The organism is Mesorhizobium sp. WSM4847 (genome assembly GCF_055811335.1).
This window is the reverse complement of the sequence record NZ_JBVVPY010000022.1, coordinates 1-115,343: the sequence shown is the minus strand read 5'-3', so window position 1 is coordinate 115,343 and position 115,343 is coordinate 1. Positions and strand designations below refer to the sequence as shown.

General features: G+C 62.1%; 92 protein-coding genes, 1 tRNA gene and 1 pseudogene (1 of these 94 running past the window's edge). 46 read left to right on the top strand and 48 right to left on the bottom strand.

Going from position 1 to position 115,343, the window contains the following annotated elements:
- Together AC0L28_RS26925 and AC0L28_RS26920 are read right to left on the bottom strand one after the other, a co-directional pair.
- Positions 1 to 1,232, bottom strand: partial view of an FAD-linked oxidase C-terminal domain-containing protein gene (locus AC0L28_RS26925; RefSeq protein ID WP_091597500.1) — the 5' portion only. Its footprint begins 265 nt before the window's first position; 1,232 of the gene's 1,497 nt are visible here — the first part of the coding sequence; its start codon is at positions 1,230 to 1,232; its stop codon lies off the left edge, out of view.
- Between the two features lie 290 nt (positions 1,233 to 1,522).
- Entirely contained in the window at positions 1,523 to 2,845 is a 1,323-nt protein-coding gene (locus AC0L28_RS26920) for a DUF3422 family protein (protein WP_128247901.1), read from the bottom strand.
- A gap of 198 nt (positions 2,846 to 3,043) precedes the next feature.
- On the opposite strand from AC0L28_RS26920, the gene AC0L28_RS26915 reads away from it, so the two are divergent.
- From AC0L28_RS26915 to AC0L28_RS26905, 3 genes are read left to right on the top strand one after another with little or no spacing between them, the layout of a single operon-like run.
- On the top strand, positions 3,044 to 3,847 hold the full coding sequence (locus AC0L28_RS26915) for a FadR/GntR family transcriptional regulator (protein ID WP_128247900.1): 804 nt from the start codon (positions 3,044 to 3,046) through the stop codon (positions 3,845 to 3,847).
- A gap of 49 nt (positions 3,848 to 3,896) precedes the next feature.
- On the top strand, positions 3,897 to 5,033 hold the full coding sequence (locus tag AC0L28_RS26910) for an alpha-hydroxy acid oxidase (RefSeq protein ID WP_473481259.1): 1,137 nt from the start codon (positions 3,897 to 3,899) through the stop codon (positions 5,031 to 5,033).
- 35 nt (positions 5,034 to 5,068) lie between these two features.
- Positions 5,069 to 5,851, top strand: coding sequence for a metallophosphoesterase (locus AC0L28_RS26905; RefSeq protein ID WP_473481282.1), 783 nt, complete (start codon positions 5,069 to 5,071; stop codon positions 5,849 to 5,851).
- Here the strand turns inward: AC0L28_RS26905 and AC0L28_RS26900 are convergent.
- Both AC0L28_RS26900 and AC0L28_RS26895 read right to left on the bottom strand, forming a co-directional pair.
- Positions 5,848 to 5,988 (bottom strand): hypothetical protein, encoded by a 141-nt coding sequence (locus tag AC0L28_RS26900; protein ID WP_091595274.1) that lies wholly within the window; start codon positions 5,986 to 5,988, stop codon positions 5,848 to 5,850. The two genes, AC0L28_RS26905 and AC0L28_RS26900, sit on opposite strands and share 4 nt — an antisense overlap.
- A 273-nt stretch (positions 5,989 to 6,261) precedes the next feature.
- Complete coding sequence (locus AC0L28_RS26895; protein ID WP_473481280.1) at positions 6,262 to 6,960, bottom strand: type 1 glutamine amidotransferase; 699 nt, start codon at positions 6,958 to 6,960, stop codon at positions 6,262 to 6,264.
- 87 nt (positions 6,961 to 7,047) lie between these two features.
- On the opposite strand from AC0L28_RS26895, the gene AC0L28_RS26890 reads away from it, so the two are divergent.
- From AC0L28_RS26890 to AC0L28_RS26875, 4 genes are all read left to right on the top strand, one after another.
- Positions 7,048 to 7,740 carry a hypothetical protein gene (locus AC0L28_RS26890; protein ID WP_473481257.1) on the top strand — a complete coding sequence of 231 codons (693 nt, stop codon included), beginning with the start codon at positions 7,048 to 7,050 and terminating at the stop codon, positions 7,738 to 7,740.
- Between the two features lie 31 nt (positions 7,741 to 7,771).
- Complete coding sequence (locus AC0L28_RS26885) at positions 7,772 to 8,506, top strand: 16S rRNA (uracil(1498)-N(3))-methyltransferase (RefSeq protein WP_023800341.1); 735 nt, start codon at positions 7,772 to 7,774, stop codon at positions 8,504 to 8,506.
- A 257-nt stretch (positions 8,507 to 8,763) separates the two neighbouring features.
- The gene (locus tag AC0L28_RS26880) at positions 8,764 to 10,137 is read left to right on the top strand and encodes a glutamate--cysteine ligase (RefSeq protein ID WP_473481255.1); all 1,374 of its coding nucleotides are present in this window, start codon (positions 8,764 to 8,766) and stop codon (positions 10,135 to 10,137) included.
- Positions 10,138 to 10,251: 114 nt separating this feature from the next.
- On the top strand, positions 10,252 to 11,139 hold the full coding sequence (locus AC0L28_RS26875; RefSeq protein ID WP_128166161.1) for a DUF937 domain-containing protein: 888 nt from the start codon (positions 10,252 to 10,254) through the stop codon (positions 11,137 to 11,139).
- Positions 11,140 to 11,291: 152 nt separating this feature from the next.
- Here AC0L28_RS26875 and AC0L28_RS26870 read toward each other — a convergent pair whose 3' ends face one another.
- The gene (locus AC0L28_RS26870; RefSeq protein ID WP_023800338.1) at positions 11,292 to 11,582 is read right to left on the bottom strand and encodes a DUF1127 domain-containing protein; all 291 of its coding nucleotides are present in this window, start codon (positions 11,580 to 11,582) and stop codon (positions 11,292 to 11,294) included.
- A 176-nt stretch (positions 11,583 to 11,758) separates the two neighbouring features.
- On the opposite strand from AC0L28_RS26870, the gene AC0L28_RS26865 reads away from it, so the two are divergent.
- The gene (locus AC0L28_RS26865; RefSeq protein WP_287191094.1) at positions 11,759 to 12,709 is read left to right on the top strand and encodes a LysR substrate-binding domain-containing protein; all 951 of its coding nucleotides are present in this window, start codon (positions 11,759 to 11,761) and stop codon (positions 12,707 to 12,709) included.
- Positions 12,710 to 12,712: 3 nt separating this feature from the next.
- On the opposite strand, the gene AC0L28_RS26860 is transcribed toward AC0L28_RS26865, so the two are convergent.
- Complete coding sequence (locus AC0L28_RS26860) at positions 12,713 to 14,926, bottom strand: putative bifunctional diguanylate cyclase/phosphodiesterase (protein ID WP_473481252.1); 2,214 nt, start codon at positions 14,924 to 14,926, stop codon at positions 12,713 to 12,715.
- Positions 14,927 to 15,041: 115 nt separating this feature from the next.
- On the opposite strand from AC0L28_RS26860, the gene xseA reads away from it, so the two are divergent.
- The 3 genes and pseudogenes from xseA (at position 15,042) to AC0L28_RS26845 (ending at position 17,737) form a co-directional block, all read left to right on the top strand.
- Positions 15,042 to 16,607 carry an exodeoxyribonuclease VII large subunit gene (gene xseA / locus AC0L28_RS26855; protein ID WP_128175236.1) on the top strand — a complete coding sequence of 522 codons (1,566 nt, stop codon included), beginning with the start codon at positions 15,042 to 15,044 and terminating at the stop codon, positions 16,605 to 16,607.
- A 6-nt stretch (positions 16,608 to 16,613) separates the two neighbouring features.
- Positions 16,614 to 17,226, top strand: a pseudogene (locus AC0L28_RS26850) (P1 family peptidase); the annotation flags it as partial.
- 94 nt (positions 17,227 to 17,320) lie between these two features.
- Positions 17,321 to 17,737 carry a P1 family peptidase gene (locus AC0L28_RS26845; protein ID WP_473481278.1) on the top strand — a complete coding sequence of 139 codons (417 nt, stop codon included), beginning with the start codon at positions 17,321 to 17,323 and terminating at the stop codon, positions 17,735 to 17,737.
- 64 nt (positions 17,738 to 17,801) lie between these two features.
- Here AC0L28_RS26845 and AC0L28_RS26840 read toward each other — a convergent pair whose 3' ends face one another.
- The 5 genes from AC0L28_RS26840 to AC0L28_RS26820 all read right to left on the bottom strand — a co-directional run bounded on the left by AC0L28_RS26840 (position 17,802) and on the right by AC0L28_RS26820 (position 22,798).
- Positions 17,802 to 18,056 carry a DUF768 domain-containing protein gene (locus AC0L28_RS26840; protein ID WP_023800333.1) on the bottom strand — a complete coding sequence of 85 codons (255 nt, stop codon included), beginning with the start codon at positions 18,054 to 18,056 and terminating at the stop codon, positions 17,802 to 17,804.
- A gap of 491 nt (positions 18,057 to 18,547) precedes the next feature.
- Entirely contained in the window at positions 18,548 to 19,303 is a 756-nt protein-coding gene (locus AC0L28_RS26835; protein ID WP_128175238.1) for an ATP-binding cassette domain-containing protein, read from the bottom strand.
- Complete coding sequence (locus AC0L28_RS26830) at positions 19,296 to 20,348, bottom strand: ABC transporter permease subunit (RefSeq protein ID WP_027156329.1); 1,053 nt, start codon at positions 20,346 to 20,348, stop codon at positions 19,296 to 19,298. The genes AC0L28_RS26835 and AC0L28_RS26830 overlap by 8 nt, the downstream gene beginning before the upstream one ends.
- 96 nt (positions 20,349 to 20,444) lie before the next feature.
- A complete protein-coding gene (locus AC0L28_RS26825) occupies positions 20,445 to 21,425 on the bottom strand; it encodes an ABC transporter substrate-binding protein (protein ID WP_128175240.1) in 981 nt (326 codons plus the stop codon).
- Between the two features lie 467 nt (positions 21,426 to 21,892).
- Complete coding sequence (locus AC0L28_RS26820) at positions 21,893 to 22,798, bottom strand: sugar-binding transcriptional regulator (protein WP_023800329.1); 906 nt, start codon at positions 22,796 to 22,798, stop codon at positions 21,893 to 21,895.
- 284 nt (positions 22,799 to 23,082) lie between these two features.
- Between AC0L28_RS26820 and AC0L28_RS26815 the strand changes: the two genes are divergently transcribed.
- The 3 genes from AC0L28_RS26815 to AC0L28_RS26805 all read left to right on the top strand — a co-directional run bounded on the left by AC0L28_RS26815 (position 23,083) and on the right by AC0L28_RS26805 (position 27,861).
- Positions 23,083 to 23,988, top strand: coding sequence for a tagatose-bisphosphate aldolase (locus AC0L28_RS26815; RefSeq protein ID WP_128175244.1), 906 nt, complete (start codon positions 23,083 to 23,085; stop codon positions 23,986 to 23,988).
- A gap of 269 nt (positions 23,989 to 24,257) precedes the next feature.
- Positions 24,258 to 25,724, top strand: a complete 1,467-nt coding sequence (locus AC0L28_RS26810) for an ROK family protein (RefSeq protein WP_473481248.1) — start codon at positions 24,258 to 24,260, stop codon at positions 25,722 to 25,724.
- A gap of 229 nt (positions 25,725 to 25,953) precedes the next feature.
- Positions 25,954 to 27,861, top strand: a complete 1,908-nt coding sequence (locus tag AC0L28_RS26805) for a putative bifunctional diguanylate cyclase/phosphodiesterase (RefSeq protein ID WP_473481246.1) — start codon at positions 25,954 to 25,956, stop codon at positions 27,859 to 27,861.
- A gap of 49 nt (positions 27,862 to 27,910) precedes the next feature.
- On the opposite strand, the gene AC0L28_RS26800 is transcribed toward AC0L28_RS26805, so the two are convergent.
- Positions 27,911 to 30,226: an acetamidase/formamidase family protein gene (locus tag AC0L28_RS26800; protein ID WP_473481244.1), complete on the bottom strand. Its 2,316-nt coding sequence runs from the start codon at positions 30,224 to 30,226 to the stop codon at positions 27,911 to 27,913.
- Positions 30,227 to 30,555: 329 nt separating this feature from the next.
- On the opposite strand from AC0L28_RS26800, the gene AC0L28_RS26795 reads away from it, so the two are divergent.
- Positions 30,556 to 32,007, top strand: a complete 1,452-nt coding sequence (locus AC0L28_RS26795; protein WP_023800326.1) for an acetamidase/formamidase family protein — start codon at positions 30,556 to 30,558, stop codon at positions 32,005 to 32,007.
- A gap of 254 nt (positions 32,008 to 32,261) precedes the next feature.
- Here AC0L28_RS26795 and AC0L28_RS26790 read toward each other — a convergent pair.
- Positions 32,262 to 32,338 (bottom strand) — tRNA-His (locus AC0L28_RS26790).
- 442 nt (positions 32,339 to 32,780) lie between these two features.
- Entirely contained in the window at positions 32,781 to 33,239 is a 459-nt protein-coding gene (locus AC0L28_RS26785; RefSeq protein ID WP_023800324.1) for a phasin, read from the bottom strand.
- Between the two features lie 254 nt (positions 33,240 to 33,493).
- Here AC0L28_RS26785 and AC0L28_RS26780 point away from each other — a divergent pair, with 254 nt between their 5' ends.
- Positions 33,494 to 37,168 (top strand): PAS domain S-box protein, encoded by a 3,675-nt coding sequence (locus AC0L28_RS26780; protein ID WP_023800323.1) that lies wholly within the window; start codon positions 33,494 to 33,496, stop codon positions 37,166 to 37,168.
- Positions 37,169 to 37,545: 377 nt separating this feature from the next.
- On the opposite strand, the gene AC0L28_RS26775 is transcribed toward AC0L28_RS26780, so the two are convergent.
- Positions 37,546 to 39,528 (bottom strand): acetoacetate--CoA ligase, encoded by a 1,983-nt coding sequence (locus AC0L28_RS26775; protein ID WP_023800322.1) that lies wholly within the window; start codon positions 39,526 to 39,528, stop codon positions 37,546 to 37,548.
- A 299-nt stretch (positions 39,529 to 39,827) separates the two neighbouring features.
- Here AC0L28_RS26775 and AC0L28_RS26770 point away from each other — a divergent pair, with 299 nt between their 5' ends.
- Positions 39,828 to 41,678, top strand: a complete 1,851-nt coding sequence (locus tag AC0L28_RS26770) for an AsmA family protein (RefSeq protein ID WP_023800321.1) — start codon at positions 39,828 to 39,830, stop codon at positions 41,676 to 41,678.
- Positions 41,679 to 41,745: 67 nt separating this feature from the next.
- Here AC0L28_RS26770 and AC0L28_RS26765 read toward each other — a convergent pair whose 3' ends face one another.
- From AC0L28_RS26765 to AC0L28_RS26740, 6 genes are all read right to left on the bottom strand, one after another.
- Positions 41,746 to 42,564 (bottom strand): ABC transporter permease, encoded by an 819-nt coding sequence (locus AC0L28_RS26765; protein WP_023800320.1) that lies wholly within the window; start codon positions 42,562 to 42,564, stop codon positions 41,746 to 41,748.
- On the bottom strand, positions 42,561 to 43,535 hold the full coding sequence (locus AC0L28_RS26760) for an ABC transporter permease subunit (RefSeq protein ID WP_023800319.1): 975 nt from the start codon (positions 43,533 to 43,535) through the stop codon (positions 42,561 to 42,563). Before AC0L28_RS26760 ends, AC0L28_RS26765 begins: the two co-directional genes overlap by 4 nt.
- 10 nt (positions 43,536 to 43,545) lie before the next feature.
- On the bottom strand, positions 43,546 to 44,685 hold the full coding sequence (locus AC0L28_RS26755; protein WP_023800318.1) for an ABC transporter ATP-binding protein: 1,140 nt from the start codon (positions 44,683 to 44,685) through the stop codon (positions 43,546 to 43,548).
- A 73-nt stretch (positions 44,686 to 44,758) separates the two neighbouring features.
- Positions 44,759 to 45,856: a polyamine ABC transporter substrate-binding protein gene (locus tag AC0L28_RS26750; protein WP_473481240.1), complete on the bottom strand. Its 1,098-nt coding sequence runs from the start codon at positions 45,854 to 45,856 to the stop codon at positions 44,759 to 44,761.
- A 357-nt stretch (positions 45,857 to 46,213) separates the two neighbouring features.
- Positions 46,214 to 47,167, bottom strand: a complete 954-nt coding sequence (locus AC0L28_RS26745; protein WP_473481238.1) for a DMT family transporter — start codon at positions 47,165 to 47,167, stop codon at positions 46,214 to 46,216.
- A gap of 147 nt (positions 47,168 to 47,314) precedes the next feature.
- A complete protein-coding gene (locus AC0L28_RS26740) occupies positions 47,315 to 48,769 on the bottom strand; it encodes a helix-turn-helix domain-containing protein (RefSeq protein WP_023800315.1) in 1,455 nt (484 codons plus the stop codon).
- Between the two features lie 245 nt (positions 48,770 to 49,014).
- Here AC0L28_RS26740 and aceA point away from each other — a divergent pair, with 245 nt between their 5' ends.
- From aceA to AC0L28_RS26720, 4 genes are all read left to right on the top strand, one after another.
- Entirely contained in the window at positions 49,015 to 50,304 is a 1,290-nt protein-coding gene (aceA, locus tag AC0L28_RS26735) for an isocitrate lyase (protein WP_473481236.1), read from the top strand.
- A gap of 64 nt (positions 50,305 to 50,368) precedes the next feature.
- Positions 50,369 to 50,611 (top strand): SMc00767 family acetate metabolism repressor, encoded by a 243-nt coding sequence (locus tag AC0L28_RS26730; RefSeq protein ID WP_027156310.1) that lies wholly within the window; start codon positions 50,369 to 50,371, stop codon positions 50,609 to 50,611.
- A gap of 279 nt (positions 50,612 to 50,890) precedes the next feature.
- The gene (locus tag AC0L28_RS26725) at positions 50,891 to 51,304 is read left to right on the top strand and encodes an ANTAR domain-containing protein (RefSeq protein ID WP_236473010.1); all 414 of its coding nucleotides are present in this window, start codon (positions 50,891 to 50,893) and stop codon (positions 51,302 to 51,304) included.
- Between the two features lie 196 nt (positions 51,305 to 51,500).
- Positions 51,501 to 51,944, top strand: coding sequence for a Fur family transcriptional regulator (locus tag AC0L28_RS26720; RefSeq protein WP_473481233.1), 444 nt, complete (start codon positions 51,501 to 51,503; stop codon positions 51,942 to 51,944).
- A 10-nt stretch (positions 51,945 to 51,954) separates the two neighbouring features.
- Here the strand turns inward: AC0L28_RS26720 and AC0L28_RS26715 are convergent, their stop codons facing one another.
- The 5 genes from AC0L28_RS26715 to AC0L28_RS26695 all read right to left on the bottom strand — a co-directional run bounded on the left by AC0L28_RS26715 (position 51,955) and on the right by AC0L28_RS26695 (position 56,451).
- Positions 51,955 to 52,800 carry a metal ABC transporter permease gene (locus AC0L28_RS26715; RefSeq protein WP_287377864.1) on the bottom strand — a complete coding sequence of 282 codons (846 nt, stop codon included), beginning with the start codon at positions 52,798 to 52,800 and terminating at the stop codon, positions 51,955 to 51,957.
- The gene (sitC, locus tag AC0L28_RS26710) at positions 52,797 to 53,654 is read right to left on the bottom strand and encodes an iron/manganese ABC transporter permease subunit SitC (protein WP_077379653.1); all 858 of its coding nucleotides are present in this window, start codon (positions 53,652 to 53,654) and stop codon (positions 52,797 to 52,799) included. The genes AC0L28_RS26715 and sitC overlap by 4 nt, the downstream gene beginning before the upstream one ends.
- Positions 53,651 to 54,556 (bottom strand): manganese/iron ABC transporter ATP-binding protein, encoded by a 906-nt coding sequence (locus AC0L28_RS26705; RefSeq protein WP_027156305.1) that lies wholly within the window; start codon positions 54,554 to 54,556, stop codon positions 53,651 to 53,653. Before AC0L28_RS26705 ends, sitC begins: the two co-directional genes overlap by 4 nt.
- On the bottom strand, positions 54,553 to 55,434 hold the full coding sequence (locus AC0L28_RS26700; RefSeq protein ID WP_473481276.1) for a metal ABC transporter substrate-binding protein: 882 nt from the start codon (positions 55,432 to 55,434) through the stop codon (positions 54,553 to 54,555). Before AC0L28_RS26700 ends, AC0L28_RS26705 begins: the two co-directional genes overlap by 4 nt.
- 300 nt (positions 55,435 to 55,734) lie before the next feature.
- Complete coding sequence (locus AC0L28_RS26695; protein ID WP_287377874.1) at positions 55,735 to 56,451, bottom strand: HAD family hydrolase; 717 nt, start codon at positions 56,449 to 56,451, stop codon at positions 55,735 to 55,737.
- Positions 56,452 to 56,600: 149 nt separating this feature from the next.
- Between AC0L28_RS26695 and AC0L28_RS26690 the strand changes: the two genes are divergently transcribed.
- The 4 genes from AC0L28_RS26690 to AC0L28_RS26675 all read left to right on the top strand — a co-directional run bounded on the left by AC0L28_RS26690 (position 56,601) and on the right by AC0L28_RS26675 (position 60,893).
- Positions 56,601 to 58,037: a glutamine synthetase family protein gene (locus tag AC0L28_RS26690; RefSeq protein ID WP_473481230.1), complete on the top strand. Its 1,437-nt coding sequence runs from the start codon at positions 56,601 to 56,603 to the stop codon at positions 58,035 to 58,037.
- 37 nt (positions 58,038 to 58,074) lie between these two features.
- Positions 58,075 to 58,440 carry a four helix bundle protein gene (locus tag AC0L28_RS26685; RefSeq protein ID WP_287307795.1) on the top strand — a complete coding sequence of 122 codons (366 nt, stop codon included), beginning with the start codon at positions 58,075 to 58,077 and terminating at the stop codon, positions 58,438 to 58,440.
- Positions 58,441 to 58,529: 89 nt separating this feature from the next.
- Positions 58,530 to 59,813, top strand: coding sequence for an NAD(P)/FAD-dependent oxidoreductase (locus AC0L28_RS26680; protein ID WP_473481228.1), 1,284 nt, complete (start codon positions 58,530 to 58,532; stop codon positions 59,811 to 59,813).
- Between the two features lie 228 nt (positions 59,814 to 60,041).
- Positions 60,042 to 60,893: an SH3 domain-containing protein gene (locus AC0L28_RS26675; RefSeq protein ID WP_473481226.1), complete on the top strand. Its 852-nt coding sequence runs from the start codon at positions 60,042 to 60,044 to the stop codon at positions 60,891 to 60,893.
- A 144-nt stretch (positions 60,894 to 61,037) separates the two neighbouring features.
- Here AC0L28_RS26675 and AC0L28_RS26670 read toward each other — a convergent pair whose 3' ends face one another.
- Positions 61,038 to 61,784 carry an SDR family oxidoreductase gene (locus AC0L28_RS26670; protein ID WP_473481274.1) on the bottom strand — a complete coding sequence of 249 codons (747 nt, stop codon included), beginning with the start codon at positions 61,782 to 61,784 and terminating at the stop codon, positions 61,038 to 61,040.
- Between the two features lie 309 nt (positions 61,785 to 62,093).
- On the opposite strand from AC0L28_RS26670, the gene zwf reads away from it, so the two are divergent.
- From zwf to edd, 3 genes are all read left to right on the top strand, one after another.
- Positions 62,094 to 63,563: a glucose-6-phosphate dehydrogenase gene (gene zwf, locus AC0L28_RS26665; protein ID WP_236375126.1), complete on the top strand. Its 1,470-nt coding sequence runs from the start codon at positions 62,094 to 62,096 to the stop codon at positions 63,561 to 63,563.
- Positions 63,545 to 64,261, top strand: coding sequence for a 6-phosphogluconolactonase (gene pgl, locus AC0L28_RS26660; RefSeq protein ID WP_473481224.1), 717 nt, complete (start codon positions 63,545 to 63,547; stop codon positions 64,259 to 64,261). The genes zwf and pgl overlap by 19 nt, the downstream gene beginning before the upstream one ends.
- Before the next feature lie 66 nt (positions 64,262 to 64,327).
- Positions 64,328 to 66,172 (top strand): phosphogluconate dehydratase, encoded by a 1,845-nt coding sequence (gene edd / locus AC0L28_RS26655; RefSeq protein WP_128175853.1) that lies wholly within the window; start codon positions 64,328 to 64,330, stop codon positions 66,170 to 66,172.
- A 616-nt stretch (positions 66,173 to 66,788) separates the two neighbouring features.
- Here the strand turns inward: edd and AC0L28_RS26650 are convergent.
- Together AC0L28_RS26650 and AC0L28_RS26645 are read right to left on the bottom strand one after the other, a co-directional pair.
- Positions 66,789 to 67,226: a YybH family protein gene (locus AC0L28_RS26650; RefSeq protein ID WP_027152611.1), complete on the bottom strand. Its 438-nt coding sequence runs from the start codon at positions 67,224 to 67,226 to the stop codon at positions 66,789 to 66,791.
- Between the two features lie 666 nt (positions 67,227 to 67,892).
- Positions 67,893 to 68,381: a cupin domain-containing protein gene (locus tag AC0L28_RS26645; protein ID WP_473481222.1), complete on the bottom strand. Its 489-nt coding sequence runs from the start codon at positions 68,379 to 68,381 to the stop codon at positions 67,893 to 67,895.
- A 482-nt stretch (positions 68,382 to 68,863) separates the two neighbouring features.
- Between AC0L28_RS26645 and AC0L28_RS26640 the strand changes: the two genes are divergently transcribed.
- Positions 68,864 to 70,843 (top strand): peptide ABC transporter substrate-binding protein, encoded by a 1,980-nt coding sequence (locus AC0L28_RS26640; protein WP_473481220.1) that lies wholly within the window; start codon positions 68,864 to 68,866, stop codon positions 70,841 to 70,843.
- Positions 70,825 to 73,560, top strand: a complete 2,736-nt coding sequence (locus AC0L28_RS26635) for an adenylate/guanylate cyclase domain-containing protein (RefSeq protein WP_473481218.1) — start codon at positions 70,825 to 70,827, stop codon at positions 73,558 to 73,560. The genes AC0L28_RS26640 and AC0L28_RS26635 overlap by 19 nt, the downstream gene beginning before the upstream one ends.
- A gap of 145 nt (positions 73,561 to 73,705) precedes the next feature.
- Here AC0L28_RS26635 and AC0L28_RS26630 read toward each other — a convergent pair whose 3' ends face one another.
- Both AC0L28_RS26630 and AC0L28_RS26625 read right to left on the bottom strand, forming a co-directional pair.
- Positions 73,706 to 74,500 carry a class I SAM-dependent methyltransferase gene (locus AC0L28_RS26630; RefSeq protein WP_473481216.1) on the bottom strand — a complete coding sequence of 265 codons (795 nt, stop codon included), beginning with the start codon at positions 74,498 to 74,500 and terminating at the stop codon, positions 73,706 to 73,708.
- A gap of 402 nt (positions 74,501 to 74,902) precedes the next feature.
- On the bottom strand, positions 74,903 to 76,627 hold the full coding sequence (locus AC0L28_RS26625; protein WP_128170137.1) for an adenylate/guanylate cyclase domain-containing protein: 1,725 nt from the start codon (positions 76,625 to 76,627) through the stop codon (positions 74,903 to 74,905).
- 623 nt (positions 76,628 to 77,250) lie between these two features.
- Here AC0L28_RS26625 and AC0L28_RS26620 point away from each other — a divergent pair.
- Positions 77,251 to 77,787, top strand: a complete 537-nt coding sequence (locus tag AC0L28_RS26620; RefSeq protein WP_473481214.1) for a FecR domain-containing protein — start codon at positions 77,251 to 77,253, stop codon at positions 77,785 to 77,787.
- 5 nt (positions 77,788 to 77,792) lie between these two features.
- Positions 77,793 to 79,682: a CHASE2 domain-containing protein gene (locus AC0L28_RS26615; RefSeq protein ID WP_473481212.1), complete on the top strand. Its 1,890-nt coding sequence runs from the start codon at positions 77,793 to 77,795 to the stop codon at positions 79,680 to 79,682.
- 370 nt (positions 79,683 to 80,052) lie between these two features.
- Here the strand turns inward: AC0L28_RS26615 and AC0L28_RS26610 are convergent, their stop codons facing one another.
- The 5 genes from AC0L28_RS26610 to AC0L28_RS26590 all read right to left on the bottom strand — a co-directional run bounded on the left by AC0L28_RS26610 (position 80,053) and on the right by AC0L28_RS26590 (position 86,940).
- Positions 80,053 to 80,586 carry a dihydrofolate reductase family protein gene (locus tag AC0L28_RS26610; RefSeq protein ID WP_473481210.1) on the bottom strand — a complete coding sequence of 178 codons (534 nt, stop codon included), beginning with the start codon at positions 80,584 to 80,586 and terminating at the stop codon, positions 80,053 to 80,055.
- Between the two features lie 334 nt (positions 80,587 to 80,920).
- Positions 80,921 to 82,582 carry a vWA domain-containing protein gene (locus AC0L28_RS26605; protein ID WP_473481208.1) on the bottom strand — a complete coding sequence of 554 codons (1,662 nt, stop codon included), beginning with the start codon at positions 82,580 to 82,582 and terminating at the stop codon, positions 80,921 to 80,923.
- Positions 82,583 to 82,748: 166 nt separating this feature from the next.
- A complete protein-coding gene (locus AC0L28_RS26600) occupies positions 82,749 to 83,747 on the bottom strand; it encodes a GlxA family transcriptional regulator (protein ID WP_473481206.1) in 999 nt (332 codons plus the stop codon).
- A 19-nt stretch (positions 83,748 to 83,766) separates the two neighbouring features.
- Positions 83,767 to 84,666 carry a bifunctional methylenetetrahydrofolate dehydrogenase/methenyltetrahydrofolate cyclohydrolase gene (locus AC0L28_RS26595; protein ID WP_473481204.1) on the bottom strand — a complete coding sequence of 300 codons (900 nt, stop codon included), beginning with the start codon at positions 84,664 to 84,666 and terminating at the stop codon, positions 83,767 to 83,769.
- A 123-nt stretch (positions 84,667 to 84,789) separates the two neighbouring features.
- On the bottom strand, positions 84,790 to 86,940 hold the full coding sequence (locus AC0L28_RS26590; RefSeq protein ID WP_473481272.1) for a GumC family protein: 2,151 nt from the start codon (positions 86,938 to 86,940) through the stop codon (positions 84,790 to 84,792).
- A gap of 196 nt (positions 86,941 to 87,136) precedes the next feature.
- Between AC0L28_RS26590 and AC0L28_RS26585 the strand changes: the two genes are divergently transcribed.
- Both AC0L28_RS26585 and AC0L28_RS26580 read left to right on the top strand, forming a co-directional pair.
- Positions 87,137 to 88,432 carry a lipopolysaccharide biosynthesis protein gene (locus AC0L28_RS26585; RefSeq protein WP_473481202.1) on the top strand — a complete coding sequence of 432 codons (1,296 nt, stop codon included), beginning with the start codon at positions 87,137 to 87,139 and terminating at the stop codon, positions 88,430 to 88,432.
- 374 nt (positions 88,433 to 88,806) lie between these two features.
- On the top strand, positions 88,807 to 89,874 hold the full coding sequence (locus tag AC0L28_RS26580; protein ID WP_473481200.1) for a helix-turn-helix domain-containing protein: 1,068 nt from the start codon (positions 88,807 to 88,809) through the stop codon (positions 89,872 to 89,874).
- Positions 89,875 to 89,916: 42 nt separating this feature from the next.
- On the opposite strand, the gene AC0L28_RS26575 is transcribed toward AC0L28_RS26580, so the two are convergent.
- From AC0L28_RS26575 to AC0L28_RS26565, 3 genes are all read right to left on the bottom strand, one after another.
- Complete coding sequence (locus AC0L28_RS26575; protein ID WP_473481198.1) at positions 89,917 to 90,660, bottom strand: META domain-containing protein; 744 nt, start codon at positions 90,658 to 90,660, stop codon at positions 89,917 to 89,919.
- A 37-nt stretch (positions 90,661 to 90,697) separates the two neighbouring features.
- Positions 90,698 to 92,359 (bottom strand): alpha/beta hydrolase, encoded by a 1,662-nt coding sequence (locus tag AC0L28_RS26570; RefSeq protein WP_473481196.1) that lies wholly within the window; start codon positions 92,357 to 92,359, stop codon positions 90,698 to 90,700.
- A 688-nt stretch (positions 92,360 to 93,047) separates the two neighbouring features.
- Positions 93,048 to 94,076 carry a M14 family metallopeptidase gene (locus AC0L28_RS26565; RefSeq protein WP_473481194.1) on the bottom strand — a complete coding sequence of 343 codons (1,029 nt, stop codon included), beginning with the start codon at positions 94,074 to 94,076 and terminating at the stop codon, positions 93,048 to 93,050.
- A gap of 528 nt (positions 94,077 to 94,604) precedes the next feature.
- On the opposite strand from AC0L28_RS26565, the gene AC0L28_RS26560 reads away from it, so the two are divergent.
- Positions 94,605 to 95,120, top strand: coding sequence for a DUF1269 domain-containing protein (locus tag AC0L28_RS26560; RefSeq protein WP_091595172.1), 516 nt, complete (start codon positions 94,605 to 94,607; stop codon positions 95,118 to 95,120).
- Positions 95,121 to 95,303: 183 nt separating this feature from the next.
- Positions 95,304 to 95,498, top strand: coding sequence for a hypothetical protein (locus tag AC0L28_RS26555; RefSeq protein ID WP_473481192.1), 195 nt, complete (start codon positions 95,304 to 95,306; stop codon positions 95,496 to 95,498).
- Positions 95,499 to 95,526: 28 nt separating this feature from the next.
- Here the strand turns inward: AC0L28_RS26555 and AC0L28_RS26550 are convergent, their stop codons facing one another.
- From AC0L28_RS26550 to AC0L28_RS26520, 7 genes are all read right to left on the bottom strand, one after another.
- On the bottom strand, positions 95,527 to 96,570 hold the full coding sequence (locus tag AC0L28_RS26550) for an AI-2E family transporter (protein ID WP_473481190.1): 1,044 nt from the start codon (positions 96,568 to 96,570) through the stop codon (positions 95,527 to 95,529).
- Between the two features lie 6 nt (positions 96,571 to 96,576).
- A complete protein-coding gene (locus AC0L28_RS26545; RefSeq protein ID WP_473481188.1) occupies positions 96,577 to 98,412 on the bottom strand; it encodes an SLC13 family permease in 1,836 nt (611 codons plus the stop codon).
- A 46-nt stretch (positions 98,413 to 98,458) separates the two neighbouring features.
- Complete coding sequence (locus tag AC0L28_RS26540; protein ID WP_473481186.1) at positions 98,459 to 99,661, bottom strand: M20/M25/M40 family metallo-hydrolase; 1,203 nt, start codon at positions 99,659 to 99,661, stop codon at positions 98,459 to 98,461.
- Positions 99,662 to 99,712: 51 nt separating this feature from the next.
- Positions 99,713 to 101,263: an AbgT family transporter gene (locus AC0L28_RS26535; RefSeq protein ID WP_473481184.1), complete on the bottom strand. Its 1,551-nt coding sequence runs from the start codon at positions 101,261 to 101,263 to the stop codon at positions 99,713 to 99,715.
- 367 nt (positions 101,264 to 101,630) lie between these two features.
- On the bottom strand, positions 101,631 to 102,554 hold the full coding sequence (locus AC0L28_RS26530; RefSeq protein ID WP_473481182.1) for a DUF6492 family protein: 924 nt from the start codon (positions 102,552 to 102,554) through the stop codon (positions 101,631 to 101,633).
- A complete protein-coding gene (locus AC0L28_RS26525) occupies positions 102,551 to 103,369 on the bottom strand; it encodes a WecB/TagA/CpsF family glycosyltransferase (RefSeq protein WP_473481180.1) in 819 nt (272 codons plus the stop codon). Before AC0L28_RS26525 ends, AC0L28_RS26530 begins: the two co-directional genes overlap by 4 nt.
- A complete protein-coding gene (locus AC0L28_RS26520; RefSeq protein ID WP_473481178.1) occupies positions 103,366 to 104,538 on the bottom strand; it encodes a glycosyltransferase in 1,173 nt (390 codons plus the stop codon). The genes AC0L28_RS26525 and AC0L28_RS26520 overlap by 4 nt, the downstream gene beginning before the upstream one ends.
- Positions 104,539 to 104,714: 176 nt before the next feature.
- Here AC0L28_RS26520 and AC0L28_RS26515 point away from each other — a divergent pair, with 176 nt between their 5' ends.
- The 3 genes from AC0L28_RS26515 to proC all read left to right on the top strand — a co-directional run bounded on the left by AC0L28_RS26515 (position 104,715) and on the right by proC (position 107,945).
- Complete coding sequence (locus AC0L28_RS26515) at positions 104,715 to 105,713, top strand: glycosyltransferase family 2 protein (RefSeq protein ID WP_128175882.1); 999 nt, start codon at positions 104,715 to 104,717, stop codon at positions 105,711 to 105,713.
- A complete protein-coding gene (locus AC0L28_RS26510) occupies positions 105,682 to 107,001 on the top strand; it encodes an O-antigen ligase family protein (RefSeq protein WP_473481176.1) in 1,320 nt (439 codons plus the stop codon). The genes AC0L28_RS26515 and AC0L28_RS26510 overlap by 32 nt, the downstream gene beginning before the upstream one ends.
- A gap of 128 nt (positions 107,002 to 107,129) precedes the next feature.
- Entirely contained in the window at positions 107,130 to 107,945 is an 816-nt protein-coding gene (gene proC, locus AC0L28_RS26505; RefSeq protein ID WP_128175886.1) for a pyrroline-5-carboxylate reductase, read from the top strand.
- Positions 107,946 to 108,221: 276 nt separating this feature from the next.
- On the opposite strand, the gene AC0L28_RS26500 is transcribed toward proC, so the two are convergent.
- Positions 108,222 to 109,538: an NAD(P)H-dependent oxidoreductase gene (locus AC0L28_RS26500; RefSeq protein ID WP_473481174.1), complete on the bottom strand. Its 1,317-nt coding sequence runs from the start codon at positions 109,536 to 109,538 to the stop codon at positions 108,222 to 108,224.
- 197 nt (positions 109,539 to 109,735) lie between these two features.
- On the opposite strand from AC0L28_RS26500, the gene AC0L28_RS26495 reads away from it, so the two are divergent.
- From AC0L28_RS26495 to AC0L28_RS26475, 5 genes are all read left to right on the top strand, one after another.
- Complete coding sequence (locus AC0L28_RS26495; protein WP_473481172.1) at positions 109,736 to 110,983, top strand: pilus assembly protein TadG-related protein; 1,248 nt, start codon at positions 109,736 to 109,738, stop codon at positions 110,981 to 110,983.
- 5 nt (positions 110,984 to 110,988) lie between these two features.
- Complete coding sequence (locus AC0L28_RS26490) at positions 110,989 to 111,432, top strand: TadE/TadG family type IV pilus assembly protein (protein WP_027155565.1); 444 nt, start codon at positions 110,989 to 110,991, stop codon at positions 111,430 to 111,432.
- Positions 111,422 to 111,832: a TadE/TadG family type IV pilus assembly protein gene (locus AC0L28_RS26485; RefSeq protein ID WP_023800272.1), complete on the top strand. Its 411-nt coding sequence runs from the start codon at positions 111,422 to 111,424 to the stop codon at positions 111,830 to 111,832. The genes AC0L28_RS26490 and AC0L28_RS26485 overlap by 11 nt, the downstream gene beginning before the upstream one ends.
- 306 nt (positions 111,833 to 112,138) lie before the next feature.
- Entirely contained in the window at positions 112,139 to 112,873 is a 735-nt protein-coding gene (locus AC0L28_RS26480; protein WP_473481170.1) for a hypothetical protein, read from the top strand.
- A 165-nt stretch (positions 112,874 to 113,038) separates the two neighbouring features.
- Positions 113,039 to 113,959, top strand: coding sequence for a YihY/virulence factor BrkB family protein (locus AC0L28_RS26475; RefSeq protein WP_023800270.1), 921 nt, complete (start codon positions 113,039 to 113,041; stop codon positions 113,957 to 113,959).
- 37 nt (positions 113,960 to 113,996) lie between these two features.
- Here the strand turns inward: AC0L28_RS26475 and AC0L28_RS26470 are convergent, their stop codons facing one another.
- The gene (locus AC0L28_RS26470) at positions 113,997 to 114,281 is read right to left on the bottom strand and encodes a DUF3606 domain-containing protein (RefSeq protein ID WP_023800269.1); all 285 of its coding nucleotides are present in this window, start codon (positions 114,279 to 114,281) and stop codon (positions 113,997 to 113,999) included.
- 225 nt (positions 114,282 to 114,506) lie between these two features.
- On the opposite strand from AC0L28_RS26470, the gene AC0L28_RS26465 reads away from it, so the two are divergent.
- Complete coding sequence (locus tag AC0L28_RS26465; protein WP_473481169.1) at positions 114,507 to 114,770, top strand: hypothetical protein; 264 nt, start codon at positions 114,507 to 114,509, stop codon at positions 114,768 to 114,770.
- A gap of 207 nt (positions 114,771 to 114,977) precedes the next feature.
- Positions 114,978 to 115,178: a CsbD family protein gene (locus tag AC0L28_RS26460; RefSeq protein WP_023800267.1), complete on the top strand. Its 201-nt coding sequence runs from the start codon at positions 114,978 to 114,980 to the stop codon at positions 115,176 to 115,178.
- The last annotated feature ends 165 nt before the right edge of the window (positions 115,179 to 115,343 follow it).

Sequence of the window (115,343 nt, the reverse complement as noted above, 5' to 3'; positions counted from 1 at the left end):
AAACTTTCCGCCTTGTCGAGCTCGCCCGGCACGTTGGCGTCATAGAGGATCAGCGGATGCAGATTGCCGTCGCCGGCGTGGAATACATTGGCGACGCCGAGCCCGTATTTTTCGGAGAGTTCCCGCATGCCGTGCAGGACGCGCGGCAGTTCCTTGCGCGGGATGGTGCCGTCCATGCAGTAATAGTCCGGCGAGATGCGGCCGACCGCCGGAAAGGCCGCCTTGCGGCCGGCCCAGAAACTCAGCCGCTCCTGCTCCGATTGCGAGATGCGGCATGTGGTCGAGCCGTTCCTATAGGCGATTGCCTCAACCAGGCCGATCAGATGATCGACCTCGACGCCCGGCCCGTCGAGTTCGACGATCAGCAGCGCCTCGACATCCAGGGGATAGCCGGCATGGACGAAATCCTCGGCAGCATGGATCGCCGGGCGGTCCATCATCTCCATGCCGCCCGGGATGATGCCGGCGCCGATGATGTCGGCGACGCATTGGCCGCCCTGCTCGCTGGTCGGGAAGCCGATCAGCAGCGCGCGCGCCGTCTCCGGCTTCTTCAGGATGCGCACGGTGACCTCGGTGACGACGCCGAGCAGCCCTTCGGAACCGGTCATCACCCCGAGCAGGTCGTAGCCTTCCGCGTCGAGATGCTTGCCACCGAGCCGCACCACCTCGCCGTTCATCAGCACCATCTCGATCCCGAGCACATTGTTGGCGGTGAGGCCGTATTTGAGGCAATGCACGCCGCCGGAATTCTCCGCGACATTGCCGCCAATCGAGCAGGCGATCTGGGAGGATGGATCGGGGGCGTAATAAAAGCCCTCCTGCTCGACGGCGGTGGTGATGCCGAGATTGGTGACGCCCGGCTGGGCGACGACGATGCGGTTGGGAAAATCGATCTCGAGAATGCGGTTGAACCTGCTCATCACCAACAGCACGGCGTCTTCCAGCGGCAGCGCGCCGCCGGACAGCGAGGTGCCGGAACCGCGCGGCACGACGCGGATGTTGCGGTCGTTGCAATATTTCAGCACGCGCGAGACCTGCGCCACCGTTTCTGGCAGCACCACGACCAGCGGCAACTGCCGATAGGCGGTGAGGCCGTCGCTCTCGAAGGCGCGCATCGAATTGGCCGCGTCGACAACGCCCTCGCCGGGCACGATGATGCGCATATCGGCGACGATCTCGTCGCGCCGGCGCATCGTGGCGTCGTCTGGCTTCGGCATCAGCAGGCCGGACATCGACAGTTCCTTCGATCGACTGGTAAAAATCTTTTACCAGCGGCAGGCGCTTGTTGCAAATCCTGCTTTGGCCGAAATCGGAAGCCGATACCGGGACGATCTTGCGCGGGTCGGCGAGAGGGAAGCGCTGACTTTCTCCCCCCTCGAGGGGGAGATGGCGGCCAGAGGGGGGCGTCTCACGTAAATCGCCGACGTCGTGTCCGGCCGCGAAACGGGGTTGGCGCTCCATGCGAGACGACCCCTCTGTCGCCTTCGGCGACATCTCCCCCTCAAGGTGGGAGATTGCCTGCCTACTCGCCTGCCGGCTTGGCGGGTTCGGAGTGCAGGCGGCGCACTCGGCGCACGCCCCACCAGACCAGCAGGATGGCGAGCGGCACCGAGGCGGCGGTGACGACCTCGGGCGCGACGGCATGGCCGAAGATCGAGGCGCCCTTGGCGAGATAGCCGATGAGCCCGACGACGTAGTAGGAGACGGCGGCGACCGAGAGACCCTCCACCGTCTGCTGCAGCCGCAATTGCAGGCGGGCGCGGTTGTTCATCGACGCCAGCAGGTCGCGGTTCTGCTTCTCGACCTCGACGTCGACCCAGGTGCGCAGCAGCGTGGTGGCACGGGTGAGTTTGGTCGACAGATTGGCCTGACGCTCCTCGACCGAACGGCACGTGCGCATGGCGGGGGCGACGCGGCGCTGCAGGAAGCCGCCCCAGGTGTCGTAGCCGGGCACCGCCTCTTCCTCCAGCGCCTCCAGCCGTTCGCGGACGATGCCGTCATAGGCGCGGCTGGCGCCGAAGCGATAGAGGCTGGAGGCTGCATCGGCCTCCAGTTCGGCGGCAAGCTCGGTCAGGTCGGCAAGCAGCGTCTGGTTGTCGCGGGTTTTGGCGACCTTCATTTCCAATGTGGTCTGCGCCAGCCTGTCTTCGATGCGGCGGGCGCGACCGGACAGCATCAGCGCCAGCGGCAGGCCAAGCATGGCCAGCGTGCGGTAGGTCTCGATATCGATCAGCCGCTGCGCCAGCGCGCCGGTGCGTGCCGGCGTCAGGCCGCGGTCGAGCACCAGCATGCGGGTCATGCCGTCACCGTCCTGGCGGAAATCGGTGACGATGGCGGCGTTGCCGCGCTCGACCAGCGAATAGCACAGGCTGGTCGGGTCGAAGCCGGCGATCAGCCTTTCGCTCGCCTGCGTCCATTTGCGGATTTCGAGCCTGATGCCGGAAATCACCGTTCCCGGCGGCGAAAAGCCGTTGCCGAAAGGCGAACCTTCCTGGCGCTGGCCGCTCTCGGAGAGCGGTCCTTCCCATAGATAGGTGGAGAATTCCGTATGCCGTTCCCAGCGCAGCGAGCCCTTGCCCCACTTCATCGCGTGGTGGCGGGCATGAGGGTCAGGCGCGGCGATGCCGAGGCGCCGCGACAGTTCGGAAAGCACTGCCTGGTCGACGCCGGAGCCGGCTTCGGTCATGAACGAAAGCTGCACCAGAACGCGCGGCTTCTCGACCAGCGGATGCGGACGGGCGTGAACCTCGCCGAGCGCGCCAGGCCGTCCCTCATGCGCGGGAAAGCCCATGACGCTGCCCTCGACGCGCGGCTGGAATTCGAGATTGGACGGGTCATCTGCCACGGCTGGTCCCCCGGGCCTGGTGCACTCGCGTCCCTCTAGAGCCAATTGCCGGGGCACGCAAACAACAAATTAGCCGAAAGCGATATGCCGGGACGACGTCGGCCCCGGCCAAGCGGGCAAACTGGATAAATAATTTGACCAGTTGCCGACACTGGCTTTATCCTGCGCGACACCGGTTCAATCCCCAGGCCATCCCCGTTGAGCGACATTTTCTCCAGGATCGAGCATTCCCGCACCGCCGACGAGGTGGTGCAGCAGATCGAAAGCCTAATCCTAGAAGGCGTTCTGCGCACCGGCGACAGGCTGCCGGGCGAGCGCGAGCTGGCGCGCCGGTTCGAGGTGTCGCGGCCGATCCTGCGCGATGCGCTGAAGGCGCTGGAGGGGCGCGGGCTTTTGACGACCCGGCCCGGCGGCGGCACCCATGTCGCCGACGTCATCGGCCAGCTGTTCACCAAGCCGGTGACGGACTTGATCTCCATGCACCGCAAGGCGGCGACCGACTATCTGGAATACCGCCGCGAGATCGAGGCGGTGGCGGCCGAGTATGCGGCGCGGCGCGCCACACCAGACGATCTGGCGCTGCTCGACCGCATCATGGCGCGCATGGACGAGGCGCACCGGACCGGCAATTTCGACGACGAGGCGGAAATCGACGTCGAGTTCCACCACGCGATCTGCGAATGCGCGCACAACATCATCCTGTTGCACACGCTGCGCTCGTGCTACCGGCTGCTGTCGGAGGGCGTGTTCCAGAACCGGCTCCTGGTGTTCAACGTGCCGGGCGCGCGCGAGGCGCTGCTTTCGCAGCACCGGGCGATCTACGCAGCGGTCAAGGCCGGCGATCCGGCGGCCGCACGGCAGGCGGCGATGGACCACATCACCCATGTCGAACGCACCATGGCCGAGGCCGAGCGCAGCGGCGACTGGCAACGCGTGTCGCGGCTGAGGCTGATGCAGCGCTCAGAAGCCGGCGACAGCGAGCCGGCAAGAAAACGCTCGTGAGAGCCGGCCAAGAATTACGACGAATTAGCGAACCATCAGCGGGAAGCCCATGAGCATGATCCTCACCATCGCCGATCTCAAGGACCTGGCGCGCCGCCGCGTGCCGAAGATGTTCTTCGACTATGCCGATTCCGGTGGATGGACCGAAAGCACCTACCGGGCCAATGAGGAGGATTTCCAAAAGATCAAGTTCCGCCAGCGCGTGCTGGTCGACATGAGCAACCGCTCGCTGGAATCGACCATGATCGGCGAGAAGGTGGCGATGCCGGTGGCGCTGGCGCCGACCGGCATGACCGGCATGCAGCACCCCGACGGCGAGATGCTGGCGGCGCAGGCGGCGGAGGAATTCGGCGTGCCGTTCACGCTGTCGACGATGAGCATCTGCTCGATCGAGGATGTCGCATCGGTGACCAGGAAGCCGTTCTGGTTCCAGCTCTATGTGCTGCGCGACAAGGATTTCGTCCTCAGTCTCATCGACAGGGCGAAGGCGGCGAAGTGCTCGGCGCTGGTGCTGACGCTCGACCTGCAGATCCTCGGCCAGCGCCACAAGGACATCCGCAACGGACTGTCGGCGCCGCCGCGCTTCACGCCGAAGCATGTCTGGCAGGTGGCGACCAGGCCGAGCTGGTGCCTTGGCATGGCCGGCACCAAGCGCCGGACCTTCCGCAACATCGTCGGCCACGCCAAGGGCGTCGGCGACCTCAACTCGCTGTCGTCGTGGACGACGGAGCAATTCGATCCGCATCTGTCGTGGAAGGACGTCGCCTGGATCAAGGAGCGCTGGGGCGGCAAGCTGATCCTGAAGGGCATCCTCGACAAGGAGGACGCGCTGATGGCGGCCAAGACCGGCGCGGACGCGATCATCGTCTCCAATCATGGCGGACGCCAGCTCGACGGCGCGCCGTCGTCGATTTCGGTGCTGGAAGAAATCGCCGACGCGGTCGGCGACACGATCGAAGTGCATATGGATGGCGGCATCCGCTCTGGCCAGGACGTGCTGAAGGCGCTGTGTCTCGGCGCCAAGGGCACCTATATCGGCCGGCCTTTCCTCTACGGGCTCGGCGCGCTCGGCAAGGATGGAGTCACCAAAGCCTTGGAAATCATCCGCAAGGAGATGGACATCACGCTGGCACTGTGCGGAAAGCGTCTGGTGACCGACATGGGCAAGGATCAGCTTCGGCGTTAGACTCCCGTGGCGGCATGATCACGGAGATGGAAGCATTGACTGCCCCCGGCATCCACTTTCTCGACGCGCGCGGACCGGAAGGCATGCGCATCTATGCGGTCGGCGACGTGCATGGCCGGCTCGACCTGCTCGCCGCCATGTACCGCCGGATTGCGGCCGAGATCAGCCAGGCGCGGCCGGCCGACTGGCGTGTCGTCCATCTCGGCGACTATGTCGACCGCGGCCCGGACTCAAAGGGCGTCATCGATTTCCTGATCGAAGTGCGAAAACGCGACCCGCGCCACCTGATGCTCGCCGGCAACCACGACATCGGCTTCCTAGACTTCCTCGACACTCCCGATGCGGACGGGCTTTTCATGCGCTATGGCGGCATCCAGACCGCGCAATCCTATGGCGTAGCGCTCAATGAAGGTGGCGGCGCGTGGTTCGGCAGGTCCGAGGCGGCATTGCGGCAAGGCCATGCAGCACTTGTCGAGGCCGTGCCGAAAAGCCATGTCGAGTTCCTGCAGTCGCTGCCGTTTTCACTGACCTTCGGCGACTTCTTCTTCTGCCATGCCGGCATCCGGCCGGGCATTGCGCTGGAATGTCAGAGTGCGCAGGACCTGATCTGGATTCGCGATGTCTTCCACACTCATTCCGGCCTGCATCCAAAAATCGTGGTGCATGGCCACACGCCGGTGTCGGAGGCCGAGGTGATGGTCAACCGCGTCAATATCGACACGCTCGCCTACCAGACGGGAAACCTCAGCGCGCTCGTCGTCGACGGAGCCGACAAGCGTATCCTGGTGGTGTCAGGCGAGAGGGGTAAAAGCGCTTAGCGAAGCGCGGCGGTGACGCCGTAGCCGTCGACGGCGTTGTGGTTGTTGGCTGCGTCGCCGGCATAGGTGCCGAAGCCGCACAACACTATGGCCGACAACATGACAAAGGACAGAAGCGCTGCTTTCACGGACGTCATCTCTTGTTGAGCTTCCTGCATCTGTGCACGGGGTGGGTTACGAATGGGTTGAAACGGAAAAAGCGTCTTAAAGTTTCGACGATTTCGCGCTTTTAGGCATGTTCTGTATCGGCGATGTGTCGCGCGAGTGACCCAAAAGGTTCATCGCGTTGCACCGAAGATGCAGAGCGGGTGCCTTCTAGGGTGGCGGGCGGCCACAAGCCAAGCACGAAACATGCTGTCCACAGCGGATTTTTGCCGGCGTGCCAAATATGCAACGTCGATACTGACTGATCAGATCGTCGCCACCCAGGCGCGGGCGATGGCCAGCCCGGCGGCATCGGCATCCGCTCCGTGGCGGGCCATTTCGTCATCGAGCCGATCGCTCCAGTCCGGGTGCCGTTCGGCAATGAGCGATGCGAAGGATGCGCTCCAGTCGCGGACCATCGGCCGGTCCGCCTCGAAATGGAACTGAAAGCCATAGACGGCACGGCCGATGCGAAACGCCTGGTTCTCGGCGACTTCGTTGCCGGCGAGCCGCACGGCATTTTCGGGCAAGACAAAGGTGTCGTCGTGCCATTCGAAGATCGGGAAATTTTCGGGCAGCGCTGCGAGCACCGGATCGGCCGTCGCCGCCGGCGTGAGCGAGACCTTGTGCCAGCCGAATTCCGAGGCGCCGCCGATCCGGTTCTCGCCACCGAAGGCGCGCGCCACCAGTTGGCTGCCAAGGCAGATACCGAGCACGGCGCGATCCTTGCCGGCGAAATCGCGCGTCAGGTCGAGAAGTTCAGGAAAATACGGGCAGATCTCGTCGTCCAGCGCATTCTGGGCGCCGCCGAGCACGACCATGGCGTCGTGCGCAGCGCTGTCCTGCGGCAGCATCTCGCCACCATAGGGCCGGCGCAGATCGATATCGGCGCCTGCCTCGACAAGCGCTGCGCCGATCTGGCCAAGGCCCTCGCTGTCGAAATTCTGGACCACCAGCACCCGCATCGAAAAACCTGCTGACATGAAAACGATGCGACGAGCGATATCATGCCGCCGTCATTCCGGCCAAGATACGTATTCGGGGAGAAAGCTATGCCACTGCAGAATCGGGTCGACCCGTTCGGCGTCATCCACGCCGTGCCGGAGCGCGGCCTGTTCATGGGCAATCGCGGCATCATCCATGACCCCGAAACGAAGACGCTGCTGAAAAAGCGCTGGGCGCTGCAGGCCTGGATCATCTGCGTATGCGGATTCCGCGATGTGCGGCGCGAGCCGATGGGCCGCAACAGGCAAAGCGACGACCAATCGGTGGGCAAGGCCGGCTGGACCGAATTGTTTTTCCTGGACGAGGTGACCGCACTCTCGGCCGGGCATCGGCCCTGCTTCTTCTGCCGGCGCGAGCGGGCCAGGGACTTCGTCCGGCGCTTCGGCATGGCCTTCGGCATTGCCGCGCCGCGCGCACCGCAGGTCGACAAGCGGCTGCATAGGGAGCGGCTGGCGTCGGGTGGGCAGGCACCGGTCGTATCCGTAGAAGAGCTTGCCGGGTTGCCGGACGGCGCCATGGTTGCGGACGGCGGCAATGCCTATGCGATGCGCGGCGGCAAGGCGCTGCGCTGGTCGTTCGCAGGCTATGGTGATCGTGTGGGGGGCGATCCGGTGGACGGCGATCCCGTGGGGTTCGGCGGTTTTGCCGACCGTCCAATCCGCCTGCTCACGCCGGCGACCACCGTTGCCGTGCTGAGGCAAAGCTATGTGCCAGTGTGGCATCTGTCGGCCGAGACTTGACGCCAAGAGCCGGCTCGCCCATTCCTCGGCGATGCGCGCCAATTACAAGATGCAGCGGCTGTTCGTGCCGGACGACCTCGGACCGGATATCGAGTTCGAGGCGAGCCCGCAGCAGGGCCATTACCTGATGCATGTGCTGCGGCTCGGTGAGGGCGCCGAAATCCTGTTGTTCAACGGCCGCGACGGCGAATGGTCGGCTTCTATCGCCGCCAGGTCCAAAAAGACGGTGCGGCTGAAGGTGCTGGCATTGCAGCGGCCGCAGCCGCCGCTGCCCGATCTCGTCTACTGCTTTGCGCCGCTTAAGCAGGGTCGGCTCGACTATCTGGTGCAGAAGGCGGTCGAGATGGGCGCCGGCGTCCTGCAGCCGGTCATTACCCAGCACACGCAGGTGGCAAAGCCCGGCATCGAACGGCTGCGCGCCAATGTCGTCGAGGCCGCCGAACAATGCGGCATCCTTGCGGTGCCGGAAGTGCGCGAAGCGGAAAAAATCGAGCGCCTGCTGGCCGGCTGGGACAAGGAGCGGCGGTTGATCTTCTGCGACGAGGATGCTTCCACCAACAATCCGCTGCCGGCGCTGCAGGCGGTGCGGGAGAAGAAGCTCGGGCTGCTGGTCGGCCCCGAGGGCGGATTTTCCGACGAGGAACGAAGGATGCTGCGGGAGCTGCCTTTCGTAACCGCGATTCCTCTCGGTCCGCGCATCCTGCGCGCCGATACGGCTGCTGTGGCGGCGCTGGCGGTGATACAGGCGACAATCGGAGACTGGTGAGGCACTTCCCTTCTCCCCTTGTGGGCCTTGTGGGAGAAGGAAGAAGCAGCCAATCAATTCCAGTTACCCTGTGGCTCAGGATTTTTCGCTTGATCGCCTACTGACATTTCGTCCATCTAGCGCCGGCGGTCGTCCGACCACCTACAGCGCCGCGCGTCCTTTCGGACGCGCAAAGGACGCTGTAGCACTTGATTGGGCACATGATCCTTTCCGAAAATCGAAGCCGATTTTCGGGGTCATGTGCTAGAGGACTTGTAATGGCGCGCGACACAACCGATTTCCGGCCGATCGAAGGCGTCGACGAGCTTGTCGAGCACTTGGCTGAAGGCAACAAGCCGCGCGACAAATGGCGCATCGGCACCGAACACGAGAAATTCCCATTCTATGTCGACGGCAATGCGCCGGTGCCCTATGGCGGCGAGCACGGCATCCGCGCCATTCTTGAGGGCATGCAGGAAAAACTCGGCTGGGATCCGATCATGGATGCCGGCCGCATCATCGGCCTGGTCGAGCCGACCGGCCGGGGGGCGATTTCGCTGGAGCCCGGCGGCCAATTCGAACTGTCCGGCGCGCCGCTGGAAACAATCCACCAGACCTGCCGCGAGGGCAACGCGCATCTGGCGCAGGTGCGCGAGATCGCCGAGCCGATAGGCATCCGCTTCCTCGGGCTCGGCGGCAGCCCGAAATGGTCGCTGGCCGAGACGCCAAAAATGCCAAAGTCGCGCTATGAGATCATGACGCGCTACATGCCCAAGGTCGGCACCAAGGGCCTCGACATGATGTACCGCACCTGCACCATCCAGGTGAATCTCGACTTCGAGAGCGAGGCCGACATGCGCCGCAAGATGCAGGTGTCGCTGAAGCTGCAGCCGCTGTCGACGGCGCTGTTCGCCAACTCGCCGTTCACTGAGGGCCGGCCCAACGGATTTCAGAGCTGGCGCGGCGACATCTGGCGCGACACCGACAACCAGCGCTCGGGGCTGCTCGACTTCTGCTTCTCGCCCGATTTCGGCTTCGCCGACTATGTCGAATGGGCGCTCGACGTGCCGATGTACTTCGTCATCCGCGACGGCCACTACCACGACATGACGCACGTCTCCTTCCGCCAGTTCATGGCAGGTGCGGCCCGCAACGAGATTTCTGACGGGCTTCCGACGATGGGCGATTGGGCGAACCATTTGTCGACGCTGTTCCCCGACGTGCGACTGAAGCGTTTCCTTGAAATGCGCGGCGCCGATGGCGGACCATGGCGGCGCATCTGCGCGCTGCCGGCTTTTTGGGTCGGGCTGCTCTACGACGCGGCGGCGCTCGACGCGGCCGAGGCGCTGACCTCAAGCTGGAGCTATGAAGAGGTGCTGGCGATGCGCAACGCCGTGCCGGAACAGGGCATTTCGGCGCCGTTCCGCAATACGACACTGCGCGAGATCGCCCGCGACGTGCTCGTCATCTCGCGCATGGGGCTGAAGAACCGCGGCCGCAAGAACCGCGACGGCTACGACGAAACGTCGTTCCTCAGCACGCTGGACGAAGTCGTCGCGCGCGGCACCACCAGCGCCGAGGAACTGCTCTCCGCCTATCATACGCGCTGGGGCGGCTCGATCGAGCCGGTGTTCATGGAGTATGCGTATTAGCCGTTTGCTATCGGCTTGGCTGACGGCTCGGGAAACGCGCTTTCCGAAATCGATTCCGATTTTCGGGCCGATGCGGTAGGCTCTTCTACGAGGATTTTCCCGAGGAGAAAACCAATGGCTTCCTTGTTCGACATTCTGGCGCAGGCGCAGAACGGTAACGGCATGCAGGCCCTGGCCCAACAGTTCGGCCTTTCGCAGCAGCAAGCGCAATCGGCGGTCGAGGCGCTGCTGCCGGCCTTTTCACAGGGGCTGAAGCGCAGCACCTCCGACCCCTACGGGCTCGGCGCGTTCATGACGGCAATGGCCAGCGGCCAGCACGCCAAATATTTCGAGGACGCAGGCCGGGCCTTCTCGCCGCAGGGCGTCGATGAAGGCAACGGGATTCTTGGCCATCTGTTCGGCTCAAAAGACCTGTCCCGCGCCGTTGCCAGCCAGGCAGCACAGGCGAGCGGCGTCAGCCAGCAGATCTTGCAGCAGATGCTCCCGGTCGTGGCTTCGATGATGATGGGCGGCCTGTTCAAGCAGACCACAAATCAGATGCAGGCAGCAGGCGGATTCGGCGGCGGCAGCAATCCGCTCGGCGAGATCATCGAGCAGATGATGCGGCAGGCCGGCGGCGGCGCGCAGGCACCGCAACAGCGCCAGGCGCCGCAGCCCGGCCCGATGGACAATCCGTTCGGCAAGATGCTGCAGGACATGTTCGGCGGCGCGCAGCAGCCGCAGGGTCAGCCGCAGCAGGCGCCCAATCCCTACGGCGACAATCCGCTCGGCAAGGTGCTGCAGGATATGTTCGGCGGCGGCGCGCAACAGCCGCAGCCGCGTCAGGCACCACAGCAGCGCGAAACGCCGCAGCCACAGGCCAATCCGAGCGGCAGGCCACGCAATCCGTTCGACGATTTGTTCGGCAAGATGTTCGAAGCGGGCGCGCAGCAACGCGACGATTACCAGAAGGGCATGGAGTCGATCTTCGATCAGTTCAAGCGAGGCATGGACCGGCGGTAGCGTGAAGCTGGCCTTCGGCTGATTTCAAAAAGAAAAATGCCCGATCCTTGGGAGGACCGGGCAGTGCGCAGGCGGGCCGGCGGGGAAACCGGCAGGGAGTGGGAGCCTGCGAAATCCAAGCACCGCGCGCCCTAAGGGCACGCAACCATCGATCAGGTCACTTTGCGGGCAATATCCTCGATCGTGTCTGTGCGATCGGCTGCGATAATGCGAAGCCTCTCGGTTGGATCGCGGCCAAACGGCACGTCGATGGCGACGTGGAGATCGGCGCGCGTCAAGCCGATGTCGGCAAGTTCGGCGTCCGACATCTCGCCAAGGCGATAGAAGGCGCGGCGGTTTTTCCAGGCGCGATAGACGCTGGAGATGGTGTTGACCACGCGCGTCGCAATAGCCGGACGCGACGTGATGCGCGAAGTCTCGGTGGCGAAATCAAACGTAGCCATGTCAGTCTCCTTCATTCGAACGGACGAAGACGCGCGATCGGCGCTGGCAACAGCGGCCGTTCCGGTCCCGATTCACATGCTGTCATGTGGACAGTCGTAAATTTGCCATCGTTCGATTGATTAATCCAACGAATGTTTCTAATCTTTAACATCAACACTAGTGATGGATTGGACCGATGAAAGCGCCACTCGATCTCGATCAATTGCAGACCTTCGTCTCAATCGTCGACACCGGCAGCTTCACCCGCGCGGCGGAAGCGGTGCATCGGACCCAGTCGGCGGTGTCCATGCAGATGCGCCGGCTGGAGGAGCGGATCGGCAAGCCGCTGTTCGAAAAGGACGGGCGCACCAACAGGCTGACCGAGGAAGGCGACAGGCTGCTCTCCTACGCAAGACGGTTGCTGTTCCTCAATCGGGAAACGCTGGCCGCCTTCGACGACCGGCGGCTCGAAGGCACGATCCGCATCGGCACGCCGGACGACTATGCCGATCGCTTCCTGCCCGAGATCATGGCCCGCTTCGCCCGTTCCAATCCACGTGTCGAACTGACCGTGATCTGCGAGCCGACGCCGGGGCTGGTCGAGCATATCAAGCGCGGCAATCTCGATCTGGCACTGGTGACGCATAGTGACGCGCACGGCCAGTCGGAAGTGGTGCGGCGCGAACCGCTGCTGTGGGTGACTTCGGCCAACCATGCGACGCATGAACAGGACGTTCTGCCGATGGCCTTCGGCCGGCCGAACTGCATCTGGCGGCGGGCCGCGGTCGACGTGCTCGACCGGCAGAACCGCGACTACCGCATCCTGTTCACCAGCTTCTCGGCGACCGTCATCACCGCCGCGGTGCTTTCCGGCCTGGCGATCTCGGTGCTGCCGGAATGCGCGCTGCGCCCCGGCATGCGGGTGCTGGGCGACGCCGACGGATTCGGCACCCTGCCCGATTGCCGCATCGGCATCATGCGCGGCCAGACGTCGCGGCCGGAGATCGTCGACGCGCTGGCCCGTCACATTTCGGAAAGCCTCGACAATATTTCCGTGCCGCTCGGCGAAGAGACGGGAAACTTCGACTTCGCAGCCTTTTCGAAGATGAAGCGGGGCAAGCCGAACCAGATCGTGCCGGGCTGGTAAGGATCAGGCGGAAACTGCTGCCGGCGTGCTGTCCTTGCCAGGCAAAAGGCCGGCCAGCCGCAGCAATTGCGCCGGCTCCAGCGGCAGCGACAGCAGATGGCCCTGAAACTCTCGGCAGCCCATGGCGACGAGCAGCGCCTTTTGCTCCTCGGTCTCCACGCCTTCCGCGGTGACACCGACGTCAAGAGCGTCGGCAAGATCGACAAGCGCCCTGATGATCGCCGCCGAACTCTCGTCGCGGCCGAGGAGGTTCACGAAGGAGCGGTCGATCTTGAGCTTGTCGATAGCGTGGCGGCGCAGATAGTTCAGCGACGAATAGCCGGTGCCGAAATCGTCGAGCACTATGGCGATCCCCGACCGGCGCAAGGCAGCCAGAGCCGTCCTGGTCGTATCGTTGTTGTCCAACAGCACGCCCTCGGTGATCTCGAGCTGCAGGCGCCCTGGCGCCAATCCGGTCTCGGCGAGAACCGCCGCAAGCTGCTCGGCGAAACCGGTGTCGCGCAGTTGCAGTGGCGACACGTTGACGGCCACCCAAGGCAATTCGGTGCCGACAGCGAAGCGGCAAGCCTCTTGCAGCACCCATTTGCCAAGCTGGCCGATCATGCCACGTTCTTCGGCGATGGCGATGAATTGTGCTGGCGGCAAGCCACCATGGACCTCATGTCCCCAGCGGATCAGCGCCTCGGCACCGAGGATCGTGCTGCCGTCCGCCGCAAAGATCGGCTGATACGCCAGCTTGATCCCGGTTCCGCCATTCAGGGCATGGCGAAGCTCGCTCTCAACCTGGCGCTTGCGCAACAGGAGGTCGTCCATGTCGCCGGCAAAGACCTGGTAGCGGCCGCGGCCGTTCTTCTTGGCTTCATAAAGCGCGATATCGGCCTTGCGCAGCAAGTCGTCCGCATCGGCATCCGGACCGGTCGACAATGCTATGCCGATGCTGGCGCTGACAAAAACCTGGTCGTCGGCCAGCTTGAACGGCTCCTGCAGCTTTTGAAGCAGCCCCTCCGAAACATCCTCGGCGCCTCGGATGTCGTCAACATCAATCAGGATCATGGCGAATTCATCACCGCCGAGCCGTGCCACCGTGTCGACCTCCCGGATTGCCTGCTGGAGCCTCGCGGCGGTCTGGCGGACAAGCTCGTCGCCGGCAGGATGGCCAAGCGTGTCGTTGACATGCTTGAAACGGTCGAGGTCGAGATAAAGAAGCGCCACTTTGGCTGTTTCGTGACTGGCCGTGAGCAAAGCGCGCCGGAGCCGGTCCTCGAACAGCGCCCGGTTGGGAAGGCCGGTGAGCGTGTCGTGGAAGGCGAGATACTGCGCCTCGGCCTGACTGGTCTGCAGCGCCGACGATGCACGGCGGAGGCGGCGCAGCAGGAATGCCAGGACACCTGCCGCGAGCAGCGCGCCACCGATCAGGGCCGGCCCTGCCTCGCGCACAAGCGCGCTGCCGGGCCGCTCCTGATCCCAGCCGGCATAAGCCAGGATGACGCCGCGTGAGTCGACCAGCGGAATGGCAGCCCCGCCAACCGGCTGCGACAACGGCAGCAGGCGGGCGCCCGCCAACAGATATTGCCCGGCGATCTTGGCCAGCAGCGCGTCGGTGATGAAGTCCACCGAGATATGAAGGTATTCGCTGCCAGGCGTCTGGATGACGCGGTCGGAACTCGGCACCAGCGGCATGATGCTGAGGATGGCAGGTTTTCCGTCAAGCTCCACCAGATCCCCTGCGGCCAATTTGACCGGACCGCCGGCCAGGTCTTCTTTCGCCGGCTCGCGGATCAACCGGCGCACCCTTTCGACCGTGGGCAACAGAACCGATTCATCCTCGCTGTAACGCGCCGGCGCCAGCACGTTTCCTTCACGCATCGCATGGACCGGACGATCGGCGGCATCCAGTACATAGACCCGATCATGCCCATAGTAGGAATACATCCAGACGCTGATGTTATCGATCATCCAGTCCACGTTGCCGGCCTTGGCATTGATGACGGAATCGTCCCAGACTGAGATGCTTTCCTGCTCGCGATCCACCGCCGCCATCCGGTCCCGCATGCCGTTGGCGAAAAGGATTTTCTGCCGCTCGAGGGAGACGCTATCCGCCTGCACAGTGGCGTAAAAGCCAAAGCCGACGACCATGGCAAGCGCGAAAATGGCAAGCGCCATCACCGTCAGCGTGACCTGGAACGTTAATGGGCTGCGTTGAAGACGACGGCTCATGCGTCCTGGCCACTCTCTTTTCCGCACAGTCATCAGATCGGGTTAAGATCGAGTTATGACATCGGCTACGAGCGACGGCCTTGACGCCGGCCAACAACCGCCCCCCAATCGGCCAATGAGCGACGCTGCATCCGAATCACGTACCAACGCCACCGAATACACGGTCAGCGAGATTTCCGGCGCGCTGAAGCGCACGGTCGAGGACGTCTTCGGCAATGTGCGGGTGCGCGGCGAAATATCAGGCTATCGCGGACCGCATTCCTCCGGCCATGCCTATTTCTGCCTCAAGGACGACCGCGCACGGCTCGACGCCGTGGTCTGGAAGACCACGATGGGCCGGCTGAAGTTCCGCCCGGAAGAAGGCATGGAGGTGATCGCCACCGGCCGGCTCACCACCTATCCCGGAAAATCCACCTACCAGATCGTCATCGACAATCTGGAGCCCGCCGGCGCCGGGGCGCTGATGGCACTGCTGGAAGAGCGCAAGCGCCGGCTGCAGTCCGAAGGCCTGTTCGATGCCGGCCGCAAGCGCTTGCTGCCGTTCATGCCGCGCGTCATCGGCGTCGTCACCTCGCCGACAGGCTCTGTCATTCGCGACATCATCCACCGGATCAAGGACCGGTTTCCGCTGCATGTGCTGGTCTGGCCGGTGCGAGTGCAGGGCGAAACGGCCGGCGCCGAAGTGACCGCCGCCGTCAACGGCTTCAACGGACTGGCGCAGGATGGCGTCATCCCGCAGCCCGACCTGCTGATCGTGGCGCGCGGCGGCGGCAGCCTCGAGGATCTTTGGGGGTTCAATGACGAGGCGCTGGCCCGCGCCGTCGCCGCCTCGCGCATTCCGGTGATTTCCGCCGTCGGCCATGAAACGGACTGGACGCTGATCGACTTGGCGGCGGATGTGCGGGCGCCGACACCGACGGGTGCCGCCGAAATCGCCGTGCCCGTACGCGCCGACCTCGAAGTGACGCTTGCCGGCCTTGGTGCGCGGCTCAAGGCCGCGGTGTCGCGCAATTTCGAGCGCAAGCGCCAGGCGGTGCGTGCCGCCACCCGGGCGCTGCCCTCGCCCGACCAGTTGCTGGCATTGCCGCGCCGGCGTTTCGACGAGGCGACGAGCCGGCTTGGCCGAGCGCTGTCCGTCAGCGTCCAGCGCAAGCGAGCCAGGCTTCAGGCGCAGCGGCTGACGCCGGCCACCCTGTCGCGACGCATGAACGAGGCCCGCACACTGGCCGGCCGCGACCTTGGCCGCGCGCAAGCGGCGTTCTTCGCCATCGTGCGCGAGCGGCGAACGCGGTTTTCGCGCACCGCGGCGCGGCTGTCGCCGGCGCCGCTCGCAAGGCGGCAGAAATTGCAGGCAGATGCCCTGACGGCGCTGTCGCGGCGGCAGGACCGGGTGATTTCGGTGCGGCTCGAGCGTTTGCGCGGGAAACTGACCCAGGCCGACCGGCTGCTGGCGACGCTGTCGCACAAGGCGGTGCTGGCGCGCGGCTTCGCCCTGGTGAAAGATGCCGACGGCGCAGTGATCAATCAAGCGGCGGAAGTGGCGCCGGGGATGGCACTTTCGCTGGAGTTCGCCGACGGAACCGCCGATGCGGTTGCGACCAGCGGCGCGGCACGGCCGAAAACTGTTGCAAAGCCGGCCGCCAAAGCCAAGGAGCCTGGCAGCCAAGGCTCGCTGTTTTGAGTGCCGATGATTTCCGGCAATCCACATCACCAGACGACGCCTTCCGGCAGGCCGCGTGCGCGAGCCTTCGGCATTCGTTTTGACGGAACGCCCGGACCGTTCAACGCGATCACCGATGTGGCTGGCGTTGCGGTCGGTTATTCGACGCTGATTTCGGGCGAAGGTGCGCTGGTGGTCGGCGAGGGGCCGGTGCGCACCGGCGTGACCGCCATCCTGCCCAGACCGCGCGCCGAACTGGCCACGCCGGTGTTTGCCGGCATTTTCGGCCAGAACGGCAATGGCGAATTGACCGGCTCGCACATCATCGAGGAAACCGGTGCCTTCGATTTTCCGATCACCATCCTGCGGCGTTTCACGCGACGGAACGCTGCGCTGGATGCAGCGCGTGCTGCCGGCCGCGCTCGACAGCGGCTGGGGCCTGCCGGTGGCGGCGGAGACCTATGACGGCTTCCTGAACGACATCAATGGCCACCATCTCGGGTTTGAGCATGTCGCCGCGGCCCTCGATGGCGCGACCAGCGGATCGATCGAGGAAGGCAGCGTCGGCGGCGGCACCGGCATGATCGCCTTCGGTTTCAAGGCAGGCTCCGGCACGGCATCGCGCCTCGTCGAATGGTACGGCCGGCGCTACACGGTCGGCGCGTTCGTGCAGGCGAATTTCGGCACGCGGAGCAATTTTTACCATTCGCGGCCTGCGCGCCGGGCCCGATCTCGTGGCACCGGCGATCCACGAAAGCACGCCGCGCGCCGAGAAGGGCTCGATCATCGGGATCGTCGCCACCGATGCGCCGTTGCTGCCGCATCAGATGAAGCGCTTGGCACGCCGGGTGCCGCTCGGCGTCGCCATGACCGGCGGCTTCGGCTATCACAGCTCGGGCGATATTTTCCTGGCCTTTTCGACCGCCAACCGCGAGGCGGCGATGGCGCCGTCAGGCCGCATCGCCAGCGCCGACTTTATCCCGGATACCGACATCGACCCGTTCTTCGACGCCGTGATCGGGAGTGTGGAGGAAGCTATCCTCAATGCGCTGGCCGCCAATGACGACATGACCGGGCGCGACGGCAATTTCGTGCCGGCGCTGCCAAAGGCATGGCTCAAGAGCAAATTCGGGGCTAGGCAGAGAAAGTAGAACTGTGTGGCGTGTCACGCATCGCACAGGTGAATAGACGCCTTTTGCCGGGTCGGTCGGCAGGTCACTCGGCAGGCCTGTCCGAATTCTTTTCGTCCTGGTCGGCCTCAGCCGCCTCTTCCAGCCTCGACGCGATAAGTTCCTGAATGTCGCCGACCTCTTCCTGGATATCCTCCAGCGGTATGCCGGCCTCAGCAGCCTTCGCCGCGCATTCCTTGGCGAGGGTCTCGGCCTGCTCCTCGATCCTGTCCAGCGAGGACTGGCAGTGGACCTTTTCGCCGATCCACTCCTGCAAGAACTCGATCGCGTGTTCGCTCATGCTGCTGTTCCCTGGCGGCTGCGCCGGTTGGTAATCATAAACGCCGGCATCCCCGAAAAGATGCACGCTCCTATTCCAACCGAGTCGCCGTCACCCGGCAAGCCGATCTTGCCCAAGCTCCACAGGGCTGACGGAAATCGAAGGTTCAAGGAGCACATTCTAATTCTGAAGGAGATTCTATTTTCCTGAGCAGACTGGCACCGTTGGCTGGGATCAGGTCCCGGATCGCGCCATTGTTTCTACTTGTTATTTTCCGGCAAACCAGTCAATTTGTATGACAATAGGTATCACATTACGCGGCACGTTTGCGGCGCCATTCGCTGCGCAACCCTAGGATACGCGGCCAAAGCCGCCGCTATATAGTGACATCCTCAGGCAATGTCGACCCTGCTCGCCGTCCTGCTTCCTTCCGCCGCGCCGAGCGTATCTGGATGGCATTTTGTCACCGTCGGGGCGAGCATGTTTCGCCGGAAATCGGGCGGGCGCTCGGCCTATCCGCCAACCATGAGCTTGACGACTTCGTCATGATTAGTCTCCGAAATCTTGCGCTCGCCGGCCTGGATGCCGCGGCGCAGCACGACGATACGGTCGGAAACGGCGAAAATGTCCTGCAGATTGTGCGAGATGAAGATCACTCCCCGGCCTTGCGCCTTGAGCTGGTGGATGAGCGAGATGACCTTGCGCTGCTCCGGCACCCCGAGGGCCGCGGTCGGTTCGTCCATGATCAGGATCTGCGCATCCCAGTAGACGGCCCGGCCGATGGCAACGGCCTGCCGTTGACCGCCGGAGAAATTGCTGACCGGGGCGTCGAGCCGGCTGACATGGAAGTCCAGCCGTCCCATCGTCTGCTTGGCGGCGACGGCCATCGCCTTGCGATCGAGCACCGGCAAGAAACCGAAAGCCTTGCGCATGGGTTCACGCCCGAGGAAGATATTGGCGCCGATGGACAAATTGTCGGCGAGAGCGAGATCCTGATAAATGGTCTCGATGCCTTTTTCGCGCGCCTCCTGCGGCGTCGCGAAGGTGACCGGCTGCCCCCTCAGCAGAATTTCACCGCCGGTCGGCTGAAAGACGCCCGATATCGCCTTGATCAGCGTCGTCTTGCCGGCGCCGTTGTCGCCGGCCAGCGCCACCACTTCGCCCGGCCGCACGGCCATGGAGAAATCGTTCAGCGCCTGTACCGCGCCGAAATGCTTGGAAAGGTGCCGGACTTCGAGGAGGGGGGCGGTTTGTTCGGAACTATTCATCCTGGCGAGCTCCACTGAACCGGCGCTGCGCCTGGTCGATAAGGACGGAGATAATGATGACGAGGCCGACGGCGATGAACTGCCAGAACGGCTCGACATTGACGAAAACCAGCCCGTATTGAATGACCGCGATGACCAAGGCGCCGGCGACCGTCCCGAAGATGGTGCCTGAGCCACCGAACAGGCTGGCGCCGCCGATTACCACGGCTGCCACGCTGTCCAGCAGCAAGGGCTCGCCGGCCTGGGCGGCGCCCGCGGTGAAGCGCGCTGCATAGAGCGCGCCCCCGAGGCCGGCGCACATCGCCGAAAGCACGTAGAGGCGCAGGATGTGGCCCCTGATGTCGATGCCGGCGCGGCGCGCCGCCTGCACATTGGCGCCGATGGCGTAGTTATGCTGGCCGAACCGGGTCTGGCTCAGGATGTAGTGCATCACCACGACAAAGACGGCGGCAATGATGACGAGATAAGGCACCCCGTAGAACCTGCCGTTGCCAAGCAGCGCGAACCAGGAATTCTGGACCGGCACCGTCGTGCCGCCGGCCAGCAGGAACGCAGCGCCGCGCGCCACGCCAAACATGCCAAGCGTGCCGATAAAAGGGGGAATTCTGAGGCGCGAGATCAGCAAGCCATTGATGACGCCAGGCACGCCGGCGACGATCACGGCCGCCAGAATGCCCAACATCATGGCCAGAGGCACCGGCATGGCGACGCCAGCCATATTCGTAGCGTGGGCGGCGACGACGGCCGCGAGACCCATGATGAAACCCAGCGAGAGGTCGATGCCTCCCGAAATGATGACGAAGGTCTGCCCGGTCGCCAGCAGCAACGGCGCCACGGCGAATATCGCAATGGACTGCACGTTGAACGGGTTGAGCACGAAGGTCGCGCCGAAGGAGAGCCTCGACCAGACCTCGAAACAGATGATCAGGCCCGCAAGGAACAGCCAGGCGCGCCCTTCGGCGATGCGTGCGAGCCAGCTCCTGGCCGGATCACCGTGATCCGCCTGAGGAGCGACATGCGTTTCGGTTGGTGATGTTGAAGTCATGGATGGTTCCGATCCGCAGAGCGGCCTCCGACAAACAGGGTCAAAGCGACCCGGCGCAGGTCTCCTTCCGGCAGGCCGGAAGGAGACTGGCTGGACTTATTCGGAATAGAGGTATTTCGAGATGTTCGGGTCGGCGATGTTGGCCTTGTCCATGATCGTAAAGCCGGTGCCGATCGCAACCGGGATCGACTGGCCGGTCAGATGGGCATAGGCCGACACGACGCCGAAATAGCCGATTTCCGCGGGATGCTGGGCAATCGCGACGTCGACAAGGCCAGAGTTGATGTTGTCGGCAATGCTGGTCGGCGCGTCGAACGCCACGACCTTGACGGTGCCGGTCTGCCCGGCCTGCTGGACGCCATTCGCCGCGCCAAGCGCCGAGAACAGGTTTGCGCCGAACACCCCGACGAGATCGGGATTGCGCGCGAACACAGCCTGCAGCTGCGAGGCGGCCTTGTTGGCGTCATTGTCGTTGAACTGGGTTTCGAGAACGGTGATGCCGGTATGGTTGGCCGCCATCTCCTTCTTGAAGCCCTCTTCACGCTGGTCGGTGGTCGAAATGCCGGGCTTGACGTTCGAAACGTAGACCTTGCCCTTGTCGCCTATGGCCTTGGCCAATGCCCGCGCGGCGATCTCGCCGCCCAGAATGTTGTCGGAGGCAATATAGGACAGTGGGAAATCCGCCTCGCCGGCGCCGGTCTGGTAGACGCCGCTGCCGATGAAGGTGTCGACGGTGATCACCGGAATGCCGGCGTCATGGGCCTTGCGCAGGGGTTCGACCAATTGAACCTTGTCGGTCGGCGCGATCAGGATGGCATCCGGCTTCTTGGCGATGACCGCGTCAAGCACGGGGACTTGCGTTACCGGATTGAAATCCGGGGCGCCCTGGAAAACCAGGGTCACACCAAGGGCATCGGCTGCCGCCTGGGCTCCCTTGCGCATGGTGATGTAAAAGCCGTCGGTGGTAAGACCCGGAATGAGCGCAATGGTGTATTTTTTGTCCTGCGCCAATGCGGGCGTGACCAGCGCCGCTGCGCAGATGGCGAGAGCCGCCAGAGCGGCAACAATCTTCTTCATAACATCCTCCTCCTAATGTTGGCAGATTTTGCCGTTGCGAGTCGTCCCGGCTCTGTGAAGTGCTGGCGGCGAGAAGCGGGTTTCGCCTGCTTGCTGTTATGGGGCAGCCTCCTCCCAAGCGCCCCAGTCATTAAATCGACCGTCGAAACCGACCAGCCTGCTGCGCAGTCCCGTTACGAGCCTCCGCAAGGTGCAGGAAACTGCGCCGCTCGGCTCGCATGCTTGCCTAGCTGCAATGTTGTAACACTTTGCTGAAAGAAATTGCAACCGCACATTTCCGGGGTCGAAACGCTTTCAAACCGGACACCATCTGTCTGCTCCGCAGAGCCCCTCCCGCAGACTATTGCTCCAACGCCTTGACGACACAACTGATGATTTTGCGGCGATGATTTCGCGGCTGCGGGTTGGGTGTCGATCGGTCCGGAATCGATCAGCTGTGCCGATGTCACGTATCGGCGTGCCCAGCATTATCGGGGCAAGAGAGCCTCGAGAATGGCCTGGGCCGTCTTCGTGTCCGTCACCAGAGCATTGATGAGCCTGGCGCGGACGGCACCTATGATCGCCTTCGCCTTCTCCGGCGAGGCGGCAACGCCGATCACCAGCGGGACGGCTCGAAGCTGGGCCGGCGACATTGCGATCATCCGGCCCTCCCCCTCCCACGGGATGAGCTTGCCTTCGGCGTCGAAGTAGTGGCGGATGACGTCTCCCGCCGCATGAAACAGGGCCTGTTCGCTCAGCGTGGCCGCGCTCGCTTCGGGCGGATTGATGGCATGGGGCAGGCCGATGCCGACGATCGCAACGTCGGTCCGGTCCCAAAGCGCGACGCTGTCGCGGATGGCCGCATCGCCGAGGAAGACCTCACGCAATTCGGACGACGGCAGATAGGGCGCATGGATGAAATGCGGCGTCCCGCCCAGCTCTTCTGCGGCCAGCCGCACAAACTCGTTGATCTGAAAATGCGCCGCCTGCTGCTGCATGCCGCCGGTGGCAGCGACGGTAAGAACGCCGGGAATGCGCGGCAGGCCTGCCTGGATCACCTCGCGAATGGCTCGCCCCCAGCCGATGGCGACGACCTTGCCGGCCGTCAGTCCCGCTTGCTTGAGCAAGGCGCCGAGCGGCGCAGCGAGCGCCGCCAGCGCACCGGCTGACGGCGTTTCGATGACCGCCGCGTCACGCAGCCCGAGTGCCTCAACCAGTTGCGTGGTGATGCCTTCGGGGGTTGCAAGATCGAGAACTTCGATCCGCACGATGCCCTCCGCTCTCGCCCGCTGCAGGAGGCGCGATATTGTCGCGGTGGAGACGCCAAGCCGCCGCGCGATATCGACCTGCGACATGTCCGCCTCATAGTGCAGTTTGGCGACCGTATGCAGCATCGTCCGCGATGCGGCTGCATCTTGTGCGGGAGGTGCAGACAGCTTGCAATTCCTTTCAGCAATGTGTTACAGACCCATCGACCGATGGGAGTTATCGCGCAAATCCGGCTGACTCGCAACGTGGGCTGGTTTCCACGGCAGATTGCGGCCAAGGCCGAATTTCTCGGTCCGATAGCGCAGCAAAGCGGCAAAACCTCCTGTCGGGAGGCAGGTAAAACTGAACCTTTCTTGTTTCCACTGATCTGCGCCCCGATGAATGGGCGCCAACATCGGACAGAAGACCCATGACAAAGATGACGACCGCAGAGTTGCGCGGCTACCAGCAGATATGCGGCAAGGACGGGGCGATGATGGCCATCGCCTGTGACCAGCGCGGCGGCATGCGAAGCTTGCTTGCGGCGGACCCTGAAGAACAGGCCAAGATCACCGACGACATGCTGGGCGACACCAAGTCGGACATCACGCGATACCTCGCCAGCCAGGCATCCTGCGTGCTGCTCGACCCGCTCTGCGCGGTGCCGCGGGTTGTCGATGACGGGGTGCTGAGCCGCGATACGGCTCTGCTCATCGGCCTCGACGCTTCGGGCTTCGACGTCTCGCCTGCCGGCTACCGCCTGTCGCGTCTCGTTCCCGGCATCGGCGCGCGCCGCGTGCGCGAGCTCGGCGGCACCGGCGGCAAGATCATGGTCTATTTCAGGCCCGACAGGCCTGAGGCGAACGAGCATAATGTCGCCATTCTGCGCCAATGCATCGCCGATTTCGCGCAAGAGGACCTCCTGCTCGTCGTCGAGTTCCTGACCTATCAACTCGAAGCGGAAAGCCATGAAGAGTATACGGCCAAGATCCCCTGGCTCGTCGAAGAGGGCACCCGTACTTCGCTGGAATGCGGGGCAAAGGTGCTCAAGCTTCCTTATCCCGGAACGCCGGAAGCCTGCGCCAGGATCAGCAGCATGGCTGGCGAGGTGCCTTGGGCGGTCCTCTCCGCCGGCGTCAACCATGCAACCTTCCTGGGCCAGGTCGAGATCGCGATGAGGAACGGCGCGTCAGGCGTCATCGCCGGCCGGTCGCTGTGGAAGGACTGCATCTCGCTCGACCGTGACATTCAGCGTGAAAGGCTCAGGACTATCGCGGTGTCGAGATTGCGCGAGCTTCAGGCGGTGATCGGAAACTACCGGCAGAAAGCCGCTTAGCACGATGACCCCGAACCGAAGGTCCGCGGATGCAAAATCGAAGTCGATCTTCGAAAAGGATCATGCGCAAATCAAAGTACTATAGCGTCCTGTGCGCACCAGGATGCGCGGCGCTGTAGCTATCCGACGTTCACACCAGGCACGCACGGGACGTCATGCCTCTGACCATGATCCCGACAAGTGGGGACCGGTTTTCGGAGAAGATCATGGTCAAACAGCAAGATAGAGCCCCATTTCGATTTAGTCGAAATGGAACAGGCTCTGGTTCGATGGCCATAGGAATCGATATCGGCGGCACCAATCTGCGCGCTGCCCGTGTTTCCGGCACGGGCGAAATCCTCGAGCGCATTTCCGAGAAAAGCGCGCCGGACCCCGAACTCGTGCTCTCCCGGATCGCCGAAATGGTACGCCGGCTCGATTGTCCCGAAGTTGCGGCCATCGGCATCGGCGTCCCCGGCCGCGTCGATGCGCGGCTTGGCGCGGTCTTGTCAGGGGGCTATGTCAACCTCGCCTCGGTCTCCCCTGCGCAACGACTGGAAAGCCTGGCGGGCAAGCCCGTGGTGATCGACAATGACTGCAACATGGCACTGGTCGCGGAAATGGCACTCGGCGGCGCCAGAGGCCATGAAAGCATCGTCATGTTCACGATCGGGACCGGCATTGGCGGTGCCGTGGTCCAGGATCGGCGGATCGTCCGCGGCAAGGGGACGGCGGGGCAGCTCGGCCATATCACCGTCGACATATCAGGCGAAGCGTGCGTCTGCGGCCGGCGCGGCTGCGTTGAAACCACAAGCTCAGGTACCGCACTTGGCCGTCACATCGCGCGGGCAGGCCTCGGTCCGGACGTTTCGGTCGATCAGCTTTTTGCCCGGGATGCGGGCGGCGATCCCTTGGCGCGCGGTATATTGGAAGCCTGGGCCGGGCCGCTGCGTGCGGCAATCGACACGACCGTGGCCATGTTCGACCCCGACCTGGTGCTGCTCGGCGGCGGACTTGGCCTGGCGGCCCATCGGGCGCTTGCCAGGGCTCCTGCCCTGGCGCCCTGGTACCAATGCCCGGTGGAAGCGGCGCAACTGGGTGACGACGCCGGGGTCATCGGCGCCGGTCTGCAAGCGCTCGCCGAGCAACCGGCAGTTGCACAATCAAAAGTTGCAGAAGCCTCGCCAGTATCCTTGCCGACCGCCCGGCTCGATCGCACCAGGCGCGCCGTGCTCGTCAACGGCATCCCCGCCAGCGGCAAAAGCACGGTCTCGCGCGGCATCGCCGCGCACATGGGTTGGCCATTGCTGGCGCTCGATACGATCAAGAACCCGTTCCTCGAAGTGCTCGGCGGCGGCGATCGCGAATTCAACCGCATACTCGGCCGCGCCAGTTACCAGGCCATCTGGTCGGTCGTCGGCGAGGCCCCGGCGGGCGCCATATTTGTCATCGACGCCTGGTTCGGCTTCCAACCGCGCCAGGTGCTCGAGGATCACCTGCGCAGCGCCGGCGTTGAGCAGACCGCCGAGATCTGGTGCCATGCGCCCGGCGAGGTTCTGGCCGAGCGCTATCGCGCAAGGCTCGACCAGCGTCCCGCCGGCCATCCCGGCGCGGCCTACATCCCCGAACTGATCGAACTGGCCAAGCGCGCCGAGCCGCTGCGGCGCGGACCGCTGCTTGACGTCGACACGACCAGACCGATCGCTTTCGACGCCATCACGCAATGGCTGCAGGCGACGATTGCGGCTGACAGGTAGGCAGCGCAGCCCCTAAGCACGTCGCGTTTGAACGGATGCATGCGACGCGCCTTAAGTTATTCCCGAGCGTCAGGATGCTGCCCATCCATGTTCTCTATCACCGCACAAATGAGGAGGATTCATACAAAGGCCTCGCAGAAGGCTGATACAATGAGTAGTTAACCCGTCCTTCAGTGGGCTTGCATAAGCTTACGTTGCGAATCGGCATGGGAAGCGAACCGACTGGTCTATGGCCCTAAAGAAAGAAAACGCGCTGGAGGCCAGAATCCTTCAAGATCAGCTTGCTGATCTGAAGGCCGGTCTCTTCGTATCGATGCCGATAAGCACTATGCTATCAGGCCTGATTTTGACGGTGCAGGCCTTTTCTGGCGGGGGCTTTGCCGCCGCAATCTGGTTCCTGGTTGTCAATGCCATAAATACCGCCCGCCTCGGACTCGCCCGTTATCAGCTAAACGAGACGGGGGATCAGGGCGATTTAACAGGGATTTCGCAGCGGCTTCGCTGGTTTGGCATCCTTGCTCTTCTGTCAGGGTTTGCCTGGTCCTTTCTTGCCGTCCTTACCGTTGGCTACACAACGCCGCAAGCGCCGCTGCATCTGATTATTCTGGCGGGCATCTCAGCTGGTGCGGTTACATACGGCAGTTCATATGCCGCGGCCGCGATCAACTTCATTACGCCGCCGCTTGTGATCGCGATGGGTTGCCTGTTGGCGAAAGGCAACTTTGAAGATTACATTCTGGCCTTTGCCGTTCTGCTCTTCGTGGGCGGCTTGGTTCGAGGCTCGTTTGTAGGGCAAGCCCGCTTCCGCGAAGCAAGCCGCCTGAGACATGAGGCGGAGCGGCTTGCGGCGGAAATGGAGCGCAATTCCAGGGAGGACCACCTAACGGCCCTTCTCAACAGACGGGGCCTCGAACACGCGATCAATCAGCTCGAGAATACGGACGGCCCGTTCGTTGCAATGCTGATTGATCTGGACGGCTTCAAATCTGTCAACGATACCTACGGTCACAGGACCGGTGATGAACTGCTCATCATGATCGCCCGCCGCATCGAGCAGGCAGCGCCGGCAGGCTCAACGCTCGCCCGTATCGGCGGCGATGAGTTCGTGCTGTTTTTTCCCTCATTCAGGAGTTCGCTTTCTCCCAGTACCCTCGCATCCAATATCATAGCCAAAGTCGCCAGCCCCTATCGTGAGGTCGCGTCCGTCCGGATCGGTGCATCGATCGGAATATACCTGGCTGAAAGGCCGGGGCTGACGGAAATGTTGCTGCGGGCGGATGTCGCCCTCTACACGGCCAAGCGTCGTGGCAGGAACGAATTTCGCCTGTTCGATGCCGAACTCGACAGGGAATTGCAACGTCGCCAGTCCATCGAACGCGACCTTCATTCAGCGATAGAGGCGAGAAGGGTGGCACCTTGGTTCCAGCCCATCGTGAGACTCGATACCGAGGCCGTGATCGGTTTTGAAGCCTTGCTGAGGTGGTCCCATCCGATCCATGGTTCCATCTCTCCACCCGAAATCATGACAGCCGCACGCGAAACCGGAATGCTTCAACTGTTAACGCAAACGGTATTCTCCGACTGTTGTGCTCTTATCGACGGCTTGGTGAAAGGTGACCGTCGAGATGTTCGTGTGGCAATGAATGTTTCACCGCGCGAATTGGAAGCCGGCGATATCGACGACATGGTTCTGAATGGTCTGGCGGCAAAAGACCTTCCGGCAACGATGTTCGAAATCGAGATTACCGAAGAATCTCCAGTGGACCCGGAAAGACTGGATGAAAAGCTCGGACGGCTTTCACATGCCGGAATTTCCATCGCGCTCGATGACTTCGGCACCGGCTTTTCCACGTTGGCGTCGCTCAAGGACAGTCGGATACGCAAGGTGAAAATAGACCAAGGCTTCATCCGCGGCTTGGCCAAGTCTCGGGAGGACCGGCTGCTTGTCAAAACGGTGATCGATCTTGGTCGGGCGCTCGGGATCGATGTCATGGCCGAGGGCGTCGAAACAGAGGCGGACCGGCAAATTCTGTACAAGCTCGGCTGCAGAACTGCTCAGGGCTTCCTATTCTCCAAGGCGGTGCCGCTAAGCCAGGCGCTTGAGGTGACACTAAAAGAGCACGCCACGGAGTTGTGAGGGCACACGCCACCAATGAAACCGCTGCGTGATCTCTGATCATGGGTGGTCAGGGGCGAGCGGTACGCTGGCTGTGCTGTCGCTCGCCGAACACGGCCTTGGTGATCGTGGCGTGCACGCCGAAATTTCCGTCGGCGACTTGCGTAATGCCGAAGTCGGCGGCAAGCGACATGATGCTCAACACCTCGTCCTCCGTGAGATCGTATGTCTGCATGATGAATCGGCGCGTCTGGCGGAAGGCGTTGCGCAGCGCCAACTCGATGGTGGATGTCTTGTAGACGTCCGACTGCGCGTTGCTGCCGAGGTCCCTGAGGTAGTTGGGATGGCTAAAACTCTGTATCACCCAGCTGTGCTCGGTTTCGATGAGCGGCGAGTTGAGACCGCGCAGGAAAGCCGGGCACACTTCGCCCGCCTTGTGCAGCTTGATGATGATGTCGCCGGTCAGCGAACACTCAAGACCCGTGCCGTTGATCTCGCCGTCCGCCTGCGCGAAATGCCCATCGCCGAGCGAGAGCAGTGCGCCCTGAACCGCAACGGGCAAATAAAGCTTCGCGCCGGCTCCGATCCTCCAATTGTCGATATTGCCGCCGAAATAGCCCGGCGGGATGGAATCGACCAGGTCGGCCTCGCGCGGAGCCACCGCGATGCACCCGAAATGCAGGCGCGCCGGTATGCGCACGCCGCTACCACTCAAGTCGCGATGCGAAACCTTGCTGTGGTCGACGGGTATGCCAGGATAGTCGATCGTCGCGTGGACAACGCCGAAGGGGTCGGTCTGCGGCTGCCATTCGTAGCTGTACAGCGGCCGCGCTGCGGCCGGGCACCGCATGTCGATCTCGAAGATAGTCACCGTTTCGCGTTTGGCATCCCGGTCCAGAAGGTCGTGATACTGATACCCCCACCACGCCGATACGTTCGATGCGAAGGCCTTGCCGGGAAAGGCAGCGCTCGGCCGTGGCCGAATTTCGACGAACTCGATCTCGAGCACGTCGCCGGGCTCGGCGCCGCGCACATAGATCGGGCCAGTCATGATGTGAACGCCGAACCCCTCGCCAGCGCCGCGCCCGAAGATGGAAGCGTTTGCCGGACCGGCCCCGCGACGGTCGACGCGCTTGTGTTCGGGTGACCAATCGAACACGCTTTCAGCCCCGCTGTCACCCGCCACCATCCGCTGCCAGTCGTCGCCCGCGTGCTGAGTGAGTGTCTCAACGGTGACTGAATCGCCCGGATCGACGCGCAACACCGGAGGCAGCGAGCGGCTGAAAAAGCCCCAATGCACGGTCTCCGCTGTTGCTGGCAAATGCCAATGGTCCGTGCGTTCGCGGGCTCTTGCCGTTGGTGGGCGATCCACAGCGGCCCGCAGCATCGGGGCCGGCCGCGCCGCCGCCGACTTGCGGCCGTCCGGTTTGCCTCGCAGCGGATAAGCTTCCTCCGTCTGCGACCTAGCGCGCCTCACCTGCCTGGGACTCATTCCAAACGTCGCGCCGAAAGTGCGGCTGAAATGCGATTGATCGCGAAAGCCCCAGCGCTGTCCGATCGCGGCCACGCTTTCATGTGCATGGTTGGGATCCGCCAGGTCGATGCGGCAATGTTCGAGGCGCTGCTGGCGCACATATTCGGAGAAGCTTTCGCCGCGCCCCTCGAACAGTTTTTGCGCGTAGCGTATGGAAAGCCCTTCCAGTCTCGCGATCAGGGCCAAGGCCAGATCCGGGTCCGACAGCCGGGCGTCAATCGTCGCCGCGACGCGCCTGAAATGCGCCGTTTGCACCCCGGTCAGGCTGCCAGCGGGCTCGCGTACCTCGCCAAGCAGGGCGCTTGCCACGAGTTCCGTCAAAGCCACTTCGGCGGCTGTCAGATCGGCCGCACCGGAAGTCTCGAGATTGGAGCCCAGCGTTCGCAATGCGGATTTCGCAACCGCAGCGACGACGGTGCTGCCTAGCACCTTCGGCAAGCGGATGCCGCTGCGGCCCAGCCGTGCTCCCAGCGGACCGGCGGCCGCCTGAAGTATGAACGCGCGGAAGTCACTGCGAAAGGTCATAGACCAGTCGTCGGCCGTGCCGAGCACCATCATGTCGCCGTCAGCGAGATCGAACGCCTGGTGCGGGGCGACAAGACGCCCGCGCCCAGCAACGATGAGAGCGAATAGAATCCCGTGGTCCCGGCGCATCGGCACGATGCGCTGGGGTGTACCAGAGACGTCGGCGAGGCGCGTGGTGGCGTTCGCTGCCCGCAGGTGCATGGTGCCTCTCGGGATCGGCTGGTCGTCGACAGACGCGGAAAGCGAAAGCTCCTCAAACCAGTCGAGCCACGCCTTGTCGCGGTGTTCGAGGGGCAGATGGTCGATCGATCGCAGAGCCGCAACCATAAGAGAAGAGGGTCCTTGTTGCATACTGCAGCGGCCTTTCCGGGGCGCGTTACGTCCATCAGGCGACCCGCCCGCCGAGATTCACTTTAGCGCGACGCCGGCGACAGTATTTGTGCGCATGCGAACAATCTCTTGACTTTACCCTGTCACCAGGCGGAGCTCAAGCTCGCCGGTCTTGCCGGCGTGAGCGTAAGCCATTGAATTGACCCGTATTTATTTAGGCAACAGCGCGATGCATTGATTTCGCGGCCGGCTGGCTGGATTGCCGATGGCGCGCGTGATGCATAAAATCGCGCACATTCCTTCCAACAAAAACAAGGGGACTGTTCATGTGCAAAGGCGATGATATCAGCTGTCCGCATTTCGAGCTTCACTATAACAAGTTGAAGCAAGATCTAAATGCCGAGCGACGCGGCTTTCTGAAGGGGGGCCTGTTCGCGGCCAGCGGTCTGGCCACGCTGGGCGCCGGTGGCATCTCGCTGGTCACACCCGCACTGGCGCAGGCCACGTCATCGAAGCTGCCTGCACAACGCGCCTATCATTATTTGCCGGCCAACGCCGAGACCGTGCATTGGGGCTACTTCAGCAAATCACTGAAGCCGCGCATCGAGGTCAATTCCGGCGACATCGTCACGATCGAGTCGCTCACCCACCATGCGGGCGATGACCTGGAGCGCATGGTTGACGGCGACGAGGGTGCAGAGAGCGTCTATCTCTGGACGAAAGAGAAGAAGGGCGTCGACCGCCGCGGTGCCGGCCCTACCGACCCGGCCAAGTACAAGAAAGGTTCTGGTGAGGGGCAGGGCGTGCACATCATGACCGGCCCGGTCTATGTCCGCAACGCGGAGCCGGGCGACATATTAGAGGTGCGGATTCTCGATTGCGGGCCGCGTCCCTCTGGCAATCCCAAGTTCAGCGGCAAATCATATGGCTCCAACGCGGCGGCCAATTGGGGCTTCCACTACAATGACCTGCTTGACGGCACCAAGCGCGAGGTCGTCACCATCTACGAGGTCGACGTTGCCGGCGGCAAAAGCTGGGCCGAAGCGGTCTACAATTTCCAATGGGTGCCGCAGACTGACCCGTTTGGCGTCAGGCATGACACGATCGACTATCCCGGGGTTCCGGTCGACCACAGCCTGACCAAACGAAACTACGATGTGCTGAAGGGCGTGAGACTGCCCATTCGCCCGCATTTTGGCACGATCGGACTGGCACCGAAAGAAGCGGACGTCGTAGACACCATCCCGCCGAGCTACACCGGCGGCAACATCGATAACTGGCGCATCGGCAAGGGCGCCACGATGTATTATCCGGTCTCCGTCGACGGCGCGCTGCTCTCGGTCGGTGATCCCCATGCCAGCCAAGGCGACAGCGAATTATGCGGGACGGCGATCGAATGCTCGCTCACCGGCACGTTCCAGCTCATCTTGCACAAGAAAGCGGACCTAGCCGGCACACCGCTCGAGGAGCTCAATTACCCCATGCTCGAGACGCAAACGGACTGGCTGGTGCATGGGTTTTCCTACGCCAACTATCTTGAGGAACTAGGACCGAGCGCTCAGAGCGACATCTATTCGAAGTCGTCTGTCGACAGAGCGCTGCGCGATGCGTTCCGGAAGATGCGCCACTTCCTCATGACAACCAAAGGATTGACAGAGGACGAGGCGATTTCCCTGATGTCGATCGGAGTAGACTTCGGCATCACCCAGGTCGTCGATGGAAACTGGGGGGTGCATGCGGTGGTGAAGAAGGACATCTTCGCCGCACGTGTCGCCTGAGATGGTGGGTAACTAAATCTCGCATCACTTCGCCGTTACTCGGAAGCTCGACAAAGGCTAAAGCGCGTCGCGTTTGAAGGAATTCATGCGACGCGCTTTACGCTGCGCACCCTCGGGTCAGGCCCGAGGGCATGCTTTTGCGCAACATGCATCAGGAATCCGAACCAAGCGGGGCACCGACCGGTCCCTCCGTAAGAACGGACATCTGTAGCCAAGAGAAGCGACCGAAACCGAAGAAGGCGACCGTGCACCAATGGTACCGTTGGCTGGGATCGAACCAGCGACCTCCGGATCCACAATCCGGCGCTCTAACCATCTGAGCTACAACGGCACGTTCGCCTGAGCGGGATGGAACGTTCATCCTCTGAGACCCGCTCTGTCGTTCGGCGATGCGTCCATACGGGCTATCGGAGTTTAATTCAAGGCTTTTGGCCGCGCATGGCCCGGAAAATCAGAATCGATTTCGCTGGGGATCATGCGCAAAATCCCAGGGTTCCGCAGCGTTCTTTGCGCGTCCAGGAAGGCGCCCGGCGCTGTAGGCAAAGGGTGCTCCGGCACCGACATCATATTCGCCGGGCAAAGAAAAAGGCCGGCGGGAGGAGGTGCCGGCCTTTTCCTGTTCCGAGCCAGCGGGAGGAGGTGCTGGCTGGTCATCCCGGAGAGCAGAGGGAGGAGGTTCCACCCGCCGGATATTCGCTTGGACCACTATATCTCACATAATCCTGTTCGAAGAAATGCGACCTTTTGTTGCATCTTCGAACTATGCGCAAATATTAGGCGATCTTAACTTCCTTCATCGCCTTCTCGAAGGCGGTCTTGAGCGGCTTGGAGACGTCCTCGGCCGCCTTGGAGGCGACGGTCTGGAAATCCTTTGCCTGCTCGACAGTCATCTCGACCTGCTTGCGCAGGAATGCGGTCTGCAGTTCGACGACTTCCGACAGCGACTTGGCGCCGATCAGAGCTTCGAAATGCGACAAGCCGGCTTCAGTATTGGCGCGCAGAGCGGCAATGGTCTTGAGCGACAGGTCGTTGGAAACGGTCTTGGCGGTCTCAAAGGTGGACTCAAGGGCCTTCTGGGTCTCTTCGGCGCCGGTCTTCAGCTTGGCATAGGCCTCTTTCGACTGCTCGACGCCCTTTTCGGCGAAAGCACGGATCTGGTCGGTGGCCTTGGAAGCGTCGAAGCTCGGGAATTCAACGTTTTCGATAGTATCAGCGGTCTTGGTCCTGGACAATTTTCCATCCTTTGCAGGGGTAGCGGCTTCGATAGGAAAGCCGTCTCGTTCATGTATGATGGCAATATAAAGGCAAATCTTGTGCATTGCAATATCTTTGTTGCAGCGCACCATAAATTTTCTCTCCCAGCGTTAACCACGCGCCCAGAGATTCCGGCGGTTGCACGCTATGGCTTGTGGACCTTCGCGCCGTCGGCTTTTATTAACAAAGCGTTAACTGCAAACTGCCCGCTTCGTAAGGGTTCCCAAAGCGCATGCCGTCTGAAAACTACTCCTTCCTCGACGTCGCCGTGCTCGACGCGGTCCGCCAGCGCTTTGCCGCCGGCGACGCGATCGCTCTTTTGTCGGCAGACCTCGAACAGGTGATCTGGGCCAACGGACCAGGGGCAGCGGTGTTCGGCTACCCCGACATCGAGGCGATCATCGGCGCCTCGGCCGGCTTGCCGCCGATCGCCAGGCGCCAGATCATGGCGACAAGCGGTTTTCCACAGATCGGCCGCGACCGCGCCATCACGGTGCGGCTGGCAACCGGGCTGACCAGCCGCGCGGTTGGCTTTCTGGCCAGCGCGGTGACAATGCCTGACGGCGAAAACGCCATCATGCTGGCGGTGCCGGCGACGCAGACCGGCTCGCGCAGCGCCGCCGAGCTTGCCGCTCGGGCCATCGGCGGCTTTACCGAAGACGGTCATTTCATCGCCTTCGTCGATGCCAACGGCAACATAGAGGCCGCTTCCGATGGTTTTTCGGCACTCGGCATCCTGCCCGAAACGCTGACAGCGCTTGTCGCCGATGTTGCGAACGAGAGCGGTCGCGTCGTCAAACGCCTCGTTCCTGGCGGCACCGCTTCCTACCCCGCCGGCCTCGCCCGGCTGACTGACGAGCGGCACCTGCTGGTGGTGATCGACGAGAACCAGCTGGACTCCGAAGCAGCCCCTGCTGGCGTGCTCAGCGCAGGGGCGGCGGCCGATGCCGCAGTCCCGCCAAAAGCACAACAGGACAACCCGCCGGCAACAGTCGCGAAAACGGCTGCGGCAGTGCAGACAGTTGCGGCAGCCGACGAAGACACTTCGCTGTCGGCGGAGCATGATGTTCCCGATTCCAGTGGGCCCGATTCCACTGGGCTCGATTCGACCGGATCTCATTCAACTGCGCCTGATTCAACCGAGCAGGGTCCGGAAGCGGCCGGCGGGATACCTCCACAGCATGACCATTGGTATTTCAGCGCCAGCGAGGAGGAGGCGCAAAAGCCGGGACCGGATGCATCCGGTCCTGTCGAGGCGGATGCTTCGGCGGAAAGCTTCGCACAAAATGCCGTCAGGGCCGCCTCCCCGGTCAAAAATGCCATCCCCTCGATCGACCGCGCGGCGGCGCCCCTGCGTTTCGTCTGGCGCACCGACGCCGAGGGCAGATTCAGTGCGCTGTCGCCGGAATTCGCGGAACTCGTCGGCAAGCCTGCCGCCGATGTGATCGGCCGGCGCTTCAGGGACGTCGCGGCCACCTTCGACCTCGATGCGAGCGGCGACATCGCCGGCCTGCTCGACCGACGCGATACCTGGTCCGGCCGCTCGGTGCTGTGGCCGGTCGCCGGCACCGATTTCAAGATACCCGTCGACCTGGCGGCGCTGCCCGTCTACGGCCGCAGCCGTGCCTTCGAAGGCTTTCGCGGTTTCGGCGTTGCTCGCACCGGCGATGCGGTGGTCGATCCGGAAGCGATCGGCATGGCGCTTGTCGCCAATGCCGACGTCCCCGTGGCCGTCGAGCCGGAAGTCGCCAAAACGCCTGACGAAACCGACCCGTTCCAAGGCGAGGTGCCGGCGCTGACCATCGTGCCGAAGCCGGAGCGGCGCTTAGCCGACAAGGTGATCCGGTTGGCGGAGCACAGGCAGCCGGCCAACGACAAAGGCCTGTCGACGCTGGAACGCAGTGCATTCCGTGAGATCGGCGAGCGGCTCAAGAAGGACAATCCCCCGACCGAACAGCCCGCTGCCGCAATTGCGGCAGAGCCGGCTGCGGCGGAACCGACCGAAACCGATGTCGAAGACGAGAAGGATGTCGCAAGGCTCGACGGTGAGGAGCCGCAAGCAACCGTGTCCGACCTCTCAGGCTCGCTGCTCGACTATGCCGACCGGGACCATGTCGCCGACGATGGCGACGGTGCGCCGGTCTCCGAGCCGGGCAAACCGGCGCAGGAGATCGCTGAGCCCACCGACGCCGCCAGTCGATCGATCGCCGAAGACGCCGACAGCATGACGGCCGCCGATTTCCGCGATGCAGAAGACAGCGAGGACTGGGCGCGGCCTGATGACGGCGAAACCGGTTCGCCAACCGATGGCATCGGCGATGCCGGCGACGTCGAGCCGGCGACGGTCGAGCGGCCGCGCCTGCCGGTGCCGCCGCTCAAGCTCGAAGGGTTCGTGCCGTCGGCTTTTTCGACCGCGGACGACAACAAGGCTCCGGACATTTCGATCCTCGGCAAGCTGCCGGTGCCGCTGCTGATCCATTCCGGCGACGATCTTCACTATGCGAACGAGGAATTCCTCAGCCTGACCGGCTATGACACGCTCGACCAGTTGGAGGATGCCGGTGGCCTCGACGCGCTGTTTGCCGATCCTTACGACGGCAGCGCCTCCGATGGAACCGACCACGCGCTGCGGTTGAAGACGCGTGACAGTCAGGAGTTCCCGATCGAGGCCATTTTGAGCTCGGTGCCATGGCGTGGCGGCAAGGCGCTGATGCTGGTCGTGCGCCGTTCCGGCGACGACGAGGCAGCAGGTGCCGCCGACGACCAGACGCAGCCGGACACTTCGGAGCTCAAGGCGCGCATTGCCGAGATGCGCACCATCATCGACACCGCGACCGACGGCGTCGTGCTGATCGGCCGAGACGGAACGATCCGCTCGATCAGCCGACCGGCGGAGGCGCTGTTCGGTTTCGACAGCGACGAGGTGACCGGAAAAGCCTTCGTCTCGCTGTTCGCGATCGAAAGCCAGCGCGCCGCGCGAGACTATCTCGACGGATTGTCCGAGCCCGGCGTGGCGAGCGTGCTCAACGACGGCCGCGAGGTGATCGGACGCGAGGCGCAGGGGCGCTTCATTCCGCTGTTCATGACCATCGGCAGGCTGCCCAACGACAGCGGTTTCTGCGCGGTGGTGCGCGACATCACCCAGTGGAAGCGGGCCGAAGAGGATCTGACCCAGGCGCGCGCCGTGGCCGAGCGCGCTTCCTCGCAGAAGACCGACTTCCTCGCCCGCATCAGCCACGAAATCCGCACGCCGCTCAACGCCATCATCGGCTTCTCCGAACTGATGGTCGACGAGAAGTTCGGACCGGTCGCCAATGACCGCTACCGCGACTATCTGCGCGACATCAACCGGTCGGGCAACCATGTGCTCGACCTGGTCAACGATCTGCTCGATATTTCGAAAATCGAGGCCGGCCAGCAGGAGATGGCCTATGAGGCAGTGTCGCTCAACGACACGCTGGCCGAGACGGTGGCGATGATGCAGCCGCAAGCCAACCGCGAACGCGTCATCATCCGCTCCAGCTTCGCCTCCCGGCTGCCGGAAGTGGTGGCCGATCTGCGCAGCGTGCGCCAGATCGCGCTGAACATCCTGTCGAATGCCATCCGCTACACGCAGGCCGGCGGCCAGGTGATCGTATCGACAGCCTACGAGAACTCCGGCGACGTGGTGATGCGCGTGCGCGACACCGGAATCGGCATGAGCCAGTCCGAGATCGAGCAGGCGCTCAAACCGTTCAAGCAGCTCAACGCGCTTAAGCGCGGGCGCGGCGACGGCACCGGTCTCGGGCTGCCGCTGACCAAGGCCATGGTCGAGGCGAACCGGGCCCGGTTCACCATCAACTCGACACCCGGCGAGGGCACCCTGGTCGAAGTCGCCTTCCCGTCGACCCGCGTGCTGGCGGATTAGGGCAGCGGATCTTCAGTCGTCCGTGTCGCCGCGCTATCTCTTTGTTTGCATCGGATTTTCCCAAACCGGTGTCCACTTTGGCTCATGCTCGGCACACAAAAGAAAGGCGTCCAACAGGACGCCTTGAATGATCGATTGCTGTACATCGGGGGCTTGAGCGAATTCAGATCCTCTTGGGATTTAGAGGAACGGGATTTCTCCCTCAAGTTACGCACGACTATCGATGTCGGCCCTTAACAAAACCTTACCGGCACCGCGAAAAATTTACCGATGTGTACCACTCATGAAATCTAGGTAAATTCGAGCGAGATATTTCGTTAACCATGCTCGGCTCCGTTTGAACGCGTGACGGATCGCATGTCCTGGACCTCGAGAAACTAATCGGCCAGCTGCGGCAGGTCGCGGAACAGCTCGAGCGCTTCGGGATTGGCCAGCGCCTCCTTGTTCTTGACGGCGCGGCCATGCACCACGTCGCGCACCGCAAGCTCGGTGATCTTGCCCGATTTGGTGCGTGGAATGTCGGCGACGGCGACGATTTTAGCCGGCACGTGGCGCGGGCTCGCGCCGCTGCGGATTTTCGCGCGGATGCGTTTTTCCAGCTCGGCGTCGAGTTCAACGCCGGCCGCCAGCCGCACGAACAGCACGACCCGCACATCATTGTCGAAATCCTGGCCGATGCACAGCGCTTCCAGGATTTCCGGCATTTGCTCGACCTGATTGTAGATTTCCGCCGTGCCGATCCGCACACCGCCCGGGTTGAGCGTCGCGTCGGAACGGCCGTGGATGATCAGGCCGCCATGGGCGGTCCATTCGGCGAAGTCGCCGTGGCACCAGACATTGTCGAAGCGCTCGAAATAGGCGGCGTGGTATTTCTTGCCTTCGGGATCGTTCCAGAAGCCGATCGGCATCGCCGGGAACGCCTTGGTGCAGACGAGCTCACCCTTTTCCTGCCTGAGCGGCTGGCCGTCGTCGTCCCAGACATCGACGGCGAGGCCGAGGCCGGGTCCCTGGATCTCTCCGATCCATACCGGTTGGGTCGGCACGCCGAGCACGAAGCAGGAGACGATGTCGGTGCCGCCAGAGATGGAGGCGAGATGCACGTCTTTCTTGATGCCGTCATAGACGAAGCGGAAATCTTCCGGCGACAGTGGCGAGCCGGTGGAGGAGATCGTGCGCACGCTGGAAAGATCGTGCGTGTTGATCGGCCTGAGGCCGGCCTTGCGCGCGGAATCGATGAATTTGGCCGAGGTGCCGAAATAGGTCATCTTCTCTGCGTCGGCGAAGTCGAACAGCACGTTGCCGTCAGGGTAAAAGGGCGACCCGTCATAAAGCAGAAGGGTTGCGCCCGACGCCAGGCCGGAGACCAGCCAGTTCCACATCATCCAGCCGCAGGTGGTGAAATAAAAGAAGCGGTCGCCGTCGAGCAGGCCGGCGTGGAGCCGTTCTTCCTTGACATGCTGGATCAGCGTTCCGCCGGCCGAATGGACAATGCATTTGGGAATGCCGGTCGTTCCGGAAGAAAACAGGATGTAGAGCGGATGCGCGAACGGCAACCGTTCGAAGGTGACCGACTTGGCAGCGAAGGATGAGAACGCCTCGTCCAGCGCAGTCGCCTTCTCGATGATCGCCGCCACATCGATCGACGTGCCGAGATAGTCGACGATCAGGATCTTGCGGACGGTGACGAGCTTTGCCGCAACGGCGGCGATCTTGTCGGCAACCTCGATCGCCTTGCCATTGTACCAGTAACCGTCAGGCGCGATGAAGACGACAGGCTCGATCTGCCCGAACCGGTCCAGAACGCCCTGCTCGCCGAAATCGGGAGAGCAGGACGACCACACGGCCCCGATCGAGGCTGCCGCCAGCATTGCCGCGACCGTCTCCGGCATATTGGGCATCATGGCAGCGATGCGGTCGCCCTTTTTCACCCCGAGCGACAGGAAAAGCTGCTGCAGCCGCGAGGTCAGCGCATGCAACTCGTTCCAGGAGAGCCGGCGCTCGACCTTGTCCTCGCCGCGAAAGACGATGGCGTCACCGAGCCCGGTTTTTTTCAACAGGTTCTCGGCGAAGTTAAGCTTGGCGTCGGGAAAGAAGGCGGCGCCGGGCATCTTCTCGCCATCGACGAGCACGTGCTCGCCGCCACTGATTCCCCCGCTGGCGCCCTTGTCGCCAACGATGCCGCAAAAGTCCCAGACCAGGCTCCAGAACGCCTCGCGATCGTCGATCGACCAACGATGAAGATCGCCGTAGGAGGGAAAAAACCCGCCGGTTGCGGCCGCCGCGGCCTGCATGAAGGCGGTCATCGGCGCCGCGTCGATCTGGTCTTTGGTCGGTATCCAGAGCGGTGCGTCGCCAGCCATGATCGTTCCTCCTTAAAGCACGTTACGCTTAAAGAGATTCACGCGACGCGCTTTAGACTTTTGTTATTATCATGTCGTTATCCAAAAACGTTGCGCATTTTGGCGACATGCATTGGCATCGCTTATGCATATCGCAGCGCAGCAGAGCAAGATTTTGTTCGGCCGGGCGGCGCGGATGTGCGCAAATGCCATCGCTGGGCCATAAAGACTTGAAATGCGTCAGCCCTAAGTCGTAGGTAAACGACTGGGGTTACACCCGTCGGGCGATTTTTTGTCGGAACGGAAGCATACGGGGCGACATGCCATCACCTTTGATCCGGCGCGGAATATGGGCGATCGGCGCTGCCGTGCTCGTCATCGCGCTGGCCGTTGCCGCCCTGCCGCTCGTCGCCTCGACCCGTATCGTGCGCGACCGCATCGCCTGGGAAATGAGTGCGTGGAGCGGTTTCAGGGTCACCATCGACGGCGCGCCACGGATCGAAGTCTGGCCGAATTTCCGTGCCATCCTGGCCGACGTGACGCTTTCGCAATGGACAGAGACCGACGCGCCGCCGGTGATCGAGGCTGAACGGGTCGAGGTCAATCTCTCCGCCATGGCGGCGTTGCGTGGCAATGTGGTGTTCTCGACGGCGCGGCTGATCCGGCCGACGATCAGGGTTCAACGCGCAGCACATGGACTTTTCCTGCCCGCCCTGCCTTCGGGCGGGCGCATCACCCGTTCCATCGACGTCGCTCGCGCCGTTGTCAGCGCCAATCCAGCCAAGCCGGACCTCAGCAAGCTGCCGGCTGATCCGTTCGGCACCGTGGAGTTCAGGAACGGCCGCGTGGTGACTTCCGTCGATGGCAAGGACGCTGAGATACTGAGCAGCCTGAGCGGCCAGGCGAACTGGGCCGCAATGAACAGCAATGCGACGCTGTCGGCGACCGGGATCTGGCGCGGCGAAAGCGTCGCCGTGGATGCCGCATCGTCAAACCCGCTGGTGCTGTTTGGCGGAGGTGCGGCGCCGATGACGCTTTCCTTCAAGGCGGCCCCTGCCAGTTTTTCGTTCGACGGCGTGGCCAGCATGTCCGAGAACGCCTATTTCGACGGCCAGGCAAAATTTGCCGCACCCTCGCTCAGGCGCGCGCTCGAATGGTCGCGGGCCGGCATCGCGCCGGGCGCAGCAATTGGCTCGGTTTCCGTTTCCAGCAAGCTCACGGCGACCTCCGGCCGCATTAAATTCGAAAACACCGAGATCGCCCTGGACGACAATCCGGGAATGGGTGCGCTGGATTTCTCCTTTGGCGAGGCGCGCCCGGTGATCGCCGGTACGCTCGCCTTCGAGACGCTCGACCTGCGGTCGTTTCTCTCCGCCTTCGCACCCCTGGCGCCCGCGAACGGCGCTGGCCCCGGCGAAATCGACATAAGCGTCGCCGACCGCATCGATCTCGATCTCAGACTGTCGGCAGCGCAGGCCACCGCAGGCGCCATCCAGCTTGCCGACGTCGCCGCCGCTGCCCAGGTCAAGAACGGTCTTGCCGTCTTCGATATTTCCGATGCATCGGCCTTTGGCGGCAACATCCAGAGCAGCCTTCGTTTTGACCGCAAGCCGGAAGGCACGCAGGTCGAGATCAGGCTGCTCGCCTCCGACATCGACGGCGGGGCTTTTGGCACCGCAGCCGGAATGACGCGACTGGTGCCGATCGGCACGGGAACCGTTTCGGTCATCCTCAAGGGGCCGGGCAGAACCTGGGATTCCATTTTCGAAAATGCCGACGGCTCGGTTTCGGCGAAATTCGGCCAAGGCGCGTTGAGCCGGTTCAACCTGCCGGCGTTTCTCAAACACAATGAACAGGGCGGGTTCTTCGCGCTCGACGATGTCTCTGACGGAACACTGCCGATCGACGGGGCCGAACTCAAGGCGAGCATTTCGAACGGTGTGGCGAAGATCGACAAGGCCGAAGCGAATTCGGCGAAGTACAAGATCTGGCTTTCCGGCATCGCCTCCTATGCCGGGCGCGGACTGGCGCTGTCCGGCGGCATCATTCAGGCGGACCAGCCAGCCACGCAGACAAATAGCCAAGGTCCCAACCAGTCTTCATTCTTCATCGGCGGAACGTGGAGCACTCCGTTCATTTCGCCGATAAGCCGCGGGGTATCCGGCGAGTAAGCAACGAAGCTGCTGCGGTCGTCGTCAGAAGTACTTCCTGCCGGCTTTGCTGGCGCCGCCCCTTTCGTCACCCCCGCTGAGCGGCCTGCTCATCGCGTTGGCGCTGGACCGCGCGCCGCTTGTTGGCGAGCGAAGCGATGATGACGCCAACCGCCACAACCGCGATCAGGATGGTGCAGGCGGCGTTGATCTCCGGCGTCACACCGAGACGAACCTGGCTGTAGATCTTCATCGGCAGCGTGGTGGCGCCAGGCCCTGAAGTGAAGCTGGCAATGACCAGATCGTCGAGCGACAGTGTGAACGCCAGCATCCAGCCGGACACGATCGCCGGCATGATGACCGGCAGCGTGATCTGGAAGAAGGTCTTCACCGGCGGCGCGCCAAGATCCATCGCGGCTTCTTCCAGCGAGCGGTCGAACGTGATCAGGCGCGACTGCACGACGACGGCGACGAAGCACATGGTCAGGGTGATGTGGGCAAGCGTGACGGTGACAAAACCGCGGTCGAGACCGACGGCGACAAAGAGCAGCAGCAGCGACAGGCCGGTAATGACTTCCGGCATGACCAGCGGCGCAAAGACCATGCCGGAAAACAGTGTCCGGCCCTTGAAGCGTGTGTAGCGCGTCAAGGTGAGAGCCGCCAGCGTGCCGAGCACGGTCGCCACGGTGGCCGAGATGACGGCGACGCGGGCCGTTACCCAGGTGGCGTCCATGAGGCCCTGGTTGTGGAACAGCGAGACGTACCATTTGGTCGAGAAGCCGCCCCAGACGGTGACCAGTTTCGATTCGTTGAATGAGAAGACGACGAGCAGGACGATCGGCAGGTAAAGAAATGCAAAGCCGAGCACGATCGAAGTGATGTTGAAGCGGCTCCAGGTCGGGTTCATCTGTCCTGCTCCTGGGCGCGGGCCTGGGCCCGCTGGAAGAGCATGATCGGCACGATCAGCAGCAACAGCAGGATGACGGCGACGGCCGAAGACACCGGCCAGTCGCGATTGGCGAAGAACTCGTTCCACAGCGTCTTGCCGATCATCAGCGTCTGTGAGCCGCCGAGCAGGTCGGGAATGACGAACTCGCCGACCGCGGGGATGAACACCAGCAGGCAGCCGGCGATGACGCCGGGCAGCGACAGCGGAAAGGTGATCTTCCAGAAGGCACTGGTCGGTGGGCAGCCGAGATCCTTGGCTGCCTCGATCAGCGAATAATCCATCTTTTCCAGCGACGAATAGAGCGGCAGCACCATGAACGGCAGGTAGGAATAGACGATGCCGATGAAGATCGCCGTATAGGTGTTGAGGATGATCAGCGGCTGGCTGATGACGCCGGTGGCGAGCAGCAGCTGATTGAGCAGCCCCTCAGGCTTGAGGATGCCGATCCAGGCGTAGACCCGGATCAGGAACGAGGTCCAGAACGGCAGGATCACCAGCATCAGCAAAGTCGGGCGCAGCATCGCCGGGGCGCGCGCCATGCCGTAGGCGATCGGGTAGCCGACAAGCAATGTCAGCACCGTCGAGATGGCGGCGACGATGACGCTGGTCACATAGGCGTTGACGTAGAGCGCGTCCTGGGTCAGCCACGTGTAGTTGTCGATGCTGAGCTCATTCAGCTGGGCGAAGAAAACGGCAAGGCCGTCGCCGAAGCCGAGCACCGGCGTGTAGGGCGGTATGGCGATCGCGGTCTGCGACAGCGAGATCTTGAAGACGATGACGAACGGAATGAGGAAGAAGAAGACCAGCCAGAGATACGGAATGAGGATGACAAGACGGCCAACGAAGGCCTCTCCCGTTCTGGCCAGGGCGGATTTTCCGGCAGCGGTGGCTCGAGAGCTTGTTGCGGCGGTGACAGCGGCATTCGACATGGCCGCCCCCCTATCGCGTCAGCACGACGCCGGCATCCGGCCGGAAAGACACCCAGGCACGGTCGTTCCAACTCAGCGGATCCTCGGTGATGCGGGCCGCGTTCATCGTGCTCGCTCGCACCACCTGGCCATCGTCCAGCCTGACGTGATAGACGGTCATGTCGCCGAGATAGGCGATATCGTAGACCTCACCCTCGATGGCGTTGACGGCGCCGGCCGGTCTCGTCGACGATATCTTTATCTTCTCCGGCCTGATGGCGAAGGCGACGGCCGCGCCAGTTGCGGCATCGCCGGCATTCTCGGTCCGGATGGTGATGCCGTTGCCGGCATCGATGCTTGCAGCACCCGCCTCGCCATGCGCAATCTTGCCTTCGAACATGTTGACGTTGCCGACAAAGCCGGCGACGAAACGGGAACCCGGCGCCTCGTATACTTCGGCCGGCGTTGCCACCTGCATCACCTCGCCCTTGTCGATGATGGCGATGCGGTCGGCCATGGTCATCGCCTCTTCCTGGTCGTGGGTGACGACAACGAAGGTGAGGCCGAGTGACTGCTGCAGATCCATCAGCTCGAACTGTGTTTCCTCGCGCAGCTTCTTGTCCAGCGCGCCCAGCGGCTCGTCGAGCAGCAGCACTTTCGGCCGCTTGGCGACCGAACGGGCAAGCGCGACGCGCTGGCGCTGGCCGCCGGACAATTGGTGCGGCTTGCGCTTGGCGAACTGCTCGAGCTTGACCAGCTTCAGCATCTCTCCAACGCGCGCCGCGATCCCGGGCTTCGGCATGCCGTCCTGCTTGAGGCCGAAGGCGATGTTGTTTTCGACCGTCATATGCGGGAACAGCGCATAGGACTGGAACATCATGTTGACCGGCCGCCGGTACGGCGGGATGCCGTGCAGATCCTGGCCGTCAAGCAGGATGCGGCCGGCGGTCGGCTCCTCGAAGCCGGCGAGCATCCGCAAAAGCGTCGATTTTCCACAGCCCGACGCTCCGAGCAGGGCAAAGAACTCGCGCTCGAAGATCGTCAGCGACAAATTGTTGACGGCGGTGAAGTCACCAAACTTCTTGGTCACTTTGTCGAACTGGATATATGGCTTGGCGTTAGGATCGTTCCACGGCGCGAAATCCCTGCGGATGCTGCCAAGCGATTTCATGTCCACTCCGTCCTGCGTTCTATCCCCAAAAGGACTTGACCCCGGCAGCACCTGCCGGGGTCGTTGATGTCGCTTACTGCCCGGTGACGATCCTGGTCCAGGTGCGGGTGACGACGCGCTGGGTCTTGGAATCGTAGGGAGCGATGGTGAACAACTTCGCCAGCGTCGCCTCGTCCGGGTAGATCGCCGGATCCTCAAGTATCTCCTTGTTGATGAACTGCTGCGACGCCTTGTTGCCGTTGGCGTAGAAGACGTAGTTGCTCGCCTTGGCGATGACTTCCGGCTTCATTATGTAGTTCAGGAATTCATGAGCTTCGGCGAGATGCGGCGCGTCGGCCGGGATCGCCATCTGGTCGAACCACATTTCGGCGCCTTCCTTCGGCACGGAATAGGCGATCTCAACGCCCTGGTTTGCTTCCGTCGCACGGTCGCGCGCCTGGAACACGTCGCCCGACCAGCCGACGGCCAGGCAGATGTCGCCATTGGCCAGCGCGTTGATATATTCCGACGAGTGGAACTTGCGGATGTAAGGCCTGATCTTCAGCATCACTTCTTCGGCCTTGGCGAAATCGTCCAGCGACGTGGTCTCAGGATCGATGCCCAGATATTTGAACGCGTTCGGCAGGATGTCGCTCGGAGAATCGAGGACATAGACGCCGCAATCCTTCAGCTTGGCCAGCTTTTCCGGGTTGAAGAACACGTCCCAGCTGTCGATCTTGTCGGTGCCGAGCGCTTCCTGCGCTTTCTTGACGTTATAGCCGAGGCCGACCGTGCCCCACATGTAGTTGATCGAATATTCGTTGCCGGGATCGTACTTGGTCGTGCGCTCCGAAACGACGTCCCACATGTTGGAAATGTTGGGCAGCTTCGACTTGTCGAGCTTCTGGAACACCCCTGCCTGGATCTGGCGTGCGAGGAAATTGGCGGTCGGCACGACAACGTCGTAGCCGCTGCCGCCGGCAAGCAGTTTCGTCTCAAGCAGCTCGTTGGAATCGAACGTGTCGTAGGTGACCTTGATGCCCGTTTCCTTGGTGAAGTCTTCGATGATCGAGCTGTCGATGTAATCCGACCAGTTATAGACGTTGACGACGCGGTCCTGGGCAGGAGCGCCGAGGGTGAAAAGCGCCAGAAATGCCGAGGTCGCCGAAAGCCAGAATGCTTTGCGGATCATGCGTCTCTCCTTTGATGAGTGTTCCATCGCCAGCACGTCGCGGGGCTGCGCGGCTGGGCGTTTGCTTCAGATTATTGAGCTTTCCGACAAGCGACAAGCGCGAACCGCCAACGCGACAGCAGTTCGATGCGCAACGGCCGAGCCCCCGGTTCCTTTGTCGTGATCCAGGTGGCATGCCGGCGCCGTCAAAGGCTCTCGCCACGGCGCGGGCAGGGATACGACGATGTTGTCCGGTCTCGGTCGGGCCGGAGGGGAGACTTGGCAAGATGAGCCTGTCTTGTTGTTGCCGTATTTGCAGCCTGCCCGCGCGGCCGCGCCATTGTCAATGGCTCATCTCGCTTTGGCGCGTGCGCTGCATCAATTAGGCGACGGCATGCCGGTGACACCCGGCCGCACGGGTCGCGCCTGACGCTTGAATTCGAGCCCGATATGGACCAGCAGCGCCGTGACCACGACCGTGCCGCCAAGGATGGTGCGTCCCGACGGCACCTCGGAATGGATGAGCCAGACCCAGATCGGGCCGAGGATCGGCTCGAAAGTGCCGAGCAGTGCTGCGACAGCAGCCGGAACGAGCCGGGCGCCGGTGGCGAAAAAGGCAAGGCCGAGACCGAGATTGACCACGCCGAATGCAAACAGGAAACCCATGTCGCTGCTGGAAACGCCGAATTGCGATGCCTGCGACGCCGCGAATGCGGCGGCAATCATCGTGCCGAGGCAGGTCGCCGGCGTCATGCGCACATGGGCAAAGCGTCGCGTGATGACCGTGGCGATCGAAAACATCACGGCGATAAGCAGCGCCAGGCCGTCACCCATGGGCGACACCGCGCCATCGAGCGATTCCGATACCATGATGGCAACGCCGGCAATGACGGCGGCAATCGCCACCCAGGTCGCCAACGCCACCCGTTCGCGAAACAGCACCCAGGCAAACAGCGCCGCCAGGAGCGGCACGCCGGCCTGCATCAAAAGGATGTTGGCGACAGTGGTGTAGGCAAGCGCCACGACGAATGAGGTCGATGCGGTGGCGAAGCAGAACGCCACGGCAAGGCCGGGCAGGCCCATGCCGCGGAACAACCTCACCGTGCCGTGCCAGCCGTCGCGCCAGACCATGAAGCAGATCAGGAAGGCGGCGGCCCAGACCGAGCGCCAGAACACCACCGTCCAGCTGTCTCCGGCGTCGATGAAACGGGCGATGGCGCCACCGAAACTCCACATCAGCGCCGACAGGAAAATCAGCAGGAAGCCGACACGCTCGTCACGCGGCGAGACGACAGGCGAAACGGCTAACGGTGATGATGATATATCGCTCATGATTGCGACTGTCGGCGATTTCGAGGCAACACGATGCACAGCGGACGACAGAAACGTGCCACATTCGCCTAGCGCAAAGGCAGCGGCGGAGCGTGGTCCACCGGGCAGCGATGGTTGTGGCAAAGACGGCAGTCGCCTGCCGGGACCTCACTGGAAATCGAAGGCGCTTAGTCCGGTCACCATCTCGTCGAGGCCGAGCGGGCGCGTCACCGGCGGCTCGGCGCGCGCGAGGCAGCCGATGCGTTCGCACAGCCGGCAAGCCGGGCCAACCGGCGTGGCCGGACTTGTGCCCTGTCCGGCTTTTCCGGCCGCAGCGGCAGCCGGCCCCGGCAGTGCCGCGCCGTAGACGATCTCGTCACGAAAGCCGATGTCGCAGCCGAGCAGAAGTGCGGTACGGCGCGGGCGCTCCGCAAACGAGCCTTGCGGCCCCTCGAGCGTGCGGGCGACGCAGAGGAATTCGGCGCCGTCGGGCATTTCCACCGCCTCGACGAAGATCTGGCCGGGCTGGGTAAAGGCGGCATGCACGGGAAGCTTTGGACAGCCGCCGCCGAAGCGGCTCTGCGGAAAACCCTGGCTGCCAGCCTTGCGGAAGCGGTTGCCGGCGTTGTCGACCTCGAGCATGAAGAAGGGCACGCCCGGCGTGCCCGGCCGCTGCAGCGTGGTCAACCGGTTCGCCGCCTGCTCGAAGGAGACGCCGAAGCGCGAGCGCAGCACGTCGATGTCGTAACGCGCGCGTGTGGCGGCTGCGTGAAAGGATTGATAGGGCATCATCAGCGCGTGGGCAGCGTAGCGGCCAAGCTCGAAGCGGGCGAGCCGGCGGGCCTCATCCGTGGTCAGCTTCAGCGCCTGGATCTCGCTTGCCACGGCGACCGTCATGCGGATCAGGCAGGCCTCCATCGCCACCTCGCGCAACTGGTCGAACGGCGACAGGCGCTCGGACAGGAACAGACGCTGCGAATGGCGGTCGTAGCGGCGGCGCCAGTTCGGCATGGTGGCGACCGGCAGCACCTTGACGACGATGCCGTATTCGCGCTTCAGCCAGGCCTTCAGCGCAGCGAGCAGGTCGTCGCCGGGATCGAGCACCGAAATGAATGCCTCGGCCTCCTCTTCCAGCGCGGCAAAATGGTTCGGACGGCGCTCGAAAATCTCGTGCACCTCGTCGATCGGCAGGCGGGCGCCGGACAGCGCCGTCGCTTTGCCCTCACGCGCCAGGAGTTCGTTGAGGTCGGAAAGGCGCTCGGCCTGCTCGCGATAAGCGCGAAACAGTTTTATCACCGCGGCGGAAGCGTTGGGCGCCGCCTCGGCAAGCTCGATCAGCTCCTGGTCGCCAGGCAATTCGCCGACCAGCAGCGGATCTGAAAACACTTCCTTCAAGGCGGTGACCGACCCCCTCGCCTCGCCCTGCAATTCATGCGGGTCGACCTTGTAGACAGATGCCAGCTTGAGGATCAGCTGAACCGTCAGCGGCCGCTGGTTGCGCTCGATGAGATTGAGGTAGGACGGCGAGATGCCAAGACCTTCGGCCATCGCCGTCTGGGTCAGGCCCTTGGCGCTGCGGATGCGGCGGATGCGCGGCCCGGCGAAGATCTTTTGATCGGCCACTCGGCTGTCCTTGACAGAATTTACATGACTCCCGCGCGGCGCTGCCATGCCGGCCTTTTACAATCATGACAGACTTACAGCGCCTGACTGTCAAACGCAACACAGGTTTTCCCTTATTTTCCAGCCAATCCTCTGGTTTTCCTCGCCTGGCCCGCGCCAAAATGTAAATGCTGTCATACCAAAACGGCGCAGAAATTTTCATGAGGCGGCGTTTCTATCCCAACAACGATCTGTCGGAGCGACCAATGACTGATTTTTACAACCTCGTCCCCTCGGCGCCGGAAGGCCGCTTCGACGGCATCGAGCGGCCCTACTCGCCGGACGATGTGAAGCGGCTGCGCGGTTCGGTCCAGATCCGGCAGAGCCTCGCCGAAATGGGCGCCAACCGGCTCTGGAAGCTCGTCCACGAAGAAGACTTCGTCAACGCGCTTGGCGCCATGTCGGGCAACCAGGCGATGCAGCAGGTCCGGGCCGGGCTGAAGGCGATCTACCTGTCCGGATGGCAGGTCGCGGCCGACGCCAACACCGCATCCGCCATGTATCCGGACCAGTCGCTTTATCCCGCCAATGCGGCGCCCGAACTGGTCAAGCGCATCAACCGCACCCTGCAGCGCGCCGACCAGATCGAGACCTCCGAAGGCAAGGGGCTTTCGGTCGACACCTGGTTCGCGCCTGTTGTCGCCGATGCGGAAGCCGGCTTCGGCGGACCGCTCAACGCCTTCGAGATCATGAAGGCCTTCATCGAGGCGGGTGCCGCCGGCGTCCACTACGAGGACCAACTGGCGTCGGAGAAGAAGTGCGGCCATCTCGGCGGCAAGGTGCTGATCCCGACCGCCGCACACATCCGCAACCTCAACGCCGCGCGGCTTGCCGCCGACGTCATGGGCACGCCGACGCTGGTCGTCGCGCGCACCGACGCGGAAGCGGCAAAGCTGCTCACCTCCGACATCGACGAGCGCGACCAGCCCTTCGTCGACTATGGCGCCGGCCGTACGGTGGAGGGCTTCTATCAAGTCAGGAACGGCATCGAGCCCTGCATCGCACGGGCCGTCGCCTACGCGCCCCACGCCGACCTGATCTGGTGCGAAACCTCCAAGCCCGATCTGGCGCAGGCCAAAAAGTTCGCCGAGGGCGTGCACAGGCACCATCCTGGCAAGCTTCTCGCCTATAATTGCTCGCCGTCGTTCAACTGGAAGAAGAACCTCGACGATGCCACCATCGCCAGGTTCCAGAACGAACTCGGCGCCATGGGCTACAAGTTCCAGTTCATCACGCTGGCCGGTTTTCACCAGCTCAATTTCGGCATGTTCGAACTCGCCCGCGGCTACAAGGCGCGTCAGATGGCGGCTTATTCCGAACTGCAGGAGGCTGAATTCGCGGCGGAAGCCCACGGCTACACCGCGACCAAGCACCAGCGCGAAGTCGGCACCGGCTATTTCGACGCCGTGTCGATGGCGATCACCGGTGGCCGGTCTTCGACCACGGCCATGCATGAATCGACCGAGCACGCCCAGTTCAAACCGGCGGCGGAATAGCACGAACGCAACAAAATAGAGGCAACGCCCCAAAAGGGGTAAAAAATACGCAAGGAGAAGACCAATGGCATCGATAAGCCGCGTCAAGGAACGGGCCGAAGAACAGGCCACCACCATGACCGTCGACCAGCAGGCGACCATCCGCATGCTGGCCAACGACCTGCACAGGCTCAACCAGTCGGTGATGAAGGCGGTCGAGGCCGGTGTGTCGGTAGAACTCGTGCGCTCGGCACGACACCATGGCGGCGACGGCAACTGGGGCGACCTGCTGATCCCGGTCATCGTCACGCAGCGGAGCGTCGGCTGATCGAAATCCGACGAAATCCTGCTGGCGGATCCGGCATCACCTGCGCAGTTCTCTGCGCAGGTGATTTGCACTTGCACAACCAGTTTGCATGCACGGCAAGAAAAGAACTTGCTTTAAATTTTAAGCTTTCTTGCGATGTTCTCGACGCCGGTCATTTCAGCTTGACATAGGCAGCGATCTCACGGCAATTGTTCCCAAGGTACAACCCTGCATTGAAACCAACGAGTGCCCGCCCTGCTCATGCACCCCTTGATTCGCACTGTGGACCAGCTGAGTTTGATGAGCCGGAATGTGGACCCCGAAATGCTCACCGACTTCACCCGCGTGCTCGTCGTCGGAAAATCGCCGGTCAACCGGGTGGTGGTGTCCAAAATCGTCGAACGGTCCGGGCTCAAACCGATCTCGGAATCGCCCGAAACGGCAGCAACGACGCTGCGCTCGCTCATTCCCGGAGCTGTCGTTCTCGATGGCGGAGCCGACAACAAGGATTGCGACGCACTGATGTCGCGTATCGACGCGCTTCGACGCATCTCGGGCAGATCGCGTCCCTCGGTGATCCTGCTCTCGACCAAAAGCGGCACACCGGAGAGCCTCGGCCTGTCGAGCGTCGTCGATGCGGTGGTCGTCAAGCCGATCACGACCGAACGGCTGCAGCCGGTGATCGACCATTTGATCGGGCTCGGACGCAGCTAGCCGGCGTGCTATCCGGCTCCCTTCCTCGCTTCTTGCGATCGGATCTGGATATCTTGTGTCAGTGTGTGACCGCCTGACAGCGAACCCAGTCCGATGTCCTTTTGCAATTGCGACGCATCTGGGATAGCACCTTCGAACAAATCCGCAGGCATGTTCCGACTTCGCGACATGGCTGTCGATATTGGCGGATCATGACATGTCCTCAGAACAGACCATCGCCGCGCTTTGCAGGGAACTCGGACTGCGCATCACCGGTCCGCGCCGCGTCATCATGCGCGTTCTATCCGAATCCAGCGACCATCCGGATGTGGTGGAACTCCATCGCCGTGTTGTCGCCATCGAGCCGACGATCGCGCTCGCCACTGTCTATCGCACCGTCAGCCTTCTGCGCGAAAAGGGCATTCTGGAGCGGCACACCTTTGGCGATCGGCGCGCCAGATACGAAACCGTCCCCCGCGAGCATCACGATCATCTCATCAACATCGAGACGGGAGATGTCACCGAGTTCCAGTCGGCGGAGATCGAGCGGCTCCAGGAGGAAATCGCTCGACAGCACGGATTCACGATCATCAGCCACAGACTGGAGATCTACGTGAAGCCGATCCAGAAACAGCGTCGCTCTCGTCAAACCAGAGAATGACCGCCAGTTTCTAGCCCTCCTCGCCGAGCTCCATTCGGCCCGCCTTGAGTGTGGTGACGACGAAGGCAGCAATGAAGGCGGCAGACAGCATGAGAACGATGGTCGGCGCCGGTGCGCTGTCGATGAAGAAGGACAGATAGACGCCGAGAAACGATGCGGCGACCGCGATCGCCACCGACAGGATCAGCATGGCGCTGAACTTCCTTGTCAGCAGGAAGGCGATGGCGCCCGGCGCGATCAGCATGGCGATGGCCATGATGATGCCGACCGCCTTCAGCGCGCCGACGATGGTGAGCGAGATCAGGCAAAGCAGGCCGTAATGGAGCAGGTTGACCCGAAGACCGACCGCGCGCGCCTGAGCCGGGTCGAAGGCGTGCAGCAGGAAGTCGCGCCATTTGATGCCGATGATGCCGGCCGTGATCGCAGCAATGAGCCCCGTTTCGACGATGTCGCGCAGGCCGATGCCCAGAACGTCGCCGAACAATATGTGGTCGAGATGCACGTCGGACTGGATTTTTACGTAGAGCACCAGGCCGAGGCCGAACATGCCGGAGAAGACGATGCCCATGACCGTGTCCTGCTTGATGCGGCTGTTGTCCTTGAGGAAGCCGGTGGCGAGAGCGCAGACCATCCCGGCGGCGAAGGCGCCGATCGAATAGGGGAATCCGAGGATGTAAGCGATGACCACGCCGGGAAAGACGGCGTGGCTGATGGCGTCGCCCATCAGCGACCAGCCCTTGAGAACGAGAAAGCAGGAGAGCAGCGCCGTCGGCACGGCGACCAGAACCGAAGCAATCAGCGCATTGACCATGAAGCCGAACTGGAAGGGAGCAAGCAGTGTATCGAGGACGCTCACAGGCTGGCCTCCAAGGCCCGCGCCGAGCGGCGGCGGGCTGCCAGCATTCCATGCTTGGGAGCGAAGAAGAAGGCGGCGAGAAAGATCAGCGTCTGCAGCACGACGATGATGCCGCCGGTGGCGCCGTCGAGGAAATAACTGACATAGGCGCCGGTGAAACTCGTCGCCGCGCCGATGACGACCGCGATGACGAGCAGGCGCGGAAACCGGTCCGTCAGAAGATAGGCGGTCGCGCCGGGGGTCACCACCATGCAGATGACCAGGAAGGCGCCGACGGTCTGAAGCGCGGCGACCGTGGAGGCCGATAGCAGCATGAAGAACATGATCTTGAGCGCGCTCGGGTTGAGGCCGATCGAGCGGGCATGGCTCTCGTCGAAGAAGACCACCATCAGATCCTTCCATTTCACCAGCAGAACGGCGAGCGAGACGAAGCCTATGATGGCGAGCTGAAGCGTGTCTTCCGGAGTGATGGCCAGAATGTTGCCGAGCACGATCGTCTGGATATTCACCGAGGTCGGCGACAGCGACACCATGAACAAGCCGAGGCCGAAGAAGGAGGAGAAGATCAGGCCGATGATGGCGTCTTCCTTCAGCTTGGTGCGCTGGTTGAGGAAGAGCATCGCCGCGGCGGCGAGCCCGCCGGAGAAGAAGGCGCCGATCGAGAAGGGAAGGCCCAGCATATAGGCGCCGGCGACGCCCGGCACGATCGAATGCGAGAGCGCGTCACCGATCAGCGACCAGCCTTTCAGCATCAGATAGCAGGACAGGAAGGCGCAGACACCGCCGACCAGGGCGGACACCCACATCGCATTGAGCATATATTCGTAGCCGAACGGCTCGAGCAGGACACTCATTCGTCCGGTTCCCGCATCTTGTGCTGCATGGCGCCGTTCTCTCCGTAGAAGACCAGTGGCCGCTCGTCGTCGGTGATGACGGCAAGGCGGCGCCTGTCGTCATCCTCATGCAGCCCGGCGCCGCCCAGCACGAAATGACGCAAGACGCCGCCGAAAGCCTTTTCCAGGTTCGCCTGCGTGAAGGTCTGGCCTGTCGGCCCGTAGGCAAGGACCGTGTTCCGGAGCAGCACGGCACGGTCGCAGAACTCCGGCACGCTACCCAGATTATGCGTCGAGACCAGCATCACCCGGCCTTCGTCCCGGAGCGCGCGCAGCAGTTCGATGATAGCGTCCTCGGTCCTGACGTCGACGCCGGTGAAGGGCTCGTCGAGCAGGATGACGCGCCCGTCCTGCGCCAGCGCCCGAGCGAGAAAGACGCGCTTCTTCTGCCCGCCCGAAAGCTCGCCGATCTGGCGCTTGCGGAAATCGCTCATGCCGACACGCGCAAGCGCTGATGTAACCGCCTCGCGATCAGCGGCCTTCGGAATGCGCATCATGCCCATATGGCCGTAACGCCCCATCATGACGACGTCCTCGACCAGTACTGGAAAGTCCCAGTCGACCTCCTCGGCCTGCGGCACATAGGCGACGACGTTCTTCCTCAGCGCGGCCGCGGCCGGCCGTCCGAGAACAAGAATCTCTCCCTTTGCCAGCCGCACGAAGCCCATGATGGCTTTGAACAGCGTCGACTTGCCCGAGCCGTTGACACCGACAAGTGCCGTGATCGTGCCTGTCGGAATTTCAAAGCTCGCATCGCGCAGCGCCGTGAGGCCGTTGCGGTAGGTGACGGTCGCGCCGCGCACGGCGAGACCGCCTCCCGCATCCTCGGACGCGGCGGCAAGAGGCGGAACGGCTTCGTTCATTGCGACAGCCCTGCGGCGAGGCCTTTCTGAATTGTATCCGATGTCACACGCAGCAGGTCGATATAGGTCGGCACCGGGCCGTCCGCCTCGCTGAGGGAATCGACGTAGAGCACGCCGCCGTAATGGACCCCCGTCTCGCGCGCGACCTGCCGGGCCGGCTTGTCCGACACCGTGCTTTCGCTGAAGACGGCGACGATCTTGTTGTCCCTGACGGCGTCGATCACCTTGCGAACCTGCTGCGGGGTGCCTTGCTGGTCAGCGTTGATCGGCCACAAATAAAGCTCCTTCAGCGCGAAATCGCGTGCGAGGTACGAGAAAGCGCCTTCGCTCGACACCAGCCAGCGCCTGTCCTGCGGGATCGAGGCAAGCTTATCGCGGATCGGCGCGACGGACGCCTCTATCTTTGCCTTATAGGCTTCTGCATTGGCCTTGTAGGTCTCGGCATGCGCCGGATCGTGCTCGACGAAGGCGTCGCGGATGTTGTCGACGTAGATCAGCGCGTTTGTCGGCGACATCCAGGCATGCGGATTCGGTTTTCCGGTATAGGGTCCCTCGTCGATGCTCATCGGTTGGACGCCCTCGGAGACGATGGCGCCGGGCACGTCACTGAGGTTCTGGAAGAATTTTTCGAACCAGAGTTCGAGGTTGAGCCCGTTCCACAGAATGAGCTTTGCGCCCTGCGCCCGCTGAATGTCGCCCGGCGTCGGCGCGTAATTGTGGATCTCCGCCCCCGGTTTGGTGATCGATTCCACGACTGCTGCGTCGCCCGCCACGTTCTTCGCCATGTCGGCGATGACGGTGAAGGTCGTCACGGCCTTGAATTTTTCCTGCGCTTTCGCTGGGCTTGAAGCCACTGCCGCAGCGAAAACCGCAGCCATCAACCCGACGGCAACCCATCGCCCGTATCTCTCGATCATCAAAATCTCCTGTCGCGATTACTCGCATGCCCGCGGGCGCTGTGACGCCGCGCTTGTCGCATATTCTGCAATTGCGACTGATTTGCAAGTGAAAACGATTTTACGGCATCGATTGTACAAGAGCCGCGCGATGGAGGGCCGCGGACGGAGGGTCAGCGACAGCGCGGCTCTTTGGCGGAGCCGACAACAAGGATGGCGACGCGCAATGTCCGGTATCGATACGCCTGCCGCGCACGTCCGGTCCGACGCCGAGACATGCGATCAGCCGGCTTTCCCGATGCTTTCGACCAGCCGGGGCAATTCCGAGAGATCGGCTATCTGGCGGAAGCGAGGCGCGGTGACCGGCGGCTCGACATGTTCCAGCGCCCAGGTCAGTTCATGCGGCACGTGGATGCCCCAACTGCCGGCCTCGATGGCCGGCACCACGTCCGACTTGAGCGAATTGCCGACCATCATGCTTTTTTCGGCGCCATCACCGTGGCGGCTGAAGATGCTGACATAAGTAGCAGGGCTCTTGTCGCTGACGATCTCGACGGCATCGAACAGATCACCGAGGCCCGATTGCGCCAGCTTGCGTTCCTGATCGAAAAGGTCGCCCTTGGTGATCAGCACCAGGCGATACGCATCCGCCAGTTTTTCGACGGTTTCGCGCGCATGAGGCAGCGCCTCGATCGGATGGCCAAGCATCTCACGGCCCGCGGCGAGAATTTCGGCGATAACCGAGGCCGGCGCGCGGCCCTCGGTAATCTCGATCGCCGTTTCGATCATCGACAGGGTAAACCCCTTGATGCCGAAGCCGTAAACGGCGAGGTTGCGCTTCTCGGCTTCCAGCAATCTTGCCGAGATGTGCTCCTCCTCGGCATGATCGGCGAGCAGCGCGGCAAAGCGCTTTTCGGTGATGCGGAAGAACTGCTCGTTCTGCCAGAGCGTGTCGTCGGCATCAAAGCCGATCGTGGTCAATTCATGATTTTTCCGCATGCGACGTCTTCAAGCGAGGTCATTGAACTTGCGTCGAACCTAAGCTGCCTGGAGCAATTTTCAACTGGCGGGCGAAGGCAGGGTCGGCTCCCCTTCCCTTCCATCACCGGCCCCGGCTATACTCCCAAATCCGCAACCCAATCTGGTGAATGATGCCGCCTGCAAAAAAGGAAGTCCGTCCGTCGAGCCGCGGAGGACGTATCCGCACGCCTGCCTTCGTGAAAAATCAACGTGGTGTGAAAAACTGGAAGGAAGTCGGCGCCTGGCTGGCGTGGCGCGGCATCGAGGATATCGAATGCATCACCCCCGACCAGGCCGGTGTTGCGCGCGGCAAGATGATGCCGTCGAAGAAATTCACCTCCAACACCTCGCTGGCGCTGCCTTCGGCGGTGTTCATGACGACGATCTCCGGCGGCTACCCCGAGAACGGCAACGGCTTCAACTATCCGGAAGACGACGGCGACCTCAAGCTGATGCCGGACCTTTCGACGCTGACCGTGGTGCCGTGGGAAGAGGACCCGACGGCGGCGGTCATCTGCGACCTCGTCCACCAGGACGGCCGCTCGGTCGAGTTCACGCCGCGCAACGTGCTGAAGCGTGTGCTTGCCGCTTACCACAAGCGCGGGCTGAAGCCGGTGGTGGCGCCCGAGATCGAGTTCTACCTGGTGCGCAAGAATCCCGATCCGGACTACCCGCTGACCCCGCCGGTCGGGCGTTCGGGACGGGCGATCGGCGGTGGCGCCGGCTATTCAATCGCCGGCGTCAACGAGTTCGACGAACTGATCGACGACATCTACCATTTCTCCGAAAGCCAGGGCCTGGAGATCGACACGCTGATCCACGAGGAAGGCGCCGGCCAGCTCGAGATCAATCTGCGCCACGGCGATCCGATCGAACTGGCCGACCAGGTGTTCATGTTCAAGCGCACCATCCGCGAGGCGGCGCTGAAGCATGAGATCTATGCCACCTTCATGGCCAAGCCGATCCAGGGGCAGCCCGGGTCGGCCATGCATATCCACCAATCGATCCTCGACAAGAAGACCGGCAGGAACGTCTTTTCTGCCGAGGACGGCTCGGAAACCGAAGCTTTTTTCCATTTCCTCGGCGGCATGCAGAAACATGTGCCGAACGCGCTGGTGATGTTTGCGCCTTACGTCAATTCCTATCGCCGGCTGACGCAGTCGGCTTCCGCTCCGGTCAACAACAAGTGGGGCTACGACAACCGCACGACCGCCTTCCGCGTCCCGCGCTCCGACCCGGCAGCCAGGCGCGTCGAGAACCGCATCCCCTCCTCCGACGCCAATCCCTATCTGGCGATGGCCGCATCGCTCGCCTGCGGGCTGATCGGCATGACCAACAAGATCAAGGCCGAACCGCCGGTTCTCACCACCGCCAACGCGGCCGAGATCGACCTGCCGCGCAGCCTGCTCGAGGCGGTCGACCTGTTCGAAGCCGACGAGGAACTCTGCGCGCTGCTCGGCAAGTCGTTCGCCGCCACCTATGCGGCGATCAAGCGGGCGGAATTCGAGACCTTCATGGAAGTGATCAGCCCGTGGGAGCGGGAGTATCTGTTGTTGAATGTTTAGGGGAGTAGGGCAGTACGGCAGTAGGGGGCGGCACGTAATGGCGAAAATCGAGTCCTACAGGGATCTGATCGTCTGGCAGCAGGCAATGGACCTGGCAGTATCCATCTATGAAGTGACACGAGCTTGGCCGAAAGACGAGACCTATGGAATGACAGGTCAGGTGCGTCGGGCAGCTACCTCAGTGCCTGCCAACATCGCTGAGGGTTACGGCCGAGAGAGTCGAGCTTCCTATCAGCAATTTCTCAGGATCGCCCAAGGATCACTCAAAGAATTGGAGACGCATCTTATGATTGCGCACCGTGTCGGAATCGCCTCGCACGAGGCGGTCGAATCTTTGATGAATCGCAGCGAGAGCGTAGGGACGCTACTGCGCCTTCTGATCCGCAAATTGTCACCTGAATAGCTCCTACTGCCCTACTGCCCTACTGCCCTACTGCCCTACTGCCCTACTGCCCTACTGCCCTACTCCCCTACTCCCCTACTCCGAGCATCATGCCCTACCAATCCCCAATCTCCCCCGGCCGCTCCTGGTATGAGGACACGGCCGGGCCGCGGCCCGAATACAAGGCGCTCGACGGTGACCTGAGGTGCGACGTCGTAGTCGTTGGCGGCGGTTTTACCGGCCTGTCGGCGGCGGTGCACCTCGCCAGGGCCGGCAGCAATGTCGTGCTGGTCGAAGCACACCGTTTCGGCGACGGCGCATCGGGCCGCAATGGCGGCCAACTCGGCACCGGTCAGCGCGCCTGGGCCGAGGAACTCGAAGCGGAATATGGCTTTTCCCGGGCCAAGGCGCTGTTCGACCTCGCCGAAGAAGCCAAGGCGCATCTCCTCGAATTCGCCGCCGTCAACAAGATCGAGATCGACTACATGCCCGGCCAGATGTCGGTGGCGCACAAGCAGCGCTATGTCGATGACTACAAGGCGCATGCCGAGATCATGGCGAACCGCTTCGGCTATCCACACATCAGCTTCATGGACGCCAGGGAGACGGCGGAGCGGTTGGGCTCGGCGCGCTATTTCGGCGGCACCCGCGACACCGGCACCGGGCACATCCATCCGCTGAAGCTGGTGATCGGCACGGCAAACGTGGCGGCGCAGGCGGGCGCGCTGCTGTTCGAGCAGACGCCGGCGACCGCCACCGCGTCCGTTGGCGGCAAGGTCAGGGTCACGACGCCGAAAGGCACCATATCAGCCGAGAAATGTCTGATCGGCGTCAACGCCCATGGCGGCACGCTCGAGCCGATCAGTGCCGCGCATATCATGCCGATCGGCTCCTTCATCGGCGCGACGGTGCCGCTTGCGGATTCAAACGTGTTGCCGGGCGGTGAGGCGGTCGACGATTCCCGCTTCGTCGTGCGCTACTTCCGCAAATCGACGGATGGGCGTCTGCTTTTCGGCGGGCGCGAGATCTACGCGGTCAACGATCCGAAAGACATCCATGTCCACATCCGCCGGCAGATCGCCGAGCTTTACCCTGACCTCAGCGATGTCGAGATCACTCATGGCTGGGGCGGCTATGTCGGCATCACGATGCCGAGAAAACCGTTCGTGCGGGAGGTGATGCCCAATGTGATCTCGGTCGGCGGCTATTCCGGCCACGGCGTCATGCTGTCGAACTTTTTCGGCAAGCTCTATGCCGAAACCGTCGCCGGCAACCGGGACCGGCTGAGGCTGATCGAGGACCTGAACATCCCGGCCTTTCCCGGTGGCCGGCGCTTGCGCGCGCCTCTGCTGTTTCTTGCACTCAACTGGTATGCCTTGAGGGACCGCATATAACCACAGGTTGCAAAATCCCTTGCAAGTTGCAGAATCGATCGCAAAGGTGCAGAATCCGCCCGGCAAGGGCGCAGTGATGCCACAATCGCCGGCAAAGGATGCCGGTTCTGGGCAGTCGAAGGGGGATTTTGCGGGCCTGCCCGCGTTGGATTGGGACCGATGCCGACCAGATGCCGGTTTCCCGGCACAGGTCGTAAGAACGTTGGCCCGCAAATGGAGGTTGTAAGAGTGAGAGAGCCCTTCAGTTTCGGCGCGCCGGAACGACGGCGCTTTGCGATGCAGTTTGGCTACGACATGCAGCCCAGGTTCTGGCGGCAAATCCGGTCGAACCTGCATCTGGTCATCGCCGCGTTTGGTACAGCAGCGCTGCTTGGCGTGGCAGCGATGGCGCTATGGCTGGCATTGCCGGCCACTGAGAGACAAGCGGTCGCCAGTCCCGAGCAGATCGTTTCCAGCATTCCGGTGAAAACGACACGGATCGTGCCGGCCGCGGCCGCGGCCGCGAGGATAGAAGCGGCGCAGCAGGCTGCGAGCAAGACCGATGCGATTTCGTCGGCGGTAGTTGCAGCGAAGGCCGAGATAGCGGCGCTGGCGCCCAATGATCCCCGCTGGACAGGATCGGGACCGAAGACCACATCCGGCCAAACGGGGGGCGGCCAGACGGCGGGCGGCCAGACGGCGGGCCAGGCTGAAAAAGCAGACAAGCCGTCCACCGCGGCGGCATTCGCCGATCCGGCAGCGAAAACCAAAGTGGCAGCATTGATTGCCAAAGTCGCTGCTCCCGCCAAGGCGGCGACGGACGGTGCGCCAACCGCCGCCATCTCGACCCCGAAGCCGCTGCCGGCCGCGACACAGAAGGATGGCACCCAGGCCAAAGTCGAGGCCAAGCAAGCAAGCGCGGCAGGACGTATCCTCAGGGGCGTCACCATGCGCACCGGTCCGAAGAACAGTGCGGCCGCCATCGTCACCATTCCCGCCAAGACCTCGGTTCAGGTGATGGGCTGCAAGAAATGGTGCCAGATCGTCTACAACGGCAAACGCGGCTGGATCTACAAGAGCTTCGTCAAGACCGGCGCCTGATGCAGGTCGCGCAAAAGCGCGTCGCATGAGCCCATTCAAAGGCGACGCGTTTTAGGATTGGTCGGGCCATTCTTTGACGTGACGTTGCCCACGGCTCATTTTGGCTGCTGCCAATCAGCCGCCCGGGTGCGAGGGCCGAACGGCTCAGATGCACCGTCCGCCGTCGACCTCCAGCGCCACGCCAGTGACGAAGGCCGCCTCGTCCGACGCCAGCCATAGCGCCGCGTTGGCTATGTCGAGCGGCGTCGAAAGCCGGCCAAGTGGGATCGACGCGCGGAATTTCTCGCGGATTTCGGGCGTGTCGGCGCCCATGAATTTTTCCAGCATGCCGGTCTCGCCGGCGACCGGGCACAGGCAGTTGACGCGGATGTTCTTCGGCGCGAGTTCCACCGCCATGGATTTGGTCGCGGTGATCGCCCAGCCCTTCGACGCATTGTACCAGGTGAGGCCGGGCCGTGGCCTGATGCCGGCGGTCGAGGCCGTGGTCAGGATGACGCCGCCGCCTTGCCTGGCCATCACCGGCACGACCGCCAGGGCGGCGTGGTAGATCGCCTTCATGTTGACGGCCGTGATCAGATCGAAGGTCGCCTCGTCGACCTCGAGCATATCGCCGTTGCGATGGGTGTAGCCGGCATTGTTGACCATGATGTCGATGCGGCCAAAGGCACTCTTTGCGGCATAGACCATCTCGTCGAACTCGGAACGGGTCGAGACGTCCGTCTGGGTCCAGATCGCCGCCCGGCCGATCTCGTTGGCGACGCGTTCGGCGCCCTTGGCGTTGAGGTCGGCGACAACGATTTTGGCGCCCTCCTCGGCAAAACGCTTGGCCATGCCCTCGCCGAAGCCTGACGCGGCACCGGTGATGATGGCAACTTTGTTTTCCAGGCGCATGGCTTTCTCACTCATGATTGAAGACTCCCCGCTCCGGCAGCCTCCGGCAATGGTCGCCGAAAGATCAACATACTCTCGATTTCTCCTTTGGCTTTCACCTCGATCCCGCTCTATGCTGCATCTGCGAAGGCCTCCCGGAACCACCTCGCCGACAAGCGTCCGGGTTGCGCCAGTGTCAAGGGCACACCTCAGAACAATCGGCACACGTCCGATTGGCCCCGGGGATGTGACGCCGTGTCACTGGAAAATCTAAATCGATTAGATTATATCCACGCGTGCACCAGCGAGCGGCGTCAGAGCGGACAGACCATGACCAGCCAGATCATTCCCGTCGACCCTTTCGACTTCATCATCTTCGGCGGCACCGGCGATCTGTCGGAACGCAAGCTTTTGCCGTCACTCTATCATCGCCAGCGCGGCCATCAGTTTTCCGAACCGACGCGCATCATCGGCACGTCGCGCTCGAAAATGACCGACGAGGAATTCCAGGCTTTCGCCAGGCAGGCGATTTCCGACCATGTGAAACCGGCCGATATCGACGCCGCGGAATTGGAGACGTTCCTTGCCCGGCTTTCCTACGTCTCGGCTGACGCGACGACCGGCGCGGGCTTCGACAAATTGAAGACGGCGATCGGCGACAGCGAATGCATCCGCGCCTTCTACCTGGCGGTTGCGCCGGCGCTGTTCGGCGACATCTCGCACAAGCTGAAAGAGAACGGGCTGATCACGCCGAACTCGCGCATCGTGCTGGAGAAGCCGATCGGGCGCGATCTCGCCTCGGCGCGCCAGCTCAACGATTTGGTCGGCGACGATTTCCATGAAAGCCAGATTTTCCGCATCGATCACTATCTCGGCAAGGAAACGGTGCAGAACCTGATGGCGTTGCGCTTTGCCAATGCGCTCTACGAGCCGCTGTGGAATTCCGCCAATGTCGATCATGTGCAGATCACCGTGGCCGAGACCGTCGGCCTCGAAGACCGCGTCACCTATTACGACAAGGCGGGCGCGTTGCGCGACATGGTGCAGAACCACATGCTGCAGCTTCTCTGCCTCGTCGCCATGGAGGCGCCGTCGTCGATGGACGCCGACGCAGTGCGCGACGAAAAGCTGAAGGTTCTGCGCGCGCTGAAACGCATCAACGGCAATGAAGCGCCCAAGCACACGGTACGCGGCCAATACCGTGCCGGGGCCTCGGCCGGCGGGCCGGTGAAAGGCTATGTCGAGGAGCTCGGCAAAAACAGCAACACCGAGACCTTCGTTGCGCTCAAGGCCGAAATCGGCAACTGGCGCTGGGCGGGCGTGCCGTTCTACCTCAGGACGGGCAAGCGGCTGGCGACACGCGTTTCGGAGATCGTCATCGAATTCAAGCCGATCCCGCATTCGATCTTCGGCGACAGTGCCGGGCCGATCTCGGCCAACCAGCTGGTCATCCGGCTGCAGCCCGACGAAGGCGTCAAGCAGTTCATCATGATCAAGGATCCGGGGCCTGGCGGCATGCGGCTGCGCCAGATCCCGCTCGATATGAGCTTCGCGCAATCCTTCGACGGCCGCGCCCCCGACGCCTATGAGCGACTGATCATGGACGTCATCCGTGGCAACCAGACGCTGTTCATGCGCCGCGACGAGGTCGAGGCGGCGTGGAAATGGATCGACCCGATCCAGGACGCATGGGAAGGCGCCAGGCAGGAGGCGCAGGGCTATACCGCCGGCACATGGGGCCCCTCCGCCTCGATTGCGCTGATCGAACGCGACGGGCGGACATGGCACGAGAGCAATTGAACAGCGACGCCTACAACTGGCACGCATTTGCCGAACGCCAGGATCTGGCGGCTGCACTTGCCGGCCACGTCGCAGGCCGCCTGACCGCTGCGATCGCTGAGCGCGGCACGGCATTGCTCGCCGTTTCCGGCGGCACGACGCCGGCGAAATTTTTCGCATCGCTTTCGAGCATCCCGATCGCCTGGAACAAGGTCACGGTGACGCTGGTCGACGAGCGTTGCGTGCCGGTCTCCTCGCCGCGCTCCAACGCCGGGCTGGTCGCCGCCAATCTTCTGCAACACGCCGCCACAGCCGCACGTTTCGTGCCGCTCTACCAAGAGGCAGAGAGCGTCGGCAATACGTCGGAGGCCGATAGCAGGATGTTGCGGTCGCTGCCCTGGCCGCTCGATGTGGTCGTGCTTGGCATGGGAACCGATGGCCATACCGCGTCGTTTTTTCCTGACGTCGACAATCTGGAAACACTGCTCGACCCGTCGTCGGAAAGGGTCGTGCTCCCGGTTCACGCGACAAGCGCCGGCGAGCCGCGGCTGACGCTGTCGCTGGCGCGGATCGTCAGGGCCGGCTTCGTCGCGCTGCACATCGAGGGTGAGGACAAGCGCATGGCATTCGAAAGCGCGATGGCATCGGAAACCCGAAAGCCCATTCGCGCCGTGCTCGACGCAGCCGAGAGACCCGTACAGGTTTTCTGGGCACCCTGATTTCAACTTGCCGAGGGGTCCCGCACGGACCGTGTTTGCGGGACCTCGCCTGAAAGGACCGACGCCATGACCGCGAGACAAGACATCGAAGCCATCACCGAGCGCATCCGCCAACGCTCCAGACCGGGGCGCGAGGCCTATCTCGGCCGCATCGCCGAGGCATCGAGCCGCACCGCCAACCGGGCCGTGCTGTCCTGCGGCAATCTCGCCCACGGCTTTGCCGTGTGCAGCCCTTCGGAAAAGCTGGCATTGGGCGGCGACCGCGTGCCGAACCTTGGCATCATCACCTCCTATAACGACATGCTGTCGGCGCATCAGCCTTTCGAGACATTTCCAGCACTGATCAAGGACGCGGCGCGCGAGGCCGGCGGCATTGCCCAGGTCGCCGGCGGCGTGCCGGCAATGTGCGACGGCGTCACCCAGGGCCAGCCCGGCATGGAGCTGTCGCTGTTCTCGCGCGACGTGATCGCCATGGCGGCGGCGATCGGCCTGTCCCACAACATGTTCGACGCCGCCGTCCATCTTGGCGTTTGCGACAAGATCGTGCCGGGGCTGGTGATCGCGGCGCTGACCTTCGGCCATCTGCCGGCGGTGTTCATCCCGGCCGGGCCGATGACGACGGGCCTGCCCAATGACGAGAAAGCCAAGGTCCGCCAGCTCTATGCCGAAGGCAAGGCAGGACGGGCCGAACTGCTCGAGGCCGAGTCCAAATCCTATCACGGGCCGGGAACCTGCACCTTCTACGGCACGGCGAACTCCAACCAGATGCTGATGGAGATCATGGGCCTGCACACGCCGGGCGCCTCCTTCGTCAACCCCGGCACGCCGTTGCGCGACGCGCTGACCCGGGAGGCGACGAAGCGGGCGCTGGCGATCACCGCGCTCGGCAACGCCTACACGCCGGTCGGCCGGATGATCGACGAGCGCTCGTTCGTCAACGGCATCGTCGGCCTGCACGCCACCGGCGGATCGACCAATCACACCATCCACCTGATCGCCATGGCGGCCGCGGCCGGCATCGCCATCACGTGGCAGGACATTTCGGACCTTTCGGAAGCCGTGCCGCTGCTGGCGCGGGTCTATCCGAACGGCCTTGCCGACGTGAACCATTTCCACGCAGCCGGCGGGCTCGGCTTCCTGATCCGGGAACTGCTCGACGAGGGAATATTGCACGAGGACGTCCAGACGGTTTGGGGCGAAGGGCTGCGGCCTTATGCGGTCGAGGCCAAGCTCGGCGCCGATGGCGGCGTGGTGCGCGAGGCCTCGCCCCGCGAAAGCGGCGACGAGAAGGTGCTGGCGCCGTTCAAGAAGGCGTTCCAGCCGACGGGCGGGCTGAAGATGCTGTCAGGCAATCTCGGCCACGCCGTCATCAAGACTTCCGCCGTGAAACCGGAACGGCGCATCATCGAGGCGCCTGCAAAGGTTTTCGACAGCCAGCAAGGGCTCAACGAGGCGTTCAAGGCCGGCACGTTGACCGGCGATTTCATCGCCGTCATCCGCTTCCAGGGGCCGAAAGCCAACGGCATGCCGGAGTTGCACAAGCTGACCACCGTGCTCGGCGTGCTGCAGGATCGCGGCCAGCATGTGGCGCTGGTCACCGACGGGCGCATGTCGGGGGCGAGCGGCAAGGTGCCGGCGGCGATCCATGTGACGCCGGAGGCGGTCGAGGACGGGCCGATCGCCAGGATCCATGACGGCGACATCATCAGGCTCGACGCCGACGCCGGAACGCTGGAAGTGCTGGTGCCGGCAGGCGATTTCGCGCTGCGGCGGGCGGCGGACAGCGATCTTGTCGGCAATGAATTCGGCTTCGGCCGCGAGCTTTTCGCCGGGTTGCGGCAAATGGTCGGCCGTGCCGACCACGGCGCCAGCGCATTCGGAAACAACGCGGCGGAATTCGCGCTGCAGTGAAAAGGGCGGCTCGTGGCCGCCCTTTTGGCGGTTGTCGATTGCCACGCTATTTTGCCCTTTTGGCCACTACGCTGCCTTCAGGGCAGACATGCTGTCCTATCTCCTTAAGAAGGGCATTAAACACATCGAGGGATGCAGTGTTGAGTGGTTCTGCGTCGTTAGGGAACGGCAAAGGTCGACCCGTTCCAGTCGTCCAGATTCGCTCGCGCTACGGAATAAGTTGACCCTTTCGAGACCTTCCGGAGTCGAATTCTCGTCTTGGAAGCCGACATTGGCCGGAACCAGCATTCGTGACCCAAAGACGACTGACATCTGCCGCGACGTGGACGGCAGCTTTGCGCCCAAAATCGGACGTTGAGATCAGCATTGCCCCTTCCTGAAAGCCGACATCCCAAGAACCTCGCTTAGGGTCGTGGTTGCGCCATTTCGCGACGTTCATGGCGCATCTACAAACCTGACGTTCGCGCTATGACTTGATGGGGACCCAAAGCGGCCGTCCGATGCTGCGAGCCTGATGACATGGGCCGACCCTTCGCAGAGAACGGACTGAAGAATAGCCGCGCTGCCGCAGCAAGGGGTTTGCGAGATCGACCGCTCCCCAAAACCACAACCGCGCCTATTGGCGGAGTACCGAATCGGCCGGCTGAGCCGTCATTATCGGATCGGCATGACGATGCACAATCTTCCAGAGACCATCTTCTGGGCGAAAGACGCTCGTCACGCGTAACGCTAGAGGTGTGACATCGCTCCGACCGCCAACCTTGGACCTGAGCTGCTCTACTTCGACGAGGTATGCCAGCTCAGACGTCACACACTTCGCTATGCTCTCGAAGCCGGTAGCGTCGCCGTCCCTGTAATTCGATGCCGCTTGCTCCATCGTCTCAGCGACCTGCTTCCATCCATGCGCGAAAGGGCCAAAGGGATTGCCCAGTGTTACATCGTCTCGTTGGGAAAAGAGCTTCTTCGCAGGCGCGGGGTTTCCTTTCATGAACTCATCCAGGGCTAGGTGATATTTTTCAACTGCTTGATCGAAATCATTGGCGTCGAGAGACACGTCATCCTCCCTGTCGTTTTATTTCTGATCCGGACTGGCGACTCCTGCAGGTTCAACATTCTGTGTGTCCGCAGCGGTGAGGCATTTCACTAACTGCGGCGCAGCGCGGGTTGGCTTGGTCAGTATAGCAGGGCCAAGACAAGTTTCGCGACAGCGCTTTGAGACGGCTCGGCAAATGGCCGGTTTCCACCCGACCGCGATGTAGAACGCTCCGCGGCTGTACGGCAGATCGAATCCTTGGGCTGGCTCGGTCGCGCCATTTGCTGACCTTCATGGCGCTGCTCCAAACCTGCCGTTCGCGCTACGACCTGATCCGACCCTTCCATGCCCTTCCTTCTGGGCAGCGCTACGACAATCCGTGACCCAATCACGACAGCCGAAATCACAGCGGCAGAGCATCGAAAGACCGCTCCTGGCGCGACCTTCCCGTTCGGAATGATCCGAGGCGGTCATGCCCCAGTGGCAAATTCCAACGTCTCCGGGACCAGCTTTCTTAATATCGCCAATGGGCCACGATTTTTTGGCAGAAGGAGAGAGAGGGAGCCTGAGCTGCCGAGCTCCGCTTCCGTTGATGCGGTTTGCATTTATCCGCGTGAGGTAAAGCTCGCGCTTCTATTCCGGGCAACAAGGGTGTGCGAGGTGCAAAGTAGCCGGCTGAGCCGCATTTCACTTCTTGCGCGGATCGTCAGCCGGGTTGATGTAAGTAATACGAAACGGTCCGACGAAATGAACCTCGATGATAGTCTCTTCGCCTCCCGTCCAGACGTAATGCGCTTGATTTGCTGGCAGCGCGTGGAAGGCTCCGGGTTTTAGCAGGTCGCCAGTCTTTCCGCCCTTTTCGCCGACTCCAAAGCCAATGCTGCCGCTGACCAGGGTGATGGTCTCGGCATACGGGTGAGTGTGGGGCGGAATCTGATAGTTGGGCGGAAACTTGGAGCGTGTGACAACCACTTCGCCAGTCTTTGTCGGATCGCCCGTCAAGACAGCGACTCTAGCCCCTTTTGGCAGGCTAGGATTATCCTTCCATACCAGCTTGTCAGGCGTAAGCAGGGTCACATTCATATCGTCCGCGAATGCCGAACCTCCACATACGGTCAAAACTGCTGCAACTGTAATACCGAAGGCAAGTGTGGATCTGCGATTCATAGATTTCATCGCTTCCTCCATTTAGCATGTGCGTGGTGCGCACGAACAAATCATCCAGAGCCCGACCCGACCAATTGTCAAATCAACTGATCGGTGGTCGCCATCCCAGCCAACCCCACCGTCGGGAATCGGGGCGTGAGGCGACCTTACCTGTTCCCGCTGTGTAGGTCAGGATATGGCGCGATCAAGGCGATGCGCGCTTCAGCCGCTCAGCATGTCCAGGGCGGCATTAAAGGACCGGGTCGGGTGGAATCTTGCTGTCTGAGCCGACTGCCGGAACGCACAGGCAGCGCCAGGAGCTGACGTCCGGCCGACGCCCGCCGAATGGCTCAATCCCAACGATTTTGTGCCCTTCGTTCGCAGCAATCCTCCAGCGACCCGAAAACACCATTTCCACCGTTAGGGCAAGGACTCGCATGAGCGATGGGCTGTCATTCTTGGCCTACCGCTTGCATCTAAACAGCGGTTGCAGATTCCGAGCGCACAGTCGCTTGCATATCGCGGTGACCTCTCCAGCGATTTCAGCGGATGCATCATTCGGGCCCCAGGTGCAGGTTCATTGTCTCGGACCGATTGGTCTTGCCAGCGGCTGCAATTGCGATCAATTTCATAGACTGGAGATATACATCTCCTCGCACAGCCAACTGTCTGAAAGGGAGCTGCGGCCGCAGGATCACAGGGGCAGGGAGGAAGGGATGCGAGCGTCTCGGAGCCGAGAGGGTGTATCGTTGGCCCGCATCAATGCTATTTGCAGGTTATTGCTGCTCATGGTCGCGGCGCTCGTTGTCGGTTTGCCCCAACCCGCACAGCCGACCGAGCTGGATGGCGATCCGTTGAGATTGTTGCTGTGGCAAGCGCCAAGCACACTGAACCCACACCAAGCGCCGGGCATCAAGGATCAAACGGCAAGCCGTATCGTCTACGAGCCACTGGCCAGCTTCGACGCAGAGGGCCGGCTGGTGCACTTTCTCGCAGCCGAGATTCCATCGCTTGAGAATGGCCAGGTCGCGCCCGATGGCAGATCGGTCACATGGAAGCTTAGGCCGGGCATCAAGTGGTCCGACGGCGTGCCGTTCACCGCGAAGGATGTCCTTTTCACCTACCAATACATAGTGAACGAGGACGTGGGCTCGTCGAGCGCGGGCTCGTACAAATCAGTCGCGAAGGTGGAGGCGCTCGACAACTTAACGGTCAAGGTCACCTTCAAGGACGTCAATCCCGCCTGGTCGCTGCCCTTCGTCGGCGTGCAGGGAATGATTATTCCGGAACACGTATTCGGCCAGTACAATAACAAAGATGCCGCCAGCGCTCCGGCAAACCTCGCCCCGGTGGGCACCGGTCCTTACCGACTCAAGGAGTTCCGGACGGAGGACGTCCTTCTCATCGGCGAAGACGTCGTCAACACGGTCAAGATCATCTTCGAGCCAAATCCCGAGTATCGTGATCGTGACAGCCTGGCGTTCAAGCAGGTCACGCTTCAGGGCGGTGGCGACGCCAGAACCGCTGCAAACGCCGTGAGCGAAGGCATCGTCGACTACGCGTGGAACCTTCAGGTCGGCGAGGCTGACCTTCGAAGCCTTGAAACCAAGGGCGTTGGTAGGGTCGAGTTGTATTGGGGATCCTATGTCGAACGCATCATGCTCAATTTCACCGATCCCAGACGGGAAACCGCCGACGGCGAACGCGCGAGCGTGGAGTTCCCCCATCCAATCCTGACCGACAGGCGCGTCCGGCAGGCGCTGGCCGCCGCCGTTGACCGGCGGAAAGCTGCCGAACTGCACGGCAGGAGTGGCCGCGCCACCGCCAATCTCCTAGTCGCACCGGCCGCCTTCGCCTCGCCGAACAGGAAATGGGAGTTCAATCTCGATAAGGCGCGCGCTCTGCTGGACGAAGCCGGATGGCGCGACACCGATGGCGACGGCGTCCGCGACAAGGACGGCGTCCCGCTGGCGCTGGTGTTTCAGACCAGCATCAACCCGGTGCGGGAGGCGACCCAGGACTTCATAAAGGCGGACTTCGGCTCGATCGGAGTCCGGGTGGAAAACAAGCTGATCGATTCCAGCATCTTCCTGGGGTCGTCGCCCGACAATACGAACACCAGACGGCACTTCTATGCGGACCTCGAGGAGTTCGCTTACGGCAACAAGGGCCCCGATCCCGGCAGCTACATGATCGGCTGGACCTGCGCCGAAGCAGCACAGAAGAAAAACAACTGGTCGGGAACGAATTGGGCCCGCTATTGCAATCCCGAGTATGATGCGCTGTTCCAGGCGTCGGCGACCGAAGTCGATCCGGAGAAACGGGGCGCGCTGTTCATGGCGATGAACGATCTCCTGATCGCCGATGCCGCGGTCATTCCGCTCATCGAATGGGCTTATACTTCGGGCCTGCGCAATGACATAGCCGGCTACGATCCTACCCCTTGGGACGCTGAAACCTGGGACATAGCGAAGTGGCATCGCAAGAAGTGATCGGAGGCGGCCGGGACGCAGAAGGCATCCAAGCGGACGGGAAGTCGGGGCAAATTCGGCAGTTGTACACCGCTCCCTTGGGGAAACTGACCGCTTGGGTCGCGGCGGCGCTGCGCAAGCTCAACATTGGCGGCAAGCTTACGGTCGGCTTTGGCATCCTGGTCGCTTTAATGCTGCTTGTCGTCGGGTTGAACTACCTGGGAAGCATAGCGGCCGTTCGCAACATCAACAGAACCACCGATCTCAGCGCGCCAAGCGCGGTTGCATCGGCTCGGGCTCAAGCGAATCTGCTCCGCATGCTGGGCGAGGTCCGAGGTTATCTGGCACTTGGCGACGAATCCTATCGGGATGACTATCGGCTGGCCAACGAGGCCTTCCTTGGCGACATGCGCGAGCTCGAGGGTCTCCTGCGCGCAAAGGGGGAGTCGCCAGCCGGGCGCAGCAATGCCGAGCTCGGCATGCAAGAAATCGGTCAACTGTTGGCTGAATGGAAACCACTGTCCGAGCAGCTATTCGAACTGCGTAACGACCAGCTGCGCAGGGAACCCGCGCTCAAGATCCTTGTGAGCGACGCCAACCCGCTCATAGCGACGGTGGTGGCGTCGGCCAAAGCCATGATGCTGGCCCAGCAGAACCGTGATCCGACGGCTGCCAATACGGCGCTCCTGGCCGACCTGGCCTCGTTCCAGAGCTCCTTCTACGCGATGGTCGCTGGGCTGCGCGGCTATGTCACCACTGGACGGGAGAGCTTCAAATATGAGTATCAGGCCAACCTTAATATCAATGAAGGGGCCTGGTCCAACATCGCGAAAGAGGGCACCACGCTTGCGGCTAACCAGACTGTATTGATCGATAGAATGGCCAAGAGCCGGACTGCATTCCTCGAGCTGCCCGCGCGGATGTTCGAGGCGGTGGAGGGCGAACACGCACGCGAGGACCTTTATCTGTTCCGCACGAAGGCAGTGCCGATCGCAGAGCGCATGCTCGCGCTCCTCGACGCTGTCGCCACTCAAGAGCAGCAGCGGCTTCAAGTCGACCTCGCGGGCGGCCGGGACCAGCTCGAACGTGCGCAACAAATAATCCTGACCGTCGGGGCAGCAGCCGTTTTGTCGGGCTTACTGCTTGGCCTGATATTCCGGGACAGTATCGCCGGACCGATCCAGCGACTGACCGGTGTCGCCGATCGCGTGCGCAGAGGCGACCTCGCGGCCCGCGCGAAGGTCGAGTCAGGCGATGAAATCGGCAAGCTCGCTGCCAGCTTCAACAGCATGACCGTGCAACTGGCTTCGAACATTGGAGACCTCGAGAACCGCCGCAGAGAGCAGGAGAACCTCGCCAGACGGTTTCGCCGCCAGAGCGAATATCTGGGCGCCTTGCATGACACGTCGCTCGGGTTGATCGCGAGGCTCGATCTTGCCGAGCTTCTGTCGGATCTCACGAGTCGAGCAGCGCAGTTGCTGGGTACCGAGCACGGCTACGTCTACCTGGTTGACGGGGCCGGTGAATCTCTCGAGCGCAAGGTCGGAGTCGGGGTCTACGCCACGCATATCGGCCAGAGGCTGGTGATAAACGAAGGGGTAGCCGGCACGGTGTGGAATACTGGCGAGCCTCTCGTGATCACCGACTATCAGAACTGGCCGGGACGGGCCGCTGCCGCAGCCCAAATGGACATCACTATTCGGGCGATCATGGGGGTGCCGCTCAAGTCCGGCGACACGGTCGTTGGCGTGCTCGGCATTGCTTACGACGACGCCTCGGCGCTCGACTTCGGCGAGGAAGAGGTCGAGTTGTTGAAGCGCTTTGGACAGCTCGCCTCGATCGCGCTGGAAAACGCTCAACTTCACACTGCAACGGCGGCTGCCAGGCGCGAGGCGGAGGAAGCGAGCAATCGCGTCGGCGAACAGAACCGCATGCTCGAATCGCTTTCCAGCAAGCTGTCCAAGTATCTCTCGCCGCAGGTTTATTCATCGATCTTCTCGGGCAAACGGAACGTCGAGATTTCTTCATCGAGAAAGAAACTCACCGTGTTCTTTTCCGACATTGCCGACTTTACCGCGACGACGGACAAACTCGAGTCCGAGGAATTGACAGAACTGCTCAATCAGTACCTGACCGAGATGGCGAAGATCGCCTTGGAGCACGGCGCAACCATCGACAAGTATGTTGGGGACGCCATCCTCGCCTTCTTCGGCGACCCCGAGACCAAAGGCACCAGAGAGGATGCGCTCGCCTGCGTCAGCATGGCGATCGCGATGCAGAGACGCATGAAGGAGCTGCAGAGAGAGTGGGTGGACGCAGGCTATAAACTGCCCTTCCATCTGCGTATCGGAATCAACACCGGCTACTGCACAGTCGGCAATTTCGGCAGTGAGGACCGGATGGACTACACCATCATTGGCGGAGAGGTGAATCTCGCCTCGCGTCTTCAGGCACATGCCGACCTTGGCGGCATCCTGCTGGCGCGTGAGACCTGGGCGCTTGTCAAGGACGACATCGAGTCAGAGGAGCTGACGCCGCTGACCATCAAAGGCTTTTCGGAACCGGTTCGGTCATATCGGGTGCTTGGAATTCGGGGCGATCAACCGACTCCCGCGCCGGTGCTCCGCCACATCCAGGAAGGATTGCGGGTCGAGATCGACGTGCCCTTCCTGAAAGGCGCTAGCCGAGCCGAAGCCATCAAGGTGCTTGAAGAATTTATTACGCAACTACGGAACTGAACGCTCGAGACGAACGCTGAGTGCCTTGGTCGCTCGCGAAAAAAAGCTGCCGTTCGCGCAACGGATCGAGTCGACCCGCTCCAGTCGTTGGGATTCGAGCACGCAAACGGCACAAGTTGACTCAAAGCGGTCATGCACGCGGCCGTTATCGTCGCCCGCCAGCCAACCTGTATTCGACGTCTACCTCGATGATGCCGCCAGTATCCCCGAGGTCGCTCCGTACTTCCTCGCGCACGGCTTTGCGCGCCTCCGCGGAAAGCGAGACAAATGCTTGCCCAGCCGAGCCCGCACCTTTCTCGAAGGGTTCGAAGTATGCATCAAAGGAAGGCAGCACGAAGCGATGCATCTCGGTGGTGATCTCCACGTCCCGGAAATCCGCGACCTCGAGCAGCGACCTCAATTTCATTTCGTCGCCAAGCGAAAATACGCGGGCGGCGGCGGCCGCTAACGATGGCACGTGCCGTGCAATGGCGAGGTTAATGCGAGTGTTATAGGACCGTCCTGGCACTGTGTTGACTGAAACCGCGACGCGCCCACCGGGACGAAGTACGCGACGAAACTCGGCAAGTCCGCGCAGCGGGTCGGGGAAGAACATCAGTCCGAGGCTGCACACGACCGCATCGAAGCTTTCGTCGGGAAATGAAAGTGCCTGGCCATCCTCGACCGCCACCGAAGCGTTTTTTGCGTGGCCAAGGCGTCCGCGCGACTTCTCGACCATTGCGGGCGACAAGTCGGCGGCAATGACGTGGCCGGTTGGGCCAACGATATTTAGGGCCGCTTCGGCTGCGAAACCTGTGCCCGCGGCGATGTCGAGGACGCGCATACCCGGCGCGATGTGAGCCGCGCGAAGTAGGTAGGGTGCGAAGTGTGTCGTGACGCGCGCGAAGGCACCGTCGTAACCGGCCGCAGCTTCATCCCTGTATGTCAGTTCCTCTGCCACTCGGGCGAGTCCATTTGATCGACGCTACAACAACTAGGCTAGGACAATGCCGAAGGCTACTCTTTGGATTTGAATGTCCGTCCTTGGGACACTCCTTAACCGTTCGGATCGGCGGCAAGTAACGTGAACTTCCCACCCGATCCGGTCCTTTAATGCCGCTCTGGACATACTGAGCGACTGAAGCGTGCATCGCCTTGATCACGCCATCTTTGGGCATTCACGATACGAACGCGAAACGCCGCATTCGTCACCCACTCCGCGCGTAGCCTACGGCCGGGGCAAGAGGCGCGGTGTTCCGCAACCTCAAAGGACGAACTATCGTTTGCGACCGCGAAGCCATCCGCATGCGTTCCGGTGAACTCGTCGCGTGGTGTAAATTTTCAATGTCCGATTGGCGGCTACTTACTCCGGCAATCCGGCGTTGCGCAGGCCATCGAGCAGAGGTTTGAGCGCATCTCGGTGAGCATAAGGATTCACAGCGATCAGTTCCCGCGATGAGATGCTGGGTCTAAGTTCGCGAGCCTTCGCCAGCGCATGCGCAGCGAGAGCGGCATGGCCGAGATGGTCATGGGCGGCCGCCAGTGTGAGCCAAGCGGGGTGATCCTTTTTTGGCATGTTGTCCAAGGCCGCTACGACTTCGCCATATCTCCTCAGTTCCAACAAGATTTTGGCGCGAATTACCCAGAACCAGTGTGGTGGAAACGGGGTTCTCTTCAGCGCGTCGTCGATTGAAGCCAGAGCCTCCTCCGGCCGGCCGGCGTATCGCAACCAATTCGCTCGGTCCGCGCGAATTTGCGCATCGGCCGGATTGAGAGCGACGGCGCGGTCGAAATGGACGCCGGCCCGTTTGTATTCGCGGAGCCACACCATGACCATGCCGTTGGCGTGGTGGACCGTCGGATCGTTGCTGTCCAACTCCATGGCTCTTTGTGCGGCAAGTGACGCTTCGTGCAGCGTTCGTGGATCGGTGTCGAACCAGTAGCGGCCGAGGAGAGCGATCGCCAGCCAGGCGTGGGCGTGCGCAAAATCGGGATCGATCGCCGTCGCGCGGGAAAAAAGCGGAACGGCCTCCTTCTCCATGTTGGCGTCGGCCAGCTCCCGGCCCTGCAGGAAAAAGTCATAGGCCGTCCAGCTCGACGTTGGCCGCTTGCGCACCTGAAGAGCAGCAGCGGCCACCATTCGCCCCTCGAGCGTCGTCACGATTGCTGCCACGACTTCGTCCTGCACAGCAAAAATGTCGTGGCATTCGCGATCATACCGCTCCGCCCAGACGTGGTTGCCTGTCCTTGCGTCGATCAACTGTGCAGTAATGCGAATCCGCTCGCCCGCCTTCCTCACACTACCTTCGATGACGTAGTTCGCGCCCAGATCGCGGGCGGCCTGCATTGGGTTGATGCCCATCCTGGCAAGATGGAACGAAGCGTGACGCGCCGCGACGGTAAGATTTCTGAACCGCGACAACTCGGTGGTGATGTCCTCCGTGATGCCGTCCGAAAGGTATTGTTGACTGGGATCGCCGCTCAGATTGTCGAATGGCAAAACGGCAATGGAGGGCCTGGCAGCAGACGTCGTTGCGGCCCGCCCGCCCACTTGACCAGTACTCGTTTCCACACGGTAAACCCGCACCGGTCTGACGATATTCTTGAGCGCCACCTCGCCCATGTCCTCGAAGGCAGCGTTGCCTTTGCCTCGCAATTCCTCATGAACCTTGGCCGAGACGCAGACCCCGCCTGGCTCTGCCAAGGCTTCGAGGCGAGCCGCAACGTTCACACCGTCGCCATAGATGTCCGAGCCCTCACCGATCACGTCGCCCAGATTGATGCCGATACGCAGCAATATGCGGCGGTGCTCGGTGACGGATTGGTTGGCCTCCGCCATTTTGGCCTGTAGTTCGACTGCAGCCTCGACCGCGTTCACCGCGCTGGTGAACTCCATCAGCACGCCGTCGCCCATAAGCTTGACGATCCGCCCGCCGCGATCGCGAACGATCGGCTCCAGGATCGCCTTGCGCCGCTCCTTCAGTGCCGCCAGCGTGCCCGCCTCATCCGCCTCCATCATTCGGCTGTAGCCGACCACGTCGGCCACAGCGATGGCGGCAAGACGGCGTCTGACGCGTTCATCAGCCATTAAGTGATCGCCTCACTGGTTGGATCGATGATATTTGCGCCGCACGGAGGAGTCCATCGTGGCCAGCAACGAGAACGGCTACCTGGGTGGAATGATGGTCTCCTACCCCTTTCGGGACATTGAGCCTTCAACAGTCAATGACTGCTTCGGGTCATCAGTGCTGGTGGCCGCGAATGTCGGCTATCGGGCAGAAAAACGGGTTGATGAAGGTCGGCTTGGGGTCACGTCACGACGATGCCCCCACCAACCTGAATGTCCGATCTTGAATATTCGCAGCCCAAAGCTGCCGGTCTGCTCTCGGCCCCATTGCGGTCATTCAAGGGCTTGCTACGGAGTGACCGCTTCTGGCGCGACCTGCTCGTTCTGGCAGATGAGCCGAACAGCAGCGTCGCCGCGTGACGTTCGCGACATTCGCATCGCGGCCGCCTCAAACGGCTTGATGTCGCCTTATTTGGTGTTGGAGCAAGCTATCGTGCTAAGATCGCTGGTCGGCACCGTGCTACCTCTAAGGCAACGCGGCTGCAAGTGCCGGTTCGTACGCATGAGTATACTGCCAAGCTGACCGCAGAAGACAATGCATAGATTTTCTTGCCGCAGATTTTCGCAAAAGCAAGGAGACGTTCATGAGCGCAAGTGGCCGATATCTCCGGAGCCTGATGGCATGCATGCTTGCCTGTGTCTTCTGGGTGGATACCGTTTCAGCGCAGTCGAATACCGCCGGCTGTACGTTCAGACTGGTAGCAGGTACGTCCCGACAAATTCTGAGATGCCGGGAAGGCCTTACCATCATTGCGGAAGATGGCGCTCGTTTTGCACTGGTGGACCGTGATCGAAATGGTAGTGCCGATGCGGTCAGATTACGGCGCAAGGCGCTGTTGCTCGATGCTCCAGCCGGCAGGGTCCGGGGTGGCTTCGCTGTCGTCACCCCGCAGGCGATTGCCGCGGTGCGAGGTACAAAATGGGCAGTCGACGTTGCCCGAGGCAAGACCTCTGTTTTCGTCGTCAAAGGTCGCGTCGCCGTGCAAAGGCCGGCGTCCAATGCTGGCGTAGTCCTCGGGCCGGGCGAAGGCGTCGATGTGGAAGCCGGAACAGGCACACTGACGGTCAAGCGCTGGCCCGCCGCACGTGTTTCGGCTTTGATGGCCCGTTTCGGTCAGTAAGCTAAATGAGCGGGCGAGCGCTTCAGACGCTGATCGCGCTCGTTCTGGCGGGTCTTTGGGGGGCCGGCCTTGGCTTTGCGCACTGGCGCGGCAACATGTGGGGCCTCGATCGCGTCGAAGCGACGATGACGGATCTTCGAACGCTTGTTCGGGGAACCACAAAGCCGCCGGAGCTGATTACCATTATCGCCATAGACGACGAAGCGGTCCGAAACGATGGCCGCTATCCCCTCAGCCGCGCCACGCTTGCCCGAATTGTCGATACGATAGCTCGCTTTGGACCGAAAGCCATTGCGTTCGACCTGCTGCTGGTCGATCCCGGGACAAAAGATGATGATGAGGCGCTCGCGCGTTCGCTGCGTGGGACTTCAAGCGTAATCGCTGCTGCAGCGGTCTACTCGGGAGGTAAACAATCGATTGCAGTCGAGGGCGATGGCCCTCTCGCCCGAGTGCCGAATGCCGAGCGGTTTTTGTGGCCCCTGAAAGCGTTCTCGGATATCGCCGCTGTCGGCGTCGTGAACGTGGTTACCGACTGGACGGGAACGCCTCGGTTCGTCCCGTTGCTGTTTCGGGCCGGAGATCGGACTGAAGCGTCTTTCTCCCTGCGCGTTGCCACCATGGCGGTGGGAGAGGATCCGGGAATAGCGCCCGACTATCTATCTCTGGGCGGACAGCGGATTCGGACGGACATTGGTCACATACTCCCTCTGACATTCTATGGCCCCCGCGGCACGATCCGCACGATCAGCGCCACGACGGTGCTGGGCGGCCAAGTCGATGGCGGCATTATTCGGGATCGAATTGTTGTGATCGGAGCAACTGCAACCGGCGCCGGCGATGTTTTCCCGACACCGTTTGATCCCGTGCTCCCAGGCGTCGAGGTCATGTCGACGGCCATTGCCCATCTGATGACCGGCGACGGCATAGTGCGAGATAAGTACGTTCGCCTTGCAGATGCCGGCTTTGCAGTGGTGCTGCCAGTGGTTCTTGTGGGGCTGTTGGCATGGCGTCGCAACGCCATCGGCCTTGCAGCGATCGTTGGCGTGGTTTTGATCTGGTTCGTGGTCAATATGACCGCATTCTCACACCATATCTGGCTGAGCGCGGCGTTGCCGATGGCCGCCGCCGTTCCGCCGGCTATTTTGTTCGGGGCCGCGCAGCTTTGGTTGGGCAGGAACCAGGCCCAGTATTTCGCCACGCAGAGCGAATTGCTTCAACGAGTTGAGGCCCCGGGCTTTGCGGGGTGGCTCGCTAAGCATGGCGACTTTCTCCTGGAACCTGTCCGGAGGGACGCCGCCATCATATTCATTGACCTGTCCGGTTTCACCGGACTGAGCGAAACATTGGGGCCGAACGCCACACGCGAACTTTTGAACACGTTCCATGCGTTGGTGGACGAAGAGGTGACAAGCTGCGGTGGCGTTGTCACGAATTTCATGGGTGACGGAGCCATGATCCTGTTCGGTCTACCGGAAGCAGCGACAGATGATGCCTTCAATGCTGCCCGCTGCTGCGCAGCGCTCTCCAGCCGTACCAGCAACTGGCTCGTCTCGTTGCCCGCATCAACTGCATCTAGGCTCGGCTTCAAGATCGGAGCGCATTACGGAACAATCGTTGCGTCGAGACTCGGTGGCAAAGGCCGTCAGCACATCGCGACGACGGGTGATACGGTTAACGTCGCCAGTCGCTTGATGGAGATCGCGGCCGACCAAAATGCCGAAGTCGCAGTGAGCGACGAAATGCTGCAAGTCGCCGGCCGCGACTGCGAGTTGTTCAAATCTGGTGCTCTGAGAGGACCTGTGGAAGCACAGGTCCGCGGGCGTTCAGGCTCGCTCGCAATCTGGCTGTGGCAGAGTTCGCAGACGCTGCAGGATACCAGGCCCCATGAACAATGATGGTACCGGAATGTCTGAATGGCGCCCGTTTGGCCGCGACACTTCGAATCCTGCCTGAGGCCTCGGCCAGCCCGAACGGGAGATTCTGAAAAAATCCGCATTGATGGAAGGCAGCTTCGGGTCATGGGCGTGAATTCGGCCGGGTGCGAACGAGCTTCCGCTTAGGGTCGTATCAGGCTGTAGCGCGAACGGCAGGTTTGGAGAAACGCAATGAAGGTCGGCAAATGGCGCAACCGAGCCGTTCGGCCGATCCCCGCCGAATGGCGATCTCCCCACCCGCAGCCGTCGTTCTTCCGAATCCTTTCCGCAACGTATGCTGAACCGAAAGGGGGATTTCGATGCATCGCCTTCTTATCGGCGTGGTCTGTAATCAGGCAGGAACGTAGGTCAACCTGATGACTTCCCCGCCGATTCGCTCGCTGGCCGCAAGGCGGAGCGGTGGCCGAGAGCGGGCGAAGAAGGGCTTGCCGCGACCAAGCACCACGGGGTGAAGGTAGAGGCGGTATTCGTCGATCAGACCCATTTCGGTCAGGCTTTGCGCCAACTCTGGTCCGGAAGCGGAAATCTCTCCTGTTAGCTTGGCCTTTAGCCTGCGTATCACTACCTCGACGTCATCCGCGATAAGCGTGGCATTGGGACCGACCGACTTCAACGAGCGCGATATAACCCATTTCGGCTGGCGCCGCCACGCCGCCGCGAACTCGTGTTGCTCCGTACTCCACTCAGGACGGTCTTCGTCCCAATAGCGCATGGCCTCGTACATACGGCGACCGTACACACTGCCGGTCAGGTCGCGCACGTGCTCTATCCAGTGACGAAAGAGCGCGGGACTTGGCGCAGGCAATTCCTGGTGGTCGACATAGCCGTCGAGGGACTGGTTCATTCCGAATACGATCTTCGCCATGCTGCAAAATCTCCCCGTCGCGTCAGGTATACAAGACGAACGACAGCCAAGCGCCCCGACACATGCCCGAAATTTTTTCTTGTGGGGTCGTTACCCGGTTCTTGTCGCAAAATTCCCGAGTTTTGAATCGGTTTCGCGACTGATATTTGCGACGTCGCAAAACCGGATGTTCTGCGACGATCCGGCGAACAGAATGTTTTTGCGGAAATTTTTACAGCAAGCTAAACCGCGCGCAACGTCCGCGCCGCAGGCGAATATTGCTCTGCAAGATACTTGGGTTCCACATTTGGGTCAGGGGCTGGGCTTCGCGCCCCCCTTTAAACGTCGAATGTCCCTACTGCACCGTCAGCTCGGCTCGCTCGCCGGCTGTGATGGTCACCGTGCTTTCCTTTGAGCTGTTGTCCGACTTCTCCGAGACGACCGCGTAGTCGCCGGCCGGCAGCGCCGCCTGATATTTCTCGTCAAAGGCGTAGCCGAGCGATTTGCGGTTGCCATTGATGTCCTTCTTCGGATCGAAAATCTCGATCTTCGAAGCTCCTGGCGCGGTGATCGCCAGCACGCCGGCATTGATGGCGATCTTCAGATCCTGGTGCTCACCGGCCTTGACGCTGAACGGCTGCTCGACGACGGCAAGGTCGACCGTCGCCGTCAGCACATAATCATCGGGCGGCAGATCGAACTTGCTGTCGGGGCCATAGGCATAAGCCACCTCTTGCCTCGTCCCGTCGATCTTCTTTTTTGCCTTGAACACCTTGAAGCCAATGCCCGAGCCGTCGGCCTTGTCGCCGCCGGCAATGTAGTAGGCGTTGGCAACGACACGGCCGACGCCGACGATGATATCCTTGTCGACGAGCTTGCCGGCAGTGAGCGGGATGGTTTCGGTAACCTCGCCCTGCCCGATCCTGACCGTGACTTTCTGATCGCCGGCCGGCAACACCACCTTGGTGTCGCCATAATAGGTCGCGGGCATTTCAACGCCCGGATAATCGATCACGACAGCTGCACCATCGGCCACATCCGCTCCCTCGCTTGGCCGCGGATGAATGATGAGCGTGCCGGCATCGAGCACGAACAGGGGCTTGTAGACCTGGCCCGCCTCGACCGTGATCTTCTGTTCGGTCCTGGCCTCGCCATGGCGCGCCACGACTGTGTAATCGCCCGGCTCCAAATTGCCTTTATAGGCTCCGTATTCGGTGGCGACGTAATCGCCGCGCGTGCCGTCGGACTTTGCCTTGAAGATCTCCCAGGAATTGCCGTCGGTGACGGGATCGCCGCCATCGGCGAGCACCACGGCGGGGATGAAGTTGAACTCCGGTTTTTCCGGCACGGCGGCCGGCGGCGGCGCTGGCGCTGGTTCGGGCGCCGGTGCAGGTGCGGCGGCGATGGTCTCGACCAGCGCGTCCTGCAGCGCCTTCTCATCCGACGCCTGGATGTATTTGCCGCCGGTGTTGTCGGCGAGGCAAGCAACCTGCTTGCCCTCGTCTGCGGTCAGGCCGAAGCCGACGACGTTTACGGTGAAGTCGACACCGGCAGCCCTCAGTTCCCTGCCGAGCGCGCAGGGGTCGCCTTTGCAGGTCTCGAGCCCGTCAGTGATCAGGATGACGGTGGCCTTGTCCTCGGTGTATTTCAGCGCCTCGGCCGCCTGCCTGACGGCTGATGTCAGCGGCGTCTTGCCGATGAATTTCAGGCTGTCGGCGGCAGTGGAAACAGCAGCTGCCGAGCCGGCCTGCGGCGGCACGATGAGCTCGATGTCCTCGCAACTGCCCTTCTCGCGATGGCCATAGGCCATGAAGCCGATTTCCTTGTCGGCGGGGACCGATTGCAGCACCGTTCGCAGCGATTCGCGGGCGATTTCGAGCTTCGGCTTGCCGTCGATCTGCGCCCACATCGAACCAGAGGCGTCGAGAACGATGACGACACGGTCGGCGGCAAGGCCGAGCGTCGTCATCCACAACAGGAGCGCCGCCGCAACGATGCTCCGTGCAAGTCCCGCCATGAAATCTCCCCCCAGTCAGTGGTCGCCAGTTCGTCGCAGCCAGTCAGCTTCTGCCGGCCAGTCCATGCCCGCCAGTCCGTGCCGCCGGGGGGAAGCTATTTGACGCCGCGTCAGGATACAAGCCCGCGCACCGGGGCACGTGGCGGCGCTGGCTGCGCCAAACCGTTCAATATGTCGTGCGCCGCTCTTCGGAAGGCGGCCGGCCAAACTGCAGCCGATAGCTCTGGGCAAAATAAGAGTGCGAGGTGAAACCGGTGGCGATCGCCACGTCGAGGATCGGCATGTTGGTCTGGCGCAGCAATTCGCGCGCCCGCTCAAGCCTGAGCCGCATGTAATAGCGGCCGGGCGTGACACTGAGGTGGCGCAGGAACAGCCGCTCGACCTGGCGCACCGACAGGCCGGCCGACTTGGCGAGCTGCACCGCCGACAGCGGCTCGTCGAGATGATCGGCCATCAGCTCGACGATGCGCCGCAGCTTCTCCGATTTTCCGGTCAGGTCTCGCTCGGGGCCGACGCGCTGGCGGTCTCCGGCGGAGCGGATGCGCTCGTGCTGGAACTGGTTGGCGACGCCGTTGGCGAGGCTCGAGCCGAAATCGCCGCGCACGATCTCCAGCATCAGGTCGATGGAGGTGGTGCCGCCGGCGCAGGTGTAACGCTTGCGATCGATCTCGAAGACATTGCCGGTGCAGTTGATGTCGGGAAACCGTTCGACGAAGCCGGCGCGGTTTTCCCAGTGGATGGTGCAGCGATAGCCTTCGAGCTGGCCTGCCTCGGCGAGCAGATAGGAGCCGACCGACAGTGCGCCGAGCGCGTTGCCGCGCCGGCCCCAGCTGCGCAGCGCCGCCAGCACCTTGCTCTTGCCGGGAAACTCGGTGGTCAGCCCGACCGAGACGAAAAGAATATCGACCGGCGGCAGATCGGCGACAGCGTAGTCGATCTTGAGCGGCAGGCCGTTGGAGGCCATGACGGCATCGCCGTCGGCCGACACCGTCGTCCAGCCATAGAAGTCGTGGCCGAGCAGCCGGTTGGCCGACCGGAACGTGTCGATTGCGGCGGCCAGCGAGAACATGGAAAACTTGTCGACCAGCAGGAACCCGAACTGCCGGCCGCCGTGAATGGGATCATTGGTGACCGGCCGCTCTAGGGGAACAGTGAGGTTCGGCAAAGCTTTGGGCTTTCCAGGTTCAGAAAGACGGCCGTTTCAATCCGGCCGCGAGATAGGCGGAAGCTAGCGTGTTGGCCATCAGCATGGCAATGGTCATCGGCCCGACGCCGCCGGGCACCGGCGTGATGGCGCCGGCGGTCTTGGCCGCTTCCGCATAGGCGACGTCACCGACGAGACGGGTCTTGCCTTCGCCCTTTTCTGGCGCCGCGATGCGATTGATGCCGACGTCGATGACGGTGGCGCCCGGTTTGACCCAGTCACCCCTGACCATTTCAGCTCTGCCGACAGCGGCAACGAGAATGTCGGCGGTGCGCGCCAGTGCAGCCAGGTCCTTGGTGCGGCTGTGCGCGATGGTGACGGTGCAGTTGGCGGCAAGCAGAAGATTGGCCATCGGTTTGCCGACGATGTTGGAGCGGCCGACGACCACCGCATTGAGCCCGGAAAGATCCTTGCCTCGCACACGCTCGATGAGCAGCATCGAGCCGGCCGGCGTGCAAGGCACGAACGCCGTCTCCAGTTCTCCGGTGCCGAGCTTGCCGACATTGATGAAGTGGAAGCCGTCGACATCCTTTTGCGGCGCTATTGCCTGGATGACCTTGCCCGCATCGATATGGCCAGGCAGCGGAAGCTGCACCAGGATGCCGTTGATGCCGGGATCGGCGTTGAGTTCGCCGATGATGGCAAGCAGTTCCAGTTCGGTCATCTCGGCCGGCAACGTGTGCTGGACCGAATGAAAGCCGCATTCCTTGGCGGTGCGGGATTTGGAGGCGACGTAAACCTGGCTCGCCGGATCCTCACCAACGATGACCACGGCGAGACCGGGCTTGTGCGCGCCCTTTTCCATCAGTTCGATCGTCAGGGCCTTGACGCGCCGCACCACGCCCTCGGCAACGCTTTTTCCGTCAATCAACTCGGCCATCAACCATCCTCAACATCGCTCTGCTTCGGGCGGCATTCTCACGAAAATCCGACCGGGCAATCCCGTCAAAGCGCCGTCTTATGCCGCTAACTCGAAACCGATGGCTTTTATTCTATTCGGCGCTCAGAAATAGCGCCGCGATCGGCTTTCGGTGAGTTCGCGAACCGCTTCGCGGAATTCGCGCAAGCTGGCTCGGATTTCCTCGATGGAGGCTTGCTGTTCAGCGGCTTTCGAAGCCTGATCTGCCTCGTCCGACGATGCTCGCGGATACTGCTGCTGCGGATGAGGCACTTGCCCGGCATGGGGCGGAACGGGCGGCTGGTATGCTTTGTCTTCAATGGGTGTCCGGCGCTCTTCTGTCCGGCGGCGCGGCCGGGAATCGGCAGTTTCGCGCAGGCTCGCATAAGCGCCGCGCATGGCGCCGAGGCCGACACCGGAAGCAAGCCCTGCCAGCAGGCCGGCAAGCACCGTCATGGCGCGCGACGGTCCGTTTGGCTCGAGCGGGGCGAAGGCCTTGGAGATCACGTTGATGTTGGCGGTGTTGATGTCCTTCTGCTCGCCGGTCTCCTTGGCGCGGAGAAGATATTGCTCATAGACGGAGCGTTTGGCGGCGGCCTCGCGCTCCAGTTCGCGCAGCGTGACCAAGTCGCTGTTGACGTCGCCGCTGCGGACCTTCAACTGTGCCAGCCGGGAGGCCAGATCCTGTTCGAGCTGCACGGCGCGCCTCAAGTCGACCTGCAGCGACGAGGCGATGCGGCGCAGTTCCCCGGCGATACGCTCGCGCGATCCGGCAAGCTGGGCATTGAGCGCCTGGAGCTCGGGATGGCGCGGGCCGAGCCGGATCGCGGCGCGGTCGGCCTCCTGCTTGAGCGTCGCATATTGCGAGCGCAGCTCGCTCATGGTGTTGGAGTTGATCTCCTCCGGCAAGGTGCCGCTCAGAACCGAATTCACGTCGATCGAGCGCGCCGACGCCGCGCGGGCGTTAAGTTCCAGCGTGCGCGCGCGGGCGATGGCCAGCTGCTGGTTGAGCTTGAGCATCTCGTCGTCGCTGATCAAATGGCCTTGCGCGTCGACGAGGTCGTGCGCGGTCCTGAAATCCTCGACCTTGCGCTCGGCCACTTCGACGCCCTTGCGCAGCTCGTCGAGCCTGCCCGTCAGCTCGTTGGTCGCGCGGCCAGCGGTGTCGGACTGGATCTGACCGAAGGTCTGCAGAAAAACATCCGTCATCGTGTTGGCGATGAGCGCCGACTTCTCGCCATTTTGCGTGGTGGCGCTGACGGAGATGACAAAGGTCTTGCCGCCGCGCTCGACCGCAAGGCTCTCGGCCAGATTGGCGACGGCCAGCGCACGGCGGCGACCTTCACCGGCAGCCGGCCCGTCATTGCGCGACAGGATCGACCGGATGACCGCCATCATCCCCAGGCCATCGGAACCTTGCCCGTTGAACTCCGGATCATTGATGAGATTGAGCTTGTCGACGACCTTGTTGAGAACGGTGCCGGAGGTGAGCACGCGAACCTGGTTCTCGACGATGGCCAGCGTCGCGTCGGACGCAACCACCGATTGCGTGAGGTCGCGGTCGGTGAGCTTCAGGTCGCGCGGGTCGACGATCAGCTCTGCGGTGGCTTCGTATTTCTTCGGCGTCGACAGCGCGATGGCGACGCCAAGCGTGGCGCCCAGTATCGTCATAGCGACGATCAGCAGCTTCGAGCGGGCAATGCCGCGGACGACCTGCATCGGATCGATCAACGGCTTCCATTCTTGTCTGTCGTTATCCTGACGGGAAGACCGCCGCTCGTCATCTGCATATCCGGGTTCGGGTGCGGCATATCGAGGTTCGGGTGCGGCGTATCGAGGCTCGGCATCGGAACGTCGGCCCTCGGAAACAGCGGCTGCAACCGGCTTCTCCCGCGGCCTGGCTTCCGCATGGTCCGCTTCAACGGGCTCGTCGGTCTCAGGCGGCATCGGGGCGGCCGAGGCCGATGCATCCTCGGCTTGAAACCGGCTTGTTTCATCGTTTGCCGATAACTCCGGAGTCACCCAGCGTTCCGGGGTCGCCGAGGGCTCCGGGTTTGCAGAGAGTTCCGGATCCGCCCGCCCCTCGCGGCGTAAGCGCGCGAGACGATGGCGCGTTGCGGCATCCTCGCGCCATGACGGGTCTGCCCGGTCCCCGATCGCAACCAGCGATGGTTCTTCTTCGCCGCGCAACGCCTGGCCGAGCGCCAGCAAGGACCGCTCGCGCTTCCAATCTTCACGGTTTTGCCTGTTGACCATTGTCGTGGAGCTTGCCCTTTGCGGCTTGGACGCGCGGTCAGCCATTCGTTAAACCACGCTAAACAAGCATAGGAAACAAAAAGTTAATTTGCCTGCCGTGAAGACAGGGTTTCCCTCTTGGGTTGTGCCCTTCCTGCAAGCATCGAAAGCGCACAGAACCGCGCGTTAAACTTTCCGGCCTATGCTGTCTCGACACATGACTCAGGCTGGCAACATCCCGCAAAAACGGCCTCTCGCCCGGATCGGCGCTTTCGTCGCCGAGCGACGGCGGCTGGTTCGCGACTATCTTTCGGCGATCAGCGGCGCGGGCGGGCGGCTGGTGTTTTCGCTCGCCTATTTCATCGCGCTGGCCAACACGCTGTCGATCGCCGAGTTCGGCATGTTCGCCACCGCTTCAGCGGCCGGCGTGATGCTGTCGCGCATCCTGGCATTCGGCTTCATCTCGGCGCTTTACCGAACCGCCACCATCCGCCCCAATCTGATCGGCACCTTCACGGCCGGCTTCCTGCTGTTTGGCGCGATATCGCTGCCATTGCTGGCGGCCGCCTCCTACGGCGTCTACCTGGTCTTCTTTGCCGGCACCGTGCCGCTATCGGTCTTTGCGGCGATCGTGTTTGCCGAGGCGTTGCTGTGGCGGCCGGTCGAGGTGGCGCTGATCGTCAACAACGGACTCGGCAAATTCGGCCGCGCCGCCCTGCTGACGATCCTGGCGACGGCCTTGCGGGCGCTCGGCGCCGTGCTGTTCATGTTCGCGGCGCAGCCGACCATAGGAGCCTGGTCCTGGTACTACATCGGCGCCAACGCCGCCTCGCTGCTCATCGCCTTCGGATTTTTCTATCCGCGACAGCGGCTGCGGCTGCGGCTGGCGCTCTATCTGCGGCGGCTCGCCGATTCCATCTACGTGGCCGGCGCAGAGGTGCTGTTCTACCTGCAGATGGAATTCGACAAGCTGCTGGTGCTGGCGATCGGCGGTCCGCACCTCGCCGGCATCTATGCCATCATCATGCGGCTGGTCGACCTGACGGCGATCCCGATCCGCACCTTCTCGATGATGCTGGTTCAGCGCATGATGCGGGCGCCGGAACTTTTGTCGCGCCTTTCGGTCAAGAGCGGCATCGAAGGCGGCGTGTTCGCGGTCTCGACGCTGGCGCTGGCGACACTCGCCATCGTGCTGCATTTCTTCCCCAACGCGCTGGGCAGGAATGTTGCGGAGGCCGCCCCTTTGGTGGCGCTGGCGATCTGCGTGCCGGGCCTGCGCAATCTCATCGAATACCAGGCCGAGCTTCTGTTCGCGCGCGGCCAGACGCTGGTGCGGGCGATCAACCTGGCGCTGCTTGCCGGGCTGAAGGCGGTGCTGCTGACCTATGTGCTGACCCATATCCTGGACACACGCGATCTGGTGCTGTCGCTCAACGTCGTCTTCCTGCTGCTCTATCTCGCCTCGGCGCTGCTCACCTATTCGGCGATGCGCAGGCCGGCGAAGCCGGTCTAAGGGCAAACATCGGGACTGGCTGTCAAAGATCGAGATACGGGCGGGCCAATCCCAACCCGCCGCATTCTCCATAACTTTATCATTCACAGATGAAGAAGCACGACCAGAGCCGTAGCTCCGCGCTCCGTGCAGATCACGCATGAAAAGCTTTCGCATGAATCCCGCAGCATTTTCCGACGCCGAAACTGCTAGATTCGTTTTTTTCAGAAGATTGGCCGTTTCGCAAGCATCGAGCCATCAGGCCCAATTCAAGGACAATTGCTCACACGCTCTGTCAATTTTGTCTTTGAGGCTTGTGCGTGGTACGATATGGTACAAAGAAGGTGATGTTTGTTTGGACATTACGCGGAGCAACGGTAATTTAGAGTCATCTAATGTATCAAGACTCCGCGCTCCAATCGCTCGAAGAGCACAAAAGTAAGAATGCGAAATTTACGCATTCTCTTGATTTTTCAACCTTTAGCTTTCAACCTCACGAGCAATTTCCGGCTTTCCGTTTCGCCAATCGAGGCGTGATGGACTTGTCAGCCGTGCGGGATTGTCCTCAATCCTTTCCGGCCCGCCAAACGGTGTGGAACCTGGATAGACTCGCTTTTATGCGAACTGAGCTTCCAGGCGAAAATCATGCTCATCGCCAGAAGCATCTGAAAAATGCCGTTCTTGACCATTGGTATGTCACCCTGCCGTTTTGCTTGCCGGGTGAGTGGCATAAAGGCGAGAAAGCTGTGCCTGAGCTGCACTGCCTGGCCAGCCCGTTCGATAGACAAATCAATCACGACGGGGTCCTTACGCTCTTCATCCCAAACGATCTGTTTACCTCGACTGCCGGGCTCCATCGAATGTTGGATGCCAAGTTCGAAGGAGGGCTCGGTAAGCTGCTGGCAGACTACCTGCTTCTTCTCAACCGGTCGCTGGCGGATTTGCAGTCGCCGGAGATACCATACGTCGTCGAGGCAACACGAAGCCTTGTGGCCGTATGTCTCGCGCCCTCCCAGGATCGCTTGAGAGAAGCACAAACCCCAATCGACGCGACATTTCTAGGCCGAGCGCGACGGATGATTGACGGCAGACTTGTGGATCGCCAACTGACGTCCCAAACGCTGTGCGCGGAACTTGGCGTGTCCCGCTCCCGGCTATACAGAATTTTCGAGCCGCTCGGGGGAGTAGCTTCTTACATTCGGAGGCAGCGGCTACTGCGAACGCGGGACGCGCTCTCCGACATTGGCGATACGCGGTCCATATCCCGGATCGCCGAGCAATGGGGCTTCGTTGATGCTTCCAGCTACAGTCGAACGTTCAGGCACGAATTCGGCATTTCACCGAAGGAAGCACGGGATATAGGTTGGGCGAGCGATGGCTTAGTCGTGGCGCAGCAATGCCAGGCACGACACGAAGGGCCGCAAACGCTTTACCAGCTACTCCGCACTGTCGATGGAACCTGACCGGACTGAGCACGAGTCCGCGCAAACGTCAGCTTAGCCGCCTCACGGCGCTCCCAGGCGAGCGATGGTCTTACCTGCAGCATCGACGAGCATCAGATTTCCATCCTGTACCGAATACGCCGCAGTTTGCGAAAGCGCTGCGTGGAAGACCGCCTCTTGAACGGACTTGGCATCTTCGCAGGCCATCATTGTCGATGCCAGCTGGCCAAATCTCATTGTCGTACCTTCTATATCGACGTCGCCGCGAAAAGCGTTGCAGCCACCATTGCCGCTCACCGCGCCATCAGCATCAAAAATAAGCGTCGACGTCACGTTCGTATCGGCCTTCTTGCCCTCCAGCTCTAAAACCCTCCATTCGGTACCTGCCAGCGAGACGCCGGAAGCCTCCTCTGCGTCCTTACTGCCTGCCTGAACGAGGAGGATTGAAAACAATTCTCCCGCTCTCGCCAGATCAAACGGGGTCGGCTCGGCACTGGCGAACCAGGCGGAACCGCCGACCTCAATGCGGGCCTGTATCGCATAGGCCTCTCCGTTCGAGAGTTTGCTTGAATCGACAACCAGGCCAAAGGCAATGGGAACTTGTCCGGCCGGCGCCACCGTAGTTGCGGCCAGGGCGGTTTTTGGCTTGGCCAGATCTATGAATTCCACAAGGAGAATGGCATCTGAGGGTAGCGCAATCCGCTCCCGGTAGAAGGCGCTGCCGGACAGTTTCACATCCGTAGCATACGCGCCATGCGACGCTAGGCAGCACATGGCTGCGGCAACAAGGGCTGACAGCAGCTTCACGGCGTTTCTCCTACTTTGTAACAATGACAAAACTGATTTATCCGCTGACAGGCGTCGTCCCGCGCGTGATGAAAAGGACCTTCAGCCGAGCAACGTCTTCAGGTGTAATGCTCGGCGGATCGGTTACGGCCAGCCACGCATCGATATAGTGCTGCGGTGCAAAGACATGGCCGTAGCCCATTGGAGACGTCGTCGCTATTGCCATATCGACCGTCAGTTGCAGCATCGTGATAAGCGGATACCAGCGAACCTGCTCCGATACGTCGGGTCCGCGCGGCTCTTTCATCCAATCGGGTTCTCGATAAAGCGTGGCGACGTCGAAGAAGGTTATCGGATCGCTGGCGTATTGAAGGTAGACTATCCGGATCGGTCCCCACTCCGCGTCTGGAATGTCCAAGGCATCGTTCTGATTGGTGAACCGGAAGATCGAGCTGTTGCGAAAGCGGGGGAGCCATTCGGGCGATCCGGAATTGCGGCCGTCGGTAACGGATCGCCAGGTGCGGCTTGCGAAAGGTGGCCCGCTCCACAAGGCGCCTTGAAACGGATCTGCGACGACATCGTAAAGGTTCGCCGACTGTTCAGAGTTCATCGCCCCGAGGCTTAGGCCGTGCAAGTAGAGTTTCGGGCGGGCGTCGCGTGGAAGCGAAGACCAGTAGGTGTAGACCTCTTGGAACAGCGCGTCGCCGGCCTCCGCACCGTAGTCCGGCTCGACCAGGAGGGATAACCAGCTGGCGAGGTAAGAGTATTGCATTGCGACGCTCGCGACATTGCCCCTGTGAAGATATTCAACCGGGTCCAGCGCAGCCGGATCAATCATGCCGGTACCAGTCGGCACGATGATGATCAGTATGGATCTCTCGAACGCGCCGGTGCGTTTCAATTCCTGCAAGGCCAGCTTCGCGCGTTCATCCGCAGTGTCGGCCGAACCCATTCCGACATACACCCGAATAGGGTCCGCAGCCCCTTCCCCGAAGAAAGTGGTTATCTCTGCCGCTGTTGGACCGGAACTGACAAACCTGCGGCCCTGCCTGCCGAGTTCTTCCCATGACAGCAAAGAAGCCGCGCTTCCCGTCTTGATCGATTGCGCGGGCCTGCTGAGGTCATCTTCAATGAGAGCATCCATCTCCTGGAACGAAGAATCCAGGATTCGAAGCGTCAGTCTGAAGACCAGTCCCTCGACGACCGACCAGAACAGCGCGACCGCCAGCAGGCCGCCGACAAGATGGGAGACCCGCCTCGGGACGAAGCGCCCAAGCCAGCCGGAGAACACCAGGAAGGTGTGCCTGAAAAGGTGTGCCAACAACATGAGTGTCGCAAATACGACGACAGCGACAATCCCTGTCTTGAGCGGACTCGCGGTGTCCAGCGGAGCGAGATCCATCAAAACGCGGATCGAATTCTGCCATTCCAGAGTTCTCCAAAGGAAGACAGCGGCAATCACAACGCACGTGCCGGCGACTGCAATTCTCGTCGCCTTGAGGGTTCGGTCCCGTAGCTGCGGCAATTCGAGATAGGTCCACAGCGAATAAGCGACGAAGCCGATGCCGTATCCGAGAGCAGCTGAAAGTCCCGAAAGCACACCCTGGACCAGATAGGATCGTGGTATAAGGCTGGGCGTAAGAGAGACCGCGAACGCAAGGGTCGCTACCAGTATCCCTGTCGCGGGGAATGAATGTACGAGCTTGGTCAGGACGCGCAACCCATTGGTCCTCAGCGTTTAACGGACAACAAACTCGTAGGGACGGCGCAACGATCGAGTCCTCAGGCTGTGTGTAACGGCCTCTAGACCTTGGAAAGATAGCCCAAACCATTATCTTCTAAGGCGACGCAGATCGACGACGCGGCCATTGTTCGCGCTCACTGCAATTTCGAAACGGCTTGCGCCGCGCCTGGCGCGATAGACGAAGAACCGCCCGCGGCAATCGACACGTCGAATGTCTCTGAATCCGCGATTGCGCAAGATTCGCTCGCCATCACGACAAGTGATGGCACGGCCATTATTGAGGCTGGTGCCTATATTGATGTTTATCGTGACTGCATGGGCGGGCGTTGGCGAAGCTGCAGGGACAACGAAGCTGAGAGCTAAACCAAAGCAAGCGAACAAAAGACGACGCATAAGACTTCCTCCGTATCGACGGGCTCTTCGAGAACAATTCGTCCTCGGCTGCCTTGTCAAGGCAAAGACGGTGACGGTCCATAATTTAGGGACAACCAGACAAAGTTCAGGACTCTGTGCTCATGACTGGCGCCTTTCTCGGCGCTGCCGTGGCGTACTCACTCTGGGTAAGTTTCACCGCCAACCGGCCCCGCCTTCTTGAAAAGGATGAAATACCAGGGGGTCGCCAGGCTCGGACGGTACCTCGCTGCGCTGGCCGGCAATCTCTCCATTAACGCTGCTTGTATATTCCGCGACCACTTCGCCGAAGCTGTTGCGTTGGATGGCCACCTTTTGTCCGGCTTCGACCTTGTCCTTGAGCTTGACCAGATGCTCGATAAACCCGCCCTGGGTTGCCACGACCCGGAACCGCGCTGTTGCCTAAGAAAACACCCACGTCCTTGCCTGTCCGTCCCATTGGGCCGGCCAGGATGCCGTGATGCTTGAGGACATTCATTGTGCCCTCCACGAACAGGGGGATCATCTCGAGATCCAGGACGCGCGCAGCGCCGACCTCCGGGCAAAAAGACGGGATACCCGCGTCCACAAACGCGTTATGCAGGACACCGGGATATGTATGATTGTCGAAGATCTGGCCGACCGGGTAGAGTTCCACCATCGACCGGATCTCGGGCACATCCATGCTTGCAATATTGAATGCGGTGACTTCGAATCCGCTTGTCCCGGTATGGAAGTCGATCGCCGCGTCGGCGTTCGGCCGCAGCAGCCGGTTGAACAGGAGCCCGGCGTGCCGGCTGGGCGCGGTGAAGCCGTTCTCGTTCCCGGGCCATTCCCGGTTCATGTCGATCAGGCCGGCGCCCCTGCCAGAATTCGGCCATCTGCGCTGCATGCCTTCCATAGCCGGGCGGGCAATGTCCGTGACCGCCATCACCGTGCCCGACATTTCCGCCGGAACGAGCTGGTTCATCACGGTCAGGACCGTATGCACGGAACTCATCTCGTCGCCATGCACACCGCTGGTCAGAACGACGCGCTTGCCCGGCTTTGCCCCCTTGGCGACCGCCACGGACACATACCAATACGGTCCGGTGGGCATCTGCACGCCCTGAAAGTACAAGAGGTGCTTCTGCCCGGCTTCCAGGTCGCTGACGTCGAGCGCACTGACGACCTTTTCCCCCTGGATCACTTCGCCGGTATAGACCGTTCCCTGAGACCCACCGGATGCGGCGTGGGCAGAGGGAGCCGCTACGTCCTGGGCGGTTGCAGAACCAGCGTTGGCCGCGAACGGCCGCCGCGCCAACCGTCGCGATGGATGCTATTATCAGATCGCGACGGTCGAGGCCTTTTTTGGATAGGTCCGACATGATCAAGTCCTTGTGTGTATCAAGGTCGCTTCGGCTTGAGCGGTCATTGATGGAGAAGGAACGCTCGGAGATCATCAGATGGACCGTGACTACAGCTTAGGATGCTTCCGCTTCCGTTGTTGACGATAGCGTCTTCTGGCCGCCTTGCCATTGGCCCAGAATTCCGAAACTGTGCCTCTCGTCCTAACATCGGACGATATTCTCCAAAGCGCTCCTGTTCCCTCGGCCTATCGCCCGATTTCGCCAGCGACGCCGGCATGATGAAGCGTGAGGCCAAGTTAGTTGCCTCAGGCTGTGGCAAGACTGGAAACGGATTTGACATCAGTCAATCGATTTCCCGGCGCTGGGAAAAAGAGACATGGGGCACATAAGCAGGACTCCATGCCGATTTCTTCAGGTGCTGGACGCCCTAAAATACGGCACCCCCTACGCAGCCCTAATGGCTGCCGTCGACAGGAGCCTCCATGTCAACCCTCATCGTCATTGTTTATCCCACCGAGGCGAAGGCTGAAGAAGTCCGCCAAACCCTGCTCGGTCTACAGAAGGAATATGTGATCAAGCTTGGCGACGCTGTCATCGCCACCAAGACCGAGGCGGGAAAGGTCAAGCTGAACCAGCTTATGAACACCACGGCTACCGGCGCCGTTTCCGGCAGCTTCTGGGGATTGCTCATCGGGATTTTATTCCTCAATCCGCTTATAGGCGTGGCGGTTGGCACGGCTTCGGGTGCGCTTGGGGGCGCGTTGACCGATGTCGGCATCAATGATGCCTTCATGAAAGATCTGTCGGCAAGCATCGTGCCAGGCAATGCCGCGCTCTTCCTGCTGATCCAGGAGATGACCGAAGACAAGGTTCTGAAGCAGATCCAGGGCTTCGGTGGAATCGTCCTCAAGACCTCGCTCGACGAGACCAAGGAGCAGGTTCTGCGCGACGCCCTCAAGCGCCATTCCGCAGAAGCCGGTTCGGCGCCGTCGGCGTAGGCGGCATCGCCGCTCCCGTTCGTGCTGGAGAAAGTGACTGTTGTCCCCGACCGAAACTGTCATAGCCATCGCCATCGAGATGCTCTGCGGCGCGGCGGGGGCACTCGCAGTGCGGTGGTGGTGGCCCAGCGTTGAACTCACCAGATCGCAGCCGTTCTGACCGGCATGGCCGGAGGTTTTGCGTTGACCTTCGTAGCTGCGCAGATTCCCGGCATTGGCCACTTGGTTGGGCACGCTGAAAACGCCGCCGATTCCGTCATGCGCGGGCTGGGCGGGCTTACCCCTGCCGTCCTGATCGGGGTCGGCGTATCGGGCCTGCTCGGTGGCGTCGTTCTGATGACTGTTCTCGGTCTAATCCGAGCCCGCGTGAAAGGTTAATTTCCGGGGCTGGCTGCTCTTACTGTCCCTATACACCCTGGGCGCTTTCCACCTCATCGGCGGGGGCGCCTAACAACTGGGCGAGCCATCTGGCTGACGGAGACTGGGCGCAGAAGGTCAGCACGGCAATTGCAATCGGGACCCCGATGAAGGCGCCGAACAGGCCCCAGAGGAACATCCAAAGGAAGACAGAAAACAGCACGAGAAAGGGCGACAGCGCCAACGCCTTGCCCGCCAAACGCGGCTCTACATAACTGCCGATCGCGAACTGGATGAGATTGAGGCAGCCAAAGACGAAAAGTGCGGAATACAGGGATTCGAACTGGGCCAGCGCGTAGAAGGTCGGCAGCAGCGTTGCGACGAACGGGCCGACGAAGGGGATGAAATTCAAAGTGAAGGCGATGACGCCCCACTCCGTGGCAAGCTGCAGGCCAAGCGCCAGGGTAAACACGTAGATCATGCCACCCGTTGCAACGCTCATGATCGTTCGGATCACCAGGTACCGGCGCAGCTTGGCGGCTGTGCGTTCGCCGCCGACGATCAGGATGCGCGCAGCCTCGCCGCTGACGATGCTGGGGATTTTGCGCGCCAGCGGGCCGACCTCGAGCAGGCCGAGCAGCACGTAGATCAGTACCACGATCCAGAACGAGATCGTCGTGTTCAGCCGTGCTGACAGGCTCTGCATCGCCGCCACAACCCAGCGCACATTGAAATGCTCCGCCCATAGGCCGGCAACGGCGATCCCGTGCGTCTCCAGCCAGGCTGTCGCCTGTTCGTAGAGCGTTTGAAGCCGCGGCGTCTCGGTGATGACGGTTCTGCCGATCCGACCGAAACCCCAGGCCACGACGGACGCGAACACGATGAAGACCAGCACGACCAGCGTTACAACAATGGCGAGCGCCAGAAGCTGCGGCAGGCGTGCCTGCAGCCGTTTCTGAACCGGCCAGACGATCGCGATGATAAAGAGCGCGCAGGCGACCGGCGCAATGATCGCGTCGGCGAAATAGAGCGCGGCCAGCAGGAGAATTGCGCAGATGATGCCCAGCAGTACCGGAACCCAGCGGGCATTCATGGTAATTCAGAATCTCCAGATCATCGGCACTATGAACACAGCCACGACAAAGAACCAGAGCATCAGCGGTAGACCAAGCTTCCAGTAGTCACCGAAAGCGTAACCGCCAGGGCCCATGACCATCAGGTTCGTGGGGGTTGCGATCGGCGTCAGGAATGCTGCGGCCGCCGCCACGGCGGTGCTCATGAGCACTGGACGGGGCGAAATACCCATGGTTATCGCGGCTGCAACGCCGATCGGGATGACGATGAGAGCGGTCGCGGTGTTGCTGATGAGCTGCCCCATGATGGCAGTCAGCACGAACAGGCCGGCGAGCAGGGCAATGGGACCGGCGTCGCCGACCAGCGACACCAGATGCTCTGCCATCAGTTTCGCGGCGCCCGTCTCGACCATGGCGGTGGACAGCGGCATCATCGCGCCGACAAGGATCACGGTCGTCCAATCGATGGCTCGGTAGGACTGCTCGACACTCATGATCCCCGACAGGACGATCGCTCCGGCGGCGAGCAGGCCGGCTACCGCCGGCGGGGTGATGCCCGTGGCGAGGAGCACGACCATCGCGATCAGAATGGCAACGGCCTGGCGGGCCCCCGGCCCCATCGGCACCGCCTGACGACGCACCAGTTCGGGCGAATTGACGACCAGGACATCCGGATCCTTGAGGCGGTGGTCGAGAGCTTTCCACGTTCCCTGCAGGAGCATCGTGTCCCCAGCCTGCAACACGATACCTCCTGCATCTCGTGTTGCGTTGGTGGCGACCACCTCTGCGCCGGCGCGCTGCACGGCAAGGACGATCAGGTCGCCGCTCTCGGTGACCATGCCCGGGAAAACGTTCTGGCCAATAAGGCCGGAGCGTGGCGGGATCACCACCTCGGCGAGGCCCGAACTGCGGTTGAACAGCGTCTCCTCTCCCTGCCCTGGCGCCGCCGACTCGCTAAATGCGAGGTGTTTATCGGCAGCGAACGCAGCGGCCGACTCGGCGTCGCCCCGCAGCAGCAGGTGATCCCCCTCGGCGATGACAGGTCTGCGAAGCGGGCTGGCCGTTTCACCCTCCTGAACGGCGACGATTTGCAAGTCGGGATAGGTGGCCAACTCGATCGCAGACGCGGGCTTGCCGATAAAGAGCGAACTTGCGCGCACGCGCATTTGGTAGACGCCGCTGGCAAGGCCGTATTGCTCGACGAGCGTCTTCGCATGGCGGCTGAAGTCGGCAGGCATGGTCGCGCCATTGCGTTCGGGCAAAAGCCGTTTTCCGAACACTATGATGATGGCCATCGTTCCTGCCAGCAGCGGCAAGCCTACAAGCGCGAATTCGAAGAAACCGAAGCTGCCCACGCCGGCGTCGCTGCCCGCGTTCGACACCAAGACGTTCACTGGCGATCCCGTCAGAGCCAGCTTCGAGCCGGCATGCGCGGAAAAAACGAGAGGCAGGAGCAACTGGGCCGAATTTCGCTTCAGGCGGACGGCGATGACGACCACCACTGGCAGGAGTGCAGCCACGGCGCCATTGACACTGATCAGCGCCGTAAGGAGCGCGACCATACTCATCGTCAGCAGCAGCAGACGGGCGCGGCTCTCTTCGCCCGCGCCACGGATCAGAAGTTGCCCGGCCCATGCGGTGACGCCTGTCACGTCGAGGCCGGCGCTGACGATGAAGAGGGAGGCTATGAAGATCACCGCGGGATCACCGAAGCCGCCGAGCGCCTGATCAATCGTCAGGACGCCAGTTGCCCACAACGCGGTGGCCGTCGCCATCGCGACAACGACGACTGGCAGCCGGTTCCAGACGAACAGGACGACGACGGCTGCGATGATGGTGGCAGTGTACGCTATGGGGCTCAATCGCTTGGTTCCTCACCGGCCCTACGGCCGACCCGCGGCATGACTGCTACTCTTCCAGTGTCGCCATAAGTACGCCCAGGCGGCAGCCCTTCTCGTATTCGGCAAGGTTCACGTATTCCTTAATGGTATGGATCTCGGCCTGACCCGCACCGATCGTGATGGTAGGGATGCCATGTTTATCGAGCCAATTTGCATCCAGCCCGCCATTGGAGAAGAGACAGCTGGCCTCGATGCCCAGCATCTTCAACGCCTTGATGGCGCGCGTCACGACCGGGCTGTCCTCTGCGAGTTTGAAAGGAGGGTAGGAGGTCTGGTGGCTGAACGTTACTTCTGCCGTCTGGCCCTCATGATCTCTGACCTGCCCCTTCGCCTTGCCGAAGGCATCTGCGTAACCCTTGGCGATCTTCGTTGCGAAAGCCGCCTCGGGGCTGCGAGCCTCTCCCTTGATGGATGCGTAGTCGGTAACGACATTGGTTGCATCGCCTGCAGGCTTTCCATCCCTCCCGCCGAAAATGCCGACATTGCTGGTTCCCCGGCCGCCGGGTTTCACAACCTTGCCGAACCAGCCTGCCTGCCGCGCCTCAGTCAAGGCGATCGCTCCTACCAGCGTCGCCGATATGCCCTTTTCGGGCGCCACGCCAGCGTGGGACGCGCGGCCCTTGATCTCGACTTCCCAGTTTTCCTGTCCGACCGCGCCGATGATCAGATCGGAGGCGAGCTGCCCATCGACATTTATGCACATGACCGGGCCACCGAGATCGGCGGGGTTCAACTCGCGCGCCCCGTGAAGCCCGCTCTCTTCCCGTACCGTGAAAAGCAGCGTGATCGGCGGATGGGGCAGCTTGTGCCTGATGAGCGTTTCGGCAAGCACAACCAGAAGCGCCACACCGGTACGGGCGTCGCCTCCGAGTGCTGTTGTGCCGTCGGAGACGATGCGATCGCCTTCCCTTCTGGGCTTCGCCCCGGCGCACAGCGGCACTGTGTCAAGATGGGTGGAGAAAAGCAGCCTTGGTGCGCTCCGCGTCCCAGGCAGATCTACAATCAGATTGCCAGTTTCGGTTGGCAACGCAATGCGGGTATTGGCGTCATCGAAGCGGATTGCCGAAGCTGGTACGCCAACGGCCTTCAGTGCCTCACTGACAGCCGCCGCGATATTGGCCTCGTATCCGGTCACACCTTCGATCGAAAGGAACCGCATCAGGTGCTCTTCGGCGGCAGCGACATCGAGGGGAATCGGAACTTCGCTCATGTTACCTCGTCCAGGGTTTGAGTGCTGTTTCGCATCGTGCTGGATCAGCCATTACAGGCCCCATGGGAGGCCAAACGCCTGCCAACCGGCGAAGAGTGCCGTCCACAGGACGTACATCCACAGGACGTAGGGAAGCATCAGCGATACGACCGTGCCAACGCCTGCGGATTTGTCGTATTTTTGGGCAAATCCAACTACGAGAGCAAAATAGGCATTGAGCGGGGTAATCGCGTTCATCGGTGAGTCACCGACGCGATAAGCAGCCAAAACAGCTTCCGGCTCGACGCCGAGTTTCATCAGCAAAGGTACGAAGACCGGAGCGAAAATCGCCCATTTCGCGATTGCTCCAGTCAACAGCAGATCGATGATCGCGACCACGAGGATGAAGCCGAGCAGAAGGGGCAATGCGCCTATGTTTGCAGCTTGCAGCGCACCCGACAGGCTCAACGCCATAACCGTTCCCATGTTGGTGTAGGTAAAGTAAGCGACGAACTGGCTGAGCACGAAGAACAGAAAGATCGTCCCGCCTAGGTTCTTGATCGACTTTTCAATCGCGCCGATGACCTCGGTCAGGGTGCGCAGCGTGCCGGCGCCGATGCCATACGACCAGCCGGTCACCAGGAAGATCAGCATGATCAGCGCGATCAGGCCGTTCATGAAGGGCGAGTTGCCGATCAACTCGCCGGTTTCGGGGTTTCGCAGCGGCGCCCAAGACGGCAGTGTCAAGAAACAAAAGACGAGGATCAGGCCGATCAGCCCGTATAAGGCATAGCGCAATCCGCGGGATTCTCTTTCGGACAGTCCCGTACTCTGATCGGGAACCGTTCCATCCCCGGACTTCTCGGGCTTATAAACCCCGAGCCGCGGTTCGATCATGCGGTCGGAGATGAATGCGATGATCACCGTCAGAAACAGCACGGATGCTATGGAGAACCAGACATTCGAGGCCAAGCCGATCGATCTGTTGGGGTCGACGAGATGCGCCGCATCGTTCGTGAATTCGACCAGCACTGCATCAAGCGGCTTGATAAGCATATTGACTGTAAAGGCACCTGCCACCGCGGCGAAACCCAAAGCGAGACCGGCAAGCGGGTGACGCCCGACTGCGAGATAAGCGATACCGGCCAGCGGAATCAGGACCAGATAACCCGCGTCGGCGGCAACGCTGGCGATGATGCCGACGAAGGCGAGGATATAGGTCAGGGCCCAGGCCGGTGACACGACCACGAGCTTTCGGATCAGCGCGGTAACGAGGCCGGATTCCTCCGCCACGCCGGCGCCGACCATTGCTGCGATCATCAGCCCGACCGCAGTAAAGCTCATGAAGTTGGGAATGAGCGACGCATACAGAAACCGTATGCCTTCAATGCTCAGCAGGCTGCGGATCTCGGTGGTCGCCGTCTCAATCTCATGCGTGTCCGCATTGATGCGTTCGAACGTCACCGCGGCGCCGAAGGCGCTTAGGAGCGCCGACAAGACGATGACGATTCCAATCAGGATCAGGAAAATGACGACCGGATGAGGAACCATATTCCCCACTCTTTCGACTGCGTCGAGAAATCTTTGCATTGCGGTTTTTGGAACCGCATTCGCGTTGGGCATCTCGGCCTTCCTCTCTGCTGGACCCGCTGCAGCGAGTCCCCCCGGGCAATGCTCAGATCAAATGGGCTTTGAGCTTAGTCCTCTACTGTGAGGAGTCATGAGCGCAGAATCCAAAGCCTTGGCCGCCTGTCCCGAAATCGCCCGCAAGTCTTTCACGCCGATCGCCCTGACAAATGAAACACAAGGAATGGAACGATCAGCGTAGACTCTGGACTTTGAGCGAATGTGTAAGGGCGGCGGCAATTGCTAGTCTCGGTCAAGGTTCTCGAAGAGCCATGAGCAACCGGGATGCTCAAATACTTTGGAGGTTCGGTCCCGGCATTGTCATGCAGAAGCGGGTCGAGGTGATCGCGCTTTTACCCTAACACTAATCCAGTCCGATCAGGCGGCGGATGCGGCCGACGTCGGTGCCGATGAACGACTGCATGCCGATGGCCACCTGTTGCGGCGCCATGGCGGCGACGAAACGGCGGAACTCGTCATCCGACAGCGCCTCGCCCGTCCAGTGGACGCGGCAGAACTCCTCCGAGCCATGGAAATGGCCGGCGCCGGCGAGCACGTCGTCGACATAGCGGCCGTAGATCATGCATTCGGAGAATTTGCGCGCCGCACCGACGACTTCGACCCAGTTGCGGCCATGGATCGTCTCGATCCGCGCGCACAGCGCCGTCACGGTTTCGCGGCGCCAGGCAATCAGCGTCGAAATGTAGTCGTGGGTCGAAACCTCCGATGGCTCGATGCCAAGCGCCGAACCGGCATTGCGCGACCAGATGCGATGCTCCTCATGACCGTCACCAGACAGCACGCCGTCGCGGCGGAACAGCCGCACCTTGCCATCGCGCCAGAAGGCGCTGCAGTCGAAAGGTTTTAGGAACGCCACGTCGGAATCGCAGAAGACCAGCACGTCTTCGCCGGCATGCGCCGATATCGCGATGCGGCGAAGCTGCTGCACATGCCAGCCGCGCAGCGGCTTGGTCTTCAGGCTGAGCCAGATGCGTCGGCGTAACAGGCTGAGCGGATCGTCGAAGGCATGCAGCCAGCGCGGCAACAGGTCCCGCTCGTCGACGATGGTGCGGCGATTGTTCTCCAACTGACGAAACAGCGCCACGTCACGATGCTCGACAAGAATATAGTGGTGCGCCACGCCGGAAACGTAGCGGTCGATTGTGTCGCACAGCAGGCGGCAGCGCTCCAAATCCGGCGCATAGCTTGCCGTCACGACCGCCGCCGTCGGCGCCCGGGGAAGGAAATCAGCCTCGGGATCAGGGCGAGGCACGAACCGGTTGTTCAATGATCTGCTCCGGGGCCTGCTCTGGGGCGAGTTTTGGCAGGAGCGGGCCTGCGCAAGAATTTCTGGCCGATGACGCGCCACAGGAACAGGGGATTGCCGACCACATAGCGGCGCCAGAGACGGCCCGGTTCGATCCACAACCGAAACAGCCATTCGAGCCTGAGCCGGCGCATCCACAGCGGCGCCCGCGGCACCGTGCCGCTCAGGAAATCGAGCAGCGCGCCGACGGCGACCGGCAGCGTGCAGTGGCGCGCGTCGATGTGACGCGCGATCCATAATTCCTGGCGTGGCACGCCCATGGCGACAAGCAGCACGTCCGGCCGCAATCTGGCGATGCGACCGACGATTGCCGGCTCCTCGGCGGGAGAGAAATAACCGTCATGGATGACCACGAACCGGTGCTGCAACGCGAGCGCTGCCAGCTTCTTCGACGCCGCCGCGGCGTTGACCTGGGTCGCGCCGAGCAGCCCCACGGTCATCGGCCTGGCGGACGCCTGCAGGAAGGCGGGGATGAAATCGGTGCCGTTGAGATTGTCCGGAAACGACGCCCCATAAAGCAGTTTCGCCGCCAGATCGACGCCGACGCCGTCCGGCAGGATGAGAAAATCGTCGAGCGCCTCGGCAACGACCGGGTCCGTATAAGCGACATTGGCGTTGTGCGCGTTGAGAAAGGTGACCTTGGTGAAGCGCCGCTCTGCAATCAACCGGGCCAGCAGCGCGACCGCATCGTCCCAGCGGATGGCAAGGACCGGGATGCCCAGGATCGATTTCAAGCTGTCGGCCCCGAAAACGGCGCGGGCGTTGTGCATATTCATGCAAACATCTCCTGGCCGACGGGCCCGAGCTTGTCCAGGCCGAGCCTGATTGCGGCATCGAGCGCCTTCAGCTGCCGGCGGTGGAAAGCGCTGCCGTCGACGTCCCCGACATCGGCCACTGCTGCTTCAAGGGCACCGGCGAAGGCGACCGGATCATCGGTCACCACGCAATTGACCGGGCGATGGTCGATGCCGCGCAGCGAATGGCTGGTGGCGACGGAGGGCAGGCCGAGTTCGAAGGTTTCGATGGTCTTGAGCTGCACGCCGCTGCCGGAGGTGCTGATCAGCGGGATGACGGCGGCGCTGCGCACGAACGCCTGCGCGTCCGGCACGCGGCCGACGAATTCGACGCCGGGATGCGCGGACGCGAGGCCCGACGGTATGCCGCCGGCAATCCTGACCCGGAAATCGGGCCTGAGATGCGGCACCACCTTTTCCAGGAACCAGTCGAGGCCGATGCGGTTCGGCTGCCAGGTCCAGGTGCCGATCAGCGCCGCGTCGCAGTCGATGCGGCGCGGGGTTTTTTGCACCGGCGGCTCGGCGCAGGTCACCAGCGGCAGCACCGCCGAGCGGTCGTCGGAGGCGACGCCGAGCGCTGAGCGATCTTCCTCGGCCAGCGTGAAGACGAAGCGTGCCCGGCGGCAGAGCCGTTCTTCCACAGTCTTGAGCAGCCTTGCCTCACGGCGAAACAGCAGGCGCTGGAAAAGGCCGCCGGCGGCAGCGGCGTTCTCACGCGCCGAACGATGCTCGACATTGTGGGCGACGAAGATCGACGGCCGGTCGCCGAAAAGCCTTTCGAAGGCGCCGGCGAACTGCACGGAATTCAAGACGTAGCCGTCGAAAGGGCCGGTGCGTTCGACGGCGGCGCGGACCTCGCTGTCGTTGACCACGCGCAGCTTGACCGACGCGAAAGTGAGGCCGGAGAGCATCGCCCTTGCAACCCAGGCGAGCTTTTGCAGCGATGAGGCGGTTTCGGTGCGCACATCGACGGCGCCGAGCACGATGGTGTTCTGCGGATCGCTCGCAGGCTTGCCCGGCCAGGTGAAGCCGATCACCGTGACCCGCGCGCCGGCGCGCCGCAACGCGGCGATGATCGCGGCATTGGCGATCTCGTAGCCCGAGGCAAGAGCCCCGTCGGGCACGATCGATGTGGCGAACAGCAGATGCATCTCACCTATCCTAAGCGGATACAGCTAACAAAGCGCGGGTGAAGCCTTGATTAAGTGAAGATATTTGGTGGCCCGGCGTTGCCGATTTGCGGGCTGGTCCACGAAGGTGATAAACGAAACGTTATCATCACGGATGCTATCGAGAGCCGAACTCACCAATCCCGGGCTGGACACGGATGATCCCTTTGCCATCGGACGGTTCGGTATCGATCGCAGGGCGGTCGCCGGGACTTGTCGCCGCTGCCGTCGAGGCGGTCGTTACGCTGCCGACCTTCAAACGGCCCGAGCAACTGCTGGCGACGCTGGCATCGCTCAAGGCCCAGGAAACCGGCAGACGTTTCGCAATCATCGTCATCGAGAACGAAGCCGAGGCGCGCGCCGGCGCCAAGGCGGCACTGCCGCTGTTCGAGCGCGGCGACATTCCGGGCATGGTGATCGTCGCGCATGAGCGCGGCAATTGCAGCGCCTACAATGCCGGCTGGCAGACGGCTATCCTGCACTTTCCTGACTTCAGCCACCTGCTGGTCATCGACGACGACGAGATCGCCGATCCGCAGTGGCTCGAGCGCATGTGCCAGGCGGCCGAGACGCTCGGTGCCGACATTGTCGGCGGCCCGCAAATGCCTGTGTTTGCCGACGCGGCCCATGCCAGTTGGGCCGAGCACCCGGTCTTTGCGCCACCTTATCGGCAGACCGGGCGGGTGCCCGCGCTGTATTCCTCCGGCAATTTGCTGGTCGGCCGCAACGTGCTCACCGCCATGGGGCCGCCCTTCCTCGACTTGAAATTCAACTTCATGGGCGGCGGCGATTCCGATTTCCTGAGCCGGGCGGCACAAACAGGTTTTGTGCTTGGCTGGTGCGCCGAAGCGCAAGTGCATGAAACAGTTCCGGCCCGGCGCATCGAGGCCGACTGGATCCGTGCCCGCAGCCTGCGCAACGGCGTCATCTCGACACTGGTCGAGAAGAAGAAGCGGGCCGGCACGCCGTTCGCCGGCACCAGGGTTTTCTTGAAGAGCCTGGCGCTGCTTGCCGTCTCGCCGTTTCGCGGCGCGGCCAGGCTGGCGCGGACGGGGTCGTTGGCGACGGCCTTATACCCAATCCATGTCGCTGTCGGCCGCGTGCTTGCCGAATTCGGATACGCCAATGAGCAATACCGGCAGCCTGAGAAGAACTGAACGCGCGCCGCTCAGCGCGGCCTTCACACGCGACGGTGTCGCGACCGCGGTCGCCGCGCTGCTGTTCACCGTCATCCTGGTGTCGTTCCGTCCGTTCCAGCCGGCCGGCGCCGCAACGACCGGCGATGGCGGCGACATCGTCAACCAGCTCGGCTTCGGCTCGCTTGGCGCGATCTCGGTCTTCTCGCTCATGGCTTTTGCCGACCCGCGCGTGGTGCGCTCGCTGCTCAGCCCGTCCTGGCTGCTGATGCTGGCTTTCCTGATGTTCTCGGTGGTGATGGCAACCGATCCGCCGTCTGCCATGCGCGCCGCCTTCTTCACGCTGATCGGCATTTTGACGATGGTGACGATCCTGGCGCTGCCGCGCGACGCCGAAGCTTTCTCGAAAGTCATCATCTTCACCATCGTCGTCGTCATGGGCCTGTCCTATATCGGGCTCATCGTCTTTCCAAACGAGGCGCTGCACACCGCCGCGTCGCTGGAGCCGGAACATGCCGGCCTGTGGCGCGGCGTGTTCACCCACAAGAACATCGCCGGGCCCGTCATGGCCTGCTTCAGCTTCGCCGGGCTGTACCTCTACCGGCGCGGACAGCGGCTCTGGGGCGCATCGATCTTTTGCGCAGCGATGATCTTCATGTTGCACACCGGTTCCAAGACGACGGCCGGACTGGTGCCGTTTTCGATCCTGATCGTCGTGCTGCCAAGCCTGATCGGCATGCGGCTTGGCACGCCGATCCTGTTCGCGCTGGCCATCATCGCCGCAGCGATCGGCACGCTGGGCATCGTCTTCCTGCCGCCGGTGAAGCATCTGGCGGCACTCTATTTCTCCGACCTGACCTACACCGGGCGCACGACTCTTTGGGAGTTCGCCGGCGAGATGCTGGCGAAGCGGCCGTGGACCGGCTATGGCTTCGAGAGCTTCTGGGGCACGCCGCTGCTGTTGAACCAGGACCAGCCTTTCGACCGGGCCTGGGACATCCGGACCATCGTGCACGGCCATAACGGCTACCTCGACATCGCGGTGCTGATGGGCATCCCGGCGCTGTGCGTAGCGGTCTACACCTTCCTGATTGCGCCGTTGCGCGATTACATGCGCATTCCCTTGCGCAAGGAGAACGTCTATCTCGGCGACTTCTTCATGATGGTGGTGCTGTTCACCGCGCTGAACGCCTTCCTCGAAAGCTTCTTCTTCCATCGCGCCGACCCGGTCTGGCTGTTCTTCGTGTTCGGCATGTTCGGCCTGAGGCAAGTGTCGCTGCGGCCGATGGCGGTTCGTGGTCCGTCCTGATCCTCCGTCCCAACAGGGCTTCCCCGCCCCGCCACGAACGTCTATGGGAAGCCATCTTTTGGTTTGAGCATCGGATTTTGCCAAAACCGGTACCCACTTTTGGGCCCAATGCTCTGCGGAGGTTTTCCATGACGATCAGGCTTGTTCTCGCCGGCTGCGGCAATATGGGCTACGCCATGCTCTCCGGCTGGCTGAAATCGGGCAAGCTCCCCCCGGCGGCGGTCTTCGTGGTCGAGCCCAATGCCGATCTGCGCAAGCGCGCTGAAGCGCTGGGTTGCAATGCTGCCTCGGATGCCGGCGGCATTCCGGCAGACGCGGTGCCGGCCCTCGCCGTCATTGCGGTGAAGCCGCAAGTGATCCGCGACGTGACCGCCGCCTACAAGCGCTTCAATGATGGCCGCACCGCCTTCCTCAGCATCGCCGCCGGAACGCCGGTCGCCACTTTCGAGGCCATTCTGGGCGATCGCGCGCCGATCGTGCGCTGCATGCCCAACACGCCGGCGGCGATCGGCAAGGGCATGATGGTGGTGTTTTCCAACCGGCTGGTTTCCATCGATACGAAACGTTTCGTTGCCGATCTGCTCTCGGCGAGCGGCGAAGTGACAGATATCGACGACGAGGGCCTGATGGACGCGGTGACGGCGGTGTCAGGGTCTGGCCCGGCCTATGTCTTCCATTTCATCGAAGCACTGGCGGTGGCTGCCGAGACGGCCGGGTTGCCAGCCAAAACCGCCAGGCTGCTGGCCGTGCAGACGGTCTATGGCGCCGCCTCGCTCGCCGCCGAAAGCGGCGAGGATCCGGGCGTGCTGCGCCAGCAGGTAACCAGCCCCAACGGCACAACGGCCGCCGCACTTGCCGTGCTGATGGGCGAGGACCGGCTGATCCACCTGCTCACCGAAGCGGTGGAGGCGGCACGGCTGCGGTCGATCGAACTGGGAAAATAGCGGCGGCTTTGCGAGTCGCCGGCGGCGAAGGTCGACGATCAGTTGCAATAACAAACGTTCCGTAGCGATCCTTCGCGCCCCCCTCTGTCCTGCCGGACATCTCCCCCACTTGGGGGGAGATCGGACGTCACGCCGGCTTTCGCCTATCTCCAACATCGCAGTGGTGAGTGGCGGCCAGAAGCTGCCAATCTCCCCCCAAGTGGGGGAGATCCCAAGTTTTGGCAAAGAGGGCAGGACAGAGGGGCGCGCTGTCCCGCCGGCATCAAAATCTGCGCACTACCCCGCCCCGTACAGCATCTCGTCCTGCAGCCGGCGCAAGGCGAACAGCCTGGTGGTCGGGTCGGGCGCGGCATTGGCTGATGTCAGCAGCTCGCCCTTGCTGACCGGTCTCAGCACCTTGCCGCCTTCGAGCAGGCCGACCGGCACGGCGCGGTTGGTGCGGGCCTCTTCGACAGTCATCGTCCAGGAGCGGTAGCAGGTCTCGCCGATCGCGTCGAATGTCTCTCCCGCCGCCAGATCGCGCTTGGCCACGGCGCAGACCTCGGCAACCGGCCTCGGCAGCGGCACCATGTCCGGCTTGCCATAGAGCGCGATGCGCGCGGCGGTGAGCGGCACTTCCAGCGAGGTCAGATGATAGGGCCGGAAGAAGCTGTAATAGGGCCCGTGGCCGATATGCAGGTCGTCCATGCGCTCGATGATGCGCGGATGGGTCGCCTCGACGATGACGAAGACGCCGGGCGCCACGCCCTTGCCGATGGTGTAGTCGACGACGCCTTTTCTCGACAGGATGCCGCCATCGGCGCGCGGGATGAGCACCTTGGCCAATTCATCGCGGTTGGCCTTGGGCCCATGCATGCCGGCGATGTCGGGCACCAGCCCGGTGGCGTTGGCGATGGCGCACATCTCCACCATGGTCTTTGAGCCGTCGACGAACTCGACCAGCATGCGCGGGTTCATATTGCGGCGCAGCGCTTCCGCGCGATAATCATCGGGAACCGCGTCATGGTTGAGCGGGTTGTTCTTGCCCTTGCCGGCCGAGACGATGGTGTAGCCGAGCGCAGAGGCGAACTCGATCAGTTCCATGCAGCTCGACGGCTCGTCGCCGGCGCCGACCGAATAGACGACGCCGAGCCGGTCGGCCTGCTGCTTCAGATAGCAGCCGATGGTGACGTCGGCTTCGACATTCATCATCACCAGATGCTTGCCGTGCTCCATCGCCATCAGGTCGAAATCGGCGGCGACGCCGGGCTTGCCGGTGGCGTCGATGACGACGTCGATGAGCGGATTGGTGACCAGCATCTCGTTCGAGGTGATGGCGATTTTTCCGCTCTCGATCGCCTCACTGACCTTCGATGGCGTATCAGCCTCCCGTGCCATCGTCTCGTCGCCATAGGCGATGCGGACGGCGCCCCGCGCCGTGTGCGGGCGCCGGGTCGAGACGGCGCAAACCGAAATGCCCGGCATCAGCATGCCTTGCGTCACCAGGTCGGTGCCCATCTCGCCGGAGCCGATGACGCCGATGCGCACCGGACGGCCTTCCGCGGCGCGCTTGGCGAGATCGCGGGCAAGCCCGGTCAGGGCGACATTGGTCATGCGCAAGTCCACTGCTTTTGATTTTAAGGGGGAATAGCAGGGAACGGTGACCTTTTGCCAACGAAACCGGCCCTCGTCGGCAATTTCTTGCGCATGACCCCGGGAACTGGAAGAAGCTGGTTCAGCGTCGGCGGATGGCGAGGAGCGCAGCTAACAAATCGAGTGAAATTCTTAGTCATTTCTTTATGCATCGCTGCTTGAATAGGCAAATGGGATGGGGTGGCGGTACCTTCAGGCGTTTTTTTAGCTGTCCGCTACGAAATAGCGAGAGCGGCAACGTTGCTATTATTTTTGCCCTGTCTTTGCCGATTGTTGTCGGCGGAGCGGGCCTCGGTGTCGAGACTTCCTATTGGTATTATAGCAGCCTGAAGCTACAGGCGGTGGCGGATGCGGCAGCCTATGCTGGCGCTTTGGAAAAAGTTTCGGGATCCGACAAGCCAACGATTGTCTCGGCCGCGACGCTATCAGCGACCACGAACGGCTGGGGACCATCGACCGGCACAATCGAGGTCTTCACGCCTCCATCGTCCGGACCGAATGTCACAAAAAAGGCGGTCGAGGTCATCGTCCATCAGACGCTCGATCGATTTTTCACATCGATATTCAGTCAAAGCGCGGTCGGCGCACAGGCAAGGGCCGTGGCTCTTATCACGGACGCGTCAAAAGCCTGCGTTCTGGCGCTCAATCCTTCCGCTTCGAGAGCGGCGCTCTTTTCCGGCAGTTCGAACCTCAAGCTGACCGGCTGCTCCGTCATGTCGGATTCAATCGCCGCGGACGCCCTCAAGCTTCAAGGGTCGGCATATCTGGAGGCCGATTGCCTGATATCGGCAGGCGGTGTTTCATTGAGCAACGTTGTAAAAACCGTTTGCGCGAACCCGCTTACCCAGGCGCTGCCCGCTGCGGATCCTTTTGCCGACTTGCCGGCGCCGCCAGCCACGAACCCCTGTCAAAACGACAATCAGTCGACCTTGCAACCTGGAACATACTGCAAGGGGCTCAGCTTGAGCGGCAGTGTAACGCTCTCGCCTGGGGTATATGTCGTTGAGGGGGGCGATTTCAAAGCAGGCGCGAACGCAAATATTTCCGGCGACGGAGTCATCATCTATCTGGCCGGCAGCTCCGGCGTCAGCATGAACGGCACGGCCACCGTCAAGCTTAGCGCACCGACGTCAGGCACCTATTCGGGTGTGCTGTTTTACGGCGACAGAGCAAACCTGGCGGGATCGAACACGTTTAATGGCACGGCGGATTCGCTTTTGACCGGTGTTCTGTATTTTCCAACGCAGGCGGTTAAATATCTCGGCAATTTCTCGGGCCAAGGTGGTTGCACACAGGTCGTCGCCGATACGATCGAGTGGTCCGGCGCTACAAGCATCAAGCAGGACTGCACGAGCCTCGGAATGCGAGAGATCCCAGCCGCGCAATCCGTTCACCTTGTCGAGTAATCGTCATGGAACGGCGGTCAGGTCGGATTTTCCGGAACGATTCGGGTGTTGCTGCGGTGGAGTTTGCGCTGATTGTGCCGATCCTTTGCCTGGTGCTTTTCGGCATCATTGACGGCTGGTCTTTCGTATCAAGCTCGCTGTCGATGCGCGCAAGCGTCAAGACGGCGGCAAATCTTGTGATGGAGGGAGCAACCGACGACGCGGCCACCCAAGCCGTCGCCCTTTCAAGTTGGGAAAACCATCCCGAAGGCGCACAGGTTACACTGGGCCGGAAATACATGTGCGGAAGCACCGTGGTCGATGCATCGAGCCTGTGCAACGGGGGGACGAAAGCTCCCTCGGTCTTCGTGGAAATAAAAGCGACGGCGACCTGGTCCCCGCCCTTCATTTTTGGCGCGTTTTCTCTTTCTCGCGAGATCGGCCATCAAGAGGTGATCCGTGTCCGCTAAGCGGATCGCGAGAGCGTTCAGCCGTGATGCATCAGGCGGGACTGGGCTGGAATTCGCGCTGATCGCACCTTTTCTGATAATGCTTTTGTTCGGTATCTTCGCATTCGGCTGGGCTCTGAATGCCATGTCCAGCGTTCGCTATACGCTGGAAACGTCCTCACGTGCGCTGCATTTGAAGAACTCGCTGACCGAGGCCGAAATAGAGGCCATAGCCACAGAAAAATTGCTGGGTTTGGGATTGAAAGATGTCGATGTGACGATAGCAATCGACCCTCCCAGCGGCGGCTTCCGCATGGCGCATCTCACGGCCAGATATGCTTTCGTGATCGAGTTCCCGTACTTCGACCAATATCCGATCAATTATGCGACAACTGTCACAGTTCCGTTGGTTGGATCGTGAGAGCGTCCAACAGCGCCTCTACGCAACAGGCGGTGGGGTGTCGATCGATTAACACCGCCGCAGGGTCGATGGCGGCGATCGGTGGCGTGAGCGAACGGGTCGTCGTCGCTACAAAGGCACGTTTCTGGACAGGACAGCCATCACCGCGCTAGGCCGGACCAGGCTCGTCACGCTTGCGCAGTCATGCCGTCAGAGCGCCGGCAAGCGGCCGGGCCTCGGGCGCGGCATGCGGAGCGGCAACTTGACAAAGGCCCAATCTTTCAAATTGAGTGAAATCACGATCAATAGAGAGTCGGTGCGACAGACATGGGCGAGACAGACATGGCATGGAGCGAAAGAAAGACCGGTTACGGCAAGGACCATTATTTCATTCAAATGGGCCTTGCGCTGCTGGTGCTCGTCTTTCTCATCGCCCTGCCGCTCGCCTTTCTTCCCGAAGATATCAGGAAGTTCTACCTCAGCGAGGGCGGTCCCATCGAAGTCTTCTCGGCCGCCGGTTACCTGATCGTCGTGGCGACGCTTGTGCGGGAAATGTCCTATCGGGAGCTGCTCAAGCGCTGGTATCTCGTCGCCATCGCGATCGCGATGTGCCTGCGCGAGCTGGACTTCCATGCGCATTTCACCACCCACAACATCACCAAGACCACCCTCTACATTTCGCCTGACGTTCCGCTGTTGGAAAAGCTGATCGGCGCGACGGTCGTTATCGCCCTCGCCGTTGCCTTCTATTTTCTCCTCAAAGACGGCCTCCGTAGCTTTGTGCACGGGCTTCGCCACGGCGAGGCGACTGCCGTTGCCATTGCCGCCGCTATCGGTTGCGCCGTCCTTTCGAAGGTCATCGACGGGGCGCCGTCAAATCTCACATTTCTCGGCATCCATCTTGCCCGGAACGATACCTCGACAGTGTTCGAGGAAATCCTCGAATTGGGGATTCCGGTCTATCTGGCCATCGCGGCATTCGCGGCCTTCCCGACGCAGGATGGTCTCACAAGAAGAGCCGCGGGGCAGGTCGCGCCAAACAAGCCGGGATCCGTCACCTGATTGCTCTGCACAGAGGATTTGGTTCTTCGACTGAGCCTGAAAGGGACTGTGAGCGGTCGCTGCCGAGCGACCTCCAGCTCCCAATCCTATAGAGGTTTGCGACCTGCCACGGTCTGGTCCGCCGCGGCACTGCCTCTATTTGCTTGAGAAGCAGGCGAGGCAAACATGTGGGATGTGGCGAAAGAGGGCTGGACGCTCCTTAAGGAGAGCATTGTCGGCTTCATCAATGACAATGCCTTGAGCCACGGCGCAGCGATGGCGTTTTATGCCACGACCTCGCTTGCGCCGATCCTGCTCATCGTTGTCGCCATCGCAGGCATGGCCTTCGGAAACGATGCCGCACAACTGGCGCTTTCGGCCCAGCTGGCGGGCCTGATGGGTCCGCAGAGCGCCGAGCTTTTGCAAGCGACAATCGAGAACGCGTCACAAAAAGAGGCGGGAACTCTTGCCAGCATTTTGGGGCTCGTCACGCTGTTGGTTGCCGCATCCGGCGTCTTCGGCGAAATGCAGGTTGCCCTGAACGAGATCTGGAAAGTCAAACCGGTTGGCACATCGATTTCACGGCTCGTCCGGGCGCGCGCTGCCAGCCTGGGTCTCGTCGCGGCGCTTGGCTTTCTGCTGCTGGTATCCCTCGTCGTAAGCGCTGCAATTTCGGCGCTTGGCGATATCATCAACGCATATCTGCCCTTTGGCACCCTCATCCTGAGCGCAATCAACGGGATCGTGTCGTTTGCCATGATCGCCCTGTTGTTTGCGGCAATCTACAAGATACTGCCCGACCGCGCGCTGCAATGGCGCGACGTTGGCGTCGGCGCCGTAGCGACGGCGTTTCTCTTCACGATCGGCAAGTCACTGATCGGCTGGTATATCGGGACCAGCGCCATCGCTTCGTCATACGGGGCAGCCGGTGCACTGCTCGTCGTGCTGCTGTGGGTCTTCTATTCGTCCGAGATCTTTCTGTTGGGCGCCGAATTTACACGAGCCTACTCGGTTCGATATGGCAGCCGGTCCGACCTGGAGGCGACCATTGAAGCAAGTAAATCGCAAACAGAAGCCGGCGACGGCGGCCAGGATCGAAAAGTCTAAAACGAAGTCGTCGGCTAGATTGTTTTCCGCAGTCCGCTCACTGCGTCCCTAAGCCATTTCCAGCATCAACACTGGCGCTGAGACGCCCGGCGCGGCGCCCCGAGGCGAGCATGGCCTTGGGGACATCCGGTCGGAGCGACGCGCGAAGCTCCTTCGCCGCAGCCACCAGCCTGGCGCGGTTGCTTCCATATCTCTTGATCAACTGATGGACTTGCGCTGGGGTGATGCCGTTCTGTCGGGCAAAATGCCTTACCATATAAGCTTCGCTGCCGGAGATCCGATCCCGGTGGCGGGGATAGAGCTTCGCCGCGTCGGCTGTCATGCTTACTCTCCTTTGGTCACGTTTGCTCACGATGTACGATTGGCCAACGCAAAACGGGCGAATTCGTTGCCGCATCCGACACCAATGCAGTTCGCTTTTTCGCCGCAGGCCCGAGCGCCCGGCCAAAGCAATCGGGTCAAAGCACGTATCTGGTTAAGTCCATACGTCGATTTTTCGAGACTCGGCCCTCAGGCACGCGCATGATATGGGCAGGGAGGAAAAGCCATGCGCGAATTGCCAAAGAGCATTGACGCAGACGTTGTAATCGAAATCAGCAGGTTGCTCGACGACCGTGCGAAGTCGGCACCAGTGCCAGTCCACAAGCTTGCCTCGATGATCTCGAATAGTCTCAAGACCGATCTGCCGACAGCTTCCATCGAAGAGTTGATCGTTGAAATGGCCATGACCCGCCAACTTCCGATGCTGTTCGATCTGCCGGGGGCGGATGCAGACAACGTCATATCGATAGCCTTGGCGCGCGCCAGCTGATCCGGCTGAGGGACCTTTCCGGCGAGTGTGATTTCAAGACGCGGATCGTTCCCGTCCTGCTCCAATTCGCCCCGCTGGCTCCGGCCGGCGGCGTGTTTGCCGCGTCGCCAATGACAATCGTCATCGGCAATAATCGTCATGGCGATCCGCTGTTTGGGAACATGTGGTGTCCAGTTGCATTTCCTCTAGACAACAAAGGAGGAATTCATGAACTGGGATCAAATCAAGGGAAAATGGATGCAGTTCAAAGGCCAGGCCAAGGAGCAATGGGGCGACCTTACCGACGATGACCTTGATCGCATCGAGGGCAATCGTGACCAACTCGCAGGACGCATTCAGGAGCGGTATGGAATCGCCAAGGAAGAGGCAGAGCGCCAGGTAGACGACTGGTCCAGAAGCCTCACCTGAGTCTTCAATATCCAGGCTGCGCCGTCGATCGGCGCGCCTTCGTCGTCCTAGCTAGGGCGAAGCAAGGAGCGAGCGACGCGGCGCAGACCCTAGGTGTTTAGTCCCGGCATTTGATGGGTGGGATCGAATCGGAACCGTTCAGGCTCTTTTGCCCAGATTTTGCAG

Coding starts and splice junctions, on each gene's coding strand:
- AC0L28_RS26900 (WP_091595274.1), bottom strand. CDS start 5,988: ATGACGTCCGTGAAAGCAGCGCTTCTGTCCTTTGTCATGTTGTCGGCC.
- AC0L28_RS26490 (WP_027155565.1), top strand. CDS start 110,989: ATGGAACGGCGGTCAGGTCGGATTTTCCGGAACGATTCGGGTGTTGCT.
- AC0L28_RS26805 (WP_473481246.1), top strand. CDS start 25,954: ATGGCCCTAAAGAAAGAAAACGCGCTGGAGGCCAGAATCCTTCAAGAT.
- AC0L28_RS26775 (WP_023800322.1), bottom strand. CDS start 39,528: ATGGCTGGCGACGCACCGCTCTGGATACCGACCAAAGACCAGATCGAC.
- AC0L28_RS26810 (WP_473481248.1), top strand. CDS start 24,258: ATGGCCATAGGAATCGATATCGGCGGCACCAATCTGCGCGCTGCCCGT.
- AC0L28_RS26725 (WP_236473010.1), top strand. CDS start 50,891: ATGAGCCGGAATGTGGACCCCGAAATGCTCACCGACTTCACCCGCGTG.
- AC0L28_RS26880 (WP_473481255.1), top strand. CDS start 8,764: ATGGCGCGCGACACAACCGATTTCCGGCCGATCGAAGGCGTCGACGAG.
- AC0L28_RS26520 (WP_473481178.1), bottom strand. CDS start 104,538: ATGCATCTGCTGTTCGCCACATCGATCGTGCCCGACGGGGCTCTTGCC.
- AC0L28_RS26765 (WP_023800320.1), bottom strand. CDS start 42,564: ATGAACCCGACCTGGAGCCGCTTCAACATCACTTCGATCGTGCTCGGC.
- xseA (WP_128175236.1), top strand. CDS start 15,042: ATGAGCGACGCTGCATCCGAATCACGTACCAACGCCACCGAATACACG.
- AC0L28_RS26525 (WP_473481180.1), bottom strand. CDS start 103,369: ATGAATATGCACAACGCCCGCGCCGTTTTCGGGGCCGACAGCTTGAAA.
- AC0L28_RS26465 (WP_473481169.1), top strand. CDS start 114,507: ATGCGCGAATTGCCAAAGAGCATTGACGCAGACGTTGTAATCGAAATC.
- AC0L28_RS26730 (WP_027156310.1), top strand. CDS start 50,369: ATGGCATCGATAAGCCGCGTCAAGGAACGGGCCGAAGAACAGGCCACC.
- AC0L28_RS26745 (WP_473481238.1), bottom strand. CDS start 47,167: ATGAGCGATATATCATCATCACCGTTAGCCGTTTCGCCTGTCGTCTCG.
- AC0L28_RS26770 (WP_023800321.1), top strand. CDS start 39,828: ATGCCATCACCTTTGATCCGGCGCGGAATATGGGCGATCGGCGCTGCC.
- AC0L28_RS26700 (WP_473481276.1), bottom strand. CDS start 55,434: ATGGCTGCGGTTTTCGCTGCGGCAGTGGCTTCAAGCCCAGCGAAAGCG.
- AC0L28_RS26605 (WP_473481208.1), bottom strand. CDS start 82,582: ATGGCGGGACTTGCACGGAGCATCGTTGCGGCGGCGCTCCTGTTGTGG.
- AC0L28_RS26865 (WP_287191094.1), top strand. CDS start 11,759: ATGAAAGCGCCACTCGATCTCGATCAATTGCAGACCTTCGTCTCAATC.
- AC0L28_RS26750 (WP_473481240.1), bottom strand. CDS start 45,856: ATGATCCGCAAAGCATTCTGGCTTTCGGCGACCTCGGCATTTCTGGCG.
- AC0L28_RS26705 (WP_027156305.1), bottom strand. CDS start 54,556: ATGAACGAAGCCGTTCCGCCTCTTGCCGCCGCGTCCGAGGATGCGGGA.
- AC0L28_RS26825 (WP_128175240.1), bottom strand. CDS start 21,425: ATGAAGAAGATTGTTGCCGCTCTGGCGGCTCTCGCCATCTGCGCAGCG.
- AC0L28_RS26760 (WP_023800319.1), bottom strand. CDS start 43,535: ATGTCGAATGCCGCTGTCACCGCCGCAACAAGCTCTCGAGCCACCGCT.
- AC0L28_RS26560 (WP_091595172.1), top strand. CDS start 94,605: ATGTCAACCCTCATCGTCATTGTTTATCCCACCGAGGCGAAGGCTGAA.
- AC0L28_RS26910 (WP_473481259.1), top strand. CDS start 3,897: ATGAGCATGATCCTCACCATCGCCGATCTCAAGGACCTGGCGCGCCGC.
- AC0L28_RS26595 (WP_473481204.1), bottom strand. CDS start 84,666: ATGGCCGAGTTGATTGACGGAAAAAGCGTTGCCGAGGGCGTGGTGCGG.
- AC0L28_RS26515 (WP_128175882.1), top strand. CDS start 104,715: ATGATCCCTTTGCCATCGGACGGTTCGGTATCGATCGCAGGGCGGTCG.
- aceA (WP_473481236.1), top strand. CDS start 49,015: ATGACTGATTTTTACAACCTCGTCCCCTCGGCGCCGGAAGGCCGCTTC.
- AC0L28_RS26695 (WP_287377874.1), bottom strand. CDS start 56,451: ATGCGGAAAAATCATGAATTGACCACGATCGGCTTTGATGCCGACGAC.
- AC0L28_RS26500 (WP_473481174.1), bottom strand. CDS start 109,538: ATGACCAATGTCGCCCTGACCGGGCTTGCCCGCGATCTCGCCAAGCGC.
- AC0L28_RS26510 (WP_473481176.1), top strand. CDS start 105,682: ATGAGCAATACCGGCAGCCTGAGAAGAACTGAACGCGCGCCGCTCAGC.
- AC0L28_RS26690 (WP_473481230.1), top strand. CDS start 56,601: ATGATGCCGCCTGCAAAAAAGGAAGTCCGTCCGTCGAGCCGCGGAGGA.
- AC0L28_RS26840 (WP_023800333.1), bottom strand. CDS start 18,056: ATGAGCGAACACGCGATCGAGTTCTTGCAGGAGTGGATCGGCGAAAAG.
- AC0L28_RS26620 (WP_473481214.1), top strand. CDS start 77,251: ATGAGCGCAAGTGGCCGATATCTCCGGAGCCTGATGGCATGCATGCTT.
- AC0L28_RS26870 (WP_023800338.1), bottom strand. CDS start 11,582: ATGGCTACGTTTGATTTCGCCACCGAGACTTCGCGCATCACGTCGCGT.
- AC0L28_RS26720 (WP_473481233.1), top strand. CDS start 51,501: ATGTCCTCAGAACAGACCATCGCCGCGCTTTGCAGGGAACTCGGACTG.
- AC0L28_RS26610 (WP_473481210.1), bottom strand. CDS start 80,586: ATGGCGAAGATCGTATTCGGAATGAACCAGTCCCTCGACGGCTATGTC.
- AC0L28_RS26795 (WP_023800326.1), top strand. CDS start 30,556: ATGTGCAAAGGCGATGATATCAGCTGTCCGCATTTCGAGCTTCACTAT.
- AC0L28_RS26820 (WP_023800329.1), bottom strand. CDS start 22,798: ATGCTGCATACGGTCGCCAAACTGCACTATGAGGCGGACATGTCGCAG.
- AC0L28_RS26580 (WP_473481200.1), top strand. CDS start 88,807: ATGTATCAAGACTCCGCGCTCCAATCGCTCGAAGAGCACAAAAGTAAG.
- AC0L28_RS26815 (WP_128175244.1), top strand. CDS start 23,083: ATGACAAAGATGACGACCGCAGAGTTGCGCGGCTACCAGCAGATATGC.
- AC0L28_RS26460 (WP_023800267.1), top strand. CDS start 114,978: ATGAACTGGGATCAAATCAAGGGAAAATGGATGCAGTTCAAAGGCCAG.
- AC0L28_RS26755 (WP_023800318.1), bottom strand. CDS start 44,685: ATGAAATCGCTTGGCAGCATCCGCAGGGATTTCGCGCCGTGGAACGAT.
- AC0L28_RS26680 (WP_473481228.1), top strand. CDS start 58,530: ATGCCCTACCAATCCCCAATCTCCCCCGGCCGCTCCTGGTATGAGGAC.
- AC0L28_RS26890 (WP_473481257.1), top strand. CDS start 7,048: ATGCCACTGCAGAATCGGGTCGACCCGTTCGGCGTCATCCACGCCGTG.
- AC0L28_RS26885 (WP_023800341.1), top strand. CDS start 7,772: ATGCGCGCCAATTACAAGATGCAGCGGCTGTTCGTGCCGGACGACCTC.
- AC0L28_RS26645 (WP_473481222.1), bottom strand. CDS start 68,381: ATGAAATCTATGAATCGCAGATCCACACTTGCCTTCGGTATTACAGTT.
- AC0L28_RS26670 (WP_473481274.1), bottom strand. CDS start 61,784: ATGCGCCTGGAAAACAAAGTTGCCATCATCACCGGTGCCGCGTCAGGC.
- pgl (WP_473481224.1), top strand. CDS start 63,545: ATGGCACGAGAGCAATTGAACAGCGACGCCTACAACTGGCACGCATTT.
- AC0L28_RS26540 (WP_473481186.1), bottom strand. CDS start 99,661: ATGAGCGAAGTTCCGATTCCCCTCGATGTCGCTGCCGCCGAAGAGCAC.
- AC0L28_RS26780 (WP_023800323.1), top strand. CDS start 33,494: ATGCCGTCTGAAAACTACTCCTTCCTCGACGTCGCCGTGCTCGACGCG.
- AC0L28_RS26830 (WP_027156329.1), bottom strand. CDS start 20,348: ATGACTTCAACATCACCAACCGAAACGCATGTCGCTCCTCAGGCGGAT.
- AC0L28_RS26800 (WP_473481244.1), bottom strand. CDS start 30,226: ATGGTTGCGGCTCTGCGATCGATCGACCATCTGCCCCTCGAACACCGC.
- AC0L28_RS26590 (WP_473481272.1), bottom strand. CDS start 86,940: ATGGTCAACAGGCAAAACCGTGAAGATTGGAAGCGCGAGCGGTCCTTG.
- AC0L28_RS26470 (WP_023800269.1), bottom strand. CDS start 114,281: ATGACAGCCGACGCGGCGAAGCTCTATCCCCGCCACCGGGATCGGATC.
- AC0L28_RS26895 (WP_473481280.1), bottom strand. CDS start 6,960: ATGCGGGTGCTGGTGGTCCAGAATTTCGACAGCGAGGGCCTTGGCCAG.
- AC0L28_RS26480 (WP_473481170.1), top strand. CDS start 112,139: ATGGGCGAGACAGACATGGCATGGAGCGAAAGAAAGACCGGTTACGGC.
- edd (WP_128175853.1), top strand. CDS start 64,328: ATGACCGCGAGACAAGACATCGAAGCCATCACCGAGCGCATCCGCCAA.
- AC0L28_RS26550 (WP_473481190.1), bottom strand. CDS start 96,570: ATGAATGCCCGCTGGGTTCCGGTACTGCTGGGCATCATCTGCGCAATT.
- AC0L28_RS26625 (WP_128170137.1), bottom strand. CDS start 76,627: ATGGCTGATGAACGCGTCAGACGCCGTCTTGCCGCCATCGCTGTGGCC.
- AC0L28_RS26585 (WP_473481202.1), top strand. CDS start 87,137: ATGACTCAGGCTGGCAACATCCCGCAAAAACGGCCTCTCGCCCGGATC.
- AC0L28_RS26685 (WP_287307795.1), top strand. CDS start 58,075: ATGGCGAAAATCGAGTCCTACAGGGATCTGATCGTCTGGCAGCAGGCA.
- AC0L28_RS26615 (WP_473481212.1), top strand. CDS start 77,793: ATGAGCGGGCGAGCGCTTCAGACGCTGATCGCGCTCGTTCTGGCGGGT.
- sitC (WP_077379653.1), bottom strand. CDS start 53,654: ATGAGTGTCCTGCTCGAGCCGTTCGGCTACGAATATATGCTCAATGCG.
- AC0L28_RS26875 (WP_128166161.1), top strand. CDS start 10,252: ATGGCTTCCTTGTTCGACATTCTGGCGCAGGCGCAGAACGGTAACGGC.
- AC0L28_RS26475 (WP_023800270.1), top strand. CDS start 113,039: ATGTGGGATGTGGCGAAAGAGGGCTGGACGCTCCTTAAGGAGAGCATT.
- zwf (WP_236375126.1), top strand. CDS start 62,094: ATGACCAGCCAGATCATTCCCGTCGACCCTTTCGACTTCATCATCTTC.
- AC0L28_RS26860 (WP_473481252.1), bottom strand. CDS start 14,926: ATGAGCCGTCGTCTTCAACGCAGCCCATTAACGTTCCAGGTCACGCTG.
- AC0L28_RS26835 (WP_128175238.1), bottom strand. CDS start 19,303: ATGAATAGTTCCGAACAAACCGCCCCCCTCCTCGAAGTCCGGCACCTT.
- proC (WP_128175886.1), top strand. CDS start 107,130: ATGACGATCAGGCTTGTTCTCGCCGGCTGCGGCAATATGGGCTACGCC.
- AC0L28_RS26535 (WP_473481184.1), bottom strand. CDS start 101,263: ATGCCCAACGCGAATGCGGTTCCAAAAACCGCAATGCAAAGATTTCTC.